This is a genomic window from Rhodoblastus acidophilus (assembly GCF_009720655.1).
GTDB lineage: Bacteria > Pseudomonadota > Alphaproteobacteria > Rhizobiales > Beijerinckiaceae > Rhodoblastus > Rhodoblastus acidophilus_A.
The window spans coordinates 113,262-225,055 of sequence record NZ_WNKS01000002.1 but is presented as its reverse complement, the minus strand read 5'-3'; the positions used below and the strand labels follow the sequence as shown (position 1 = coordinate 225,055).

At 64.5% G+C, this 111,794-nt stretch carries 109 protein-coding genes and 1 riboswitch (2 of these 110 cut by a window edge); of the genes, 52 read left to right on the top strand and 57 right to left on the bottom strand.

Features of this window, described 5'->3' with window-relative positions; genetic code table 11:
• A protein-coding gene (locus tag GJ654_RS03420; RefSeq protein ID WP_155444699.1) for a lipase family alpha/beta hydrolase crosses the window boundary here: on the top strand, window positions 1-504 show its 3' portion. Its footprint begins 576 nt before the window's first position; only the last 504 of its 1,080 coding nucleotides appear in the window; its start codon lies off the left edge, out of view; it ends in the stop codon at window positions 502-504.
• A gap of 2 nt (window positions 505-506) precedes the next feature.
• On the opposite strand, the gene GJ654_RS03415 is transcribed toward GJ654_RS03420, so the two are convergent.
• A complete protein-coding gene (locus tag GJ654_RS03415) occupies window positions 507-2,483 on the bottom strand; it encodes an SDR family oxidoreductase (protein WP_155444698.1) in 1,977 nt (658 codons plus the stop codon).
• Window positions 2,484-2,721: 238 nt separating this feature from the next.
• Between GJ654_RS03415 and GJ654_RS03410 the strand changes: the two genes are divergently transcribed.
• The 4 genes from GJ654_RS03410 (at window position 2,722) to GJ654_RS03395 (ending at window position 5,890) form a co-directional block, all read left to right on the top strand.
• On the top strand, window positions 2,722-3,147 hold the full coding sequence (locus GJ654_RS03410; RefSeq protein WP_155444697.1) for a phasin family protein: 426 nt from the start codon (window positions 2,722-2,724) through the stop codon (window positions 3,145-3,147).
• Window positions 3,148-3,215: 68 nt separating this feature from the next.
• Window positions 3,216-4,406: a patatin-like phospholipase family protein gene (locus GJ654_RS03405; protein ID WP_264586100.1), complete on the top strand. Its 1,191-nt coding sequence runs from the start codon at window positions 3,216-3,218 to the stop codon at window positions 4,404-4,406.
• 33 nt (window positions 4,407-4,439) lie between these two features.
• Window positions 4,440-5,105: a TetR/AcrR family transcriptional regulator gene (locus GJ654_RS03400; protein WP_155444696.1), complete on the top strand. Its 666-nt coding sequence runs from the start codon at window positions 4,440-4,442 to the stop codon at window positions 5,103-5,105.
• An 8-nt stretch (window positions 5,106-5,113) separates the two neighbouring features.
• On the top strand, window positions 5,114-5,890 hold the full coding sequence (locus tag GJ654_RS03395) for a hypothetical protein (protein ID WP_155444695.1): 777 nt from the start codon (window positions 5,114-5,116) through the stop codon (window positions 5,888-5,890).
• 225 nt (window positions 5,891-6,115) lie between these two features.
• Here GJ654_RS03395 and GJ654_RS03390 read toward each other — a convergent pair whose 3' ends face one another.
• Window positions 6,116-6,391, bottom strand: coding sequence for a hypothetical protein (locus GJ654_RS03390; protein WP_155444694.1), 276 nt, complete (start codon window positions 6,389-6,391; stop codon window positions 6,116-6,118).
• 282 nt (window positions 6,392-6,673) lie between these two features.
• Window positions 6,674-8,230: a wax ester/triacylglycerol synthase family O-acyltransferase gene (locus GJ654_RS03385; protein WP_155444693.1), complete on the bottom strand. Its 1,557-nt coding sequence runs from the start codon at window positions 8,228-8,230 to the stop codon at window positions 6,674-6,676.
• Window positions 8,231-8,333: 103 nt separating this feature from the next.
• Between GJ654_RS03385 and GJ654_RS03380 the strand changes: the two genes are divergently transcribed.
• Genes GJ654_RS03380 through GJ654_RS03370 form a run of 3 tightly spaced genes read left to right on the top strand, consistent with a single transcriptional unit; the run spans window position 8,334 to window position 11,991 of the window.
• Entirely contained in the window at window positions 8,334-9,044 is a 711-nt protein-coding gene (locus GJ654_RS03380; RefSeq protein ID WP_155444692.1) for an FFLEELY motif protein, read from the top strand.
• A gap of 11 nt (window positions 9,045-9,055) precedes the next feature.
• On the top strand, window positions 9,056-10,705 hold the full coding sequence (locus GJ654_RS03375) for a GMC family oxidoreductase (RefSeq protein ID WP_155444691.1): 1,650 nt from the start codon (window positions 9,056-9,058) through the stop codon (window positions 10,703-10,705).
• A 50-nt stretch (window positions 10,706-10,755) separates the two neighbouring features.
• Window positions 10,756-11,991, top strand: a complete 1,236-nt coding sequence (locus GJ654_RS03370) for an arsenic transporter (protein ID WP_155444690.1) — start codon at window positions 10,756-10,758, stop codon at window positions 11,989-11,991.
• Between the two features lie 40 nt (window positions 11,992-12,031).
• Here GJ654_RS03370 and GJ654_RS03365 read toward each other — a convergent pair whose 3' ends face one another.
• The gene (locus tag GJ654_RS03365) at window positions 12,032-13,708 is read right to left on the bottom strand and encodes a lysine--tRNA ligase (protein ID WP_155444689.1); all 1,677 of its coding nucleotides are present in this window, start codon (window positions 13,706-13,708) and stop codon (window positions 12,032-12,034) included.
• Window positions 13,709-13,859: 151 nt separating this feature from the next.
• On the opposite strand from GJ654_RS03365, the gene GJ654_RS03360 reads away from it, so the two are divergent.
• From GJ654_RS03360 to GJ654_RS03350, 3 genes are read left to right on the top strand one after another with little or no spacing between them, the layout of a single operon-like run.
• Window positions 13,860-14,180, top strand: a complete 321-nt coding sequence (locus GJ654_RS03360) for a DUF952 domain-containing protein (RefSeq protein WP_155444875.1) — start codon at window positions 13,860-13,862, stop codon at window positions 14,178-14,180.
• Window positions 14,177-15,250: a quinone-dependent dihydroorotate dehydrogenase gene (locus GJ654_RS03355; RefSeq protein ID WP_155444688.1), complete on the top strand. Its 1,074-nt coding sequence runs from the start codon at window positions 14,177-14,179 to the stop codon at window positions 15,248-15,250. Before GJ654_RS03360 ends, GJ654_RS03355 begins: the two co-directional genes overlap by 4 nt.
• Before the next feature lie 51 nt (window positions 15,251-15,301).
• Window positions 15,302-16,126 carry a hypothetical protein gene (locus GJ654_RS03350; protein WP_155444687.1) on the top strand — a complete coding sequence of 275 codons (825 nt, stop codon included), beginning with the start codon at window positions 15,302-15,304 and terminating at the stop codon, window positions 16,124-16,126.
• 80 nt (window positions 16,127-16,206) lie between these two features.
• Here the strand turns inward: GJ654_RS03350 and GJ654_RS03345 are convergent, their stop codons facing one another.
• Window positions 16,207-16,581 carry a cell division protein ZapA gene (locus GJ654_RS03345; RefSeq protein ID WP_155444686.1) on the bottom strand — a complete coding sequence of 125 codons (375 nt, stop codon included), beginning with the start codon at window positions 16,579-16,581 and terminating at the stop codon, window positions 16,207-16,209.
• Entirely contained in the window at window positions 16,581-16,949 is a 369-nt protein-coding gene (locus GJ654_RS20740; protein ID WP_196305425.1) for a DUF4164 family protein, read from the bottom strand. The genes GJ654_RS03345 and GJ654_RS20740 overlap by 1 nt, the downstream gene beginning before the upstream one ends.
• A gap of 450 nt (window positions 16,950-17,399) precedes the next feature.
• Between GJ654_RS20740 and gap the strand changes: the two genes are divergently transcribed.
• From gap to GJ654_RS03270, 14 genes are all read left to right on the top strand, one after another.
• A complete protein-coding gene (gene gap / locus GJ654_RS03335) occupies window positions 17,400-18,407 on the top strand; it encodes a type I glyceraldehyde-3-phosphate dehydrogenase (protein ID WP_155444684.1) in 1,008 nt (335 codons plus the stop codon).
• A gap of 7 nt (window positions 18,408-18,414) precedes the next feature.
• Window positions 18,415-18,714 carry a hypothetical protein gene (locus GJ654_RS03330; RefSeq protein ID WP_155444683.1) on the top strand — a complete coding sequence of 100 codons (300 nt, stop codon included), beginning with the start codon at window positions 18,415-18,417 and terminating at the stop codon, window positions 18,712-18,714.
• Window positions 18,715-18,766: 52 nt separating this feature from the next.
• Window positions 18,767-19,024, top strand: coding sequence for a ribonuclease (locus GJ654_RS03325; RefSeq protein WP_155444682.1), 258 nt, complete (start codon window positions 18,767-18,769; stop codon window positions 19,022-19,024).
• Window positions 19,025-20,218: a phosphoglycerate kinase gene (locus GJ654_RS03320; protein WP_155444681.1), complete on the top strand. Its 1,194-nt coding sequence runs from the start codon at window positions 19,025-19,027 to the stop codon at window positions 20,216-20,218. It abuts the gene before it with no gap.
• A 2-nt stretch (window positions 20,219-20,220) separates the two neighbouring features.
• Window positions 20,221-20,769, top strand: a complete 549-nt coding sequence (locus GJ654_RS03315; protein ID WP_155444680.1) for a hypothetical protein — start codon at window positions 20,221-20,223, stop codon at window positions 20,767-20,769.
• 26 nt (window positions 20,770-20,795) lie between these two features.
• Window positions 20,796-21,863, top strand: coding sequence for a class II fructose-bisphosphate aldolase (fba, locus tag GJ654_RS03310; protein ID WP_155444679.1), 1,068 nt, complete (start codon window positions 20,796-20,798; stop codon window positions 21,861-21,863).
• Window positions 21,864-22,096: 233 nt separating this feature from the next.
• Window positions 22,097-22,720: a thiamine phosphate synthase gene (locus GJ654_RS03305; protein ID WP_155444678.1), complete on the top strand. Its 624-nt coding sequence runs from the start codon at window positions 22,097-22,099 to the stop codon at window positions 22,718-22,720.
• The gene (locus tag GJ654_RS03300; protein WP_196305424.1) at window positions 22,717-23,607 is read left to right on the top strand and encodes a tetratricopeptide repeat protein; all 891 of its coding nucleotides are present in this window, start codon (window positions 22,717-22,719) and stop codon (window positions 23,605-23,607) included. Before GJ654_RS03305 ends, GJ654_RS03300 begins: the two co-directional genes overlap by 4 nt.
• A gap of 3 nt (window positions 23,608-23,610) precedes the next feature.
• Complete coding sequence (locus tag GJ654_RS03295) at window positions 23,611-24,234, top strand: class I SAM-dependent DNA methyltransferase (RefSeq protein WP_155444676.1); 624 nt, start codon at window positions 23,611-23,613, stop codon at window positions 24,232-24,234.
• Window positions 24,235-24,293: 59 nt separating this feature from the next.
• Window positions 24,294-25,085 (top strand): inositol monophosphatase family protein, encoded by a 792-nt coding sequence (locus GJ654_RS03290; protein WP_155444675.1) that lies wholly within the window; start codon window positions 24,294-24,296, stop codon window positions 25,083-25,085.
• 127 nt (window positions 25,086-25,212) lie between these two features.
• A complete protein-coding gene (locus GJ654_RS03285; RefSeq protein ID WP_155444874.1) occupies window positions 25,213-26,091 on the top strand; it encodes a flagellar motor protein MotA in 879 nt (292 codons plus the stop codon).
• Window positions 26,091-27,080: a peptidoglycan -binding protein gene (locus GJ654_RS03280; protein ID WP_155444674.1), complete on the top strand. Its 990-nt coding sequence runs from the start codon at window positions 26,091-26,093 to the stop codon at window positions 27,078-27,080. Before GJ654_RS03285 ends, GJ654_RS03280 begins: the two co-directional genes overlap by 1 nt.
• Complete coding sequence (locus GJ654_RS03275) at window positions 27,077-27,532, top strand: GNAT family N-acetyltransferase (protein ID WP_155444673.1); 456 nt, start codon at window positions 27,077-27,079, stop codon at window positions 27,530-27,532. The genes GJ654_RS03280 and GJ654_RS03275 overlap by 4 nt, the downstream gene beginning before the upstream one ends.
• Window positions 27,533-27,664: 132 nt before the next feature.
• Window positions 27,665-28,549, top strand: coding sequence for a hypothetical protein (locus tag GJ654_RS03270; protein WP_155444672.1), 885 nt, complete (start codon window positions 27,665-27,667; stop codon window positions 28,547-28,549).
• 69 nt (window positions 28,550-28,618) lie between these two features.
• On the opposite strand, the gene GJ654_RS03265 is transcribed toward GJ654_RS03270, so the two are convergent.
• Window positions 28,619-30,412, bottom strand: a complete 1,794-nt coding sequence (locus GJ654_RS03265) for an ABC transporter transmembrane domain-containing protein (protein ID WP_155444671.1) — start codon at window positions 30,410-30,412, stop codon at window positions 28,619-28,621.
• A gap of 199 nt (window positions 30,413-30,611) precedes the next feature.
• On the opposite strand from GJ654_RS03265, the gene rpmE reads away from it, so the two are divergent.
• A complete protein-coding gene (gene rpmE / locus GJ654_RS03260) occupies window positions 30,612-30,842 on the top strand; it encodes a 50S ribosomal protein L31 (protein WP_155444670.1) in 231 nt (76 codons plus the stop codon).
• 265 nt (window positions 30,843-31,107) lie between these two features.
• Here the strand turns inward: rpmE and GJ654_RS03255 are convergent, their stop codons facing one another.
• Window positions 31,108-31,620 carry a retropepsin-like aspartic protease family protein gene (locus GJ654_RS03255; protein WP_196305423.1) on the bottom strand — a complete coding sequence of 171 codons (513 nt, stop codon included), beginning with the start codon at window positions 31,618-31,620 and terminating at the stop codon, window positions 31,108-31,110.
• A 250-nt stretch (window positions 31,621-31,870) separates the two neighbouring features.
• Between GJ654_RS03255 and GJ654_RS03250 the strand changes: the two genes are divergently transcribed.
• The 3 genes from GJ654_RS03250 to GJ654_RS03240 are packed head-to-tail and all read left to right on the top strand — an operon-like array spanning window position 31,871 to window position 34,494.
• Window positions 31,871-32,422 (top strand): TadE/TadG family type IV pilus assembly protein, encoded by a 552-nt coding sequence (locus tag GJ654_RS03250; protein WP_155444668.1) that lies wholly within the window; start codon window positions 31,871-31,873, stop codon window positions 32,420-32,422.
• Window positions 32,422-32,952, top strand: coding sequence for a TadE/TadG family type IV pilus assembly protein (locus GJ654_RS03245; protein WP_155444667.1), 531 nt, complete (start codon window positions 32,422-32,424; stop codon window positions 32,950-32,952). Before GJ654_RS03250 ends, GJ654_RS03245 begins: the two co-directional genes overlap by 1 nt.
• A gap of 18 nt (window positions 32,953-32,970) precedes the next feature.
• On the top strand, window positions 32,971-34,494 hold the full coding sequence (locus tag GJ654_RS03240; protein WP_155444666.1) for a TadE/TadG family type IV pilus assembly protein: 1,524 nt from the start codon (window positions 32,971-32,973) through the stop codon (window positions 34,492-34,494).
• 128 nt (window positions 34,495-34,622) lie between these two features.
• Here GJ654_RS03240 and hrpB read toward each other — a convergent pair whose 3' ends face one another.
• Window positions 34,623-37,112 (bottom strand): ATP-dependent helicase HrpB, encoded by a 2,490-nt coding sequence (gene hrpB, locus GJ654_RS03235; RefSeq protein ID WP_155444665.1) that lies wholly within the window; start codon window positions 37,110-37,112, stop codon window positions 34,623-34,625.
• Window positions 37,113-37,241: 129 nt separating this feature from the next.
• Here hrpB and GJ654_RS03230 point away from each other — a divergent pair, with 129 nt between their 5' ends.
• Window positions 37,242-39,173: a potassium transporter Kup gene (locus GJ654_RS03230; protein WP_155444664.1), complete on the top strand. Its 1,932-nt coding sequence runs from the start codon at window positions 37,242-37,244 to the stop codon at window positions 39,171-39,173.
• A 259-nt stretch (window positions 39,174-39,432) separates the two neighbouring features.
• Here the strand turns inward: GJ654_RS03230 and GJ654_RS03225 are convergent, their stop codons facing one another.
• The 3 genes from GJ654_RS03225 to GJ654_RS03215 form a co-directional block, all read right to left on the bottom strand.
• Window positions 39,433-39,699, bottom strand: a complete 267-nt coding sequence (locus GJ654_RS03225; protein ID WP_155444663.1) for a DUF1150 family protein — start codon at window positions 39,697-39,699, stop codon at window positions 39,433-39,435.
• Between the two features lie 64 nt (window positions 39,700-39,763).
• A complete protein-coding gene (locus GJ654_RS03220) occupies window positions 39,764-40,183 on the bottom strand; it encodes an Hsp20 family protein (RefSeq protein WP_155444662.1) in 420 nt (139 codons plus the stop codon).
• 132 nt (window positions 40,184-40,315) lie between these two features.
• Window positions 40,316-41,311 (bottom strand): 2-hydroxyacid dehydrogenase, encoded by a 996-nt coding sequence (locus GJ654_RS03215; protein WP_155444661.1) that lies wholly within the window; start codon window positions 41,309-41,311, stop codon window positions 40,316-40,318.
• Window positions 41,312-41,452: 141 nt separating this feature from the next.
• Between GJ654_RS03215 and GJ654_RS03210 the strand changes: the two genes are divergently transcribed.
• Complete coding sequence (locus GJ654_RS03210) at window positions 41,453-42,001, top strand: SH3 domain-containing protein (RefSeq protein WP_246664570.1); 549 nt, start codon at window positions 41,453-41,455, stop codon at window positions 41,999-42,001.
• 44 nt (window positions 42,002-42,045) lie between these two features.
• Here GJ654_RS03210 and dnaQ read toward each other — a convergent pair whose 3' ends face one another.
• Genes dnaQ through def form a run of 5 tightly spaced genes read right to left on the bottom strand, consistent with a single transcriptional unit; the run spans window position 42,046 to window position 45,430 of the window.
• On the bottom strand, window positions 42,046-42,780 hold the full coding sequence (gene dnaQ / locus GJ654_RS03205; protein WP_155444660.1) for a DNA polymerase III subunit epsilon: 735 nt from the start codon (window positions 42,778-42,780) through the stop codon (window positions 42,046-42,048).
• A 57-nt stretch (window positions 42,781-42,837) separates the two neighbouring features.
• Window positions 42,838-43,200: an SPOR domain-containing protein gene (locus GJ654_RS03200; protein WP_155444659.1), complete on the bottom strand. Its 363-nt coding sequence runs from the start codon at window positions 43,198-43,200 to the stop codon at window positions 42,838-42,840.
• Complete coding sequence (truA, locus tag GJ654_RS03195; protein WP_155444658.1) at window positions 43,197-43,934, bottom strand: tRNA pseudouridine(38-40) synthase TruA; 738 nt, start codon at window positions 43,932-43,934, stop codon at window positions 43,197-43,199. The genes GJ654_RS03200 and truA overlap by 4 nt, the downstream gene beginning before the upstream one ends.
• Before the next feature lies 1 nt (window position 43,935).
• Window positions 43,936-44,871, bottom strand: a complete 936-nt coding sequence (gene fmt / locus GJ654_RS03190) for a methionyl-tRNA formyltransferase (RefSeq protein WP_155444657.1) — start codon at window positions 44,869-44,871, stop codon at window positions 43,936-43,938.
• A 7-nt stretch (window positions 44,872-44,878) separates the two neighbouring features.
• On the bottom strand, window positions 44,879-45,430 hold the full coding sequence (gene def, locus GJ654_RS03185; protein WP_155444656.1) for a peptide deformylase: 552 nt from the start codon (window positions 45,428-45,430) through the stop codon (window positions 44,879-44,881).
• Between the two features lie 117 nt (window positions 45,431-45,547).
• Here def and GJ654_RS03180 point away from each other — a divergent pair, with 117 nt between their 5' ends.
• The gene (locus tag GJ654_RS03180) at window positions 45,548-46,651 is read left to right on the top strand and encodes a DNA recombination protein RmuC (RefSeq protein ID WP_246664569.1); all 1,104 of its coding nucleotides are present in this window, start codon (window positions 45,548-45,550) and stop codon (window positions 46,649-46,651) included.
• Between the two features lie 2 nt (window positions 46,652-46,653).
• Here the strand turns inward: GJ654_RS03180 and GJ654_RS03175 are convergent, their stop codons facing one another.
• From GJ654_RS03175 to GJ654_RS03105, 15 genes are all read right to left on the bottom strand, one after another.
• Window positions 46,654-48,033, bottom strand: coding sequence for a UdgX family uracil-DNA binding protein (locus GJ654_RS03175; RefSeq protein ID WP_246664588.1), 1,380 nt, complete (start codon window positions 48,031-48,033; stop codon window positions 46,654-46,656).
• The gene (locus GJ654_RS03170) at window positions 48,030-49,265 is read right to left on the bottom strand and encodes a putative DNA modification/repair radical SAM protein (RefSeq protein ID WP_155444653.1); all 1,236 of its coding nucleotides are present in this window, start codon (window positions 49,263-49,265) and stop codon (window positions 48,030-48,032) included. The genes GJ654_RS03175 and GJ654_RS03170 overlap by 4 nt, the downstream gene beginning before the upstream one ends.
• A gap of 59 nt (window positions 49,266-49,324) precedes the next feature.
• Window positions 49,325-50,122 (bottom strand): rhodoquinone biosynthesis methyltransferase RquA, encoded by a 798-nt coding sequence (gene rquA, locus GJ654_RS03165; RefSeq protein WP_210350797.1) that lies wholly within the window; start codon window positions 50,120-50,122, stop codon window positions 49,325-49,327.
• Between the two features lie 129 nt (window positions 50,123-50,251).
• Window positions 50,252-51,274 carry a photosynthetic reaction center cytochrome PufC gene (gene pufC / locus GJ654_RS03160; protein ID WP_155444652.1) on the bottom strand — a complete coding sequence of 341 codons (1,023 nt, stop codon included), beginning with the start codon at window positions 51,272-51,274 and terminating at the stop codon, window positions 50,252-50,254.
• Window positions 51,271-52,257 (bottom strand): photosynthetic reaction center subunit M, encoded by a 987-nt coding sequence (gene pufM, locus GJ654_RS03155; protein ID WP_264586099.1) that lies wholly within the window; start codon window positions 52,255-52,257, stop codon window positions 51,271-51,273. The genes pufC and pufM overlap by 4 nt, the downstream gene beginning before the upstream one ends.
• Window positions 52,258-52,273: 16 nt before the next feature.
• Entirely contained in the window at window positions 52,274-53,098 is an 825-nt protein-coding gene (gene pufL / locus GJ654_RS03150) for a photosynthetic reaction center subunit L (RefSeq protein ID WP_155444651.1), read from the bottom strand.
• A gap of 94 nt (window positions 53,099-53,192) precedes the next feature.
• Window positions 53,193-53,369 carry a light-harvesting antenna LH1, alpha subunit gene (gene pufA, locus GJ654_RS03145; protein WP_155444650.1) on the bottom strand — a complete coding sequence of 59 codons (177 nt, stop codon included), beginning with the start codon at window positions 53,367-53,369 and terminating at the stop codon, window positions 53,193-53,195.
• Between the two features lie 15 nt (window positions 53,370-53,384).
• Complete coding sequence (pufB, locus tag GJ654_RS03140) at window positions 53,385-53,591, bottom strand: light-harvesting antenna LH1, beta subunit (RefSeq protein WP_155444649.1); 207 nt, start codon at window positions 53,589-53,591, stop codon at window positions 53,385-53,387.
• A 61-nt stretch (window positions 53,592-53,652) separates the two neighbouring features.
• Window positions 53,653-53,934 (bottom strand): hypothetical protein, encoded by a 282-nt coding sequence (locus GJ654_RS03135; RefSeq protein ID WP_155444648.1) that lies wholly within the window; start codon window positions 53,932-53,934, stop codon window positions 53,653-53,655.
• Between the two features lie 39 nt (window positions 53,935-53,973).
• Entirely contained in the window at window positions 53,974-55,416 is a 1,443-nt protein-coding gene (gene bchZ, locus GJ654_RS03130; protein WP_155444647.1) for a chlorophyllide a reductase subunit Z, read from the bottom strand.
• A complete protein-coding gene (gene bchY, locus GJ654_RS03125) occupies window positions 55,416-56,897 on the bottom strand; it encodes a chlorophyllide a reductase subunit Y (protein WP_210350796.1) in 1,482 nt (493 codons plus the stop codon). The genes bchZ and bchY overlap by 1 nt, the downstream gene beginning before the upstream one ends.
• Window positions 56,897-57,859, bottom strand: coding sequence for a chlorophyllide a reductase iron protein subunit X (locus GJ654_RS03120; protein WP_155444645.1), 963 nt, complete (start codon window positions 57,857-57,859; stop codon window positions 56,897-56,899). The genes bchY and GJ654_RS03120 overlap by 1 nt, the downstream gene beginning before the upstream one ends.
• Entirely contained in the window at window positions 57,856-58,788 is a 933-nt protein-coding gene (bchC, locus tag GJ654_RS03115) for a chlorophyll synthesis pathway protein BchC (protein WP_155444644.1), read from the bottom strand. Before bchC ends, GJ654_RS03120 begins: the two co-directional genes overlap by 4 nt.
• Before the next feature lie 79 nt (window positions 58,789-58,867).
• Window positions 58,868-60,007 carry a methyltransferase gene (locus GJ654_RS03110; RefSeq protein ID WP_155444643.1) on the bottom strand — a complete coding sequence of 380 codons (1,140 nt, stop codon included), beginning with the start codon at window positions 60,005-60,007 and terminating at the stop codon, window positions 58,868-58,870.
• Between the two features lie 3 nt (window positions 60,008-60,010).
• Window positions 60,011-60,877, bottom strand: coding sequence for a polyprenyl synthetase family protein (locus tag GJ654_RS03105; protein WP_210350795.1), 867 nt, complete (start codon window positions 60,875-60,877; stop codon window positions 60,011-60,013).
• Window positions 60,878-60,979: 102 nt separating this feature from the next.
• Here GJ654_RS03105 and crtD point away from each other — a divergent pair, with 102 nt between their 5' ends.
• The gene (crtD, locus tag GJ654_RS03100; RefSeq protein ID WP_155444642.1) at window positions 60,980-62,551 is read left to right on the top strand and encodes a 1-hydroxycarotenoid 3,4-desaturase CrtD; all 1,572 of its coding nucleotides are present in this window, start codon (window positions 60,980-60,982) and stop codon (window positions 62,549-62,551) included.
• Between the two features lie 23 nt (window positions 62,552-62,574).
• The gene (locus GJ654_RS03095) at window positions 62,575-63,408 is read left to right on the top strand and encodes a hypothetical protein (RefSeq protein WP_196305422.1); all 834 of its coding nucleotides are present in this window, start codon (window positions 62,575-62,577) and stop codon (window positions 63,406-63,408) included.
• 313 nt (window positions 63,409-63,721) lie between these two features.
• Here the strand turns inward: GJ654_RS03095 and GJ654_RS03090 are convergent, their stop codons facing one another.
• The 17 genes from GJ654_RS03090 to bchF form a co-directional block, all read right to left on the bottom strand.
• Window positions 63,722-64,036: a hypothetical protein gene (locus tag GJ654_RS03090; RefSeq protein WP_155444641.1), complete on the bottom strand. Its 315-nt coding sequence runs from the start codon at window positions 64,034-64,036 to the stop codon at window positions 63,722-63,724.
• On the bottom strand, window positions 64,036-65,082 hold the full coding sequence (locus GJ654_RS03085) for a phytoene/squalene synthase family protein (RefSeq protein WP_155444640.1): 1,047 nt from the start codon (window positions 65,080-65,082) through the stop codon (window positions 64,036-64,038). The genes GJ654_RS03090 and GJ654_RS03085 overlap by 1 nt, the downstream gene beginning before the upstream one ends.
• Window positions 65,063-66,568 carry a phytoene desaturase gene (locus tag GJ654_RS03080; RefSeq protein ID WP_155444639.1) on the bottom strand — a complete coding sequence of 502 codons (1,506 nt, stop codon included), beginning with the start codon at window positions 66,566-66,568 and terminating at the stop codon, window positions 65,063-65,065. The genes GJ654_RS03085 and GJ654_RS03080 overlap by 20 nt, the downstream gene beginning before the upstream one ends.
• 62 nt (window positions 66,569-66,630) lie before the next feature.
• Complete coding sequence (gene bchO, locus GJ654_RS03075; RefSeq protein ID WP_155444638.1) at window positions 66,631-67,536, bottom strand: alpha/beta fold hydrolase BchO; 906 nt, start codon at window positions 67,534-67,536, stop codon at window positions 66,631-66,633.
• Window positions 67,533-69,305, bottom strand: a complete 1,773-nt coding sequence (locus tag GJ654_RS03070; RefSeq protein ID WP_155444637.1) for a magnesium chelatase subunit D — start codon at window positions 69,303-69,305, stop codon at window positions 67,533-67,535. The genes bchO and GJ654_RS03070 overlap by 4 nt, the downstream gene beginning before the upstream one ends.
• Window positions 69,302-70,318, bottom strand: coding sequence for a magnesium chelatase ATPase subunit I (bchI, locus tag GJ654_RS03065; protein WP_155444636.1), 1,017 nt, complete (start codon window positions 70,316-70,318; stop codon window positions 69,302-69,304). The genes GJ654_RS03070 and bchI overlap by 4 nt, the downstream gene beginning before the upstream one ends.
• A 106-nt stretch (window positions 70,319-70,424) precedes the next feature.
• Complete coding sequence (gene puhE, locus GJ654_RS03060) at window positions 70,425-71,510, bottom strand: putative photosynthetic complex assembly protein PuhE (RefSeq protein ID WP_196305421.1); 1,086 nt, start codon at window positions 71,508-71,510, stop codon at window positions 70,425-70,427.
• A 98-nt stretch (window positions 71,511-71,608) separates the two neighbouring features.
• The gene (puhC, locus tag GJ654_RS03055) at window positions 71,609-72,091 is read right to left on the bottom strand and encodes a photosynthetic complex assembly protein PuhC (protein ID WP_196305420.1); all 483 of its coding nucleotides are present in this window, start codon (window positions 72,089-72,091) and stop codon (window positions 71,609-71,611) included.
• 16 nt (window positions 72,092-72,107) lie between these two features.
• The gene (puhB, locus tag GJ654_RS21400; RefSeq protein WP_155444634.1) at window positions 72,108-72,746 is read right to left on the bottom strand and encodes a photosynthetic complex putative assembly protein PuhB; all 639 of its coding nucleotides are present in this window, start codon (window positions 72,744-72,746) and stop codon (window positions 72,108-72,110) included.
• The gene (gene puhA, locus GJ654_RS03045; RefSeq protein ID WP_155444633.1) at window positions 72,743-73,510 is read right to left on the bottom strand and encodes a photosynthetic reaction center subunit H; all 768 of its coding nucleotides are present in this window, start codon (window positions 73,508-73,510) and stop codon (window positions 72,743-72,745) included. The genes puhB and puhA overlap by 4 nt, the downstream gene beginning before the upstream one ends.
• 15 nt (window positions 73,511-73,525) lie before the next feature.
• Complete coding sequence (locus GJ654_RS03040; protein ID WP_155444632.1) at window positions 73,526-74,935, bottom strand: MFS transporter; 1,410 nt, start codon at window positions 74,933-74,935, stop codon at window positions 73,526-73,528.
• Window positions 74,932-75,633: a magnesium protoporphyrin IX methyltransferase gene (gene bchM / locus GJ654_RS03035; RefSeq protein ID WP_155444631.1), complete on the bottom strand. Its 702-nt coding sequence runs from the start codon at window positions 75,631-75,633 to the stop codon at window positions 74,932-74,934. Before bchM ends, GJ654_RS03040 begins: the two co-directional genes overlap by 4 nt.
• Entirely contained in the window at window positions 75,633-76,514 is an 882-nt protein-coding gene (gene bchL / locus GJ654_RS03030) for a ferredoxin:protochlorophyllide reductase (ATP-dependent) iron-sulfur ATP-binding protein (protein WP_155444630.1), read from the bottom strand. The genes bchM and bchL overlap by 1 nt, the downstream gene beginning before the upstream one ends.
• Window positions 76,511-80,242 (bottom strand): magnesium chelatase subunit H, encoded by a 3,732-nt coding sequence (locus tag GJ654_RS03025; RefSeq protein ID WP_155444870.1) that lies wholly within the window; start codon window positions 80,240-80,242, stop codon window positions 76,511-76,513. Before GJ654_RS03025 ends, bchL begins: the two co-directional genes overlap by 4 nt.
• Complete coding sequence (gene bchB, locus GJ654_RS03020) at window positions 80,217-81,776, bottom strand: ferredoxin:protochlorophyllide reductase (ATP-dependent) subunit B (RefSeq protein ID WP_155444629.1); 1,560 nt, start codon at window positions 81,774-81,776, stop codon at window positions 80,217-80,219. Before bchB ends, GJ654_RS03025 begins: the two co-directional genes overlap by 26 nt.
• Before the next feature lie 2 nt (window positions 81,777-81,778).
• Complete coding sequence (locus GJ654_RS03015; RefSeq protein WP_155444628.1) at window positions 81,779-83,053, bottom strand: ferredoxin:protochlorophyllide reductase (ATP-dependent) subunit N; 1,275 nt, start codon at window positions 83,051-83,053, stop codon at window positions 81,779-81,781.
• The gene (bchF, locus tag GJ654_RS03010) at window positions 83,050-83,613 is read right to left on the bottom strand and encodes a 2-vinyl bacteriochlorophyllide hydratase (RefSeq protein ID WP_155444627.1); all 564 of its coding nucleotides are present in this window, start codon (window positions 83,611-83,613) and stop codon (window positions 83,050-83,052) included. Before bchF ends, GJ654_RS03015 begins: the two co-directional genes overlap by 4 nt.
• A 250-nt stretch (window positions 83,614-83,863) precedes the next feature.
• Here bchF and GJ654_RS03005 point away from each other — a divergent pair, with 250 nt between their 5' ends.
• The 8 genes from GJ654_RS03005 to GJ654_RS02970 all read left to right on the top strand — a co-directional run bounded on the left by GJ654_RS03005 (window position 83,864) and on the right by GJ654_RS02970 (window position 91,753).
• The gene (locus GJ654_RS03005) at window positions 83,864-84,682 is read left to right on the top strand and encodes a cobalamin B12-binding domain-containing protein (RefSeq protein WP_155444626.1); all 819 of its coding nucleotides are present in this window, start codon (window positions 83,864-83,866) and stop codon (window positions 84,680-84,682) included.
• Window positions 84,683-84,686: 4 nt separating this feature from the next.
• A complete protein-coding gene (gene ppsR, locus GJ654_RS03000; protein ID WP_264586098.1) occupies window positions 84,687-86,144 on the top strand; it encodes a transcriptional regulator PpsR in 1,458 nt (485 codons plus the stop codon).
• 252 nt (window positions 86,145-86,396) lie between these two features.
• Window positions 86,397-87,269, top strand: coding sequence for a chlorophyll synthase ChlG (gene chlG / locus GJ654_RS02995; RefSeq protein ID WP_155444624.1), 873 nt, complete (start codon window positions 86,397-86,399; stop codon window positions 87,267-87,269).
• 7 nt (window positions 87,270-87,276) lie between these two features.
• Window positions 87,277-88,629 carry a BCD family MFS transporter gene (locus GJ654_RS02990; RefSeq protein WP_155444623.1) on the top strand — a complete coding sequence of 451 codons (1,353 nt, stop codon included), beginning with the start codon at window positions 87,277-87,279 and terminating at the stop codon, window positions 88,627-88,629.
• Between the two features lie 25 nt (window positions 88,630-88,654).
• The gene (locus tag GJ654_RS02985) at window positions 88,655-89,821 is read left to right on the top strand and encodes a geranylgeranyl diphosphate reductase (protein ID WP_155444622.1); all 1,167 of its coding nucleotides are present in this window, start codon (window positions 88,655-88,657) and stop codon (window positions 89,819-89,821) included.
• A gap of 3 nt (window positions 89,822-89,824) precedes the next feature.
• Entirely contained in the window at window positions 89,825-90,328 is a 504-nt protein-coding gene (locus GJ654_RS02980; RefSeq protein ID WP_319802118.1) for a TspO/MBR family protein, read from the top strand.
• Window positions 90,329-90,631, top strand: coding sequence for a hypothetical protein (locus tag GJ654_RS02975; protein ID WP_155444621.1), 303 nt, complete (start codon window positions 90,329-90,331; stop codon window positions 90,629-90,631).
• 318 nt (window positions 90,632-90,949) lie between these two features.
• Complete coding sequence (locus tag GJ654_RS02970) at window positions 90,950-91,753, top strand: cobalamin B12-binding domain-containing protein (protein ID WP_196305419.1); 804 nt, start codon at window positions 90,950-90,952, stop codon at window positions 91,751-91,753.
• Window positions 91,754-91,970: 217 nt separating this feature from the next.
• Here the strand turns inward: GJ654_RS02970 and idi are convergent, their stop codons facing one another.
• From idi to GJ654_RS02950, 4 genes are all read right to left on the bottom strand, one after another.
• Window positions 91,971-92,510 (bottom strand): isopentenyl-diphosphate Delta-isomerase, encoded by a 540-nt coding sequence (gene idi, locus GJ654_RS02965; RefSeq protein WP_155444619.1) that lies wholly within the window; start codon window positions 92,508-92,510, stop codon window positions 91,971-91,973.
• 19 nt (window positions 92,511-92,529) lie between these two features.
• Window positions 92,530-93,156: a bacteriochlorophyll 4-vinyl reductase gene (bchJ, locus tag GJ654_RS02960; protein ID WP_155444618.1), complete on the bottom strand. Its 627-nt coding sequence runs from the start codon at window positions 93,154-93,156 to the stop codon at window positions 92,530-92,532.
• Between the two features lie 3 nt (window positions 93,157-93,159).
• The gene (gene bchE / locus GJ654_RS02955) at window positions 93,160-94,875 is read right to left on the bottom strand and encodes a magnesium-protoporphyrin IX monomethyl ester anaerobic oxidative cyclase (RefSeq protein WP_155444617.1); all 1,716 of its coding nucleotides are present in this window, start codon (window positions 94,873-94,875) and stop codon (window positions 93,160-93,162) included.
• A gap of 262 nt (window positions 94,876-95,137) precedes the next feature.
• The gene (locus GJ654_RS02950) at window positions 95,138-95,755 is read right to left on the bottom strand and encodes a thiamine phosphate synthase (protein ID WP_155444616.1); all 618 of its coding nucleotides are present in this window, start codon (window positions 95,753-95,755) and stop codon (window positions 95,138-95,140) included.
• A 31-nt stretch (window positions 95,756-95,786) separates the two neighbouring features.
• On the opposite strand from GJ654_RS02950, the gene thiM reads away from it, so the two are divergent.
• On the top strand, window positions 95,787-96,629 hold the full coding sequence (thiM, locus tag GJ654_RS02945; RefSeq protein WP_155444615.1) for a hydroxyethylthiazole kinase: 843 nt from the start codon (window positions 95,787-95,789) through the stop codon (window positions 96,627-96,629).
• Here the strand turns inward: thiM and GJ654_RS21655 are convergent.
• Entirely contained in the window at window positions 96,608-96,802 is a 195-nt protein-coding gene (locus tag GJ654_RS21655) for a helix-turn-helix domain-containing protein (RefSeq protein ID WP_425540371.1), read from the bottom strand. The genes thiM and GJ654_RS21655 overlap by 22 nt on opposite strands.
• 313 nt (window positions 96,803-97,115) lie before the next feature.
• Here GJ654_RS21655 and GJ654_RS02935 point away from each other — a divergent pair, with 313 nt between their 5' ends.
• The 3 genes from GJ654_RS02935 (at window position 97,116) to GJ654_RS02930 (ending at window position 99,255) form a co-directional block, all read left to right on the top strand.
• The gene (locus GJ654_RS02935) at window positions 97,116-98,237 is read left to right on the top strand and encodes a helix-turn-helix transcriptional regulator (protein WP_155444613.1); all 1,122 of its coding nucleotides are present in this window, start codon (window positions 97,116-97,118) and stop codon (window positions 98,235-98,237) included.
• A 133-nt stretch (window positions 98,238-98,370) separates the two neighbouring features.
• On the top strand, window positions 98,371-98,517 hold the full coding sequence (locus tag GJ654_RS20735) for a hypothetical protein (RefSeq protein WP_196305418.1): 147 nt from the start codon (window positions 98,371-98,373) through the stop codon (window positions 98,515-98,517).
• 120 nt (window positions 98,518-98,637) lie between these two features.
• Window positions 98,638-99,255 carry a biliverdin-producing heme oxygenase gene (locus GJ654_RS02930; protein ID WP_155444612.1) on the top strand — a complete coding sequence of 206 codons (618 nt, stop codon included), beginning with the start codon at window positions 98,638-98,640 and terminating at the stop codon, window positions 99,253-99,255.
• Between the two features lie 93 nt (window positions 99,256-99,348).
• Here the strand turns inward: GJ654_RS02930 and GJ654_RS02925 are convergent, their stop codons facing one another.
• Both GJ654_RS02925 and GJ654_RS02920 read right to left on the bottom strand, forming a co-directional pair.
• On the bottom strand, window positions 99,349-100,368 hold the full coding sequence (locus GJ654_RS02925) for an FAD-dependent oxidoreductase (protein ID WP_155444611.1): 1,020 nt from the start codon (window positions 100,366-100,368) through the stop codon (window positions 99,349-99,351).
• Between the two features lie 69 nt (window positions 100,369-100,437).
• A riboswitch (TPP riboswitch) is annotated at window positions 100,438-100,571 on the bottom strand.
• A 69-nt stretch (window positions 100,572-100,640) separates the two neighbouring features.
• Window positions 100,641-101,927, bottom strand: a complete 1,287-nt coding sequence (locus GJ654_RS02920; protein ID WP_196305417.1) for a cyclic nucleotide-binding domain-containing protein — start codon at window positions 101,925-101,927, stop codon at window positions 100,641-100,643.
• Window positions 101,928-102,150: 223 nt separating this feature from the next.
• Here GJ654_RS02920 and GJ654_RS02915 point away from each other — a divergent pair, with 223 nt between their 5' ends.
• The 4 genes from GJ654_RS02915 to GJ654_RS02900 all read left to right on the top strand — a co-directional run bounded on the left by GJ654_RS02915 (window position 102,151) and on the right by GJ654_RS02900 (window position 108,864).
• Entirely contained in the window at window positions 102,151-103,344 is a 1,194-nt protein-coding gene (locus tag GJ654_RS02915; RefSeq protein ID WP_246664566.1) for a multidrug effflux MFS transporter, read from the top strand.
• A 124-nt stretch (window positions 103,345-103,468) separates the two neighbouring features.
• Window positions 103,469-104,917 (top strand): tryptophanase, encoded by a 1,449-nt coding sequence (locus GJ654_RS02910; protein ID WP_155444609.1) that lies wholly within the window; start codon window positions 103,469-103,471, stop codon window positions 104,915-104,917.
• Window positions 104,918-104,984: 67 nt separating this feature from the next.
• Entirely contained in the window at window positions 104,985-106,133 is a 1,149-nt protein-coding gene (locus GJ654_RS02905; RefSeq protein ID WP_155444608.1) for a calcium:proton antiporter, read from the top strand.
• Window positions 106,134-106,425: 292 nt separating this feature from the next.
• Window positions 106,426-108,864, top strand: coding sequence for a tetratricopeptide repeat protein (locus GJ654_RS02900; RefSeq protein ID WP_155444607.1), 2,439 nt, complete (start codon window positions 106,426-106,428; stop codon window positions 108,862-108,864).
• Window positions 108,865-109,684: 820 nt separating this feature from the next.
• Here GJ654_RS02900 and GJ654_RS02895 read toward each other — a convergent pair.
• Entirely contained in the window at window positions 109,685-110,239 is a 555-nt protein-coding gene (locus tag GJ654_RS02895) for a GNAT family N-acetyltransferase (protein ID WP_155444606.1), read from the bottom strand.
• A gap of 174 nt (window positions 110,240-110,413) precedes the next feature.
• Here GJ654_RS02895 and GJ654_RS02890 point away from each other — a divergent pair, with 174 nt between their 5' ends.
• Together GJ654_RS02890 and GJ654_RS02885 are read left to right on the top strand one after the other, a co-directional pair.
• Window positions 110,414-111,682: an Hsp70 family protein gene (locus GJ654_RS02890; RefSeq protein ID WP_246664565.1), complete on the top strand. Its 1,269-nt coding sequence runs from the start codon at window positions 110,414-110,416 to the stop codon at window positions 111,680-111,682.
• Window positions 111,683-111,771: 89 nt separating this feature from the next.
• Window positions 111,772-111,794: the beginning of a Crp/Fnr family transcriptional regulator gene (locus GJ654_RS02885; protein ID WP_155444604.1), read on the top strand. The gene runs 679 nt beyond the window's last position; only the first 23 of its 702 coding nucleotides appear in the window; its start codon is at window positions 111,772-111,774; the stop codon falls past the right edge of the window.

The following is a 111,794-nucleotide window of genomic DNA, read 5'->3' as shown; positions in this document are numbered from 1 at the left end:
GGCGACGATGTCGTCGGCCTGGTCACGCTGGCCACGCCGCACCATGGCACGAGCTTCGCCAAATACGGTTACGGCCGCAGCGCCCGGCAGATGGAGCCGGATTCCCCCTGGCTGCAGGCGCTGAACGCCAAGGAGACGCCGGTTCCCGTCCACGCCTTCTGGGCGGGGCGCGACGAATTCGTGTCGCCGCCGGACGCCGCGCGCCTGCAGGGGGCGCCGGAGACCTGCGCGCCGCTCGCCGGCCACATGTCGGTGATCGCGCAGCCTGAGGTGCTCAAGAAGATTTTGGCCTTTTCCGAGCCGGCCGCCAAGGGCGTCCCCTCCGCCGCGTTGAACCCGCAGCCGGAGCCGCCTGCGCCGATCGTTGTCGTCGCGCCGGTCGAAGCGGCGCCGGCGGTCGCGGAAACGCCTGTCGTCGTGGTGGCGCCGCCCGCTGCGGCGGATCAGGTCACGGCCGAAGCCCCGCCTGCGCCTGCGCAAGAGCAACCTGTCGCGGGGGCCTGATTTTACAAATACAGCCCGCGCATGATCTGCGTGAACACGATCTGATCCGCGTTCGGCGCCTCCTGCTTGGCGCCGGTCGCGGCGGCGCTGTCGGGGAACATGCGAAAAGCCGTGTTCATCACGATCTGCGCCACGCGCGGGCTGAACGCGTGCACGATCTGGCCGAACACGCCGAGCGGCGTGGCGATGCGCGAGGGCCGCTTGACGATCGCCTCGACCACCAGATCCGCCGCCTCCTCGGGCGAAAGCGCCGGCGCGTGCTCATAAAATTTTGTCGGCGCGATCATGTCGGTGCGCACCAGCGGCATGTTGATCGTGGTGAAATTCACGCCCCGGTCGAGAAATTCGCTGGCCGCGCATCGCGAAAAGGCTTCGAGCGCCGCCTTGGAGGCGACATAGGCCGAAAAGCGCGGCGCATTGGTCAGCACGCCGATCGAAGAAATGTTGATCACATGGCCGCTGCGCCTCTGCGCCATGCCCGGCAGCAGGCCGAGGGTCAGGCGCAGCGCGCCGAAGTAATTGACCTGCATGGCCCGCTCGAAATCATGCAGCCGGTCGTAGGAATGTTCGATGCCCCGCCGCATTGAGCGGCCCGCATTGTTGACGAGAATCTCGACGCCGCCCTGCGCGTTGAGCGCGGCGACCAGGGTTTCGCATTGCGCGGGATCGGCGATATCAGCCGCGTGGGCTTCCAGCGTCAGGCCTCGCGCCTCCGCCTCCTTCAACGCGGCGTCGAGCTTGCCCTGGTCGCGTCCGACGATGAGCACGCGCGCCCCGGCGTCCGCGAGGCGCAGCGCGGTCGCCTTGCCAATGCCTGCTGAGCCGCCGGTCACCAAAATCGTCTTGCCGGCGACACGCCCGCGCAGCGAGCGGTCGATGAAAAGGTCGGGATCGAGATGGCGCTCCCAATAGTCCCAGAGGCGCCAGGCGTAATCCTCGATGGCCGGGACTTTGATTCCGGCGCTCGCGAGCAGCGGCCCGGCCTCGCGGCTGTCGAAGCGCGTGGGGTAGTTGAAGAAGGCGAGAATGCCTTCGGGCAGGCCCAAATCCTTCATCAGCGCCTTGCGGATGCGGCGCACCGGCGTCAGCGCCTTGAGGGCTTGAGTCAGCGGGCGCGGCAGCAGGCTGAACAGGGCGGTGTTCACCCGCATGGTGACGCGCGGCGCGTGCGCCGCCCCGGCGAACAGGGCGAAAATGTCGCCGACGCGGCGCGGGTCGGGATCGACGAGATGGAAGCAGCGGCCGTCGAGTCCGTCCTTGTGGGCGAGGAAGTCCAAAGCCGAAACGACGAAGTCGACGGGCACCAGATTGATGCGCCCGCCTTCGAGGCCGATCATCGGCGCCCAGGGCGGCAGCAGGCCGCGCAATTTCTGGATGAGCTTGAAGAAGTAGTAGGGGCCGTCGATCTTGTCCATTTCGCCGGTGCGGGAATCGCCGACGACGAGTCCCGGACGATAGATGCGGAAGGGAAGCTTCGCCTCCGTGCGCAAAACTTTTTCCGCGGCGTGCTTGCTGGCGAAATAGGGGTGGTCCAGATTTTCCGCTTCTTCAAACATGTCCTCGCGGAACACGCCCTCGTAAAGGCCGGCGGCGGCGATGGAGCTCATGTGATGGAAGCGCCGGGCGTCCAAGGCTTCCGCCAGCGCGAGGGCGTTGCGCGTGCCCTCGATGTTGACCTGCATTTCCTGGGCGGGGTCGGCGGCGAGGTCGTAGATGGCGCCGAGATGAAAGACGTGATCGACCTTGCCGCGCAGGGCTTCGATCGTCTTGGGATCGACGCCGCTCAGCGGCGCGGTGAGGTCGCCGGGCAGGGGACGCGCGCGTGCGGCGTCGACGCCCCAGAAATCGCTCAAAACTTTCAGACGCTCGGGCGAGGGGTTGCGCATCAGGAAATGGACTTCGGCGTCGGGCCGCGCCAACAATCTCTGGATCAGACGCTTGCCGATGAAGCCGCTGCCGCCGGTGATGACGTAGATCATGGCTCGGTCTCCAAATTTTTTGCAGCATAATGGTCTCGATTAGAATCCGCCGCCTATTCGAAAAAGCAAGACGCAAATAGCAAAGCTAAAAAAACCGACGGAACAAGCGAATAAACTGTGGTCTCGCGGATGTGACCGAATTCCCGGCGAAATCTAGGGCGAAGATTCTAGTTCGGACGGATAATTTATAAAAATGAAACCGGCAGGCTCGACCGCCGGCAATCCAAGGGAGAGGATCATGGTCAAGAAGCTTACGGAACTTGCGGAAGGCAAGGGCGACACCGAACTCTCGTCGCTGATCAAGAATTCCGCCAACCAGATTTGGCTCGCCGGCCTCGGCGCCTTCGCCAAGGCGCAGGAGGAGGGCACGAAGGTTTTCGAAGCCTTGGTCAAGGAAGGCGAGGCCGTTCAGGACCGGGCGAAGAAGACCGCCGACGACAAGATCGCCGAAGTCAGGAAACAGGCGACGGGATCGTGGGACAAGCTCGAACAGGTTTTCGAGGAGCGCGTCGCGCGCGCCCTGCATTCGCTGAACGTGCCGACCCGCAAGGACATCGAGCACCTCGGCCGCCGGGTGTCGGAACTCACCCACGAGGTCAAAACCCTTTCCGCCGAACTGGAACAGCGCAAGACGCCGGCCAAGGCGCCTGCGGCGGCGAAGTGAATGCGAGCTGACGGGCGCGTCGGTGCATGGCGCGCCCGCCGGGTTCTGCTGATGTGATGGAGGGCGCCGTGAACCGCGATCTCAAGGGCGTCGCTCTGGCCGGCGGCGGACCCATCGGCGGCATTTACGAAGTCGGCGCCCTGGCGGCGCTGGACGAGGCTCTCGTCGGTCTCGATCTGACGGGCTGCGACATCTTTGTCGGCGTCAGTTCGGGCGCGTTCGTCGCCGCCGGCCTCGCCAACGGGATCACGCCGCGCGACATGCACCGGAAATTCATCGAGAGCGAGGAGGCCGACGACCCCTTCGAGCCCGAAATCCTGCTGCAGCCCGCCTTCCAGGAGTTTGGGCGCCGTCTCGCCAGCCTGCCGGGGCTCCTGGCGCTGGCGATGCAGTCCTATCTGAATGGAGCGCCCCCGCACGGCTTCGCTGAGTCGCTGCAACAGCTGGGACGCGCGCTGCCGGCTGGCATGTTCGACAACGAGGCCGTGGGCGCCTATCTCGCCCGGCTGTTTTCGGCGCAGGGTCGGGTGAACGATTTTCGCCGGCTTCCAAACAAACTGTTCATTGTCGCCACCGATCTCGATTCCTGCTCGGCCACGCCGTTCGGCGCGCGCGGGCTGGACGACGTGCCGATCTCGCGCGCCGTCCAGGCCAGTTCCGCGCTGCCCGGCCTCTATCCGCCGGTGGAGATCAACGGCCGTCATTATGTCGATGGCGCCCTGATGAAAACCTTGCACGCCTCGGTGGCGCTGGCCGAAGGCGCGAAACTGCTCATTTGCGTCAATCCGCTCACGCCGATCGACGCCGACGCGGTCGCGCGCAAGACCCACCGCAGCCGCGTGTCGCTCGCGGCGCGCGGCCTCCCCTCCGTCATGTCGCAGACCTTTCGCGCGCTGATCCATTCGCGCATGCGGGTGGGGATGGAGCGCTATTCGAAAACCTATCCCGACGCCGACGTCATCCTGTTCGAGCCGGCGCGCGACGACGCGGAAATGTTCTTCACCAACGTGTTTTCCTATTCCAGCCGCCACCGGCTGGCCGAGCACGCCTATCAGAGGACGCGCGAGGAATTGCGCCGCCGCGCCGACGAACTCGATGTCGTGCTGGCGCGCCACGGCGTGTCGCTCGACCGCGCCTGTCTCGCCGACGAAAGCCGCACGCTGTCGCGGCGGCGCCGCGCGCCCCGCCGCGCCGGCCTGAAGCAGGCGGCGAGCCAGCTCGGCAACGCCCTTGATACGCTGGAGCGCGCATTGCGATGATTTGTTCGCCCGTTTCCGGGGAGGGGAGCAGGCATGGAGAGAAAACCGAAGAGGCGAACGCCCGAACGCATTCTCGATACGGCGCTGAAATTGTTCAACACCTATGGCGAGCCGGGCGTCACCACGACGGCCATCGCCGACGAGATGAACATCAGCCCGGGCAATCTCTATTATCACTATCGTTGCAAGGACAAGATCGTCGAAGCCCTGTTCGCCGCCTATCGCGCGGAGATCGAGCACACGCTGGCCGCGCCGGAGCAGAGGCCGGTGCACGCCGAGGACGCCTGGCTGTTCCTGCATCTCATCTTCGAGGCCATCCACAAATATCGCTTCATCTATCGCGACATCAACGAAATCACGTCGCGCTACCGGGTGCTGGGCGCGCAGTTCAAGCGCATTCTCGCGCACAAGCGGCGCACCGCCGCCGCGATCCTCACCGGTCTGGTGAAGGCCGGCGAACTCAGGGCTTCGCCGCAGGACGTCGAGGCGCTGGCCGTCAACATGACCGTGATCGCGACCTACTGGCTCTCCTACGAACTCGCGCGCAATCCGCACAACGACGAGGACGCGCAGGAGGAAAAGGAGGAAAGCCGGGCGCTGGCGCGCGGGGCTTTTCACGTGATTTCGCTGGCTGCGCCCTATCTGGCGCCGCGCGAGCGCGAACTGTTCGATGACTTGTCCAAACGCTATCTGAATTGAGGCCGCACATGCCGAAATCGAAATGGACCCGCTTTCCTCATGACAACGACGCCTATGTCTATGAAGGCGAGGCGTTGGAAAAGAACTGGTCGCGCCTGCATGGCGGCGACCGCGAGCCCTTTCCCGAGGGCGAGCGTGTGCAGGACGCCTGGCGCGCCTACCATCGCGGCGATTTCGAAACGGCGGCGCGCCAGGGCGAAGCGTTGGGGGCGCTGGGCGCCAATGTCGCCGCCAAGGCGATCAACATCTACGCCTCCTATCTGGTCGAGGACCGCGAGGAAAAGATCGCTCTTTTTCAGCGCGCCGCCGCGCTCGCGGAACGCCTGCAGCAGTCCGACAACGCCAACGCCTGGTATCTCCACGCGCAGGCGCTCGGCCGCTACAGCCAGTGCATTTCCGTGGCCAAGGCGTTGGCGCAAGGGTTGGGGGGCAAGATCAAGCACAGTCTTGAAACCGCGCTGCGTCTCGAAAAACGTCACGCCGACGCGCATATCGCGCTCGGCGCCTATCACGCCGAAGTGGTGGACAAGATCGGCGGCATGATCGCCAGCCTCACCTATGGCGCGAGCAAGGAGGCGGCGGTGAAACATTTCGAGGAGGCGCTGAAGCTCAATCCGACCTCGGCCATCGCCCGCATGGAATATGCGAATGCGCTCGCCATGCTGTTCGGCGCGTCGAAACTGAAACAGGCGACCGCGCTTTACGAAGACGCGGCGCGCTGCGTCCCTGCTGACGCCATGGAGCGGCTGGACGTCGAAGCCGCCAAGGCGGAAATCGCGGGATAGCGGCGTGGGCGATCGTCGCGGGGTCAATGCGGAGGATCCGCCGCCGCTTTGCCTATTGATTTTCGGCCGAAGCGAAATGCTCCATATCGCGCCGGCGGGGCCGGAATGGCGCTTTGTCTCCTGGAGCGCGCCGCGCGAAGACTGGGCGCACGCGGCTTATTTGTTCGCGGGGGGAGGGCGCTCAAACAGGCAGCATTAAATCGCTGATCCCGGGCTTGCCTGGGATCAGGCGGTCTTGGCCCGCCAGATCCAGCAAGTGCAGCTCGGATCGGTCACGCCTTCGACAAACGTGCAGCTCGAGGGGTCCCGATACAGCTTGCAGGCGCCGCAGGTCTTGCCATCTTGCGCCACCGTGCGGAACCTGACCGCGGCCTTGGACAGTTTGACATTCGCGTTGGCGTCGGTTGCGGCGAGCAATGGCGCCGAACCGGCGGCGACCCCGCCGACAAGCAGCATCCTGCGTGAAATCTGTGGACATCCGTCCGTTCGAAGTTTCGTCATGAAAAGCTCCAGGGTCCCAAGGCGTGGGAGTTAAGCTCATCTTATAAATGCGCTTGATGAATCGTAGATGAATGTGAAAGAGCATGTCGCAAAATCATGCAAATAAAATCCGCCTGACGAACATGACGGGAAAAATTGGAAATTTTTCCGCAAATTGACCGAAAATATCATTTCAAGTTCAGTGCAATACTTAGAAAAAATCTTGGGATCAAAAAGGTCGGCGGAAAGGTGCGGGGATCACCGCGTCAAGCGAACGCATCCAAGGCTGCATCGCCCATGCGGCTAAACCGCCTCGGGCGCCTTCGCCCGCGCGCGGCGCCTGGGTCTGGTTGGCGGCGGATCGACGGCTACCTCGTTCACGCGCAGCACAGCCGGCTTCTGCTTTCGCGTGTTTTGCTTTGGCTTGGGCGCGCGACGCGGCGGCGGCGCGTCCTCATGGCCGCAATGGAGCAGCGCGTGATAGAGCAATTGCTCGAACTCAGGCTGGAAATGCTCAATGATCTCGTCGGGATTGCAGACCAGCGCCGCATCGGTGATCAGGCCAAGCTGCACGCGATTGTTGAAGGACAGCAGCGACACGCCCATGCCGATCTCGCCGGATTGCGGCACCCAGAACATGATCTGGTCGATGGCGGCGCCGCCGAGATAGAGCGGGCGTTGCGGCCCCGGCACATTGGTCATCACCGCCGTGGCGCGGCTGAGCAGCAGGTCGAACAGCCGATCCTGCACCAATTTCGGGCCGTAGCCGAGCGCGGTGACCAGGCCGAGGGTCACCACCGGCTCATAGGAGCGCTTCAACGCCAGCATGCGCCGGCGCACCTCCTCGAGCCGCGCCAGCGGATTGGCCATGCCGACCGGCAATTCCACGGCGATGATCCCGAACTGGTTGCCGAGTGTTTTCGCGCGGCCGGGGGGGCGCAGGTCAATGGGGGCCAAGGCCCGCACCTCGACGCCTTCGGTGGGATCGCCCTTGGATTCCAGATAGGTTTTCAGCGCGCCGGCGAAGGAGGACAGCAACATGTCGTTGACCGTGCAGCCCAGCGCATGGCCGACCGCCTTCACCTCCGGCAGCGGGATCGGCGCGCTCCAGGCCACCATTTTTTCGCCGCACAGCTCGCCCTTGAGCCGGGTCGGCGAATCCATCGGCATCATCAACAGCCAGGCGAGTTCGGCGGCGACATTGGCGCCGTCGCGCAACAGCTTTCTCGTGTCGGAGGGGTTGCGGACCAGACCGAGGGCGGTGCGCGCGGCGTCCGTGGAAGCCTTTACGCCGCCCTCGACCTTTTCGATCAGCGGCGCCAGCACGTCCCAGGGCGGCCGAAACGGGTGCTCCGACTCCTCGCTCGCGTCCGCCCATTCGACCCCGTGCAGCGGGGCGTCGGGGTCTTCGTCCGCGAGGTCGAGCAGCACGCGCATCATTGCGGCGCCGTCGCCGATGGCGTGGTGGATGCGCAACACCAGCGCCACCCCCTCCTCGTAGCCCTCGACGATATGAATCTGCCAAAGCGGATGGCGGGGATCGAGCGGGCGCACGGCGAGTTCCGAGACAAATCGCTGCAATTCCGCCTTGCCGGCCTCGCCGGGCAGGCGCGCGCGGCGCAGATGCCGCTTGGCGTCGAACCGCGCGTCCTCGCGCCAATAGTATGTCCCGCCGTGTTCTTCGATCTTGCGGCGGAAGCGGTCATGGGCGAGCAGTCGCGCCTCCAGCGTGCGCTCGATGCGGTCGAGATCGACGGGCTCGCGCAGAACGATCACCCCGACGATGACCATGTGGTTGTTCGGCCTGTCCATTCGTAGCCAAGTGACATCCACCGGCGCCATGCGCGTGTGTCCAGACATGGCCCTCTCCTTTTTTTTCGATCTTATCCGTTTCTCGCCCGGCGAAAAGGGGCCGTTCCGCCTTTAGGCGTTGGCGCCTAGGCCGTCGTGTTAAAGTTCAAAAATGGAAAACGAAAACGACCCGAAAACCATCGCCGTCCAGCGCCTGGAGAGCCAGCTGGCGCGCGCCACCGAAGTGCGGACAGCCACGAGGCGGACCGAGTTCGCGCAGGAGGCCCGCATGCGGCTGCGCGAATGGCAGGCGACGCGGCTCGCGCGCACCCACGCCGACCTCCTCGCCCATCCGCAATATTCCGCCGCCGCGCGCTTCTTCCTCGCCGACCTCTATGGCCCGCAAGACCATAGCGTCGACGCGCAGACCGTCTGGCGCGTGCTGCCGCTGATGAAGAAGGGCCTGCCGGCCTCGGGGATAGAGACCGTCGCCGACGCCATTGAACTCGACGCGCTCTCGGAATCGCTCGACGCGGAGATGGCGGCGCTGCTGGACCCGGAGGGCGACGCGCGCGCCTATGGCGAGGCCTATCGTCGAACGGGCCGGCGCGACGACCGGGCGCGGCAGATCGAACTGATCCGCCATCTCGGCCACCGGCTGGAAGATCTGGTCAAGGCGCCGATGATCGGCTTCGCGCTCAAGGCCATGCGCAAGCCGGCCGAAATCGCCGGCTTTGGTCCGTTGCAGGCCTTTCTCGAACGCGGTTACGTCGCCTTCCGCCAGATGGGCGACGCCCGCGACTTCGTCGAGATCGTGGCGATTCGCGAGGAGGCGATCAGCGTCGCGCTGTTTTCCGGCGATGACAGTCCTCTCACAGGATGAAAGGACGGGACATGGACCGTTTCGACTATGTGATCGTGGGCGGCGGCTCCGGCGGCGCGGCATTGGCGGCGCGGCTGAGCGAAGACCCTGGCGTCACCGTCTGCCTGCTGGAGGCGGGCGGACGCGGCGATGGTTTTTTGGTCCGCACCCCGGCCGGCGCGGTCACCATGATCCCGGGCAGGCCGAAGATCAACAACTGGGCGCTTTGGACCGTTCCGCAACCTGGGCTGAACGGCCGTCGCGGATTCCAGCCGCGCGGAAAAGCGCTCGGCGGCTCCTCGGCGATCAACGCCATGCTCTATGTGCGGGGCAACCGCGCCGATTACGACCAATGGGCCGATCTCGGCTGCCCCGGCTGGTCCTGGGACGAGGTGCTGCCTTACTTCCGCAAGGCGGAGAACAACGAATGGGGCGCCGATGCCGCGCATGGCGGCGACGGTCCGCTGCATGTTTCTGATCAGCGCGCGCCGCGCCCGATCACCAAGGCTTTTGTCGAGGCCGCCAGCGCGCGGCAGCATCGGGTGCGCGAGGATTTTAATACGGGAGACACCGAAGGGGTGGGTCTCTATCAGGTGACCCAGTTCCACGAGACGCGCCGTCGCGGAGAGCGCTGTTCGTCCGCCGCCGCCTATCTGTTTCCCGTCATGGACCAGCGGCCGAATTTGACCGTGCTGACCAAGACGCAAGCGACCAAGATTTTGTTTGAGGGCAAGCGCGCTGTGGGCGTCGCCTGCCTGCATGGCCGGGTCGAAAGGGTTTTTTGCGCCGCGCGCGAAATCATTCTGAGCGCCGGCGCCTTCGGCACGCCGCAGCTGCTGCAATTGTCCGGCGTCGGGCGGCCCGAAGACATTTGTCCGCATGGCATTCCGCTTGTTCACGAGTCTCCGGGCGTGGGTCAAAACCTTCAGGACCATCTCGATTTTATTTTGGCTTGGAAGACTTCGGACAAAGACAATTTCGGCATCGGTTTTGGCGCGTTTATAAATCTCCTGCGCCAGATTCCCGCCTGGCGGCGCGATGGCGGCGGGCTGCTGGCCACGCCTTTCGCGGAGGGCGCTGGTTTTCTCAAGACGACGCCGGAGCTCGACCGGCCCGACGTGCAATTGCATTTTGTCATCGGCGTCGTCGACAATCACGCCCGGCGTCTGCATCCCGGCCACGGATTTTGCCTGCACGTCTGCGCGCTTCATCCTTTTTCGCGCGGGCGCGTGTTTTTGCGGAGCGCGGATCCCTTGGCGCCGCCGGCGATCGATCCGGCTTTCCTCTCCGACCGGCGCGATCTCGAAACCATGATCCGGGGGGCAAAACTTTCGCGCGACATCATGCTGACGCCGCCGATGCGCCGCTATTGCGAAAAGGAGCTTTTTGGCGTCCACGACGGCATGAGCGACGCCGAATGGGAGAGCCATATCCGCGCCCGCGCCGACACCATCTATCATCCCGTCGGAACCTGCCGGATGGGCTCGGACGCTCAAGCCGTGGTCGATCCGGAGTTGCGGGTGCGCGGGTTGGAGGGGCTGCGGGTGGTCGATGCGTCGATCATGCCTGCGCTGATCGGTGGCAACACCAATGCGCCGACCATCATGATCGCGGAAAAGGCGGCGGAGATGATCCGCGCCCGCCGCAACGCTGGCGGAACATCGGCCGGTGCTTCGCATTGACCGGCCAAGACGCGGGTTGATCGCCGCGCGCGAATCCGCGACTTGGGAACATGACCTGGCAAATTCTTGGCATCACCGGGCTCGCGACGGCGGGCGTCATCCTGCGGCCCTTTCAATGGCACGAGGCGATCTGGGCCGTCGCCGGCGCCGCGCTGCTGGTCCTTACCGGCCTTCTCCCCGTGGGCGCCGCCTGGACCGGCATTTCGCGCGGCGCCGACGTCTACCTGTTTCTGACCGGCATGATGCTGCTGTCGGAAGCCGCCCGCCGCGAAGGCCTTTTCGATTTCTTGGCGGCCGAGGCCGCCAAGCACGCCCGGGGTTCGGCCAAAAGACTCTTTCTGCTGGTCTATCTGGTCGGCGTGCTGGTCACGGTGTTCTTGTCGAATGACGCGACCGCCGTGGTGTTGACCCCCGCCGTATTCGCCGCGACCCAGGCCGCCAAGGTCGAAAAGCCGCTGCCTTACCTTTATCCGTGCGCCTTCGTCGCCAACGCCGCCAGCTTTGTTCTGCCGATCTCCAACCCGGCCAATCTCGTGGTCTATGGACGCGCCGGTCTACCGCCGCTGCTCGACTGGTTGCGGATTTTTGCGCTGCCGTCGCTGGCGGCCATTGTCGTCACCTATGTCGTCTTGCGGCTGATGCTGCGCCGAGAGCTGGCCGCGCCTATCGCCGAACCGCAAAAATTTCCGCATCTGACGGGCGGCGGCAAGGTGGCCGCCTTGGGACTCGCGGCGACGGCGCTGGTCCTGCTGTTCGCTTCGGCGCGCGGCCTCGATCTCGGCGCGCCGACGTTTTTTGCGGGCGTGGCGACGACGACCCTCATTCTGCTGGCGCGTCGATCAAATCCTTGGCCACTGTTGCGCGACATTCATTGGGGTGTGCTGCCGCTGGTGGCCGGGCTGTTCGTCTTCGTCGAGGCGCTCGACCGGGCTGGCGTGACCGCCCAACTCGCCGGTCTGTTGCGGCAGGCGCCTGCGGTTTGGGGCGCGGCGGCGAGCGGCGCGGCCGTCGCCTTTGGCTCCAACCTCGTCAACAACCTGCCGGCCGGACTGATCGCCGCCAGCGCCGTGCATCAGGCCGGGGTTGCGCCCGACGTGACCGCCGCGATCCTGATCGGCGTCGATCTCGGCCCCAATCTTTCAGTGACCGGCTCGCTCGCCACCATTTTGTGGCTGGCGGTTTTACGCCGCGAACAGCAGCGCATCCGCGACCGGGATTTTTTGCTTCTTGGGCTTGTGGCGATGCCGATGGCGCTGCTCGCGGCTCTGGCCGCGATGCTGGTGTGAAGTGGGAACGGGCGCGCCGCCGAGCGCGCTTGAAAGGCGATTACGCCTCGACCTTCAAAAACTTGCCCGCCAGCGCGTCCGCGATCAGGGCGCGGGTGTTGTCGAGGCCGTAGAGCGCGGCGAAGGAGCCGAAGCGCGGGCCGCGATCCTCGCCCAACAAAACCTGATAGAGCATGTTGAACCAGTCGTTCGACACGCCCGGACGCTCCGGCGTCGCGCCCTTTGCTGAAAGATTCTGGTAGCGCGGGATCGGGCGGGCGACGTCGTAGAGCAGGGTCTGGATGTCCTCGGCGCTGGCCTCGGCGGGCAGGGTCGCCAGAGCTTCCGACAGTTTTGTCAGCGCGTCGCGCTCCACCTCGTCGGCGGCGCGATACACCTTCTTCGGCTTCACGAAATCGCGGAAATACAGCACCGCATAGCGGATCAGCTGGTCGAGGCGCGGAAATTTTTCGGGGCTGGCGGCCGGCGCGTAGCGTCTCAAAAAGCCCCAGAGGACCGAGGGGTCTTCGCTGTTGGCGACGGCGGCGAGGTTGAGCAGCATGGCGAAGGAAATGGCCGTTCCCTTCTGCCCCTCCTCGTGCTGGATGAATTCCGGCGCCGGCGGCTTGCCGGAATGGATGTGCCAGACCGCATTGCCGAGCCGATTTTTGGCGTCCTGGCGCGGATAGGCGTCCAAAAACGCCAGATATTCGTCCACGGCGCGCGGGATCACGTCGAAATGCAGTTTTTTCGCCTCGCGCGGCTTCCAATACATGAAGAAGGCGAGGCTTTCCGGCGTGGCGTAGGTCAGCCATTGCTCGATGGTGATGCCGTTGCCCTTGGATTTCGAAATCTTCTGGCCGTTCTCGTCGAGGAACAGTTCGTAATTAAACCCTTCGGGCGGGGTGTGGCCCAGCGCCCGGGCGATGTTGCCCGAGAGCTTTACGGAGTCGATCAGGTCCTTGCCGGCCATTTCGTAATCGACGCCGAGCGCGCACCAGCGCATCGCCCAGTCGGGCTTCCATTGCAGCTTGCAATGGCCGCCGGTCACCTTGGTCATGAACCGCTCGCCCGTCTCCGGGTCGCGCCAGCCGATCATGCCGCCGGGAAGGTCGATTTCCTCCAGCGGCACCTGCATGACCACGCCGGTATGCGGGTGGATCGGCAGGAAGGGGCAATAGGTGGAGGCGCGTTCCTCGCGCAACGACGGGATCATCACCGCCTGGACCGTGTCGAACCGCGCCAGAATTTTCAGCAGCATCTCGTCGAACCGGCCGGACTGGTAATATTCGGTCGATGAGGCGAATTCGTAGTCAAAACCGAAATGGTCGAGGAACGCCCGCAGGCGCGCGTTGTTGTGCGCGCCAAAGCTCGGATATTCGCCGAACGGGTCGGGAACTTGGGTCAGCGGTTTTCCCAGATGGGCGGCAACCAAGTCCTTGTTGGGAATATTGTCCGGGACTTTTCGCAACCCGTCGAGATCGTCCGAAAACGCCAACAGACGCGTCTTGATCTCGCCGCCGGTCAGGGATTCGAAGGCGTGGCGGACCATGGTCGTGCGCGCGACCTCGCCGAATGTGCCGATATGCGGCAGTCCCGACGGGCCGTAGCCGGTTTCGAAAAGGACCTGTTTCTGACCGGTGCGCTCGACCCTGGCCACGAGTTTCTTCGCCTCCTCGAACGGCCAGGCGTTCGAGGTTTTGGCGAATTGGGCGAGTTCGGACGCAAGATCGGTCATTTTTTTCCGTGCGCAGGCTGGAGATGAAGGAATCTTATTAGAACGGCGGCGCGCCGGTGAAAACCCGCATCTTGCGGAGCGTCGCAAGATGGTCGAAAAAATGCCGTGATCGCAGCCATGGGAATGCAATTTGGCCCTTATCTATAAAATCATGCCCAAAAAAGACTGGGCCGCCGCGCGAGAACGCGGGGTTTACGAGGGGTCGTCCGTCGATCTCGCCGACGGGTTCATCCATTTCTCCACCGCCGGGCAGGTCGAGGAAACCGCATCAAAACATTTCGCCGGCCAGGACGATCTCGTGCTCATCGCCTTCGACGAGGCCGCGCTGGGCGAAAAGCTGCTGTTCGAGCCTTCGCGCGGGGGCGCGCTGTTCCCGCATTTTTACGCGCCGCTGCCGACCGCCTTGGCTTTGTCGGCGCATCCCTTGCCCTGGCGCGACGGCGCCCATGATTTTTCCGGACTTTTGGCATGACGGGTTTTTTCGATTCCTTCGCCCTGCCGTTCCTGCATGGCATGGACGCCGAGCGCGCGCACAATCTGACCATTCTCGCGCTCTGGGCGGCGCCGCTGCCGGCGGCGGAGGAGGACGATCCGATCCTGGCGCAGAACGTGTTTGGGCTCGATTTTCCCAATCCGGTCGGCATGGCGGCGGGCTTCGACAAGGAGGCCCGGGTTCCCGATGCATTGCTGAAGCTCGGCTTCGGCTTCACCGAGGTCGGCACGCTCACGCCGCGCCCGCAGCCCGGCAATGAAAAACCGCGCCTGTTCCGGCTGCATGAGGATCGCGGCGTCATCAACCGCTTCGGCTTCAACAATGGCGGCCACGAAAGGGCGCGCGAGCGGTTGTTGCGCCGGGCGGCCAATGGCGGCGTGGTTGGCGTGAACATCGGCGCCAACAAGGATTCCACCGATCGCACCGCCGATTATGTCGCCGGCATCAAAAATTTCGCCGATGTCGCCAGCTATTTCACCGTCAACATTTCCTCGCCCAACACGCCGGGCCTGCGCGACCTCCAGCAGGCCGGCGCGCTCGACGATCTTTTGGCGCGCGTCATTGCGGCGCGGGAACAGGCGGCGATGCAGCTGCCGCGCCGCCCGGTGCTGCTGAAAATCGCGCCGGATTTGGCGCTGGCCGATCTCGACGACGTCGTCCGCGTGGCGCGCGCGCGGGGCGTGGACGGCATGATCGTCTCCAACACCACGCTGGCGCGGCCCGAAATTTTGCGCGACCCCTTGCGCAGCGAATCCGGCGGCCTTTCCGGCGCGCCGCTGTTCGCGCTGTCGACCCGCATGCTCGCCCAGACATTTGTCCGCGTCGAGGGGCAGTTCCCGCTGATCGGCGTGGGCGGCGTGGATTCGCCGGAGGCCGCCTGGGCCAAGATCGAGGCCGGCGCGACGCTGGTGCAGCTTTACTCCTCGCTGGTCTACGAGGGGCTGGGGTTGGTCGGTCGGATCAAGACGGGGCTCGCCGAGCATTTGCGCGTGCGAAAACTTGAGTCCATCGGGCAGGCGGTGGGGACGGCGGTGAACGACTGGTTGTGAGGTTTCCGCGCCGCTCGCTTGCAGATTTTTAGTTCATTTCAGGAGGACCAAATGATTTTTCGCTGCATGTGCGCCGCCGTTGTGGCGGCGATTCTGGTCCCCGAGGCGTGGGCGCAGTCGCGTCCCGCGCTTTGCCTGCTGGAGGTGAAGGGCGTTCACTATATCGGCGGCGCCTGCAGCTTCACGCCGCTCGAAAAATCCGGGTCGTTCCGGATCGCCGACGCGCAAGGCCGTCTCATGGCGCAGGTCAATGTCGGCAAGACAGACGAGGGCAAGGCGTTTTGGACCGGACCTCAGGGCGGAAACGCGGCGGGTGTTGAACTGGGCGACGCCTTCCGCAGCGGCGCCTGCTGGACGGTGAGCGCCTCCGACCCGGACAGCAAGGATTCCGTGATTTGCGCGTGGGGGCCGGGTGAAAGGGTTTATGTCGGGCCCTCGCCGGCGGAACCCGATCCCAAGTCAACATTGTTTTATGGTTCGCGGGTCGGCATGTACGACGAGATCGCCTCGCGCGAGGGACTGGATACGTCTCATGCGGTGGTGAAAACCAAGTTCAGCCACACTGGCGCCGTGCAGTTCTGTCGCGAATATGCGCGCGACTATTCGCAAAAATGCATCGCCGAGCAAGGGAAAGAGCCGCACGGGGACACCATTACGGGCGATTGTCCGAACAAGACGTTTTCCGACCGGAACGGCGGGAAATACCTTTTCTTGGGCAAAACGAAGGCGGCCTCCGGCGACGTCACGGCGGACTATTCTATTCGCGATCTTGCCAGCGGCGAAATCCTCGATGGCTCCACGGCGTCGGGGTACGAACTCTTGCTCCGGTTTTACCAGGCGCTTTGCCCCGCTTCGGCGCCCAAGCCTGAGAAGTGACGCGCGAGCAGGCTGCGGCAAGCCGTGGGCCGCCCCCGTCCTTCGAGACGCGCCTTGCAGGCGCTCCTCAGGATGAGGGGCTACTTGTATGATTCCGATATTGTTTTTTCGGCCTGCTCAGTTTCGTTCAGCGTCTTGGTCGCTTCCAAAACCTTGGCCGTCGCCGTGTCCAGCGCCTTGGCTGTCCAGTCCGAAACTTCCTGCTGGCGCAGCCGCGCCTGTTCCAGTTCGGCTTGCGTTTCCGCCAGTTGCTTTTTCGCTGTGAAAAGTTCGTCGGAGAGGGTGAGCGCCGCCATCACCACGATGCGCTGATCGCCGATTTCGCCGAAGGCGCCGCGCAGGTCGGCGATCCGGGCCTCGAGAAGCCGCGCCAGTTCCTCGATATGCGCCTGCTCGCCCTCCTCGCAATTCATGCGATAGGTGCGTCCCGCTATGTCGACCACCGCCTGCGCCATCAGCCGTCTCCGGACGAGGCGGCGAGGATGGCGCGCACGGCGGCCCTGGCGCGCTCGACCCGCCGCGCCGCCTCGATCTGGTTGTCCTGCAAGGTCTCGATGCGGGTGTTGGCGGCGTCGAGGGCGCGCGCCAGCCGCGAGCGGTCCTCCTGCAAGGCGAAATATTCGGCTTCCTGGTCGGAAAGCTCGCCCCGGCGCTCCGCGTGACAGGCGATGGCGCGGTCGAGCGCCTCCAGCGCCGCTTCGAGCCGGCGCGCCGCCGCCGCGACCGCGTCTTCCGCCGAAAGGGCGGGAGCCGTCTGGCGCGACGCATCGCCGCAGGGGGAGGAGCGCGGACTGGGCGGATCGCTGGGCAATGGGGACAACATCAAGCTTTCGTCGCGAATCCCCGGAGAGGATGTCAAGACAATGTAGCAAAGTCGCGCGCCGCGCCAAAGGGGCGCGCTTGTCATCAGTCCGTCACCAAAAGGGGGCGAATCGGCGCCCTGTTTTTGTGCAGGGAGGAGCGACGGAACCAAACCGGCGCAAACCCGAGTCATTTCCTCCAAAAATGCCCTTGGGTCCGTTGACAGCGGGGGGCGACCTGCTATCAACCGGCTCGTACTTTCGTTTATGCCGATGATCCCGCAGCGAGCACAATCCGCCCCATTTGATGAAACCGGCGGCACGGCTGCGCCCTGGACCGATGCGCGACCTCGCATCCGGGCGCGCCAGCAGGTCAGAGGCCAACAAGAGATCGAAGCGCAGCCCAGGCTCGCGCTTCTAAGCGGGCCGCTCGAATGGCCCATCCCCAAGGGAAACGCAAGGAGCGAAGCGATATGACTGTCAAGGTTGCCATCAACGGGTTTGGACGCATCGGCCGCAACGTTCTCCGCGCCATTGTCGAATCCGGCCGCAAGGACATTCAGGTCGTCGCCCTCAACGATCTCGGCTCCGTCGAAACCAACGCCCATCTGATGCGCTACGACTCCGTCCACGGCCGCTTCCCCGGCGTGGTCAAGGTCGAGGGCGACTCGATCGACGTCGGAACCGGCCCGATCAAGGTTTTGGCGATGCGCAACCCGGCCGAACTGCCCTGGGGCGCGCATGACATCGACATCGTCATGGAATGCACCGGCATTTTCACCGCCCGCGACAAGGCGGCCATCCACCTTCAGGGCGGCGCCAAGCGCGTGCTGGTCTCCGCCCCCTCGGACGGCGCCGACCTCACCGTGGTCTATGGCGTCAACCACGACAAGCTGACCAAGGACCACATCGTCGTTTCCAACGCCTCCTGCACGACCAACTGTCTGTCGCCGGTGGCAAAAGCCCTCAATGACGCCATCGGCATCGATAAGGGCATCATGACGACGATCCACTCCTACACCGGCGACCAGCCGACGCTCGACACCTATCACAAGGACCTGTATCGCGGCCGCGCCGCCGCTTTGTCGATGATCCCGACCTCGACCGGCGCCGCCAAGGCGGTGGGTCTGGTGCTGCCCGAACTGAACGGCCGTCTCGACGGTTTTGCTCTGCGCGTGCCGACCCCCAACGTCTCGGTCGTGGACCTGAAGTTCATCGCCAAGCGCGCCACCACCAAGGACGAAGTCAACGCCGTGATCAAGGCGGCGGCCGACGGCCCGCTCAAGGGCATTCTCGGCTACACCAACGAGAAGAACGTTTCGTCCGACTTCAACCACGACCCCCATTCCTCGATCTTCCACATGGACCAGACCAAGGTGCTGGACGGAACCATGGTGTCGATCCTGTCCTGGTACGACAACGAATGGGGTTTCTCGAACCGCATGGCGGACACCGCCGTGGCGATGGCCAAGCTGATCTGAGTTTGAGTTGAGCGCGAAAATCCGCACACCCGGAGGAGACAAGGCGCAGCAACTTGCCAGCGCCTTGCTTCAGCGCGCGCCGAACCTTCGTTGTTCGGTGTGCGGGGGTGTGGATTTTGCCATGCTTGAAGACCCGGACGCCGGATTTCGGTCGCTTTTGGAGCGCAAGCGTGGAGCTTTCGGCTATCGTCTGGAGGCAACCACGCTGGTTTGCACTAATTGCGGCCATGTTATGCAATTTGCTGACGTCGTGTTTAAATTGGAATCCAAACCCGACGACTTCGGACCGCCGGTGACGAATGAATAATGTCATTCGTTTTCCCGGAGATTCCGATGGCGGGGGGCCGGAGGGTCCAAAGTTGGAACAACGAGTCGGCGCGCTGGAACAAAAACTCGACCGCATCGAAAACATCCTGGTTCGGCTGGAGCCCGATATTCGAGATTTCGCGCGCAACGGTGCCAAACAGGCGGACTTGCACAAAGTGCAACTCGAACTGTCGGAGATCAAAGGCAAGCTTTCATCCTATCCGACATGGTGGATGCTGCTTGTCGCCGTCATTGCGACTTGGGGCGCGGGCGCCGGGATCGTCTTTTCCCTCTTGAGCAAGGTTCATTAGATGTCCGCTTTCCGCACCCTCGATTCCGCCGATCTCAAGGGCAAGCGCGTGCTTGTCCGCGTCGACCTGAACCTGCCGATGGACGGCGGAAAAGTGACCGACGCCACCCGCATCGAGCGCATCCTGCCCACCCTCAACGAAATTTCCCAGAAGGGCGGCAAGGTCATCCTGCTCGCCCATTTCGGCCGCCCAAAGAACGGGCCGGATGAGGCCAATTCGCTGCGGCCCGTCGCGGCGGCGGTGGCTCAGCATCTGGGCAAGCCCGTCGCCTTCGCCACGGATTGCATCGGCCCGGTCGCGGCCGAGGCGGTCAACAAGCTGAAGGATGGCGAGTTCCTGCTGCTGGAAAACACCCGATTCCACAAGGGCGAGGAAAAGAACGATCCGTCCTTGATCGACGCCATGGCCGCGCTCGGCGACATCTATGTCAACGACGCCTTTTCCGCCGCGCATCGCGCCCATGCCTCGACCGAAGGTCTGGCGAAAAAGCTGCCGGCCTATGCGGGCCGCACCATGCAGGCGGAAGTCGAGGCGCTGTCCAAGGCGCTGGAAATCCCGGTCCGCCCTGTGGCGGCGGTGGTCGGCGGCGCCAAGGTTTCGACCAAGCTGGAGCTTTTGGGCAATCTCACCAAAAAAGTGGACTTTTTGATCATCGGCGGCGGCATGGCCAACACGTTTTTGGCCGCGCAGGGCAAGAAGGTGGGCAAGTCCTTGTGCGAGCACGATCTGCTCGACACCGCGCGCGAAATTCTGAAGACCGCGGCCGAAAACAAGTGCCGGATCGTGCTGCCGGTGGACGCTGTGGTGGCGCAGGAATTCAGGGCGCATGCGCCGTCTCACGTCGTCGGCGTCGATCACGTCGGCGACGCCGACATGATTCTCGACGCCGGGCCGAAATCGGTGGCGGAGGTCGAAAAGGTGCTGGGCGAGGCGAAAACCCTGGTGTGGAACGGGCCGTTCGGCGCCTTTGAGCTGGAGCCGTTCGACGCCGCCACGAATGCGGTGGCAAAGTTCGCCGCGCGCCTCACCGGCGAAGGCAAGCTGCTGACGGTCGCCGGCGGCGGCGACACGGTGGCGGCGCTCAACCATGCTGGCGTCGCCGACAAATTCACCTATGTCTCGACGGCCGGCGGCGCCTTCCTCGAATGGCTGGAAGGCAAGGTTCTGCCGGGCGTCGAAGCCATCCGGGCGTAAAAATGCTCGCGCCGCGCGTGACCCTTTCGGAACTCGGCGAGTTCATCGGGCTTTGTCTGGCGACCGCATCGCATGTGGTCGCCACGGCAGGGCAGAGCCGCCCTCCGATGCTGATCGAGCGCGAGGTGGGGTTTCTGTCCGGCGCCAAGATCAACACGCGCAGCATCACGGTTCGCGAGGCTCCCAATCCGGAGGCCGCGGCCAGCCAGAGCATGTTGATCGCGCAATCGGAATTTTCGAGGCGCCTGCCCAAGGCGCGCTGCCTCGCCGCCGTCCTGTTCGTCGCGCATCGCGATCGGGGAGCAGGCGCGTGGCGGCCGGCGATCCTCGTCAGGGCGGGCAGCGCGAAACTGGGAAAGGAATATCTGGCTGTCCTGAATTTCAGCCAGTCCTGTTCAGGACAGCTTGAAGGTTTTGAAGAACTGGCGCTCGACATCCCCAAGGAACTCGGGCGCGGTTTCGAAGCCGGCGAGCACGACGCCCTGATGACAAGCATACGAATAGGCAGAGACGGCGCGCCCGCAGAAATACGAGAGGCCGCCGCCTGGTAAACGAACATCCGTGAAGGAGGAAAATTATGGCCCGTATTACAATGCGCCAACTGCTCGACCATGCCGCCGAGCATGACTATGGCGTCCCCGCCTTCAACATCAACAATATGGAGCAGGCTCTGGCGATCATGGCCGCCGCGTCCGAACTCGACGCGCCCGTGATCATCCAGGCCTCGCGCGGCGCCCGTCAGTACGCCAATGACGTCATGCTCAAGCATATGATGGACGCCTGCTGCGAAATCTATCCGCAGATCCCGATCTGCGTGCATCAGGACCACGGCAACGGCCCGGCCACCTGTTTTACCGCCATGCAGGCGGGTTTCACGTCGGTGATGATGGACGGTTCGCTCAAGGAAGACGGCAAGACCCCGGCCGACTGGGACTATAACGTCAACATCACCAAATATGTGACCGACATGGCTCATCTCGGCGGCATTTCCGTCGAAGGCGAGTTCGGCGTGCTCGGCTCGCTGGAAACCGGCGAGGGCGAGAAGGAAGACGGCCACGGTTTTGAAGGAAAACTGTCGCACGACCAGTTGGTGACCAACCCGGACGAGGCCATCAAGTTCGTGAAGGCGACCGGCGTCGACGCGCTGGCGATCGCCATGGGCACCTCGCACGGGGCCTATAAATTCACCCGCAAGCCCGACGGCGCGATTTTGGCGATGCACGTCATCGAGGAAATCCATCAAAAGATGCCGGGCCTGCATATGGTCATGCACGGCTCGTCCTCGGTGCCGCAGGATTTGCAGGACATCATCAACAAGTTCGGCGGCAAGATGCCGCAGACCTGGGGCGTGCCGGTCGAGGAAATCCAGCGCGGCATCAAGCATGGCGTGCGAAAAATCAACATCGACACCGACAACCGCATGGCCATCACCGGCGCCATTCGAAAAGTGCTGACGGAAAACCCGGCCGAGTTCGACCCGCGCAAATATCTGAAGCCCGCGACCGATGCGATGCAGAAAATCTGCAAGCAGCGCATGCAGGAGTTCAACACGGCTGGCCAGGCGTCGAAGATCAAAAAAGTGTTCACGCTCGGCGAAATGGCCAAGCGCTACGCCTCCGGCGAACTCGCCCCCAAGGCGGCGTAAACTTAGCGTCAACCTTTGCGCATGGGGTCGCGGCTTGCCGCGGCCCCATTTTTGCCGTCAATTGCCGGTGTAAAGCCTCGCCGTGAGAACGGGCGCCGAACCATACTCTTCAAAACGGATACCGTCATTGCGAGCGCCGCGAAGCAATCCAGGCATCGCAAGCGACGTGTGATCGCAGGTTTTCTGGATTGCTTCGCGGCGCTCGCAATGACGGCATCGAAATTAGAGCCTCAATGACTGACTTCATCCGCCCGCGCCTTTATCTCATCACCCCGCTGCTCTCCTCGGCGGAGGATTTCGCGCCCAAGCTGGAAAAGGCCTTGGCCTCCGGCGATGTCGCATGCGTGCTGCTGCGCTTCGCCACGCCCGACGAGGGGGTGAGGAAAAAAATCGCCAAGGTTTTGGCGCCGATGATCCAGAAGGCGGAAGCCGCCGCGTTGGCGCTGGACGACGCGCAGCTTGTCGGCCGCGCCGGGCTGGACGGCGGCCATATCAATGGCGGCGGCGAAAATTTTGACGACGCGCTGGAGCGCCTCAAGCCGGACCGCATCGTCGGCGTCGGCGGACTGGACAGCCGCGACGCCGCCATGAGCGCCGGCGAGACCGACGTGGACTACCTGCTGTTCGGGGCTCTCGACGCGCAGGACAATGACGCCGCCGCCACGCTCGAATGGACCGTCTGGTGGGCGGAGGTTTTCAATGTGCCCTGCGTCGGCGTCGCTCATGCGCCGGAAGAGGTGGACGCCTTGGCGAAATCCGGCGCCGAATTCTTGGGGCTTGGCGAAAGCTTTTTGGATGCCCCGGAAAAGATCGCCGCCGCGCAAGCGCTGATCGACGCCATGGAGCCGACCGCGTGAGGTTGGCGACCGCCGCGCTCATTCTCGTTCTGACCGCCACGCCTGTGCGCGCGGAACCCGATCTGGCCTTCGGCGCCTACCAGCGCGGCTATTACCAGACCGCTTTCGCCGAGGCGATGAAGCGTCTCGAAAAAAATTCCCATGACGCCGCCGCCATGACCCTGGTCGCGGAACTCGAGGCGCAGGGGCTCGGCGTTCCTCAGAACATGTCGGAGGCGCTGCGCTGGTATCGGCTGGCGGCCGTCGAGGGCGACAAGAACGCGCAATTCGCGCTCGCGCTGTCAAAACTCGCCGGCAAGGGCGGCCCGCGCGATCTTGCGGGCGCCCGCGAGTTGCTGGAAAAGGCGGGGGCGCAGAACCACGCCGGCGCCTGGCTGCAACTCGGCATTCTGGCGCTCGAAGGCAATGGCGTCGCCGCCGATTTCGGCAAGGCCGCCGAAAATTTTCGCCGCGCGGCGGAGCTCGCCGACCCCGAAGCCGCCTATTCGCTGGGCCTGCTGTATCGCGAGGGCCGCGGCGTCGAAAAGGACCCGCAACAGACCGCCTATTGGCTCAAGCGAGCGGCGGAAGGCGGGTTTCTGGCGGCGCAGGTCGAATATGGCATCCTGCTGTTCAACGGCGACGGCGTCCCCGCCGACGAGCCGGGCGGGGCGAAATGGTTGATTCGCGCCGCCAACCGCGACAATCCCGTGGCGCAGAACCGCCTGGCGCGCATTCTGTTCGCCGGGCGCGGACTCAAGCAGGATCGGGTCGAGGCCGCCAAGTGGAATATTTTGGCCGCCTCCGCCGGGCTGCGCGACGCGCGGCTCGATGGCGAGTCCAACAAGCTGACGCCCGACGAGCGCAAAAAGGTCGAACAGGCGCTGAAGACCTATCTGGGAAAATAGCCCATGTCCGGCTCCAATGACCAAACCTTGCGCGCCTATGACGAGAACGTGCGCGCCTATGTCGAGGGGACGGCGCAGGCGGTGAGCGGCCCGCCGCAACAGTGGATGGACCGCGCGCTCGACGGGCTGTCGCCGGCGGCGCGGATCATCGAGCTCGGCAGCGCCTTCGGTCGCGACGCCGCCTATCTCGCGTCAAGACATTTTGCGGTCGAATGCACCGACGCCGCGCCGGGTTTTGTTGCGGAGCTTGTCGCCCGCGGGTTTCAGGCGAGGCGCTTCAATGTGTTGACCGACGCCTTCGACGGCGCCTATGACCTGATCCTCGCCAATGCCGTGCTGCTGCATTTCGATCGGGCGCAATTTGCGCGCGTGCTCGAAAAGGCCCGCGCGGCGCTGACGCCCGGCGGACGGCTGGCCTTCAGCCTGAAGAGCGGCGAGGGCGAGGGCTGGTCGAGCGCAAAACTCGGCGCGCCCCGCTATTTCTGCTACTGGCGCGCCGAACAGCTCGCGCCCTTGCTGCGCGAAGCCGGATTTGCCGATTGGTCGATCGTAGAGGCGCGGATGAACCGCGCCCATGCCGACTGGATCTACGTCGTCGCCACGGCGCCGCAGCCCCAATGTCCTTGACGCCGCCTCCCCCGCTTGGCACTTAACCCCCAACTTTCGTTCAATCCCCCGGACTCCCCATGATCAACTCCGCCCTGATGAATGTCATGACCGCCGCCGCCATCAAGGCCGGGCGCGGGTTGAAGCGCGATTTCGGCGAGGTCGAGAATTTGCAGGTCTCCGTGAAGGGGCCCGGCGATTTCGTCACGCTGGCCGACAAGAAGTCGGAAAAGACCCTTTTCGAAGAACTCTCCAAGGCGCGTCCGGGCTACGGCTTCGTGCTCGAGGAAGGCGGCGTGGTCGAAGGCTCCGACAAGAGCCACATCTGGCACATCGACCCGCTCGACGGCACCACCAATTTTTTGCACGGCCTGCCCATTTTCGCCATTTCCATCGGCCTGGAGCGCGAGGGGCAGATCGTCGCCGCGCTGGTCTATAATCCGGCGACCGACGACCTGTTCGTCGCGGAAAAGGGGGCGGGCGCCTATTACAACAACCGCCGCATCCGCGTCGCCGTGCGCCGCGACATGGCGGAGGGGCTGATCGCCACCGGCATCCCGCCGCTGGCCAACGCCAAGATCCATCCGAAATTCAAGGCGGAGCTGTCTTCGGTGATGACCCGCGCTGGCGGCGTGCGCCGCCTCGGCGCCGCGGCCATCGATCTCGCCTTCGTCGCCGCCGGCCGTTTCGACGGTTTCTGGGAGCGCGGACTGAAGAGCTGGGACATGGCGGCGGGCCTGCTGCTGATCCGCGAGGCCGGCGGCTATGTCTCCGACGCCGACGGCGGTCCGAACATGCTCACAACCGGAGGCGTTTGCGCCGGTAACGAATTTATCCATCGGCAATTGCTTGACCTGCTTAAGAAGGCGTAAAGCTGTCGGTTAGTCTGGCGCGGAATAAGCGGAGAAGATGCGTTTGGCGCCTTAACGTTTGAACTTGATCTCGAGCTGCGCGGTAGCCACCTTGGCTTGCGTGGAGACTTGAGTGGAGAGCGCGCTTATGCAGTCGAGCGACCCCTACCGCCTGTCAACGCCGACGATCTTTCTGGTCCGCATGGCGGTGTTCCTGATTCTCGTCGGCTTCGTCGGGCTGATCCTGCACAAGCAGGTCACCACCGCCTTCCTGGCCAATCCCGGCCTGAACGGGCTGATCCTCGGGCTGGAGCTGTTCGGAATCATGCTCGCGGTCACGCAGGTGGCGCGGCTCTATCGCGAGATCGCCTGGGTCAACGGCGATCCCGACCGCGAGCCCCGGCTGCTCGCCCCGATGGCGCGCATCTTTTCCGCGCGCGGCAATGCCCAGGTCACCCAGAGCCTGCTGCGTCATGTGCTCGATTCTCTCTCCACACGACTGGACGAGGCGCGCGAAACCTCGCGTTATCTTACGGGATTGATGGTGTTCCTTGGTCTGCTCGGCACGTTCTGGGGCCTGCTTGAGACGGTCGGCTCGATCGGGGGCGTGATCGCCTCGCTGCAGGGCGGCCAGGAGATGACCGCGCTGTTCAATGACCTCAAGGCCGGGCTGGCGCGGCCGCTGTCGGGCATGAGCCTCGCCTTCACCTCGTCCCTGTTCGGTCTCGCGGGATCGTTGGTGCTCGGCTTTCTCGATCTTCAGGCTGGGCAAGCCCAAAACCGTTTCTTCACCGAGCTTGAGGACCGGCTCTCCGCGGTGATGGAGAACGATACGCACGCGCCGGCCAGCGGCCACGGCCACGAGTCGATCCAGCATCTCGCCGCCGGCGTGCAGTCGATGGTGGCGCATATGCGTCAGGAGCAGCAACTGATCCGCGATTGGGTCGAGGCGCAGGCCGAGCGGCAGGAAATGCTTCAGGCGTCGCTGGATCAACTGTTCGCCAAGCGGGAGAGGGAGCTCCGCTGATGGCGCTGTCGCGTGCGCGTCGGCGTGAGCCGATGAACTATTGGCCGGGCTTCGTCGATGCGCTTTCGACCTTGCTGCTGGTCTTCACCTTCCTGCTCGCCGTCTTCGTCATGGCGCAATACTTCTTGTCCCGCGACGTCGGCGGCAAAAACAAGGCCCTGGCCAAGCTCAACCGCCAGATCGAGGAGCTGACCGACCTCCTCACCCTGGAAAAGGGCGACAAGGCCGTGGCGGCGAAGAAAATCGCCTCGCTCAACGCCACGCTCGAGGCGGTGCGCCGCGATCGCGACGCGCTGGCGGCGGCGGCCGCCGCCGGTCCCGCCCCGGACGCGCTCGACACGCAAAAGCAGCTTTCCGCCAAGGCGCAGGCGACCGTCGACCTGCTCAACCAGCAGATCGCCGCGCTGCGCAGCCAGCTCGCCGCCGTCCAGGAGGCGCTGTCGGCGACGGAGGCCAAGGACAAGGACAGTCAGGCCCGGATCGCCGATCTCGGCTCGCGGCTCAATGTCGCGCTCGCGCAAAAAGTGCAGGAGCTGAGCCAGTACCGTTCCGATTTCTTCGGCCGCCTGCGCGAGATTTTGGGGGATCGCGGCGACGTCAAGGTGGTCGGCGACCGTTTCTTGTTGCCTTCCGAAGTCCTGTTCGAAAAGGGCAAGGCCACGCTCTCGCCCGAGGGCAAGGCCGAGATCGACAAGATCGCCGTGGCGCTGGCCGAAGTCGAAAAGGAAATTCCTGCGGAAATCCCCTGGGTGCTCCGGGTCGACGGCCACACCGACAAGAGCCCGATCCGCAAGCTGGCGTATAAGAACAATTGGGAGCTGTCCTCGGCGCGCAGCATTGCGGTGGTGCAATATCTGATCGCCAAAGGTCTGTCGCCCAATCATCTGCTCGCCGGCGCCTTTGGCGACCAGCAGCCGATCGATCCCGGCGAAAGCGAGGACGCGCTGCGCAAAAATCGCCGCATCGAACTGAAAATCACGGAACGGTGAGGCTTCGTCCGTTTCGCAGCGACGACTGGGCGGAGGTTTTGGCGGTGTGGGTCGCGGCGTGGACTAAGGCGCGCTCCGACATTGATTTTTCCGCGCGGGCGAAATGGCTGGAGGATGTGTTCGCCCGGTCGGCGGACGAGGGGGCGCAGGTCGTCGTCGCCGAGGACGAGGGAATTGTCGGCTTTGTCCTGTTCGATCCTGTTCGAAGATGGCTGGAGCAGATCGCGGTCGCACCTCTTGCGCAGGGCAGGGGGGTGGCGCGCGCGCTGATGGCGCAGGTGAAGGCGGCTTGCCCTGAGGGGCTAGCGCTTGCCGTCAACGTAGATAATTTGCGCGCGCTCGCCTTCTACGCCAGCGAGGGTTTTGTTCGTGATGCCAACGGCGTTAATCCGCTGTCCGGCTTGCCTACCTGCGAACTTCGCTGGACGCCCGAAGGTGCGTCAACCCGGTAGCTATTCGCGCGTTATTGGTCGATGATGCGCGCGTCGCGTACGGGCTTCCAAAATGACCTCAGGCTGTGCGATAAAATTTGGGGTGGCCTCATGATTAGGGGATTGCACCTTAAATTTTTGGAGAGCGAGCCCATGCCCCCAGCCGATGCAGATTTCGGTTTCGTAATTGATTTCAAAAAGGGTTCTGGAAACCCTCGCCGGGTGTTTGACGCTGCTAGCGCGCTGATAGACGCGTTCGAGTCGTTCGACAAAGCGATCTCGGTCTCGGTTGATAGTAAAATCGAACCGTTGATGCTGCTTGAGGATGTTGAATCAGGCTCTTTGAAGGTTTGGTTAAAAAACATTTTATCGCGTGTTGATGATGCCGCTCTCAAAGATCTGGATTGGAAGAAGCAAGTTGGCCATTACCTTGTCAAAGCTAAATACTTAGCTCTTGAATATCTTGATGATGACAAAAGTGCTCGCCCAAGGCTTGAAGATCTGAAGTCGGCTATGTTGCGGATGGCAAAGGACACCGACATACAGCATCTTCCGACATATGCGCCAGTCCATGAAGGGCGCCTGCTTGCATCTCTAGACAAGATTCAGAAAGCGAAGTCTGAATTAGAATACGGCGATCGACTGTACATCGATTTAGATGACAAAGAATTCGAGGTGGACATAAACTCAACGTGGATCCCTTCTGATGCAGTTGCTGGCGTCGAGATGGATTCGGTGGAAAAGCATAATGACGTAGAAATGATTTTGAAAATAAGGAAGCCAGACTTAATCAAAGACACGATGTGGCAGTTTAGTTACGGAAGGAATAACATAAGTGCTGCAATCAAGGATGAGAGTTGGTTAATTGATTTCCATTCAAGAAAAATACCAATTTTCCCTGGGGATGCGTTGGAATGTATTGTACGAGTTACATCATTTTATAGCGAAGATGGAAAATTGACTGAGCAAAAAATGGAAGTAATAAAAGTTCTGAGCGTGATCCCAGGGCAGGGTCCGCAGGCGCAATTCGCATTTTAACGTGCTGCTTTGATACGTTGCAATACGAACACTAAGCATCCTGATGACAGCGCAATCCCAAGTCTAAGTCTAAGTTGCCGCCAGCGCCTCGATCCCTGCGTTGAACTGCAACCGCGCCAGCCGCGCGTAAAGGCCGTCGCGGGCGACGAGCTCGGCGTGGCGGCCCTGTTCCACGATCATTCCCCCATCCATCACCAGAATGCGGTCGGCGGCTAGCACGGTGGCGAGGCGGTGGGCGATGACCAGCGTGGTGCGGCCCTGCATCACGTGGTCGAGCGCCTCCTGCACCAAAACCTCGTTTTCCGCGTCGAGCGCGGAGGTCGCTTCGTCGAGCAGCAGGATCGGCGCGTCCTTCAGGATGGCGCGGGCGATGGCGAGGCGCTGGCGCTGGCCGCCCGATAGGGTGACGCCGCGCTCGCCCAATCGCGTCTCCAAGCCCTCGGGAAGCGCGCGCAAGAAATCCAGGGCCGCCGCCTGGTCCGCCGCCGCCTCGATCTCCTTGAGAGTCGCGCCGGGCGCGCCATAGGCGATGTTGTCGGCGGCGCTGGAGGCGAAGACCACGGCCTCCTGCGGGACCAGCGCCATGCGGCGGCGCCATTGCGCGGGGTCGGCCTCTCGCGCCGCCACTCCGTCGATGCGCACCGCGCCCGTGAGCGGATCGTAAAAGCGCATCAGCAGTTGGAAAATCGTGGACTTGCCGGCGCCGGAGGGACCGACAATGGCGACTTTTTCGCCCGGCGCGACGGTAAAGCTGAGGTCGTAAAAAACGGGACGGTCGGGACGGCCGGGATAGGCAAAACTGACGTTTTCGAACGCGATTTCGCCGCGCGGCGGCGTCGGCAGGGCGCGCGGATGCGCGGGCGCCGTCACCTGCGGCTGGGTCGCCAGAATTTCGGCGATGCGGCCGGCGGCGCCGGCGGCGGCGGAGATCTCGCTCCACACTTCCGACAATTGTCCGAGCGACGAGGCGCCGAACAGCGCGTAGAGCAGGAATTGCGACAATTGCCCCGCGCTCATGCGGCCGGACAGCACGTCATGGGCGCCGAGCCAGAGCACGCCGACGACGCTCGCGGTCGCCAAAAAAATGCCGAAGCCGGTGAGCAGGGCGCGGGCCTTGGTGGCGTCGCGGGCGGCGACATAGGCGCCCTCGGCGGCGGCGGCGAAGCGGCTTCGCGTCGCTGGTTCGGCGTTGAACGCCTGCATGATGCGGATGGCGCCGAGATTTTCGGTGGCGAGCGCATTGGCCTCGGCCAGCGTGTCCTGGGCGGCGCGCGAGCGGGCGCGCACTGCCCGGCCCGAGGCGAACAGGGGCAGGATCACGGCGGGAATGCCCGCCAGCACGAGCATGGACAGTTTTGGGCTGGTGTAGATCATCAGCCCCATGGCGCCGACCAGCATGACCGCGCTGCGCAAGGCGATGGAGGCGGTGGCGCCGAAGGTGGACTTGATCTGGGTGGTGTCGGCGGACAGCCGCGACGCCAGTTCGCCGGTTTGCGCCTTGTCGTAAAAGGCGGGGTCGAGCCGGGTGAGGTGGGCGAAAACGTCGGCGCGCAGGTCGGCGACGATGCGCTCGCCGAGCGTCATGACGAGGTAATAGCGGGTTGCCGAGGCGACCGCGAGCACCGAGATCACCGCGATCAGGGCGAGGAAATAGAAATTGATGGTCTCGGGGTGGTCGACGGCAAAACCCTTGTCGATCATGCCGCGCACCGCCAGCGGCGTCGCCAGGGTCGCGGCGGAGGCGACGACCAGCGCGGCCAGCGCCGCCATGGCCCGGCCCGAGCGCCGTCGCGCATAGGGCAGGACGGGGGCAAGATTTTTGAGGGAATCGCGCGGCGAGCTTTTGCGGGGTGCGTCGGTCATGAAAACCTATATAGGCGACGCCTCCATAAAAGACAGGCCCGAGGTTTTGGCGCGCGATCCGCGAAAAACCGCGCTTTGCGCTTGCTCCCGCTGCGGTTCTGTTATAGGAGACGCGCTCTCAATTCAGGGCGCGGCGACGCGCCGCGAAAAAAGTTCCAAGGCGGCGATCCGTCACGGGACGAAGCCGCAGGGTCTAGCCATGAAGTCCGACATCCATCCCGATTACCACACGATCAAGGTCGTCATGACCAATGGGACCGAATTCCTCACCCGTTCGACCTACGGCAAGGAAGGCGACACCCTCAACCTCGACATCGATCCGTCGACCCATCCGGCCTGGACCGGCGGCTCGCAGCAGCTGCTCGACCGCGGCGGCCGTCTGTCGCGCTTCAACTCGCGCTTCGGCGGCCTGTCCTTCGGCAAGAAGTAATTTTTCTTACTTCAAGAAACCGCACTCCATGAAGCCACGGCGACCAGCCGTGGCTTCTTTTTTTCACAATCACACGCAGCCCAATTCCCCGGGGCATGATACGATTTCCGAAGGATCAGTTCGGAAATCGTATTCCGCTCGCGCGGAAATCTGCCCTTCGCCCGAAGGATTTCCGCGCGATTTCGTTTTCGCGGATCGCGAAGCGATCTTGCGGAAACCGTATGACATCATTCCGCGGGGGCGGACGACGGCGATTTCGCTTCGCTCATTGTTTCATGACAAACTTTCCGTCGGCCACCTGGAATTTCGACAGCTTTCGAAGAAAACTCATGCCGAGCAGGCTGATGTTCGCCTTGCCGGGCTGGGCGACGAAGGCCTGGACATCATAGACGACGATGTCGCCGACGCGGATTTCGCGCAGGCGCACCGGCGCGTTCAGCGCCACGCCATTGGCGGTCTGGCTCTGCGCCGTGTAGGCGGAGGCGGGCGGATCGATGTTGAGCAGGCGCGCATCCTCGGCGGTGAGGAACACATGGCTCGCGCCGGTGTCGACCAGCGCGTCGATGCGGGCGCCGTTGATGTCCACCCGCGCGCGATATTGTGAGAGGGCGTCGGGCGACAGTTCGACCTGTCCCCAGCTTGAGCGCGTCTGCGGCGCGGGTTTTTGCACCTGGGGGGCAGGCGGGGCCGCGGCGGGCGCCGCCGCCTGGAAGAAGCGGGAAAACCAATGGTCCTGCAGGGCGCTGGCCGTCACCAGCGATACGACGGTCAAAACCATCGTTATTTTTAATACTTCGCCAAGCATTTCGTCTGTCCTGCGCGCGTTCATTTGAGGGGGATTATGCGGACGATAGGTCAAGCAGTGGTAAATGAATCAATTTTATCTATAATGTTGACCTTGCGTTCACATTAGAAGTCGAATTGCTGGATTGCGTCGAAACCCGTGCGATAATTACCTGGGCTTTAACATTTATTCTGCAAAACTCCTTCCATGCGCAAGCAGCGCGCACGACACCGACGAGAACGCAATGACTCCTAGGCCACGCGAATTCCTGCGTCTTGCAGGCGCCGCCCGACGCCTTCCGCTGGCGCGGGAGGGCTCGACAGCGGTCGAATTCGCCCTGATCGCCCTGCCGTTTATCGTACTCATCTTGGCGATCATCCAGGTCGGGATCGTGTTTCTGGCGCAGCACGAACTTGAAACCGCCGTCGAGAAGGCGTCGCGCGACTTGCTGACGGGACAGGCTCAAGCGGCAAGCCCGAACCAGGCCCAGTTCGTCAATTCGGTCTGCGCCAACCTGCCGGCCTTGTTCACCTGCTCCAGGATCATGGTCGACCTGCGGACCGCCACCGCCTTTTCCGCCGCGGACACGTCCGCGCCGACGCTGACCTACGATGCGAACGGCAATGTCAACAATGCCTGGCAGTTCAACCTGGGCGGCTCCGGCAGCATCATGGTTTTGCGGGTGATGTACCAGTTCCCCGTCCTGCCCGCCATGATGGGTTTCAATCTGGTCAATCTCTCCAACGGTTCCCGTCTGCTGATGGCGAGCGCGGTGTTCCAGACGGAGCCTTACTGATGCGGCTGCTCAAACGTTTCCGGCGCGAGGCCGCCGGTCTGGCCGCGGTCGAATTCGCCCTGGTGCTGCCGATCGCCGTCGCCATGCTGTTCGGCGAATTCGTGCTCGGCGAGGCGCTCAGCATCAGTCGCAAGGTGTCGATCGCGGCGCGCACCGTCGGCGATCTGGTGGCGCGCAACGGGTCGATTACGAGCGCGCAGCTGACGACGATCATGAACGCCTCCACGCAGATCGCCGCGCCCTACGGCAATTCCGGCATGACCGTGGTGGTGGCGGCGCTGGCCACCGACGGTTCCGGAAGGACGACCGTGACCTGGAACAAGGCGCTCAATACCACGGCGCTCACCAATGGAGCCGTGTTCACAACGCCTGCGGGCGTGGCGCAGCCCAATACATCGTTGATTTACACGATGGTGCGCTATTCCTACACGCCGCCCGTCGGTCAAAACATCTTTGGGACCATTCCGATTACCAACAGCTTCTACATGCAGCCGCGCTCATCGGCGGGCGTGACCTGTATCGGGTGCTGAACTGATCTGGGGAGAGCTATGAAACAAGACCTGATATCGAAACTCAAGGCGTTCGTCGCCGACCACAAGGGCAATGTCGCCATCATCTTCGCCTTCGCGGCCATTCCGATTTTCATCGGAATCGCCGCGACCGTCGATTATTCCCGCGCCGCCAAGGTGCGCGGCGAATTGGCCGCCATCGCCGACTCGGCCGTGCTGACCGGCACGACGCCGGCGATGTTGACCCAGTCCACGGCGACAGCCCGGACTGCGGTCCAAAATATGTTCGCGGCCCAGGCGCAAACCATCCGCGGCCAGACCTACGACGCGACGCAGTTGACCGTGAATGTCGCGGATGACCAGCAGCCGAACTACATCAAGCGCACGGTTCAGCTGAACTATAACGCTTCCGTTCCCAATGTGTTCGGCGCGCTGCTCTCGCGTTCGCAGACCAGTTTCCCGATCCAGTCGACCGCAGCCACCAGCAATGCGCCCAATATCGACTTCTACATGCTGGTCGACAATTCGCCGTCCATGGAGCTGCCCGCGACCACGCAGGGCGTGAGCGACATGATCACCAAGACTGGCTGCGCCTTCGCCTGCCACGAGAACGATGTCGCGGACTCCGAGAACACCGTGCATTATAAGGGCTGGGGCACGATCGACAGCTACACTTTCGCCAAGAACAGCGGCATCGCCCTGCGCATCGACAATGTGCGCGACGCCGTCAGCCAGGTGGCGACCACGGCGCAGAGCACCATGGCCTATAATGGCGCGACCTATCGCATGGCGGTTTACGGGTTCAACCACGATTTCGCGACAATCCAGAGCCTCCTCGCCACCAATTCCACCAATGTGTCCACCATCCAGGCCAGCGTGGCCACGCTCACGCCGCCGCTGATGGCGAAGAACAATTGTCTCGCGGATTATTCGGACGCCGCGCGGACGAAACCGCAAAACTATGTGTATCCGACCGCGACGGGCAAAACGACGGTGTCCTTGAACGGCGCCGCCGCGAACACCAGCGGCAATTGCTTCAAGAGCGGCAACGCCGGGATCAACTATTCCTTGTACAACAATGACGCCATGACCGATTTCAGCTATGCCATGGCCAGGGTCAATTCTGTGATCCCCACGCCCGGCAACGGCGGCGCCCAATCCGGCGACACGCCGCAGGGCGTGCTGATGATCGTGACGGACGGCGTCGTCGACGCCGCGGTCTATTCGTCGTCCGATTGCGGCGGCGGCAACACGGTTTCGATTTCCAACACATACGGATCGTTCAAGCGCTGCCACGCGCCGATCGATCCGTCCGTCTGCACCACGATCAAGAACAAGGGCGTCCGCATCGCCGTGCTCTACACCACCTATCAGCCGGTCGAGAGCGACTCATGGTATGTCGGCCACGTCAAGCCGTTCATCTCCCAGGTAGCGAGCAACCTGCAGTCTTGCGCCTCCTCGCCGTCCCTGTTCCATGAGGTGACGACCAATGGCGACATCAGGGCGGCGTTGGCGGATCTGTTTCAGAAGGCGGTCACCACGGCGCCGCGCCTGACCCACTGATACGGTTTCCGCAAGATCGCTTCGCGATCCGCGAAAACGAAATCGCGCGGAAATCCTCCAAGCGAAGGGCGGATTTCCGCGCGAGCGGAATACGATTTCCGAACTGATCGTTCGGAAATCGTATGAGCCTATGTCCCGCGCGGTTTCGCGCGGGTCGTGGGCGCGGCTGCGGCGGGATCGTCAGGCCAGAGGTGACGGGGGTAGCGCCCCTTCATCTCGGCCTTCACCGAAGCCCAGGAGCCGCGCCAGAAACCGGGGAGGTCGCGGGTGATCTGGATCGGCCGGTGCGCCGGCGACAGCAGGTGCAGGGTCAGCGGAATCTTTCCGCCCGCGATTTTCGGGTGCTCGGCGAGCCCGTAAAACTCTTGCACGCGCGCGGCGATCGCCGGCCCCTCGGCGCTGGAATAGTCGAGCGCGATGCATGAGCCGGCCGGGGTCTGAAAATGCGTGGGCGCCTCCGCGTCGAGCCGGCGCTGGAGGTCCCAGGGGATCAGGGCCGACAACGCGGCGTCGAGGTGTTCCGGGCCGATGTCGCCGAGCTTCGCGCAGCCTTCGATATAAGGCGCGAGCCAGTTTTCGGCTTGCGCCAGTCCCGCCGCGCTCAGGTCCGGCCAGGGATTTGCGGCTTCGGCGGCAAAGGCCTCGCGCAAGAATGCGACGCGCTCGCGCAATTGCGCTTGTCCCTTGCTCCAGTTCAGCCGGTCGACGCCGCGCTCGGCGGCGGCGCGGGCCAAAATCGCCGCCTCCTCGGGCGATCCTGCGAGCGGCAGTGTCTTTTCAGCCAGGGTCAGGGCGGCGTAACGCCGGATTTCGCGACGGCGGAGGGCCCCGCTGGCGGCGTCGAACCGGGTTTCCTCACGGATCTCGATGTGGGGGGAAAACAGGGTTTCGAATTCGGCCTCGTCGAGCGCGGCGGCGGCCAAAATGCGGCTGGCGCCGGCGCGCCCCGTCACCTCGGCCACCGCCAGATATTTCGCGCGAGCAATGGCCAGATGCGGCTCCAGGCTGGCGGCGCGGCCGTTGGCCATGAGGAAATCGCCGGTTTTTCCGCGCGCGCGGGCGACGCGGTCCGGGAAGGCCAGGGCGATGAGGGCGCCGGGCGAGAGGTCGCGCGGCTCCGGTTTCTCGCCGAGGGTTTTGGCGGCGTCGCGCAAGCTGTGTTTCCAGCCCTGGGCGAGGCGGCGGGCGTCCTTGGCGCGCTGCCCGGAATCGCGTGACCAGCGGTCGAGGCGTTCGAAAAGGTCGACGGCGTCGCCGCCCAGCCCGCGCTCGGTGAGCAAGACCGCGAGTTCGCAGGCTTGTTCGCCACATCCAAAAATTTGCGCCCGCAAAACCATGCGGGCGAGGCGCGGCGGCAGCGGCAGTTTCCGCATGGCCTTGCCGCGATCGGTGATCGCGCCGTTTTCCAGCGCGCCAAGGTCTTGGAGCAGCGCGCGGGCCTCGGCCGTGGCGGCGGCCGGCGGCGGATCGAGCCAGCGGAGTTCGTTGGGGTCGCGGGCGCCCCAGGCGGCGAGATCGAGCAGCAGGCCGGCGAGATCGGCCGCCAGAATTTCGGGCTGGGCATAGGCGGGCAGGGCGCCCGTCGCCGCCTCCTCCCAGAGCCGGTAGCAGACGCCGGGCTGGGTGCGGCCGGCGCGGCCGCGACGCTGGTCGGCGGCGGCGCGCGACGTCTTGATCGTCTCGAGCCGGACAAGGCCAAGATCGGGTTCAAAGCGCGGCGCGCGCGAAAAACCGCAATCGACCACCACGCGCACGCCGTCGATGGTGATCGAGGTTTCGGCGATGGAGGTCGCCAGCACCACTTTGCGCCGGCCGGTCGCGGCCGGACGAATCGCTCGGTCCTGCGCGGCGCGCTCCATGGCGCCGTAGAGCGGGCAGAGATCGATTTTTTCGTCGCGCAGCTTTTCTCTGAGCAGCGATTCGGTGCGGGCGATCTCGCCCTGGCCCGGCAGGAAGGCGAGGATCGAGCCCGGCTGTTCCGCCAGCGCCCGCGAAATGGCCCTTGCCGCCGCCTCTTCGATCCGCTCGCGCGGGTCGCGGCCGAGATAAACCGTTTCGACCGGGAAGGCGCGTCCTTGCGATTCGACCACGGGCGCGCCGTCGAGCAGCGCGGCGACGCGCGCGCCGTCGAGCGTCGCCGACATGACGAGCAGGCGCAGGTCGGGCCGCAGCGCCGCCTGGGCGTCGAGCGCCAGGGCGAGGCCGAGATCGGCGTCGAGCGAGCGCTCGTGGAATTCGTCGAACAGGACGGCGGCGACCCCCTCCAACGCGGGATCGTCGAGGATCATCCGGGCGAACACGCCCTCCGTCACCACTTCGATTCGCGTGCGCGGCCCGGCAAGCGTCTGCAGGCGCACGCGCAGGCCGACGGTTTCTCCGAGCTTTTCGCCAAGGGTGTCCGCCATGCGCTCGGCGGCGGCGCGGGCGGCGAGCCGGCGCGGCTCCAGGACGATGATCTTGCCGTCTTGCCGCCAGCGTTCTTGCATCAAAGCCAAGGGAACGCGCGTGGTCTTGCCCGCGCCGGGGGGCGCGACCAGCACGCATCCATTGTGCGCCGCGAGATTTTCGCGCAGGCGCGGCAGGGCTTCGTCGATGGGCAGAGGGGTCGGAGCGGCCATGGCCGCCTCTTGCCAGCAATTGGCGCCATTCTCAACCTTTCGGCGTATAACCTTGCTCTTCTCTCGCCTTGCGGAAAGGTTTATAGACCGCTTCGGTCGGCCAGTTTCAGGCCAAGCCAGGATGCGTTCATGTCGCAAGACGCCGTACAGCCTTCCGCTCCCGCTCCCCAACCCAACGCACCATCGTCCGCCTCTCCGGAACACCAGGAACACCAGGGGTTCTGGATGATGATGCTGGGGTCGATGGGCGTCGTCTATGGCGATATCGGCACCAGCCCGCTCTACGCGCTGAAAACCGCGCTGGCGCATATGAAGTCCGACGGCGTCGTCGAATCCGAAGTGATCGGCATCGTCTCGCTGCTGATCTGGGCCTTGTTCATCGTCGTCACCCTCAAATATGTGTCCTTCCTGATGCGGGCGGACAACAAGGGCGAAGGCGGCACCCTGTCGCTGATGGCGCTGGCGCGCAAATCGCTGGGGCGCGGTTCGAAAATCATTTTCCTGCTCGGCGTCACCGGCGCGGCCCTGTTCGCAGGCGATGCGGTGATTACGCCGGCGATTTCGGTGCTCTCGGCGGTGGAAGGTCTGAAGACCGCGTCGCCGGCGTTCGATCCCTTCGTCCTGCCCATTGCGGTGGTGATCCTGGTGGGGCTGTTCGTCGTGCAGAGCAGCGGAACGGCGCGGGTCGCGTCGTTCTTCGGGCCGATCATGGTGGTGTTTTTCGGCCTGCTCGCCTTCTTGGGCCTTTCGCACATCTCCGACGCCCCGCGCATCCTCAACGCCTTCGACCCGCGCTATGGCCTGAGCTTTTTGTTTGGCCACGGCGCGACCGGTTTTGTCACGCTCGGTCTTGTGTTTCTCGCCGTGACCGGCGCGGAAGCCCTTTATGGCGACATGGGCCATTTCGGCCGCAAGCCGATCCAGGTCGCCTGGCTGTGCTTCGTGCTGCCGTCGCTGATTTGCAATTATCTGGGTCAGGGCGCGCTGGTGCTGAAGGACCCGGAGGCGGTGAAAGATCCGTTCTACCTGATGGCGCCGGAATGGGCGCTGATTCCCTTTGTGGTGCTCGCCACCAGCGCGACCATCATCGCCTCGCAGGCGGTGATCACCGGCGCGTTTTCCCTGGCGCGGCAGGCGATCCAGCTCGGGCTGCTGCCGCGCCTGGAGATTCAGCACACCTCCGCCAGCACCGAGGGGCAAATCTATGTCCCGCGCGTCAACAAGACGCTGCTGATCGGCGTGCTGCTGCTGGTGTTCCTGTTCCGCTCATCGGACAATCTCGCCAACGCCTATGGCATAGCCGTGACCGGAACCATGGTGGTGGACACCTGCCTGGCCTTCTTCGTGGTGTGGAAGATGTGGCGCTGGCCGCTGTGGCTGACCATTCCGGTGATCGGCTTCTTCCTCACGGTCGACATGTCCTTCCTGATCGCCAATCTGATCAAACTGCTGGAAGGCGCCTGGGTGCCGCTGACCATGGGCGCGTTCGCGATGGTGATCATGTGGACCTGGGTGCGCGGCACCGACCTGCTGCACAAGAAGACCCAGCGCGATTCCATCCCGACGACCGACCTGATCCGCATGCTGGAGAAATCCAAGCCGCATCGTGTCTCGGGCACGGCGGTGTTTCTCACCGGCGATCCCAATGTCGCGCCCTCGGCGCTGATGCACAACCTCAAGCACAACAAGGTCGTGCACGAGCGCGTGGTGATCATGAACATCGTCACCGAGTCCATCCCGCGCGTCGCCGAGGCCAACCGGTTCGAGATCGAAAAACTGTCGGAAGATTTCTTGCGCGTCACCCTGCATTTCGGCTTCATGGAGAGCCCGCGCGTGCCAGCCGCCATGGCCCTGATGCGCAAGGCCGGCTACAAGTTCGACATCATGACGACGTCGTTCTTCCTGGGGAAACGCACGCTCAAGACGTCGCCGGCGTCGGGCATGCCTCAGTGGCAGGACAAGCTTTTTGTCACCCTGTCGAAGCAATCGGCCAATGCGACCGACTTTTTCTCAATCCCCAGCGATCGCGTGGTGGAGTTGGGCGCGCAGGTCACGATTTGAGCAAGAGGGTTCGGGTGCTTTCAGAAACCTTTCAACCCCAGGACCGTCATGCCCGGCCTGGTGCCGGGCATCCACGTCGGGCCGCGAGAGATCGTTCTCGACATCTCGCGTTGCGGCGCCGCGTGGATGGCCGGGACGACGCCCGGCCATGACGACATGAGGTTGGGTGACTCATCGGAAACGCGCGTCGCTGTGGAGCCAGCGGTTTTCCCGGACAGCTGCGCCACAAGCCGGGGCGAGGGAGCCGGTCGGGGTTGTCTCAGTGCACGCTGACGGTCGCCAGCTTGTTTTCCCAGGCGTTGGCCAGCGCCGCGTCGCGGCTGTCGGCGAGCAGGATCGGCGCGCCGCTCGCGCCGAGTACGGCGTAGAGCTGTTGGCCCGGCTTCAACCCGCGTATTTCCGGGAACAGGATTTGCGCTTCCTCAGACTTGATCGGGCGGACATAGGCGATGGCGCCTTCGCCCAGATGAGCCAGCTGGTCCGCGGTCAGTCCTTCGGGCCCGTGTTCGACTTGACGTATGGTCATGATCTTCACCCTTTCAGCGCTCTCGGGGAGACGCGCCCGTTTGGCGGACTGAAGTTCAGCTCCGCTATGTGATCTCAATTGTCTTAATGATTCGCTCCGGTTCGGGGCGAACCAGATCGACGGACAAAAGACCGTCGGCGAGGTCGGCGCCCAGCACCTGCATGCCCTCGGCCAGCAAAAAACTGCGCTGGAACTGCCGCGCGGCGATGCCGCGATGCAGGAACTGCCGCTCCCGGTCGTCCTGCTGGCGGCCCCTGATCACCAATTGTCCCTCTTCCAGCGTGATGGACAATTGATCCCGGCTGAAGCCGGCGACGGCGAGCGTGATGCGCAGCCGGTCGGGCCCTGAGGCGTCGCTTTGGATGCGCTCGATGTTGTAGGGCGGATAGCCATCGGACGCCGATCGAGTCACGCGCTCCAGAGCCTTCTCGATTTCATCGAAGCCCAGCAGGAATGGCGAGTTCATCAAGGTCGGACGCGACATTGCGAAGCCCTTTCAGGCGCCTCGTGGACGTTGAGGGCCCGAAGCGCCCCCCGGCTTTCGCCGCACCCCGGATATGGTTCTCGTCCGCAAAGTTTCAAGGCCCCGGCGCAGCTTGCGTCAGGGCCTTTCCGGTCAGAGCATGGAGGGCAGAACGCGGTCCGGCGGACGGTGGCCGTCCGCGAAAGTCTTGATGTTGATGATGACCTTCTCGCCCATGTCGATGCGGCCCTCGATGGTGCAGGAGCCCATGTGCGGCAGCAGGGTCACCTTGCCCTCCTTGGCCAGCTTCAGCAGTTTCGGCGAGACGGCGGGCTCGTGGGAGAACACGTCCAGGCCCGCGCCCGCCAGTTCTCCGGCTTCGAGCATGCGCACCAGCGCATTCTCGTCGATGACGTCGCCGCGCGAGGTGTTGACGATCACGGCGTTGGGCCGCAGATGCTTCAGGCGGCGCGGCGACAGCAGATGATAGGTCGCCGGCGTGTGCGGGCAATTGACCGAGACGATGTCGACCCGCGACAGCATCATGTCGAGCGAATCGTAATAGGTCGCGCCCAGCTCCTGCTCGATGGCCTCGGCGACGCGGCGACGGTTGTGATAGGCGACGGACAGGCCGAACGCCTTGGCGCGGCGGGCGAGCGCCTGGCCGATGCGGCCCATGCCGATAATGCCGAGCCTCTTGCCGGTCAGGCGGTGGCCGAGCATCCAGGTCGGCGACCAGCCGGCCCAATGGCCGCCGGACAGCGACACGGCGCCTTCGACGAGACGGCGCGACACCGCGATGATCAGGCCCATGGCCATGTCGGCGGTGTCTTCGGTCAGCACGCCGGGCGTGTTGGTGACGGTGATGCCGCGACGAAGCGCGGAGGTCACGTCGACATGGTCGACGCCATTGCCGAAATTGGCGATCAGCTTGAGATTGTCGCCGGCCTTGGCGATCAGATGCGCGTCGATTCGATCGGTGATGGTGGGCACCAGCACGTCGGCGATCGCCATGGCTTCGGTGAGCTCGGCCGGGGTCATGGGGCGGTCGGTCTCGTTGAAACGCGCGTCAAAAAGTTCGCGCATCCGATCTTCCACCGCGCCAGGCAATTTGCGGGTCACGATGACGAGCGGTTTCTTGTTGCCCATGGTCTTCCCCTGCCGGCCGCCTGCTCCGCGAGCTTGACTAAACCGATCCTTAACGCTGGTGGAGCGACAACAGTTTGATACGCATCAATCCCAGCGCCCCTGTCCTTGCTTCCTAGCAGATGCCTTGGCAAAGGCAAGGCAATGGGGCCGCCGCCTAAAGTCGAGAGCCAGACCGTCATGCCGCCCCGGATCACCGCAATCGCCCTCGTCGCCCTGGTTCTCGGCGGCCCGGCCCAGGCGCAGCAGGCCAAGGGTTCGGTCACCGGCCTGCCGCTGCCGCGCTATGTCAGCCTCAAGTCTAGCGCGGTCAACCTGCGCGAAGGCCCGTCCAAGGACCACGCGACAAAATGGATTTATCAGCGGGCGGGCCTGCCGGTGGAGATCATCGCCGAATTTGCGACATGGCGCCGCATCCGCGATTCCGAGGGGTCGGATGGCTGGGTGCTGCACTCGCTGCTGTCGGGCAAGCGCACGGCCCTGGTGCAGCCGTGGAAGAAGGACGCGCCGCCGCTGCCGCTGCGGGCGAAACCGGACAAGGAGGCCGCGATCACGGCGAAACTCTCGCCCGGCGTCGTCGCCAATGTGAAGAAATGCGACGAAGGCTGGTGCCGGGTGCTCGGACCGGGGTTCGACGGCTATATTCAGCAGAACGATTTGTGGGGCGTGTATCCGGGAGAGAAAGTGGAGTAGGGCGCCCGCGGCCGGTATTCGTTTGAAACAGAGGGATGAACCCCTCATCCGGCCCCTTCGGGGCCACCTTCTCCCGCAAGGGGAGAAGGGAGCGCCTCCGCATGTTTCGCCCAAAAACCTTCTTTCCAGGCCTTTTCGAAATAGGCCTGGTGGCGCTCGAGATCGGCTTCCGTGACCAGCCGGATTTCCTCCTTGCGCACCGAGGTCGGCGCGGCGCGCGCCGCCCGTCGCCGCACGGCGCTGACCACTTGCAGGCTGAGCGAGCTTTGCTTGCCGCCCTTCAGCTCGACATAAAGCTCGGCCAAAATCTCCGAGTCGATCAGCGCGCCGTGCTTGGTGCGGCGACTGAGGTCGATCCCGTAGCGTTTGCACAAAGCGTCGAGCGACGCGGCGGCGCCGGGATGGCGGCTGCGGGCGATCGCCAGCGTGTCGACCATGCGCGCGGGATTGAGCGGCGGTTTTCCGAGGCGCTTCAACTCGGCGTTGAGGAAGCGGAAGTCGAATTCGGCGTTGTGGGCGACCAGCGGCGCGTCGCCGATGAAGGCGAGGAACTCATCGACCACTTCGGCGAATTTGGGCTTGTCCGCGATGAATGCGTTGGTGATGCCGTGCACGTCGATGGCGCCGGCGGGGATTTCACGCTCGGGATTGATGTAGACGTGGAACTGGCGCTCAGTGAGCTTGAAATCGTCCAGTTCGACGGCGGCGATTTCGATGACGCGGTCGCCGGTTTCCGGGTTCAAACCCGTGGTTTCCGTGTCGAAGACGATTTCCCGCATGCCCGAATCTCCCGCTGGCGGCGTGCAGGATGCGCAAGCCGCGCGCGAGGATCAACCCTATTCGCCGCCCTCTTCCGCCTGTTTGAGATAGGCGTCGGGCGCGCAGGGTTTGACGCGATCCAGCGCTCTTTCGGCGGCGGCGCGGTTCGGGAACGGCCCCGTCAACGTGACGACCAAGCCCGGGCGGAAGCCGCGCATTTTCGAGGAATATTCCGTTCCGACGCTGGCGTCGCAGCGACTCGCCCGGCGCCGCAGCGCGTCGGCGGCGAGCGGTCCATCCGTTTCGGCGTTGAACGAGCCGAGCACGACCCACCAATAGAGCGGGCCGCCCAAGGCCGCCGGAGCCGCAGCCATGAAAAGAACGAACATGATGAAGGCGCGCATGCCGGCCAGCAGATCAGAGCTGAGCCCGAGCGTCAATAATCCACGCCGATGAGATAAAGCCCCGCCGCCGGCGCCACTTGCCCGCAACGCGCGCGATCACAGCTTTTCAGCGCGTTCTGGAGGTCGCGGGCGCTCCATTTGCCGGAGCCGACATGCTCCAGCGAGCCGACCATGGAGCGCACCTGTCGATGCAGGAAGGCGCGGGCCGAGGCGTAGACGTGGATTTCGTCGCCCACGCGCGACACGTGCAGTTTGTCCAGCGTGCGCACCGGGTTTTCCGCCTGGCATTCGGCGTCGCGAAAGGTGGAGAAATCGTGCTGGCCGACCAAAACCTGCGCGGCGTGGTGCATGGCGTCGGCGTCGAGCTTGCGCTTGACCAGCCAGGCCCGGCCGAAATCGTAGGTGAGCGGCGCGCGGCGGTTGACGATGCGGTAGAGGTAATGCCGCTTGGTCGCAGAAAAGCGCGCGTCAAAATCGTTCGAAACCTGTTCGGCGAGCAGGATGGCGACTCTTTCCGGCCGCATCTGCGCGTTGAGCGCCTCGCGCAGCTTGTCGCCGCGCCAATCCTTGACCAGATCGACATGGCCGACTTGGGCGCTGGCGTGGACGCCGGCGTCGGTGCGGCCGGCACCGCGCAGGCCGCTGGGGCCGGGATCGATCTTTTTCAGGCCGGTTTCGATGACTTCCTGCACTGACAGGCCATTGGTTTGCCGCTGCCAGCCCACGTAATCGGTCCCGTCATATTCGATTGTGAGCTTGTAGCGCGGCATGTCAGGCGAGGAATTTTCGCGCGCCCGGCGCGAGTTTTGCGCCCCGCGCAAATTCCTCGCCGCTGACCACGCCGCGACCGGCGCGCTGGACCTCGACCAGTTTGAGCGCGCCCGACCCACAGGCCACGGTGGGCGCGGCATCCAAGATTTCGCCCGGCGCGCCCGACCCTTTTGTCAGCGTGGTCCTCAAGATTTTGACGCGTTCCAGACCCTTGCCGAAATCGGCCTCGAAATAGGCGCCGGGGAAAGGGGAAAGGCCCCGAACAAGGTTGTGAAGCTCGGCGGCTGGCGGGGTAAAATCGACCCGCGCCTCCGCCTTGTCGATCTTTTTGGCGTAAAGCACGCCTTCCTCCGCCTGGGGCGTGAAGGTCAGCGTTCCCGCTTCAAGCGACGCCAGCGCTCGGCCGATCAGCTCGCCCGCGAGGGCTGAAAGCTGGTCATGGGCTTCGCCAGCGGTCATGTTTTCGGTGATCGCCAGTTTTGCCGTCATGCCGATGGGGCCGGTATCCAAACCTTCTTCCATCTGCATGACCTCGACGCCGGTTTCGGAATCGCCCGCCATGATCGCGCGCTGGATCGGCGCGGCGCCGCGCCAGCGCGGCAGCAGGGACGCGTGCAGATTGAGGCAGCCTTGTTTTGGGGCCTCCAGCACGGATTTGGGCAGGATGAGCCCATAGGCCACCACCACCGCGACATCGGCGTTGAGGGCGCGGAAGGCCTCCACCGTTTCGGGCTCGCGGAAATTTTTTGGCGTGCGGACTTCGATGCCGAGTTTTTCGGCCGCCGCATGGACAGGGGAGGGAGTCAGCTCCAGCCCGCGCCGTCCCGCGGGCTTTGGCGCGCGGGTGTAAACGGCGGCGATCTCATGGCCCCGCGAAAAAATCTCCGTCAGCGGCGCCAGAGAAAACTCCGGCGTGCCCATGAATACAACACGCATCTGCGCGTTAAACCTTTTCGCGGATTTCCGGGCCGCGCGGCGCGAGCGGCTCGGCGAGCCGGGCGGCTTTCGCGAATTTCTTCTCGGCGCGGTCGCGCTTGAGCCGCGACAGGTGGTCGATGAACAGCTTGCCGTCGAGATGGTCCATCTCGTGTTGCAGGCAGGTGGCGAGCAGGCCGGTCGCTTCGATTTCCTGGCGCTCGTTGTTGCGGTCGAGGTAGCGCACCTTTACGCGCGCCGGGCGCTGCACGTCCTCGTAATATTCGGGGAGCGACAGGCAGCCTTCCTCGTAGGTGGAAAGCTCGTCGGATTTTTCGATGATTTCGGGATCGGCGACGAACAGCGGCGTCGGCAACTCGCCCTTCTTGGCGAGGTCGATCACCAGCACGCGCTTGGGCACGCCGATCTGGATGGCGGCGAGGCCGATGCCGGGCGCCGCATACATGGTGTCCAGCATGTCGTCCATCAGCGCGCGCACCTCGTCGTCGACGACGCCGACGTTTTCGCTGGTCGCGCGCAGGCGGGGGTCGGGCAGACAGAGAATGGGACGGAGCGCCATGTTCAACCTTTCGAGCTTGCTTCTCAGATAAGAGAGGCCGGGCAAGCCGTCAAATGCGTTTACATGCGTTGGCTTTTGTGTTCTTATTTTGTTCGGTGTTTTGTTGCGATGACGTCGATGGGCGATGCGCCTCTGTTCATGATCATGTCCACTCCGGTCACGCCCGTGGAGCTGGCGGCGGCCGGCGGGGTGTTGCTGGTGCTGTTCGTTTTGGCGCTGATCGCGCGCGGCGGGCGGCGCGACCTCGACGCGCAGATGGACGCTTTGGCCCATTCCCACGCGGAAATGGCCGGGCGCATGCAGACGCTGGCGGAAATTCTGGGCGGCCGGCAGATGGATTTCGCTCGCGTGGTCAGCGAAAAGCTCGATCGCTCCGCCCACCGCGTCAACGAAAGGCTGGAGGTTTCGGCGCGGGCCACCTTGGGCAATTTGAGCGCGCTCAACGAGCGTCTTGCGGTGATCGATGCGGCGCAGGCGCGCATGAGCCATCTCACCGAGGAAATCGCCGGGTTTCGCGATGTGCTCGCCAACAAGCAGTTGCGCGGCGCCTTTGGACAGGGGCGGATGGAGTCGATCATCCGCGACGCGCTGCCGCCGAACGCCTATGCGTTTCAATATACGCTCTCGACCGGCGTGCGGCCCGATTGCGCCCTGAAACTGCCGGGCGACGATAAAATTTTGGCGGTGGACGCCAAATTCCCGCTGGAGGCGTTCAACGCGCTGAAGGAGGCGCGCGACCCGCCGAGCCGGAGAATCGCGCAGGCGCGGGCGCGCGGCGACATGTTGAAGCACATCAAAGACATTTCGGATCGCTACCTGCTGCCCGGCGAGACCCAGGACGTGGCGCTGCTGTTCGTGCCCTCGGAAAGCCTGTTCGCCGAATTGCACGAGCATTTCGACGATGTGATCCAGCGGGCGCATCGGGCGCGGGTGCTGATTGTGTCGCCCTCGCTGCTGCTGATGGCGGTGCAGGTGCTGCAATCGCTGGTGCGCGACGCGCTGGTGCGCGACCAGGCTCATGTGATCCAGGCGGAGACCCGGCGTCTGGTCGAGGATGTTTTGCGGCTGCGGGCGCGGGTGGAAAAACTCGACGGCCATTTTCGTCAGGCGCAGGAGGATGTTTCGGCTATCCTCACCTCGACGGAAAAAATCGCGCGCGGCGGCGAGAGGATCGACCGTATGGAGTTTTCGCGCGGCGGCGGGTTGGAGGCCGCGCAGTAGTTTTACGCCTGCGCCATAGCGTGCGCCTGCGCGAGATCGCTCAGGAAGGCGCGCCAGGCCAGACGTTTTTCCTGCTCGTCCTGGAGGCGCAGCAGATAGGCGGGGTGGGTGGTCGTCAGCAGGCGGCGGTCTTCCGCCAGGTCGAACATCTTGCCTCGGCTTTCGCGCACGGCAAGAATTTGGCCGGTCAGGCCGCGCAGGGCCGTGGCGCCCATGGCGACGATCACCTTTGGGCGCACGATTTCAATTTCACGATGCAGCCAAGAGGAACAGGCGTCGATTTCGCCGGCGCCGGGCTTGGCGTGGATGCGGCGCTTGCCTTTGAGCGTGAACTTGAAATGCTTGACCGCATTGGTGACGTAGATCTTCTCACGGTCGCAGCCGGTGCGGCGCAGGGCTTCGTCGAAAATCTTGCCGGCCGGGCCGATCAGCGGGGAGCCGGCCAAATCTTCGTGGTCGCCGGGTTGCTCCGCCACGATCATAAGTTGGGCGTTGAGCGGCCCGGCGCCGCAAACAACCTGCGTCGCCTCGCGGTGCAATGGGCATTTTTCGCAGCACGCGAGTTGCGCGCGCAAGTCGGCGAGGTCGGTTGCGGCGGCTTCGGTTTGCGGCGCGGACGCGCGCGAAAAACGCGGCGCGGTCGGCGGCGCCGCGATCATCGCCTCGGCTCGGTTTTGGGCGGCGCGGGCGAGGGTTGGGATGACCCGCGCTTCCGGCAGATTGCGCCAGAATTTTTTCGGCAGGTGGGATTGCATCGCGGCAAGATTGAGCCGCGCCGGGTTGAAGATCGCCGCATAATAGGTGCGCCAGTCCTCGTCGCGGGCGTCTTCCGCTGGGACGTCGCGGCGCGAACCGCCCGGCGCGAAACGCACCTCGCCGTCATAGTGCGCCGAAAGATCGGGCGTGACGATCGACCAGCGCATGTTGGCGAAGCGGTGTGCGAAAAAATCCGCGTTGGCGCGCAAGGTGAAATGACTGGGCTCGTACCATGCGATGAAGCGCTCGCCCTCGGCATCGCGGATCTCGCGAAAGCGCACCAGCGCGCGCATCTTGTGACTGTCGCGCCGCACCTCGCCTTCCAGTTTTCGCAATGCGCAGAGATCGGGGTCGGCGGGATTGCCGAGCCAGCCTTTTGCACGCGCCGCGCGCCACAGCGCGCGATAGACCAGCGAAAAGCGATTTTCCGCGCGATGCAGGAGGGCGGCGGCAAACAATTTTTCGCCCCGCCATTTTGCGCGCGGCGCCCGCGTGGCGGCGGCGAACAGATCGGCGGACTCGCCGCCGCTCCAAGACACATGTTCCGGCGCAATCCCTTCGGCGAGCAGGGCGGCGGCGTGTTCGAAAAAGGCCTCGGGGTCGTCGGGGCGCTCCAGCGCGATCATGCGCACGGGAACAGGTCCAGTTGGCGCGGCGCCGGCCGCAGTTTTTGCTTCAGCCGCTCGGAGTCGAGCGTGGCGCCCGGCGACCAGTCGGGCGCGGTGATGAAGGGCAAGATTCTTCGAAGACTGCTGGCGAGGCGCGAGACGTCGTCGAGGCGCAGGGCGCCATGGCGGCGCGCCGCGATCACGCGATCGGCGACTCGCACGCCGAGGCCGGGCACGCGCAAAAGCATTTCGCGCGGGGCGCGATTGATGTCGACCGGGAACAGCGCGCGGTTCTTCAAGGCCCAACTTGTTTTCGGATCGAGATCGAGGTCGAGCATGCCGCCGTCTGTCGCCTGCGCCAGTTCCTCGACGTCAAACCCGTAATTTCGCAGGAGCCAGTCGGCTTGATAGAGCCGGTGCTCGCGTTGAAGCGGCGGGGCGCGCAGGGGCAGGGCGGCGGAGGCGTCCGGGATCGGGGAAAAAGCGGAATAGTAGACCCGGCGCAGGCTATAGCCGCCGTACAACGCGGCGCTGGTCCGCAGGATCGCGGTATCGTCGGCGGAATCGGCGCCGACGATCATCTGCGTGGACTGGCCGGTGGCGAAGCGTTTTTTTCGCGCTGACTTGTCCTGCGCATGACCGTCGATCTCGCCGCGAATGGTCGCCATGCTTCGGCGGATGGTGGACATGCGCTTTTCCGGCGCCAGTGTCTTGAGGCTCGCCTCCTGGGGGAGCTCGATGTTGACCGAGAGGCGGTCGGCCAGTTCGCCCGCCCGCGAGATCAGCGCCGGGTCCGCGTCGGCGATGGTCTTGAGATGGATATAGCCGTGAAACGCGTGTTCCTCGCGCAGCAGGCGCGCGGTTTCGATCAATTGCTCCATCGTGGCGTCGGGTGAGCGAATGATCCCCGACGACAGGAACAGGCCCTCGATGTAATTGCGCCGATAGAAATCCACGGTGAGTTGCGCGGCCTCGGCGGGTGTGAACCGGGTGCGCGGAACATTTGAGGAGACCCGGTTCACGCAGAACGCGCAATCGTACATGCAATAATTGGTCAGCAGGATTTTCAGCAGAGAGACGCAGCGGCCGTCGGGCGTGAAGGAATGGCAAATGCCGGCGCCGGTAACCGAGCCGACCCCCTTGCCCGTTCGAAGAGAATCGCGCTTTTGGCCGCCGCTGGAGGCGCAGGATGCGTCATATTTGGCGGCGTCGGCGAGAATGGCGAGCTTTTGACTGAAATGGAGAGGCATGGCGACATGTTCGCCAAACGTTCTCGTTGTGTCAAGCGGAGCAACGCTGCTTCGGGGGGCTACTGCCTTTCAAAACTGACGAGCTGGTAGAGACCGCCGAAAAAGGTGCGCCGCTCGAAATTGGCGATTTTCGCGCCGGCCGGCATGAACTCGCGGAGGTCATGCATCCACACCTCCAGGGCGAAGGGCTCGAGAACGGAGAGGATGGGCGCGAACAGGTAGCGCATCGGGTTCCAGCGCGCGGGACGGGCGTATTCGACGATGACGACGCGGCCGCCGGGGCGCACCACGCGCAGCGTCTCGGCCAGCGTGCGACGCCGCCACTCCTCCGGCATTTCGTGGAGGAGAAAGAACAGGACGGCGCGGTCGAAGCGCGCGTCGGAAAAATTCAGCGCGGCCGAATCCATCGTCGCAAGGCGCACCGGCGCATCCGCTGACAGCTTCTGTTTCAGGTTTTCGAGCTGGATCGGCAGGACGTCGATCACATCGACCTCACCCTGGCCCGCGGCGGCGCGCTCGGCGAGCGCGGGCGTGAAATCGCCATAGGCGCTCGCGACTTGCAGCGTGGAGCCGGGCAGGGTTGGGCCGAGCTTGTCGAGGGCGGCGTCGCGCAGTTGGTGATAATTGCCCCAGAGAATGGCGTCGATCAGCCATTGCCGCTCGAAGAACCAGACGGCCTTCGGGTGAACATAGGCCCACCAGTAATGCTTGGTCAGATAGGCGGGAATGCGGCCAGCCGCCTCGGATACGCCTGTTGGCGAAGTCGCGGGGGCTTGGGCGGGAGCTGCGGCGGGACGGTCATTGCGGAGAGCGGCAGCAGGCTCGATCTCGGTCGAACCATTTCCGTTTAAGAGCACTTGGACATCCTCGGCGCGCTTGTGATCAAGATGAGACAATTCCAAAACGGAGGCGTCCCCCGAGCGCCCTGCGGCATGCCATATAAAATGAGCGCGGCGGTTTGTGCAACCGCCGCGCCTTGATTTCGCTTACTTGGCGGCGACGCCGCCGAGCTCCGTCCAGTCCTTCGCCAGCTGGGCGCCAAGCAACGGCTTGGGCGCGCCCTGGTGACAGGTCATGCAGTAGAGCTTCGGTCCATCGCCCGTCGGTCCCAGGCGTTCCTTGGGCCATTCGGCTTGCAAGGGCGCCATGAAGTTCGCGTTCAGGTCCCTGACCAGGTTGATGCCCTGCCACGCGTTGACGCGCAGCGGGTTGCCTTCCGACCAGCTATAGAACGCACGCGAGCTGTGGCAGTAGGTGCAGTTGACGCCGAGCCCGTAGGAGATCGCCATCATCAACGAGTAGGACTTCTCGGTCGTCTGGATCGAGGGGCCGGGGCCTTCCACCAGAGCTTTCGTCTGCTGGAAGCGGACCGGATCCTTGCCGTCGAGAATGCCACTGAACGGCACCGTCTGCATGGCGGTGTAACCATTCGCCGCGGCGGCGGGATGACCCATGCCACGGTTGTTGGTGGCGGCGCCCTTGGTCATCGGAGCTTCGTTGAACCAGACGCCGTTAGGCACCGGCTGACCACGGTGACAAGTGTAGCAGGTCACGCCCGTCTGCAGGACGTGAGGCTGCCAATCCTTGTTGATGTGCCGGGTCATCTTGATCATCGTCCGGGCGACTCTCTTTTGATAGGGAGTGTCGTCCGCGAGATTGTCGGGGTTGTGGCAGGTGTTGCAGCCGTTCTCGCCACCCACCCAGGCCGCGAAGCCGAGCATGACGCGATCGAGTTGCGCGGCGCTGAGGTCCGTCAGAACTTGGACGTTCTTGTAAACCTCGGTCGCCTTCTTGCCGCCGGCTTCCGCCGGATCGATGGCGTCCGGCAGGGCGTTGGCCGCCTTGCGAAGGGCGTCCGTCTTGACAGTCGACATTTCACCCACGGACAGGCCACGGAAGCCGGTCTGAACGGTATGGACCCTGTGAAGATTCCATCCCGGAGTGAAGATCAGCGCTGTGCCGATCAGCGCGGTGGCGACGCCACCGAGGAGCAGAGCAGTGGTTTTCATTGCGGGACTCCCGTCGCTGCCGGATCAACTGTCGCGGGGAAGACATGCGGGTACGAGGGGGCGATGTTGTGCTGCACAGCCCAGAGGTACCAGTTGTCGACCACCGTGCCGGAGAGCAGGATGCCGATGCCGCCTGTCAGCGGGCAGAGAACCGCGCACCACCAGCCCCAGCGATGGATGGATTCCATGGAGGCGTTGTAGCCCATGGTCCAGCGCCAGAACAAAGCCGCGCGTTCAGCCGCGGTGCCGCGATAGACGATCTGCTCCACCTCACGCTCGCCGCCGTACCGCCCGACCGACAGGATCGTCGCGCCGTGCATGGCGAACAGCAGAGCCGCGCCGTACAGGAACGCAATCGAGAGCATGTGGAAGGGGTTGTAGTACAGGTTGCCGTAGCGCAGGGAGAAGGCTGCCGTCCAGTCCAGGTGCGGGAAGATGCCGAACGGCACGCCCTCGCTGAACCGACCCAGCATCAGGGGCTGGAAGAAGCCCATGCACAGGAACAGCCAGATCGCCGACAGGAACGCCCAGGCCATGTGCGTGCTCAAGCCCAGTTGAACCGCGCGGCGATAGACGCGCGCCGTCCAGAGCAGCATGGACATGGTCAGGAAGAAGCCCGCCATCAGCCACCAGCCGCCTTCCGCCAGCGGCGGGAAGGCCTTGATGCCGTGTTTGGGGAGCGGCGGTTCAAGCGCCAGCCAGGGAAGCTGCCGCATGAACTCGATCGGGCTCCAATGCACGGAAGCGAGCATGTTGAGACCGATGATTTCGATCGCGATGAAACCGCAGAGCACCGACGCGATGCCGAGGCCACCGAGATAGATCGGACCGATCTGGGCGTTGCCGATAAAGCCAGCCCAATAGGACAGGATCGGCTTGCCAAAGCGCTCGCGCGCCAGGTTTGCATCGCCCACGCCCTCGCCCGTTTCGGGCGATTTGGGCTGGACTTGCACTTGAGTGAAGACGTTCTCGTAAAAAGCCACGTGCGCCTCCTAGACGTTAGCGCCAAATCGGCAGGTTGAGCCACCAATTCCACCATTCCGGCCAGCCCTTGGTCCAGAACGGGCCGCTGATCAGGATGCACATGGCGCTCCAGAAAGCGGCGGAGACGGCCAGGAACATGCCGAGGCGGTGGATGCCGAGCGTGCCGATGGAATAGCCGACGACGTCGCGGAAGAACCAGTCTTCGTACTCGGTCTGACGCACTTTCACTCCGCGACGCGGATTGGCGGCCGACACGATCACGGCGCCATGCATCGCGAGAGCAAGGCAGTTCGTGAAGAAGAAGGTGATCGCCAGCATATGCGCCGGGTTATAATGGAAGTGCAGGTACTGATAGCCCGTGTTGGACACCCAATCGAGGTGACTGAGAATGCCATACGGGAATCCGTAACCCCAAGCGCCCATCAGCACCGGGCGGAACACGACCAGGACCGTATAAGCGAAGATCGCGAAGCCGAAGGCGATCGGAACGTGATAGCCGATGCCGAGCTTGCGACAGATTTCCACCTCGCGGAGAGCCCAGGAGCCAAAGGCGCCGAGCGCGCAGACGGTGACGATCTGCCAGATTCCGCCTTGTTTCAGAGGCGCGAGTCCCAGGCCGTATTTCAGGTCTGGAGGCGCAATGTTGATTTGGAAAAGGTTCCAGACGTGATCCATCGCCGTCCCGTAGGCGATCATGGAAACACCCAGGACGGTGAAGATCAGCGTGGTGACGCCAAAGAACCCGACGTAGAAGGGTCCGACCCAAAAGTCGAACAGGTCTCCGCCTAGGAGCGTGCCGCCCCGCACGCGGTATTTTTTTTCAAAGTTGAGCATCGCCATGGCCGGCGCTCCCCAAACGACGTGAAGGTTTCAGAGTGCGGACGGACGCTTATGCGCCCGTCCGCGCCGCGGGCGATTCCCGCTGATCGAATGCTCAGCCGAGCGAGACGGAGGTCTCGATCGCCGCGCGCACAGCCGGCTTGCCTTCGAGCCAGTTGAAGCGATCGGTGCTGAGGCAGATGAAGTGAATGATCAGACCGAGCACGAACAGGAAGGCGGAGAGCGCGACCAGGGTGCGGCGGGGATCGAAGAGCAGCCAAAGTTTGTACATGTTGAGCTTCTCCTCTTAGCCGATCATCGAAACAGCGGCGGTGACGCTGTCGAGCAGCGCCCAGCCCTTGGGACCGGGAATCCACGGACGCCACGCCCAGGCGAGAACGTGCGCGAGAACCGCAATCACCATAAAAGCCGTGAAGCTGGAGACGAACAAGGCGTGGAATTCCTTGGCCTCCGCATCCGACACTCCGGACAGGGATGATCTGTCTTCGGCCATTTTTGACCTCCTTACAGGTTACCGCGTACGCCTTACGCGGCCCAAAATTCGTCGAGACTCTTCAGAGCCTCGACTGGCGTTCCTGACGGTTGTCCCGTCTGGATGACCGCAACATCGTCTTCGCCATATGGGCGTACGACGTCGCTATTGACGCTTGAGAACGCGCTTCGGCGAGCCAGGAACGGCTCCTCGGCGCTGCGCAATTCTTGTCCGTGAAAAGCCAGGTGAAGAACGCCTTCAATCCGCCAGCGGTCACCAGCACGGCGAGCAGGAATCCGCCAAACAGACGCCAGGCGAGATCGTACTCATTTCTTGTAGTGACCGTGTTGACCGCCACTTTCATGGATCGTCTCCAACTGGTGCGAACCTACGCCTTACGGCGTCAGTTCGCGAGTTCCTTCGCGCGCTCGAGGCGCGACAAATTGACCTGCGTTTCCCCGGCGCGCCGGGCTTCCCGTTCCGCCGCGTCGCGAAGGCGCTTCGCGGCGGAAATGCGCGCCACCAGCGGCGCGGATTCGACAAGTTCGTCGAGGCGGGCTTTGGCCTCGGCGCTCCATTCGAGTTCGCGATGCAGGCGGGACGGCGTCGCATCGACGCGATCCATGTCGCTCGCGAGCGGCAAGATGTGGAACAATGCGTCGAACAGCGCATTGCAGACTTCCTGCACGAGATAGGTGGCGCCGGAATAGCCCATGAAGGGCGTGCCGGTGTGCCGTCGAATGACGGTTCCGGGGAACGACGCCGGGATGTATGCGGCGCGCGAACCCGCGTCGGCGAGATACATGCGCTCGTTGTAGCTGCCGAACACGACGAGCGGCGGCCGCGCTTTCAGCGAGTCGCGCAGCGCGGCGTTGTCGGTCTTTTCGCCGGGCTTGCGCGCCACCGCGAACGAGCAGGGCAGGCCGAGTTCGTCGCCGAGGAATTTCCTCACGCCGCGCGCGTAAGTCTCGCTCGCCGCGATGCCGAACGACGCCGTGGCGAAGAAGTCCTGCGTCACCGAGCGCCACAGATCCCAGATCGGCTTGATCGTCGTATGGCGCTCGCGCTCGATGAAGGGCTCGGGATCGAGACCCGTCAACTCGCCAAGCGCGCGCAAAAATTTGGTCGTCGCGTGCATGCCGATGGGGGCTTGCAAATACGGCTTTTCCAGCGCTTCGCACAGAGCGCGGCCAAACTCGCGGTACATGCAGACGTTGACGTCGGCCTGGGCGAGTTTGGGAATGTCGTTGAGATGCGTCCCGAGCGGGAAGACCAGGTTGATCTCGGCGCCGACGCCCTCGACCAGCCGGATGATTTCGGCAAGATCGGACGGCATGTTGAAGACGCCGTAGCTCGGGCCGATGATGTTGATCCTGGGCTTGACGCCTTCGGATTTGGCCTTGGCTTTGGCGGCTTTCGCCTTCTTGGCGCCGTACTCGTTCCACAGCCACAGCAGCGCGCGATTGGCGCACTGCCATTGGTCCTCGTCGATCGTGCGCGGCAGGAAGCGTTGCAGGCCCGAGCCTTCGGGCGTGACGCCGCCGCCGATCATCTCGGCGATGGAGCCGGTGACGACGACGCTCGGCTGTTTGGGATCAAGCGTTTTATGCGCGCGAGACATCGCCGCTTCAGTGCCGTGCTGGCCGAGTTCGGCTTCACCGAGGCCGGTGACGACGATGGGCAGCTCTTCCGGCGGCAGCGCGTCGGTGTAATGCAGCACCGAGGTGATCGGCAGGTTCTGGCAGCCGACCGGGCCGTCGATGACGACCTGCAAACCTTTCACCGCCGTGAAGACGTAGACGGCGCCCCAGTAGCCGCCGGCGCGGTCGTGGTCGATAACGAACATCAGCCGACCTCCCGCTTGGTGGTGGGCCAGATGCCGCCGGTCGCGCCTTCGCCGACGCCGGAGAAGAAGTCCTTCATCTCGGTGAAGCGGGCGCGATTGCCGATGGCGGCGTTGAGGGTGGCGGCGACCGAACCCGCACCGGCCGCGCCCATCAGCGGACGGGCCGAAATCAGGTTGGTGAAGTAGAGGCCCGGGATCGAGCGGCTCTTCGCGGCCTGCACGACCGGCGTCGTGCCGATGGCGAGGTCGGGCTGATATTCGTCCATGGCGGCGATGTCGTCTTCCATGGTGGCGCGAAAGCGGACTTCGACGCCCTTGGATTCAAGCCATTCGCGGTCGCGTTCCGACCAGGGCGTGCGCGCCGTGGCGGTGCCGACATAGCGCAGGTCCGCGCCGCTTTCGACCAGCAGGCGCGCGGCGATCAGTTCGGAGCCTTCATAGCCCGACAGCGTGATGCGGCCCTTGATCGGGGCTCCGTCCAGCGCCGCGCGAATGGCGGGAAGCATGGCGGCCTTGGCGGCGTCGAGTTTGTCGGCGGAGACGTTGCAGACCTTGGCGACCTCGTCGAGCCAGTCGGCGGTTCCGTCGACGCCGACCGGCGCCGAGCCGATCACCGGGCGGCCCGCGTTCTGGAACTCGCGAATCGAGGCGGCATAGTGCGGATGGATGGCGGCGACGGCGGCGCAGTCCAGCGCGCCATAGAGTTCGCGCCATTCACGGGTGGGGACGACCGGACCGACGGCGAGGCCGAGCGGTTTCAGCATGCCGCCGATCTGGATGGGGTCGACCGGGAACATTTCGCCGAGCAGCGTGATGGTCGGCTCCTGCGCGCGCGGGCTGCGCGGCGCCTGCACCGGACCCTGTTCGGCCTCCTGGCGGGCGTAGGCGAGCATGGCGCCGGCGAGCACGTCCTTGGCTTCCGCATGCGTGGGCACGCCGAAGCCCGGCACGTCAATGCCGATGATGCGCACGCCGTTGATCTCGCGCGGCAGCAGCCGCAGCGGGACGCCCGACGCGGTGGGAACGCAAAGGTTGATGACGACGACCGCGTCGACCTTTTCCGGATCCGCCAGATTATGGACGGATTCGCGAATGTCCTCGAACAGCTTTCCTGTGACCAGGGTTTCCGAATCGAACGGCACGTAGCCGACCGAGCGGCGCGCGCCATAGAAATGCGAAATGAAGGTCAGGCCATAGACGCAGCAGGCGGAGCCCGACAGCACGGTGGCGGTGCGGCGCATGCGCAGACCGACGCGCAGCGAACCGAACGCTGGGCACATGCTCTGCGGCTGGTCGTGCGGACCGGCGGGATAGTCCTTGGCGTAGCGCGCGAGTGTCTCGCCGGCCCCGGTTTTCCGCGCGGCTTCCAGCATGACTTCGCGACCGGCGTGGCAGCCCAGTCCGTCCACGCCGACAGCGCCGGCGGCGCGGGGCGCGTCGTTCGCAGTTGGTGTGTTGGGGGTGTCGAGCGTCATAGCCATTACTCGTCGTACACGACTTCAAGCGACGGCTTGGCGACGCGGGCCGTACCAAACAAATCTTCGGCCGTGGCGGGCTCGAGGACGTAATCGCGGCCGACCGCGTCGCTCGAGAACAGCGACAGCAACTCGTCCTGGTTCAGGGGTTTCGGGCGGTTCGGGATCGAATCCGCGACCGCCGACGCCAGAGTCTCGAACAGCGGTCCCCAGCGACCGTCGGGCTTGCCGATGATCTGGTAGGCCGCGCTCTTGCGGCGGATGTCTTCGTCGGCCGGAATTTCAGCGAGGATCGGGATGCCCGCGGCTTTCGCAAACGCCTGCGCCTCGCCGGTGCCGTCGTCCTTGTTGATGACCAGGCCGCCGACGCCGACATTGCCGCCCAATTTGCGGAAATATTCCACCGCCGAGCAGACGTTGTTGACGACATAAAGGGACTGAAGGTCGTTGGAGCCGACCAGAATCACCTTCTGGCACATGTCGCGGGCGATCGGCAGACCGAAGCCGCCGCAGACCACGTCGCCGAGGAAGTCGAGCAGGACGTAGTCGAAACCCCAGTCGTGGAAGCCCAGTTTTTCCAGGGTCTCAAAACCGTGGATGATGCCGCGTCCACCGCAGCCGCGACCCACTTCCGGGCCGCCGAGCTCCATGGCGTAGACGCCGTCGCGCTTGAAGCAGATGTCGCCGATTTCGACGGTTTCGCCGGCCGCCTTCTTGCGCGACGCCGTCTCGATGATGGTCGGGCAGGCCTTGCCGCCGAACAGCAGCGAGGTGGTGTCGCTCTTGGGATCGCAGCCGATCAGCAGGACTTTCTTGCCCAGCTGCGCCATCATGTAGGAAAGGTTGGCGAGCGTGAAGCTCTTGCCGATGCCGCCCTTGCCGTAGATCGCAATGATCTGCGTGGCCTTCTTGCCAGGGGTGAGCACGGTCTCTCCGTTCATTTCGGCCTCGCTCAGGAAACTGATCATAACGCGCTCCAGTCGAGGACCATTTTGACGCAAGCCGGATCTTCGAAGGCGACGGGATAGGCCTTGGCGGCCTCGCGCGCGTCGCGCTTGTGGGTGATGAGACCGTCGAGCGACAGCGTGCCGCTTTCAACCAGAGCGATGGTGGCGCCGAGATCGCCCGGCGCCCATTGCGCGGAGATGCGGAATTCGGCTTCCCGCATGAAAGCCGGGGGGAAGGCGAAGGCCACAGTGTCGTAGAAGCCGGCCAGAGTGACGCGACCGCGCGGCGCGAGCCGCTGAATCAGCGTATCCAAAACCTTGGTGTCGCCGCTGACATCGACGATGTGCTTGTAGTCGCGGCGGGCGTCGGCGTCGGGGGCGAGAACCGTATAACCCTGGGCGCCGGTGGCGCGGATAGGGTTGGTTTCCCACACGGTCGGCTTGACGCCGCGCGACACCATGATGCGGGCGATCAGGCGGCCGAGCGCGCCGTGACCGACGACCAGCGCCTCGCCGGAGGCGTCGGCGACATTCACCGCGTGCAGCGCGGTTGCGGCGAGCGCGAGCAGCACGCCGCGCTCGCCAAGCGCCGGATCGACCTTTGCCGCGCGGGCGCCGGGAACGACGAGTTTCGAGGCCGTGCCGCCATGGACGGCGCTCACCTTGCCGAAGCAATGCGCGCCGGGAACGAAAACGCTGGCGCCGACCGCGAGACCGGACTCAGGACCGGCCTCGATGACGCGGCCAATGGATTCGTAGCCGGGAACAAGCGGATAGCCCATGCCGGGAAAGGTCGGCATGCGGCCCGTGTACAAAAGCTTTTCCGTTCCGGCGCTGACGCCGGACCAAAGGGTCTCCACGACCACGTCGGCCGGGCCAGGCTCGTCGAGGACGAGCGACGCCAATGACAGGCGCCTTGGCTCTTCCATGACAACGGCGACGGATTCCATGTGCCGGAGACCCTTTGTTTTCAGACTTGAACGTAACGACCGTCAGCTTAGTCCGACAGTCTGATCCGTCAAGTAAAATTTACACGCGCTGGGCGACAAGAATGCTGGCGAGCATCGGACGACGGGACTCCAGCGGGCGGATGTCGGCGAAGCCGGCGGCCGTCAGCAAATCGGTGAGCTCCTTGACGGAACGCCCGCGTCCCCGGCCCATGGCCAGCAGGTAGAAGTTGAAATAGGCGTCGGCGACGCGGTCGGCGCCGCGTCCGCCAGCCATCGGTTCGGCGATCAGCAGGGTGGCGCCGGGCTCCGTCGCCGCATGGATGCGGGCGAGCAGGGCGCGGACCTGGTCGTCGTCGTGATCGTGCAGAATGCGGATCAGCGACACCACCGAGGAGCCCTGGGGCAACGGATCGGTGAAGAAATCGCCGTCGAGCACCTTGACCCGCGACGACATGCCGCGCGTCTGCAAGGCGACGCGCGCCCGCGCCGCGACCGGCGGCAGGTCCATCATCGTGACTTCGATTTGCGGAGCGAATTCGCCCAGCGCGGCCGCGAACACGCCTTCGCCGCCGCCGAGGTCGAGCCAGCTGCGCGGGGTCGAGGGCTGGAAGGCGTCGAGAATGTCCTCGGAGATCAGCGTCTGCGACTGCGACATCAGTTCGCTGTAGCGGGCGTAGGCTTCCGGCTGCGCGGTCTCGCCGGATTTGGCGTAGGGCCAGAAGCCCGACAATTCGGTTTGCGCCTTGCCTTTCAGCAAGTCCACGGGATCAGTGAGGTCCTTGTAGAGCAGGGCGTGGTGTTCGACGAAGCCGGCGATGGAGGGATTGGCGAGCATGGCCGCGCCGAGTTCGCCGAGCGTGTAGCGCCCGCCCTCAAGCTCGTCTGTGAGATTGAGGCTGGTCGTCGCGCGCAGCAGGCGCTGCGTGGCGTCGACCGACAGGCCGAGGTCTTCCGCCAGGGCGGCCGTCGTGCGCGGGCCGCCGGACAGTTTGGTGAACAGGTCGAGGCGAACGCTGGCGAGCAGAATCTGCGAATAGACAAAGCCCGAGCAGAGATCGAACAGGGCGTTGGACTGCCGCTCCGCCAGCAGACGGGTCAGCGGGAAGCTGGCGGCCCATTTCTGAAATGACGGATTTGAAATCAGCAGATTGCGGCCCTGCCGCAGGATTTCCCCGACGGACACGGGTCCGACGGGGGCAGGTAGATTGGTTCCGGACATTTTTTAAGCCGCGTATTGCTCGAGTTGGGAAGGAAACAGCTGCCGGGTCTGCGCGCGGATGATGACGCGCAGCTGTTCGGCGCCGGGGCAGTCAGGGATGGAGGCGGCGGCGGCGTCGGCAAGGTCGGTCAGGCGCTGCTTGGCGCCGCCGATGCCGAGTTGCGCGGCGGCGTTGGGGCGGGCGCGACGCTCGTCCTGGTGCGCGGGCTTGCCGAGCTCTTCGGCGTCGCACAGCAGGTCGCGCAGATCGTCGGCCACCTGATAGGCTTCGCCGATATAGTCGCCCAGAGCGCGCCAGGCCTCGGGGTCCTGGCCCGCGGCGGCGGCGCCGGCCAGCGTGGCGCCGGCGAACAGGGCGCCGGTCTTGGCGCGCTGGTAATCGACCAGCGAAATCGTCTCTTCCGATTCCCACGCCTGTCCGGCAATGATGCCGCCGGGCGCGCCGACCGATTGCGAGACGATGTTGATCATCCGCACGAGTTGCTGCGGATCGGCGCAGAAGGCGCGGGCGATGGTCTCGTAGGCGAGGACGATCAGCGCGTCGCCGGTGAGCACGGCCAGCGGCTCGCCATATTCGACGTGCACGGTGGGCTTGCCGCGGCGAATCGGGGCGTCGTCGAAAGTGGGGAGGTCGTCATGGACCAGCGAGGCGCAATGCATCAGCTCGATGGCGGCGGCGGCCGCGTCGGTGTGCTTCGGATTGGGGTCGCCGCAGGCCATGGCCACGGCGAGCACGATCTGCGGGCGGATGCGGTGGCCGCCGGGAAACACGGAATGACGCAGCGCTGAGGCGAGCTTCGGCGGGCATTTCGGACCCGAGGCCGCGTTCAGGGCCGCCTCCAGAGCCATTTCGACGCGCTCCATATGCATACCCGCCTCCGTGACCTTTTCAATAGACACCCAAAGTGTAATCGAATATTGACAGCTTTTAGCATCGCGTCAATCCTTTTCGCGCTCAGCTCCGGGAGGATCATGGCTTCTAGGCCGAGAGTGGTGGTCGTCGGCGCGGGCGTCGGCGGTCTTGTCGCGGCGATGGTCCTTTCCGCGCGCGGGTTCGAAACGCTCGTTGTCGAAGCGGGCGACGCGCCGGGTGGAAAGCTGCGCGCTATGGAAGTTGCCGGCCAGAGCATCGACGTCGGCCCCACCGTCTTCACCTTGCGCGATGTTTTCGACGGCCTTTTCGAGGAATGCGGCGGCGCGCTCGACGATCATCTCACCCTGATCCGGGCTGAGCGTCTGGCGCGGCATTTCTGGACGGACGGGTCGCAACTCGACCTGTATCCCGATGTCGAGGCCAATGCCGCGGCCATAGAAAATTTCGCCGGGGCGCGGGAGGCCGAGGGATACAGGGTATTTGCCGCACGCGCCGCGCGCATCCGCAACACGCTGGACGCCACTTTCATGCGCGCGTCGCGGCCGAGTCTCTGGGCGCTGAACCGGCGCATCGGCTTGCGGCGCTGGCGCGACATCCTGGCGATTTCGCCCTACAAAACTCTTTGGGGCGCGCTCGGGTCGCATTTCCGCGACCCCAGGTTGCGACAATTGTTCGCACGCTACTCGACCTATTGCGGCTCCTCGCCCTTCCTGGCGCCGGCGACGCTGATGCTGGTGTCGGATGTCGAGCGCCAGGGCGTGTGGTTCGTCGAAGGCGGCATGATCCGGCTCGCGCAGGCGCTGGCCGGATTCGCCGAATCGCTCGGCGCGCGCTTTCGCTATGGCGCGCGCGTCGAGCGAATCCTCGTCGAGAATCGTCGCGCGACGGGCCTCGTCACCAGCGAGGGGGAGCGCTTCGACGCCGACGCCATTGTCTTCAACGGCGATGTCTCGGCCCTGCCCTTGCTGGGGCCGGAGGCCGCCCGCGCGGCCAATCCGGCCCCTGAGCGCTGGCGTTCGCTTTCAGCCGTGACTTTTGCCGGCGTTGGCGCCATTGATGCTTCGCTCATTCATCATAACGTCTTCTTCGGCGATGATTACGCCGGAGAGTTCGACGCAATATTCAAACGCGGGCGGACGCCGGCGCGGCCCACCGTCTATGTGTGCGCCAGCGATCGCCACAGCGGCGAGGTCGGCGGGAGCGAGCGTTTGTTCTGCCTGGTGAACGCGCCGCCCGAGGGGCGCCGTTCGCTGGGCGCTGGGGAGATCGAAGAATGCGAAAAAGCGGCGATGGACATCATGCGGGCGTGCGGGGCGAGACTCGCCTGGACGGAGCGCGTGGTGACGAGTCCGGCGGCGTTCGCGACGCGGTTTCCGGCGACGGGGGGCTCGCTCTACGGACTGGCGACGCACGGCTGGAGGGCCTCGTTCCTGAGGCCGTCGGCGCGCTCGCGTCTGCCGGGCCTCTATCTGGCGGGGGGCGGGATTCATCCGGGACCGGGCGTGCCGATGGCGGCGCTGTCGGGACGCCAGGCGGCGCTGGCGCTGATCTCGGATCTGGCGCCGAAGGGCGTGGCGGCGATGGACCCGGCTTCGACGCGCCGGTCGCGCCCGGCGGCTACGTCTGGTGGTACGTCGACGCCTTTAGCGACGACGGAAAACAGGGACTGACCATCATCGCCTTCGTCGGCAGCGTGTTCTCGCCCTATTACGCCTGGGACGGTCGACGCGCGCCGGAGGAACATTGCGCCATCAATGTCGCCCTCTACGGCTCTCCCGCGCGCTGGGCGATGACGGAACGCGGCGCCGGCGCCCTGGCGCGCAGCGAAAATTCCTTCGCCGTGGGGCCGAGCGCGCTGCACTGGGACGGAAACGGCCTCGACATCGACATCAACGAGGTCTGCGCGCCCTGGCCGCGGCGGCTGGTCGGCCATGTGCGGCTCGACGTCGAAACCATCAACACCCGCGCCTTCGAACTGGAATCCGTCGGGCGTCATTTCTGGCGGCCGATCGCGCCGCTGGCGCGGGTCAGCGTCACCATGTCGCAGCCCGAGGTCAAATGGCGGGGCCACGCCTATTTCGACACCAATCGCGGCGCCGAACCGCTCGAGACCGGTTTCAAGGATTGGCACTGGTCGCGCGCGCGGCTGCACGACCGGGCGCGGGTGTTTTATGACGCGGAAAAGCGTCGCGGCGGCCACACCGCGCTCAGCCTGGAGTTCGATTCCAAGGGCGGATTGTTCGAACGGCCGGCGCCGGATTTCGTCAGCCTGCCGCAATCGGCGTGGCGTTTGCCGCGCGTGACCCGCAGCGCCAAATCGGCGCGGCTGATCGCCACGCTCGAGGACGCGCCGTTTTATTCAAGGTCGCAGATCGCCCATGAAATCGACGGCGAGGAGGCGGTCTCCGTGCATGAGAGCCTCGATCTCGATCGCTTCGCCAAGCCGGTGGTCAAGGCGATGCTGCCGTTCCGCATGCCGCGCGCGAAGGGGCCCGCGGTGAAGAATGGAGTGGTGGGGAAAAAGTAGCTGGCCGCGCCATGCGCGTGCTCGCGGGAGAAGCGAGCACGCGCATGTCGTCATTGCGAGCGCAGCGAAGCAATCCAGGAATCGCAGGGCGACGGATGCGGCGCGTTGGCGTTCAAGCGCGATCATTCAACGGGTTGATGGGCCTGGATTGCTGCGCTTCGCTCGCAATGAAGGCGCGGAGAGTCGTGGCTGACGACTGAAGCCGCTGCTTTTAGAGCATTTTCAAGCGAAGTGGATGCCGGTTCGCGTGAAGAAAATGCGGCAAAACGAGAATCTAGAGCTTTTGCATGTTTCCGTGAAACGTGGAAAAGCTCTAGTCCTGGGTCGGCGCCGCGGCCTTGGCGGCTTCGGGCGCTTGCGCGCCGGACGCCAGCCGCGCCTCGCGTTCCGCGAGTTCGGCGAAGCGCCGGTCAAGCTCCTCGCGCTGGTCCTTGATTTCGGCGCGCAGCTCGGAAATGGACTTGGCGTCATCCGCCTCGCGCGCGGCCAGCTCGGCTTCCGCCTGCGCTTCGCGCGCCTTGTCCTCGCGGATGATGCGCTTGATGCTGACGAGCTGCCAGATCAGGAAACCCATGAACAGCCCGAACGGGAACAGCATTTCGAGCATGGCGATCATGTTGCCGGACATCAGCGCACCATTGGTTCTGCGCGGTCCATGCGCTCCAGCCGCTCGAACATTTCGAGCACCTTGATCGCGCGGGACCGTAGGTTTACGGGGGCGAAATCGGGCGCGGGCTCGCGCTCGACCGCTTCGACCAGAAAAGCGGTTTCGGGCAGCGGCGGCGCCTCGATCGCGGGCTGCGGCGCGATGGCGCGCGCGCTGGCCTCGGCCAGCAGGGCAAGCTTGCGGCGGTGGCCGACATAGGCGCGCGAGGTCACGGAATCATGGCCGCGCCGCTCAACCTCGCGACCGATCTCGCAATAGATCAGCGCCGCCGACAGGATGGCGGGACGGCAGGCCAGCGGCAGCCGCGCCACGCCCTCGCGCGAGCGTTCGTACAGCGCGTCAGCTTCGGACAGCAGCCGGGCCACCACGCGTTTCAGCGCGTCGGACGGCTCAGGCTTCGCCAAAAAGGCTTCCGGGTCGATGCCGGATTCCGTGAGCCAGTCGAGCGGCAGGTAGAGCCGCCCGGCGCGCGCGTCCTCGCCGACGTCGCGGGCGATGTTGGTGAGCTGCATGGCGACGCCGAGATCGCAGGCCCGCGCCAGCGCCGCGGGGTCGCGCACGCGCATCAAGAGGGTCATCATCACGCCGACGGTCGAGGCGACGCGGGCGGAATAGGCGCGCAGCTCCGAAAAGGTCGCGGGCATGCGGCCTTCGCTGTCCCAGGCGAAACCGTCGATCAGCGCGAACGGGACTTCGGGCGGGATGTAATAGTCGCGCACCACATCGGAAAAGGCGCGGTCGGCCGGATGATTCTCCGGATTCCCTTCATAAATGCGGGTGAGCCGTTCGCGCAGCCGCTCCACCGCCGCCTTCTTGGCCTCGACCTCGTCGACCGCGTCGTCGGCGAGCCGGCAGAAGGCGTAGAGCCCGAACGCGGGGCGGCGCACCGCCTCCGGCAGCAGCCAGGAGGCGGAGTAGAAACTCTTGGAGCCGCCGCGAATCGCTTCGCGATTGATGGCGTGGTCGGCCTCGCTCGCCAGCGGCCGGTCAGAGGAACGCGGAAGCATCGGGCGCCACCTTGTCGAGAACGCGGGCCGACGACAGCACGCCCGGGAGGCCGGCGCCCGGATGGACGCCCGCGCCGACCAGGAACAGGTTGGCGATGTCCTCGCTCATGTTGTGCGGACGGAAGGCGGCGCTTTGCGTCAGGATCGGTTCGAGGCCAAAGCCCTCGCCGTGGATGGCGTTGAGCCGGTCGCGGAAATCGAGCGGGGTCGTCACCCGCGACGCGACGATGTGCTTGCTGAGATTGGGGAGAATGTTCTCCTCCAGCCAGCTCTCGATGCGCTTGCGGTAGCCCTCGGCTTCGAGCGTCCATTCCTGGCCGCCCTGGAGATTGGGCACCGGCGACAGCACGTAGAACGTGTCGCAGCCTTTCGGCGCCACGGAAGGATCGGTGGCGGTGGGGCGATGCAGGTAGAGGCTGAAATCCTCGGCGAGGACTTTCCTGCGGAAAATGTCGGCGAGCAGGCTCTTGTAGCGCGGCCCCATCAGGATGGTGTGATGGCCGATGTCGTCGTAGCGGCGGTTGGTGCCAAAATACCAGACGAACAGGCCCATCGAATATTTCTGGCGCTGCAGCCTGGCGTCGGTCCAGGTTTTCCGATGGTGCGGCGGGATCAGGGTGCGATAGGTGTAGGCGGAATCGGCGTTGGAGACGACGATGTCGGCGCGCAGCCGCTCGCCGGTGACCAGCTCAACGCCAACGGCGCGGCCGCTCTCGACGACGATGCGCTTGACGTCGGCGCCGTAGCGGATTTCGCCGCCCTGGCCTTCGATCAACTTCGCCAGGCCGCGCGCCAGGGCGCCGGTGCCGCCGATGGCGGAATGCACGCCGAAGCTTTTCTCGAGGAAGGCGATCAGGCAATAGATTGACGAGACCCGGAAGGGGTCGCCGCCGATCAGCAGCGGATGGTAACTGAAGATGTTGCGCAACCGCTCGTTGCGGAAGAATTGCGACACCAGCCCATAGACGCTGCGATAGCCCTGCAGACGCAGGAGATCCGGCGCGATGCGCACCATGTCCAGGATCGAATTGAAGGGCTCGTCGCCGAGCTTTTCGAAGCCGATGCGATAGATCTGTTCGCTCATCGCCATGAAGGCGTCGAAATTCTTGCCTTCGCCGGGCGAAAACCGCTCGACCTCTTCGCGCATCGCCGCGCGGTCGCCTTGATAGGTGAAAACCTGGCCGTCGCTGAAGCGGATCTTGTAGTACGGCTTCATTTCGCGCAATTGGACGTCATCCGACATCTTCTTGCCGCACAGGGCCCATAATTCCTCGAACAGGAAGGGCGCGGTGACGATGGTCGGGCCGGCGTCGAAGGTGAAACCGTCGATCTTGTGCTGGTAGGCGCGGCCGCCGGGCGCGTCGAGGCGCTCCAGCACCTTGACCGCGTAGCCGCGGGCGCCGAGACGGATCGCGGCGGCCAGACCGCCAAAACCGGAGCCGATCACAAGCGCGACGGGTTTGCGCTGACTCGAGACGCTGGTCATGTTTTCATTCCTGAACCGTCAACATAAGCTGACACTAGCTGCGACATTTCACGAGAACAAGGCTAATTGTGGCCTTGTTCCGCGCGGGTTTCAGACACGAGGCTCCAGGCGTCGAGGATCGCCGCGCACACGCCTTGCGGGTCTTCCTCGTGGACGATGTGGCCGCCCTGGAAGTGCACGATTTTCGGATTGGGCAGCAGCCGGACGACCCTGTTTGCCTGTCTGGGACGAATGTACCCGTCCTTGTCCCCGATGATCAGCAGCGTCGGCGTCATGATACGCCTGATGTCGTCGGGAACGCGCGTCAGATCCCAGTTCGACACCATCTGGATCGCGGCGGAGCAATGCGCGGGCGAGGTGAACAGGCGCGTGTAGAGATCGAGGCCGTGTTCGTCGATTTTAGACCCCATGTCCCGGATCAGCGTGGCGATCTGGGCGCGGTTGGCGGTCCAGGCGAACAGCCGCCCCGCCAGCGGGTTCATGTGAACAATGCGCGCCAGCATCGGAAAAATATGGCCGGCGACGCCCTCGAACGGGAAGAAGGCGCCGTTGATGCAGACGAACAGCGTGGGCGCCAGGCGCCGCTCCGCGATCAGCCGCGCCAAAATCACCGCGCCCGCGGAATGGCCGATCACCAGTTGCGGCTGACAGTCGAGCTTTGCCAGAAGGGATTCGAGCGCCTGGGCCTGCCCCTTGAGGGTCATGTCCAGCTTGCCGTCGGGACGGGTGAAGGCGTGGCCCGGCAGGTCGGGCGCGACGATGTGAAAATTTCGGGCGAGCAGCGGCCCGATGTGGCGCCAGGAATGGTTCGCCCCGGCGGCGCCGTGGACGAGCAGCGCGGTCGGCGCGGCTCCGGCTTCCGGGCCATATTCCTGGACATGCCAGCGATAGCCGCCGGCGCGAATGAAGCGACTCGACTCGCGCAGCGGCCAATCCGCTCCGTCGATGTCGAAGTCGAGCGGGTTCATTGTGGCAGCGCTCCGCGGACGACGGCGTTGATCACCGCCGCGTCGGCGCGCGGCAGTTTGACGTAGCGGCCTTGCATGGCGCCCGCCAGCACGCGCACCGGCGCGTCCGGGCCGGAGCCGCCGCCTTGCGTGGTGTCGATGGCGAGCACGGAGAATTGCGCGGCGGCGATGCGCTTGGCGGCGTCGAGCGCGTCCTCCATGGCGCGCGGGCGCCCCGATCCGCCGTCGCGGCAAATGTTGGCGCGGCCGTCGGTCATCAGCACGATCAGCGGGGTCTGGCCTTTGCGCCGCGCCTGGTCGGCGACCGCCGCCGCGACATCGAGACCGGCCGCGACGGGGGTGCCGCCGCCGCCGGGAAGCCCGGTCAGCGCGCGCTTCGCCCGCGCCGTAGAGCGGGTCGGCGGCAGCACGATCTCTCCGGCTCGGCCGCGAAAGGCGACCAGGGCGATATTGTCGCGGCGGGCGTAGCAATCGGCGAGCAGCATTTCGATGGCGCCCTTGACCTCGGCGAGACGGGTCATAGCCAGAGAACCTGACGCGTCCACGACAAAGATCGTGGTCGCGCCTTTCTTCTGGCGGTGGCGGCGAATGCGAAAATCTTCGGGTTTGACGATGACCCGGCGCGAATCCATTTCTTCCGGCTTCAGCCGCAGTTTGCGCCAGGGCGCGGCGGCGCGCAGGGTGGCGACCAGCGCCAGGCGGCCTTTCGACAGCGAGCCGGGACGGGCGTCGAGCGGGCGGCCGCGTTGCAGCGAATAGATTTCCTCGCCCGATTTGCCGTCCTTGGCGCTGGAGCGACGGTTGCGCGGCGCGCCCGCCGCCAGCGCGGCCAGCAGGCCCGGGGGCAGGGCGGCGCGCACGGCTTCAAGAATCTGCTCTTCGAGCTCGCGCGGCGTGTTGTCCTCGCCCTTTTGCTCCGGCGGTTCGTCGGGCGGCGTCTCCTCCGGCGGGGGCGGCGGCGGTTCGTCCGAGTCCTGCTCCTCCGGGGGCGCGGGCATTCTTGTCGCGCGCGGGCCAAGCACCAGAGTGGCCGCGAGTTCGATGTCGTCGCGCTCGACCTTGGTCTCGCCGCGCAAAGCCGTGAAGGCGCGGGCGGCGCGCAGGGCGAACAGGACCGCGCGAGGCGAATCCACGCCGAATTGCGCGGCGGTGGCGACGAGAATTTCGATCACCTGGTCGTCGGTTTCGACGCTCGGCAGCAGTTTGCGCGCGGCTTCAAAATCTTCGGGGGTCAGGGCCGGCGGCTCGATGTCGCGCCAGCCGATATGTTCGAGATCGATCCAAAACCCCAGGCGCTCCGCCAGCGCGGCGGGGGTGGCCTCGTCGTCCTGGCCTTCGTCGAGCGCGATAATGCCGACATGGGCCGGCAGGATCGCCGACAGGCCGTCGCGTTGCAGCGCGACCTCGCCCATGTCGAGCGCCTGCGAAAGACGGGCGGCGACGCCGGCTGAAATGCGCTCGGCCATCACGATGGCCAGCACGCCGCCATGGGAGGCGGCGAGCACGCCGGTCTCGGCGATGGGCTTTCCCGCGCGCAGCGTCGCGGCGACGTCGAGCCCGCCAATGAGGCGGTCGTCGGCGATGTCGGCGGGGGCGCGCGACAGGCGCATCGGCGCCAGCGCCCCGGCGACGCGGGTCATCAGTTCGTCGCGCGCGGGACCGGCGCCGGCGCGCACCAGCAGGCCGGAGCCCAGCGGATCCACGGCGAAGACGGCGGCGGCGAGGCTCGCGCGCCGCCAGGGCGTCGAAACCGCGTCCGACACGCTCATTTTGCGAACACTTCCTGGATCGCGCGTTCGACGCGCGTCGCCGAGCCGGAATCGTCGAGCGGATTGCGGCGCAAGCGGTGGCTCAGCACCATCGGCGCGACGCGCTTCAGTTCGGCATCGCCGACCTTCGGAACGTCCTCCAGCGCGGCATAGGCGCGCGCGGCGCGAATGAGGGTCAATTCGCCGCGCAGACCGTCGGAGCCGAGCGCGACGCACAGCCGCGCCGCGCGTTCGAGCACCGCATCCCCGGTCTCGACCGTGGTGACCCGCTCGCGGGCGTGGACGATCTTGGTGCGCAGCTTCTTCTCGGCGTTGGCCCAGTGCTTGTGGAACGCCTCGGGGTCGCGGTCATAGGCGTCGCGGCGGCGGATGACCTCCATGCGGGTCGGAATGTCCTGCGGCGTGCGCACTTCCAGCGCCAGACCGAAGCGGTCGAGCATTTGCGGGCGCAACTCGCCTTCTTCCGGGTTGCCGGAGCCGATCAGCACGAAGCGCGCGGGATGGCTGAGGCTGAGGCCCTCGCGCTCCACCAGATTCAGGCCGGAGGCGGCGACGTCGAGCAGAAGGTCGACGAGATGGTCTTCCAGAAGGTTGACTTCGTCGATGTAGAGGAAGCCGCGATTGGCGCGGGCGAGCAGGCCGGGTTCAAAATGTTTTTCGCCGGCGGCCAGGGCGCGCTCCAGGTTGAGCGCGCCGACGACGCGGTCCTCGGTCGCGCCGAGCGGCAGATCGACCACGGGCGCGCTGCGCATCTCCGTCTTGGTCTTGCCGCTGCCGTTGCAGGCGCCGCAGAGCTTGGCCTGTTTGTCCGGCGCGCAATTGTAGGGGCAGCCGGAGACGACCTTGATTTTCGGCAGCAGCGCCGCCAGCGCGCGCACGGCCGTGGATTTGCCGGTGCCGCGGTCGCCGAAGGCGAGGACGCCGCCAACGGACGGGTCGGTCGCTGCGATCATGAAAGCGAGCCGCATATCGTCCTGACCGACGATCGCGGAGAAGGGGAAAGGATTGACCATGTTTTGCAGTGCCCTGTTCGGGGAGCTATATGTCACTCCAGAGTGACGCTTGGCAATTGATTTCCATCAAGACAAGTTGACACATCCGGGGCTTTTGCCGGCGACATTACGCCGCGCAGTTCTCGATCGCCGCCAGCAGGCGGTCGCGATCCAGATGGCGTCCGACCGCGATGATGCGCGGCTCCTGCGGGCGGCGCGGCGTGAACGGAGTCATGCGCGCGCGGCTGCCGCTGATCTCGAAGGCGATCCAGTGCGCGCGCGTGCGCATTGCGCCCTTGACCTCCTCGACCTCGCCGAAGGCGCCAGCGGCGACCAGCTCCAGCACCTGCGCGACATGGCGCGCGTCGCAGATGTTGGGCAGGCGCGCGGTCCAGCTCTCCTCGCGCTCGGCGAAATTTTCGAGCGCGACCAGCTCGCCCTCGATCAGGCCGGAAAAATCCTCGCGGCGCGAAATCGGACCCCACAGGGCGTTGGCGTTGAGGGGGGCGACCAGGAACCAGTGCTCGGCGACGGCGAGCGCCATCAGCGTGCCCAGCATGGTGTAGCCGGTCGCCTCGAACGGGGTCGTGGCGTCATTGGCCGCCCAAATCAGCCAGACCGTGATGACCGTCGAAATCGTCACCGAGAACGGGAAGAACATGTTCATCGGGCGGCGCGTCATGTAGCTGGCGAGATAGCGCAGATGATCGGGAATCATCTCCTCGCCGAGATTGGGCACGCCGAAGAACACGTTCAGCTTGGCGCTGGTGTGCATCCACCACAGCGTCGCGTAGGTCCAAAAGCCGAGCTGGTTGGGCTGGTTGTGGGTGAGGGCGAGCAGGATGACGGCGCCGATCAGCGCGAACAGCTCGTGGTAGAGGCCGGTGCGCGCGCCCGCGATGAACCGGGCGAGGCCGCGCAGTTCGGGCGGGCAGGGGTCGCGTTGCGGGCCGGTGATATAGCCCATGTAGAAACTCATGATCTGCCAGCCCCAGCAGATCAGGCCGTAGGAAAACGCGCCATAGGCGGAGCCGACGCTGAGGTGGTCGGATGTGGCGACGAGGCCCCACAGGGCGGCGGCGACGAGAAGCGTCGCTGCGCCCATCGTGTAGGGAAACGTCTTCGCCGGCAGGCTGTCGAGATAGAAAATGATGCCTGTGGAGCCCCACCATAGCGCGAGCGTCGCGAGAATCGGCAGACCGAAATCGTGCAAGTTCGCCGCTCCTTACAAGGCTGGCTCGAGGCGAAGTGTTTTCGGCGCATGCCCGTTGGGCCGCGCCGCGTGAAGGGGGCTGCTGGAGGTTGACCGACTCAAGGCGCCGTCGCCTTCTTCGCAGGGAAAATTCCGGCGAAAAACTCGGCCTGGTTCGGGCCGAAGGCGTCGAGATCGATGCGCCGCCCGGTGGTTTCGTCGGTCAGGGACATGGTCCCGTTCGACCAGCGGGTGAGATTGAACGGGGTTTCCGCGCCCAGGCCGCTGCGGTTGCGGGCGCGGGCGAACCCTCTCATCATGCTGCGCACAAAACCGTTGGCGCCGGGCGCGATCTTCACCAGCACCGCGCCGTCCGACGCATTGGTGATGACGATGCCGCCGTCGTCCTGGTCGACGAAGTGGAGAAGCATGGTCTGCAACGGCTGCGCCGCGGGCATGTGGACAGTGCCGACATCCGAGGTGCGCGCGTAATAGGTCGCGGAAAGGGCGAAGGCGATCAACGCCCCCGCCGCTATCAGAACGCCGCGTGGAATGTTCTGGTCGTGATGACCGCCCTTTTTGACCTGCGCGGTCTCACCCATCGTTGTCCTCCCTGCTTCAGGCTGTCGCCGGAAGCTCCGGTCCGGCGAGGTCGGCCTGCGCCGCTTCGCCTTCCGATTGCGCTTGTTCTTGCACGAACGCTTGCAACGCTGTTCCAAGCGTTTCGGCGACTTCGCGCGCCTGCGGCACGCTCCGCAAAGTCGGTTCGGGATCGACGAACCGCCAGGGGCGCGCGCTCGGCCAAAGCGCAATATAGGACACATGCTGTCCCGGGGCCAGAGTGATCGTGACGTCGCCGGTGTCGTCGCCGAAGGCGCGAACATTGGCCGCCGTGATCTGGGAGAACGGAAGATTGATGAAGATTTGCAAGGCGATGCCGCTCTTGATGACAAGGCGGCGCTCGGTGATCACATAAAGCGTGGTGCGCGCCGCGAGCCATGCGAGCAGGCCGAGGATCGCGAGAGCCGCCGCGCCGAGGCCCAGCGTGCCCAAGGCGGCCGCCACGGCCGCGTAGGTCCCCTCGCCCAGCGCGGAGAACGTCGTCCACGCCGTGGCGAGCGCGAACCAGATGACCACCCAGTCCGCGCGATAGGCCCGTCGCCAGAGACTTTTGGTCTCTGGACGACCAAACCAGAGAACCCGCTCCCCAGGCGGAATGTCCGAGGGGAGCAGCTTCTCGAGGTTGACTAGTTTCACAGGAAGGGCTCCGCCCGATCCGGAGTGGCGTAGAGCGTGCCGGCGCCGAAGTAGGCGGCGATCTTTTCTTCTTCCTGCATGGTGACGGAGTCCGAAGTCCTGGTCTTCGGCACGCCGGCGAATTGCGACGAGGTCAGCGCGTTGATCTTGACGATCTTCTTGCCGCGGTAGACATCGACGAAGCACACCGGCGCGAGGATCACGCCGCCGGCGTCAAGCGCCAGTTCAAAATAACGCACCTGGCTCTCACCGCGGTCGACCCACAGGTCCTTGACCGTGCCGGCCGACTTGCCGTCGGCGCCGATGACCTTGAAGCCGACCGGGCTCTTCTGCTGCGCCGGAACGGCGAAGTGGGTGGCGACGCGCAGCGGCGCGACGAGATTCTGGCCTTCAAGGGTCTTGGCGGTGACGTCCGGACGGACGTTCCACGAGCCCGGGCCGACGCCGGCCGCCAGCGGGTTGCCGTTCGGCTCGATCGGGGCGCCGGGGAAGGTGTCGAACTGCGTGCCGTTCACCGGACGGTCGTCGCCCTTGCAGGTCGGGGCCTGGACGTTGGAGCCATCGGGCATGCGGAAGGTCTTGGCTTCCGGAATGTAGAGGAAACCGCGATCCTTCATCTTGCCGGTGGCGTCGTTCACCAGCGGATAGCCTTCGCGGCGGTCTTCCTGGCGAAGATACCAGACCAGACAAGCGAAGAATAACCAGAACGCCCATATTGCGAATTGCGCCACATCGAGATGGCCTATTGAGCTCGCGTGAACCATGGCATGCCTCCGGGGTTAAAAGCCTAGTGATGGGGACCCGCCCAGGCAAGTCTCCTGGACAGGTTGGGTGTTTCTGCGCGACAGCGGCCCGACCGCAACGATCGAAGCGAGCAGCAGAAGGATTTCGATCCCGTAGACCGCAACATAACCGGTTACGGGATCGGTGAGGGCCTCGCCGAGCGCGCCGCTCACCGCGAGCGCGCCCACCGTGTCATTGATCAAACCGCTGGCGGCGATGGCGAGACCCGCCGCCGTCGCCTGCGCGGCGCCCCAGGCGCCGAGCGCGAGCCCGCGCGCTTCCGGCTTGGAGAAGGCCATGCTGGCCGTGAGGCCGCCATGGGCGAACAGGCCGCCGCCGAAGCCGATCAGCCCGACGCCCATGCCAAACACGGCGCCCGATTCCATCGGGGCGGCGACCATCACGAAGGTGAAGGCGATGACGCCGATCAGAGCGCCAAGCCCCGCGACCCGGTGCGGATCGGCGCCGCGGTTCAGGCGCCGCGCCGCCACGACCAGGCCAAGCCCGCTGCCGAACGCCAGCATGGCGGTGAGGGCGGTGGTGGCGCTGACCGGAAGGTGAAGGATCTTGCCGCCATAGGGCTCGAGCAGAATGTCCTGCATCGAGAAGCCGGCGGTGCCGAGCGCGATGGCGACCAGACGGCGGCGCGCGCGCGCCTCGTTGGCGAACAGCCGCCAAGCCTTTAGAAAACCGACGCGCTCCGAAACCGTCGCGGTGCTGTAGCGCGGCTCCTGCTTCCACAGGGCGATGACATTGAGAACCAGCGTCAGCAGGGCGGCGCTCTGGATCACCTGAATCAGCCGGATCTGGCTGAAGTGGCGCAGGGCGAGGCCGAAGACGAAGGCGCTGACCACCATGCCCACCAGCATCGCGGCGCACAGCAGCGCGACGACTTTTGGACGCGCGCGCTCCGGCGCGAGATCGGTGGCGAGGGCGAGGCCGATGGTTTGGACTGTGTGCAGGCCGGCGCCGACCAGCAGGAAGGCGAGCGCCGCCGCCGCTTGCCCGACCCACATCGGCATGGTGGTGTCGCCCGACAGCAGCACCAGCGCGAAGGGCATGATGGCGAAGCCGCCGAACTGGGCGAGCGTGCCGAACCAGATGAAGGGCGCGCGGCGCCAGCCCAGAACAGAGGTGTAGCGGTCGGACCGGAAGCCGATCACCGTGCGCAGCGGCGCCGAGAGCAGCGGCAGGGCGAGCATCAGCGCCACGATCCAGGAGGGCACGCCGAGTTCGACGATCATCACGCGGTTGAGCGTGCCGATCATCAACACCGCAGCCATGCCGACGGTGACCTGGAACAGCGAAAGCCGCAGCAGACGTCCCATCGGCAACTCGGCCGTCCCCGCATCCGCGAAGGGCAGGCGGCGAAGCGTGTGGATGAGGACGGCGCTGAACTCGCTCATGCGGGACGGGCCTCCAAAGCTTCGGAAATGTAGAAACCGCGCGAGACGCGATAGGAACGGGTCAGGCGCCAGTTTTGCAAACCGGGCCGCTGCTGCATTTCGCGCTCAAGCGCGGCCTGCGAGATCGGCGCGATCGCGGGCGAACGGTCGCCGCGCGGGAAAAATTTGCCGACCGCGTGCATGATGGTTAGCGGAATGGTGCGCGGCGCGATGGTGAAGATCATTGCCTGCGAGGTGCGGGCGGCCAGAGTCTCTAGCGCCTTGGCGATGTCGGCGCCTTCGTAGTGGATCAGGCTGTCCATCGCCACGACATAGTCAAAAGCGCCGAGTTCGGGCGAAAGATAGTCGCCGACGCGCCAGTCGATGTGCTCGGCGAAAGGTTCGCTCGCCGAACGCTCCTTGGCCAGATTGACCAGGGTGGGGGAGATGTCGATGGCGACCACATCGGCGCCGCGCCGGGCCGCCTCGACGGCGAGCGCGCCCGAGCCGCAGCCGGCGTCGAGAATGCGCATGCCCTTCGGGTCCGCCGGCAGCCAGGACAGCAGGTTGGCGCGCATGTCTTCGCGCCCGGCGCGCACGGTGGCGCGAACCGAGCCGACGGGTTCGTCGGAGGTCAGACGGCGCCACGCTTCGACCGCTGTGCGGTCGAAGTAGGTGCGCAACTCCTCGCGCTTGGTGTCGTAGCTCACTTCGGCCATCAATCGAAACCCAGGAATTCGAAGAGTTCGCGGTCCTTCATCGGCGTGGCTTCAATCGGCTCCACGCCCTGCCAGAGCTTTTCGGCAAGGTCCATATATTCCTGGCGCACCTGAAGGACTTCGGGAGTCTCTTCCATCTCGAACAGGGTGCATTTCTTCAGGCGGCTGCGCCGGACGGCGTCGACGTCGCGGATATGCGCCACGCGCTTCAGGCCGGTGCGCGCGCAAAAACCGTCGATCTGGTCGGTGTTGGCGCTGCGGTTGGCGATCACGCCGCCGAGGCGGACATCGTAGTTCTTGGCCTTGGCGTTGATCGCGGTGGCGATGCGGTTGGCGGCGAAGATCGAGTCGAAATCGTTGGCGGTGACGATCAGCGCGCGGTCGGCGTGCTGGAGCGGCGAGGCGAAGCCGCCGCAGACGACGTCGCCGAGCACGTCGAACACCACGACATCGGTGTCGTCGAGCAGGCGATGCTCCTTCAGCAGTTTCACCGTCTGGCCGACGACGAAACCGCCGCAGCCGGTGCCGGCCGGCGGGCCGCCCGCCTCGACGCACATCACGCCGTTATAGCCTTCCATCATATAGTCTTCGACGCGCAGCTCCTCGATGTGGAAGCGCACGGATTCCAGCGCGTCGATCACGGTCGGGGCGAGGCACTTGGTCAGCGTGAATGTCGAATCGTGCTTGGGATCGCAGCCGATCTGCAGCACGCGCTTTCCAAGCTTGGAAAAGGCGACCGACAGGTTCGACGACGTCGTGCTCTTTCCGATGCCGCCCTTGCCGTAGATGGCAAACACTTTTGCCGTGTCGATCCTGATCTCCGGGTCGAGTTCAACCTGCACGGATCCTGGGGGCTGGGCATTCCGGATCACGGTGTTCATGCAACCTCCGCAACAACGCCTTCGAGGCGATCTTCCAACTCGTCACCGGCGTTCTGCAATGCCGCGAGCATCTCTGGGTCGGGCTTCCAGTAACCACGTTCATGCGCTTCGAGCAACCGGGTGGCGATCTTCGCCGTTGCCGCAGGGTTGAGCGCAGCCAAGCGGTCGCGCATCTCCTTGTCGGTGACATAGGTCTGCGTCAGGCGCTGGTAGACCCAGGGCTCGACCTGGCCGGTGGTGGCGGACCAGCCCATCGTGTTGGTGACATGGGTCTCGATCTGGCGGACGCCCTCAAAACCGTGCTTGAGCAGGCCCTCGTACCATTTCGGATTGAGCATGCGGGTGCGGGTTTCGAGAGCCACTTGCTCGTTGAGCGTGCGCACCACGCCCTCGCCCTTGGTCTGGTCGCCGATATAGACCGGCGCGGTCTCGCCCTTGGCCCGCTTCACCGCGCGGCTGACGCCGCCCAGCGTGTCGAAATAATTGTCGACCGTGGTGACGCCGAGTTCGACCGAATCGAGGTTTTGGTAAGCGAGATCGACGCTCTGCAACACGCTCTTGAGCAGTTCCGGCTTTTGCGCCGGCGTGCCCGAGCGGCCATACGCAAAACCCTTGCGGCGCGTGTAGGTCTCGGCGAGTTCGTCCTCGTTTTCCCAGTTGCCGCTCTCGACGAGGTTGTTGACGTTCGAGCCATACGCGCCGTCGGCGTTGCCGAATACGCGCAGGGACGCCTCTTCGATGTCGACATTGTGCGCGGCCATGAAGTCCAGCGCGTGTTTTCTGACGAAATTGCGCTCGACCGGCTCGTCGGCGCTGGCCGCGAGGAAGCAGGCTTCGGCGAGCATCTTGATCTGTAGCGGCAAAAGGTCGCGGAAGATGCCGGAGAGCGAAATCACCACATCGACGCGCGGACGGCCGAGTTCTTCCAGCGGGATCAGCGTGGCGCCGGCGAGGCGGCCATACGAATCGAAGCGCGGGGCGGCGCCCATTAGGGCCAGGGCTTGCGCGATCGGCGCGCCCTCGGTCTTGAGGTTGTCCGTGCCCCACAGCACCAGGGCGATGGTTTCGGGGAACGGGTTGCCGTCGAGCAGGTAGCGGTCGAGCAGGCGCTGCGCCTGTTTCGCGCCGTCTTGAATCGCATAGGCGCTCGGGATGCGGAAGGGATCGAAACCGTGCAGGTTGCGGCCCGTCGGCAGGATTTCCGGCATGCGCAGCAGGTCGCCGCCCGGCGCGGGACGCACGAACTTGCCGTCGAGCGCGCGGAGGATGCCGGCGATCTCGTAATCCTGCGCCAGGTAATCGGCGGAGGGTTTCAGGATGCGCAGCGCTTCGCGGGTCGCCTCGTCGCGGGTGATGGAATCGACCGGCTTGCCTTCGACCAGCGCCGCCACATCCTCGCGCTTCAACTGCACGCCCTGGGTGGCGTCGGCCATGGAGGTGAGCATGTCCACGCGTTCTTCCGCCGACATCGGCGAGCCCACGATATGGAGGCCATGCGGGATCAGCGTGTATTCGAGTTCGAGCACGGAATCGCCGAGCGCGAGAATTGTGGCTTCGGAGTCCTCCGCCGTCCAAAGCGGTTCGGCCTTGGCGAGATCGAGTTCGCTGGCCTGCGCCTGGATGATTTCGGCGAGTTCCTTGCGCTCCTGGTCGGCGTCGGGGCCGCAGGCGCGATAGCGGTCCAGAGTCGCCCTGAGGTCGAGCAGGCCGCGATAGAGCCCGGCGTTGGCGACCGGGGGCGTCAGGTAGCTGATCAGCGTCGCATAGGCGCGGCGCTTGGCGATCGCGCCTTCGGACGGGTTGTTCGAGGCGTAGAGATAGAAATTGGGGAGGTCGCCGATCAGGCGGTCCGGCCAGCACGCGCCGGACATGCCGGTCTGCTTGCCGGGCATGAATTCCAGCGCGCCATGGGTGCCGAAATGCAGGACCGCGTCGGCGCCGAAATCTTCCTTCATCCAGCGGCAGAAGGCGGAGAAGGCGTGAGTCGGCGAGAACCCGTGCTCGAACAGCAGGCGCATCGGGTCGCCTTCATAGCCCATCGAGGGCTGGATGCCGACGAACACATTGCCGAAGCGTTCGCCGAGCACGTGGAGCGTCGCGCCATCGGTGTTCTGGCGGCCGGGCGCCGGGCCCCACTGCGCCTCGATCTGCTTGAGCCAGCGTTCGCGGCGGACGTGGTCGTCCACCGGGATGCGGGCGTGGACATTGGCGACCGCGCCGTAATTGGCGGAATTGCCCTTGATGATGGACTCGCGCAGCGCATCGACCGTCGCCGGCGGCGTCACCGCATAGCCGGCCTCCTTCATCGCCAACATCACGCGATGCAGCGACTCGAACACGGAGAGATAGGCGGCCGTGCCGGTGTTGCCGGCGTTCGGCGGGAAGTTGAAGATGACGATGGCGATTTTGCGTTGCGCGCGCTCGGAGCGGCGCAGCACGGCGAGCCTTTCGATGCGGGCCGCCAGCGCATGGGCGCGCTCGGGGCAGACGTGCATGTCGCGCAGGCTTTCCGTTTCCGGGAAGCAGCAGCCGTCCTCGCAGCCGCCGCAGATCGCGCCGCCGCGCGCGCGGCCGCCGAACACCGCCGGGCCGGTGGAGCCGTCGAGTTCGGGGATCGCCACCATGATGGTCGATTCCACCGGCAGCAGGCCGCGATCCGATTCCTTCCACTGCTCCAGCGTCTGGAATTCGACGGGATGCGCCGCGATATAGGGCGCGTCGAGTCGGACAAGAATTTCTTCCGCCGCCTTGGCGTCATTATAGGCGGGGCCGCCGACAAGACTAAAACCCATCAGCGAGGCCATGGCGTCGATGGTCGAGCGGCCATCCTTCATGAAGAATTTTTCGATGGCCGGGCGGGCGTCGAGGCCGGCGGCGAAGGCCGGGATGACGCGCAGACCGCGTTCTTCCAGAGCCTTGATCATGCCGTCGTAATGGCCAGTGTTTCCCGCCAGAACGTAGGAGCGCATGATCAGCAGGCCGACCGTGGCCTTGGCGTCTTTCTTGGCGGGCAGTTTGTCCACGGATTCGGCGACGCGGCCGGGGATGTCGGGGTGATAGACGCCGTTTTCCGGATATTCCTTCGGCGGCGCCACCTTGATGTGGCCGCGCAGCTGCTTTCTCGGGCCGTCCGCATAGCGGTCGACCAGCGCGCGCACCAGGTTTTCCATGTTCTCTTCGGAGCCGGCGAGCCAGTATTGAAGAGTCAGGAAATAGACGCGGACGTCCTGGGCGGTGCCGGGAATGAAGCGCAGCAGTTTTGGAATCCGGCGCAGCATCGACATCTGGCTGGCGCCAGCGGATTCGCTGGGGGTCTTGTTGCCGCGCAGCTTCTTCAGCAGCGCCATCAGCCCGCTGGCCGGCGCGCTCATGTCGAATTTGCCCATCTTGGTGAGTTTTGTGACCTCACCCGCCGACATGGCGCAGACCATGGCGTCGCAATGGTCGCGGCGCTCCATCAGGGCCGGCAGCAGCGGCTTAAAATGCTCTTCCAGGAACAGCATGATGCTGACGACAATGTCGGCTTCGGCGATGTCGTCGAGGCAGGCTTGCAGTTTTTCCGGGTCGGAGCTGAACTCGGACGCCGCGTGAACCGTGAGCTGCAGGCCGGGGATCTCTTTCGCCAAGGCGACGCGCGCGCGGTCCGTCGCGCTGGCGACATGCGAATCCATCGTGACGATGACGAATTTCACGGAAGCTTCCTCAGCGGCCGTAATGGGCTTTTGCATCATACAAAGTTCCCACACTAATGGTCGTAAGACCACGCTCACGCGCGTACTTTTCGGTGTTTCCGCGGGCCTTGCCGCGAACGAAGAACGGAATCTTCTTCAGTTCCTTGGTCGCCTCGTCCGTCCATTGCGGCTCGACGGGCGAGGACGCGGCGGCGGCCGTGGGGGCCGCAGCGACAGGTTGTTCCGCCGCCGTCGGGATCGGGGCGGGCGCCGGGGCGCTGGAGACGCCGAGATGCGACGCGTGCTCGTGGAACTCGGAATCCTCGCGGAACATGCCGAGCAGATGTTCTTCAAGGCCCATCATCAGCGGATGGACCCAGGAATCGAAAATGACGTTCGCGCCCTCGAAACCCATTTGCGGGGCGTAGCGCGCCGGGAAATCCTGGACGTGCGTCGGGGCCGAAATCACCGCGCAGGGCAGGCGCAGCCGCTTCGAAATGTGGCGCTCCATCTGCGTGCCGAGCACCAGTTCCGGATGCGCGTCGGCGATGGCCTTTTCGACGTCGAGATAGTCGTCGGTGATCAGCGCCTCGATGTTGTGCAGCTTTGCGCGCTCGCGCACCTCGCGGGCGAATTCACGCGAATAGGTGCCCAGGCCGACGACGTCAAAACCGATTTCCTCGCGGGCGATTCTTTCCGCCGCGAGCACGTGCGTGCCGTCGCCGAAGATGAAGACGCGCTTGCCCGTCAGATAGGTCGAGTCGACGGAACGCGACCACCACGGAAGATTGGAGGTCGGCAGTTCTGCGGTTTCGGGCAGATTGGCGATTTTTCGCACCTCGGCGATGAAGTCGCGGGTGGCGCCGATGCCGATCGGCACGGTTTTCGTATAGGGCTGGCCGTGCGCCTTCTCCAGATATTGCGCGGCCGGCAGCGCAACTTCCGGATAAAGCACCACGTTGAAGTCCGCGTCGCCGAGGCGCGTCAGATCGTCGGGCGTCGCCCCCATCGGCGCGGTGACATTGACGTCCACGCCGAGCGCGTTGAGCAGTTTTGTAATTTCGATGATGTCATCGCGGTGACGGAAGCCGAGCGCCGTCGGGCCGAGCAGGTTGGCCAGCGGGCGCGCGCGCGCCGGACGCTCGCGGCGTTCGCCGGCGAGGCCGCGCGCGAGGCGATAGAGCGTTTCCGCCGCGCCCCAATTCTCCTTGCGCGAATAGGCGGAGAGTTCGAGCGGAATGACGGGGCAGGGCAGACCAAGCGTTTTGGCAAGGCCGCCGGGATCGTCCTGGATCAGTTCGGCGGTGCAGGAGGCGCCGACGATGATCGCACGGGGATGGTGGCGCTCATAGGCGGCGCGCGCGGCGTCCTTGAACACTTCAGCCGTATCCGTGCCGAGGTCGCGGGCCTGGAACGTCGTATAGGTGACCGGCGGGCGCTCGGCGCGGCGCTCGATCATCGTGAACAGCAGGTCGGCATAAGTATCCCCCTGCGGCGCATGCAGGACGAAATGCAGACCCTTCATGCCGGTCGCCACGCGCATGGCGCCAATGTGGGGCGGACCCTCGTAGGTCCAGAGCGTCAGTTGCATGACTAGACCTCCAGACGCGACCGCCGCGCCAGCGGCCGGGTGAAGAGTTCGGCGAGGTCGCCAGCTTGATCATAGCCCTGAATGGGGGTGAACAGCAATTCGATGGCCCATTTGGTGGTGAGGCCCTCGGCCTCCAGAGGATTGGCGAGACCCAGGCCGCAGACGGTGATGTCGGGACGAGCGGCGCGGCAGCGATCAAGCTGCGCATCGACGTCCGAGCCTTCGTTCAGACGGACCTCCGGCGGCAGCAGCGCCAGTTCTTCCGCCATCAGCGAACGATGCAGGTAAGGCGTTGAAACATCAATCGGTTTCATGCCCACTTCGCGCGCCAGAAACCGCGCCAGCGGGATCTCGAGCTGCGAGTCCGGGAAGAAGAAAATCGTCTTGCCCGAGAGCTTTTCGCGTTGCCGCGCCAGCGTCATTTGCGCGCGGGCGAGACCGGGCGCGATGGCCGCCTCGAAGTTTTCGGAGGGGACATTAAAGGTGTCCGCTGCGGCCTTTAGCCACAGGGTCGTGCCTTCGGCGCCGAGCGGATAGGCCGCGGCGATCCGCCGCGCGCCGCGCGCCTCCAAGGCGCGCGTCGTCTCGGCGAGGAAGGGCTGCGCCAGGATGAAGCGGGTGTTCGGCCCGACGGCGGGCATGGAATCGGCGCGGCGCGCCGGCAGGAAGCGGGCGTCAATGCCCATTTCCTTGAACAGGACCGCGAACTGGTCCTCGACAACGTCCGCGAGCGCGCCGACCACCATCAGCGACGGCGCTGCGGTTGCCGGCTCGGCCGGAAGGCCGGGGACGAGCGCGGCCAGACAGGCGTCCTCGCCCTCGGTAAAAGTCTTCTCGATGCCGCTGCCGGAATAGCTGATGACGCGGGCGTTCGGCGCGTGCTTGGCGTTGAGGCGCTGCGCGGCGCGGACGAGGTCGATCTTGATGACCTCGGAGGGGCAGGAGCCCACCAGAAACAGCAGCTTGATGTCCGGGCGGCGCTCCAGCAGCCGGCCGACGACGCTGTCGAGCTCGTCATGGACGTCGGCGAGGCCGGCGAGGTCGCGCTGGTCGAGAATCGCCGTGGCGAAGCGCGGCTCGGCGAAAATCATCACGCCGGCGGCGGACTGGATCAGATGCGCGCAGGTGCGCGAGCCCACGACGAGGAAGAAGGCGTCCTGGATCTTGCGGTGCAGCCAGACAATGCCGGTGAGGCCGCAGAACACCGAACGCTGGCCGCGTTCGTGGTGGACGGTCGGGCCGTCGGCGGGCGTGCGAATCGAAACACTCTCGTTCATGGCGCGGCTTCCGCGGCGGCTTGGGGAGCGGCCTCGGCGGCGGCCTGCGGGGACGCGGCCTGAGCGGCGGCCCGGTCGTCGGCCTGCTGCTGGAGGCGCGCGGCGCGCAGCTTCAAGAGGAACTGCCCGGCGTTGATCACATAGGTGGCGTAGGCCGCGAGCGCGATCATCATCTGCCCGCGCGTGTCGGTAAATCCGGTCAGCAGGGCGACGATATAGGCGGTGTGCAGCGCGATCACGGCGAAGCTGAACACGTCCTCCCAGAAGAAAGGCTCGGCGAACAGATAGACGCCGAACACCACCTTCTCCCAGATCGCGCCGGTGATCATGATGGTGTAAAGGACGAGAGTCTTCACGACGATCGACGCCGTCGCAATCTCCTGTCCGTGGCCGGTCATGAGATAACGGATGACGAGCGCGAGCGAGACGAGGAAGACGAGGAACTGAAGCGGAGCGAGGATTCCCTGCACCAGGGTCCAGACAGTGGCGTCGCGACGCGCACGTTGCTCGGGACTATAGAGCGCTTTCGACGTCGCGCTGGTCGTCCGTTGACCGATCATATTGTTTTCCCTGGGCCGACAGGCGTTTAGGCCGCCATGGCCGGAGCCATGGCTGGTGAGGCGATCCTAGGGCGGGGGGGCAAAAAATGTCAAGATAAATTGACGTAAAGCAAAAAATACATTTAAGTATGGAGAGGGCGCGCGGGGGTCGCGGGCCTGGGGTGGCGAGGACCTGCGCTCGCCACGACGGACGGCGCTGTGGCGGTCTCGGAATTTGTGGGGCGGCATGTACCAGCCGGGCGCGTTCCCTGTGAGAATCGCCAGCGACCTCTCCGGCGCGGGAGCGTCCACGCTGCGGCGCGGCGCGCGCGCCAAGGTCGGCAATGGCGTGATCTGCGCCGAGGCGCGGCCGGCGCGCGGCCATCGCGCCCCGCCGTCCTGCGACGAATTGACCGCCCTGGCGAAACTGCTGGTGACCGGACGCGACGATGCGTTTCGCGCGGAGATTTATGGACGGCTCACCGCGGGCGCGCCGCTTTCCGTCATGATGGACATTCTCGCGCCGGTGGCGCGCGAAATCGGCTGTTTCTGGGACAGGGACGAGAGCGATCTCATCGACGTGCAGCGCGCGACCGGCGTGCTCAAGCGGCTGATCGGCGAAATCGCCCTGCGCGTCACCGCCCAGACGCTGGCGAAACCTCCTTCCATTCTCTTGCAGGTCGCCCCTGGAGAGCGGCATACGCTCGGCGTCCAGATGGCCGAATCCGTCTTTTGCGCAATGGGTTGGCGGGTGGCCAGGGGCGAGGCGCGGGGCTTCCGCGCCGACCTCGGGCGCGAATGGCGCGATTTTCTCGGTTTTTCCTTGAGTTGCGACCGCCACGTCGACGCCTTGGCCCAGGCGGTCGCCGAAGCGCGCGCGGCCTCGCGCAACCCAAAGCTGCTTGTCGTCGTCGGAGGTCCCGTTTTCTGCCGGAAGCCCGACCTCGCCAGACAAATTGGCGCCGATTTCTGTGTGTGCGCGTCCGAGATGCCTGTGCAACCCCAAGATGCATTGTTAAATGGACCACCTCGTCATACCTTTTTCACACGCGCGGCTGAGCTCGGCTTCGGTCAGCCGGAACAGGAATGAAACCGTGAGCGACCGCTCGTCGGCTTTCCCTCCCAAGGGACGATTCTCAGACGCGAGGCAGCATCTTGGCGGCGTGGACGCGGTCACGGCGGGCGCCCTGATTGCGGCCTCCGCCGATGTGTCCATCGTCATGGACAAGGATGGCGCGGTTCTCGACATCGCCTTCGCCGAGCCCGGACTCGCCAAGGAGGTTGGCGGCGCCTGGGTGGGACGGCGCTGGATCGATCTGGTCACCAGCGAAACCCGCCCCAAGATCGACGACCTCTTGAGCGAGGCCAATCCAAGCCAGCCCACGCGCTGGCGTCAGGTCAATCATCCCTCCGCGCTTGGCGGCGCCGACGTGCCCGTGCGCTATTGCGCGATCCGCGTCGAAACCGAGCAGCGCGTGGTGGCGGTGGGCCGCGACATGCGCGCGCTGGCGGCGCTGCAACAGCGCCTCGCCGACGCCCAGCAGGACATGGAGCGCGAATATGCGCGCATCCGCGACGCCGAAAAGCGTTACCGCCTGCTGTTCCAGCTCTCCGCCGAGCCCGTCGCCATCATCGACGCCAACACCCAGCGCATCGTCGAGGTCAATCCGGCGGCGGCCACGCTGTTTGGCGTCGATCCCCGGCGCATCCCCGGTTCGCCCTTCGTCGACCTTTTCGACGCGCGCAGCAAGCAGGCCATCCAGTCGTTTGTCGCCGCCGCGCGGCTGGCGCCGCGCGTCGACAATGTCATGGTCGAGACCGCGCAGCAGAACGTGCGCGTGCTGATCTCGGGCTCGCTGTTCCGGCAGGACAGCGCCGCGCATCTGCTGGTGCTGTTCTCGCGAGTCGAAGGCGCCGGCGGCGCGCGCAGCGAGCAGGAGACCAACCTGCTGCAGATGGTCGTCGCCATGCCCGAGGCTTTCGTCGTGGTGAGCGGCGACTTGCGCGTCGTCAGCGCCAACGCCGCTTTCCTCGACCTCGCCCAGGTCGGCGTGGAGGCGCAGGCCAGGGGCGAAAAGATCGAGCGCTGGCTCGGCCGGCCCTCCATCGATGTCGGCATCCTCTTCGCCAATCTGCGCGCCCATGGCGCGGTGCGACATTTTTCCACAATCATGCGCGGCGAACTCGGTTCGACCGAGGATGTCGAGGTCGCCGGCGTGCTGCTTCCCGGCGCCGGCGAGCCGAGCTATGGCCTCACGGTGCGGGCGGTGGGCTGGCGTCCCGGCAGCGAGCGGCTGGGCGGGCGCGAATTGCCGCGCACGGTCGAGCATTTCATCGATCTCGTCGGCCGCGTTCCCCTGAAGAACCTGGTGCGCGAGACCACGGACCTCATTGAAAGGCTGTGCATCGAGGCGGCGCTGGAGCTGACCAACGACAATCGCGCCGCCGCTGCCGAAATGCTCGGCTTGAGCCGCCAGGGTTTTTACGCCAAACTGCGCCGCTATGGCCTTGGCGATCTCGGCGACGACGACCATTCCGACGACGAGGCGTGACCTGGAAATGGGGGGCTGGATCGCATTGCGCTCTCAGTCCCGCTCCTTCGCCAAGGACCAAGGCGATGCGTTCCGGTTCCCTCGTAGTGGTGCGCGCGGGGCAGGCAGCGGGTCGGGGACAGGAACGAATTGCGCGTCCAGTCTTCGCCCCCAAGCGGCGCCTTTTTCGCGCGCAATTCGATCCGGTCCCCAAAGCGCGGAAAGCGTAAATGTTGCTTGACACTTTTGAGTGTCAAGTCTAGCGTTTTTTCCATGTCAAAGCCTCAATTGCCAGAACCCTCAGCCGTCCTGGAACTGCTGAAACCCGTCACCTGGTTCGCCCCGATGTGGGCCTATATGTGCGGCGTCGTGTCGTCCGGCGTGCCGATCCGCTGGGGCGCGGCCATGCTCGGCGCCGTGCTCGCGGGGCCGCTGGTCTGCGCCACCAGCCAGGCCGTCAACGACTGGTACGACCGTCACGTCGACGCCATCAACGAGCCGAACCGTCCCATTCCTTCCGGTCGCATTCCCGGCGAATGGGGCTTTTATATCGGTGTCATCTGGTCGGTGCTGTCGCTGATCGTCGCCACCGCGCTCGGCACCTCGGTGCTTCTGGCCGCGATCTTCGGCCTCGCTTTGGCTTGGGCCTATAGCGCGCCGCCGTGGCGGCTGAAGCTTAACGGCTGGTACGGCAATGCGGCCGTGGCGATCTGCTACGAGGGCGTTCCGTGGTTCACCGGCGCCGCCGCCATGGCCGGCGCCTTCCCGAGCAATTCCATCATTCTGTTCGCGCTGCTCTACAGCTTCGGCGCCCACGGCATCATGACCTTGAACGATTTCAAGGCCATCGAGGGCGACAAGGTGATGGGCGTGCGCTCGCTGCCGGTCCAGCTCGGGGTGGAAAAGGCCGTGCGGCTCGCCTGTGTGGTCATGGCTGCGCCGCAGCTCGTCGCCATCTATCTGCTCTGGCATTGGGGTCATCCGTTCTACGCCTTCCTCATTGTCGGCCTGTTCATCGGCCAGCTCGTGCTGATGGCGCGGCTGCTCAAGGACCCGCGCGGCCAGGCGGCTTATTACAACGCCACGGGAACCACCCTCTACGTGCTGGGCATGCTGGTCAGCGCCTTCGCGCTGCGCGCCGGATGAGGTCTCAATGAGCGCCACGGTCATATCGCTGCATCCTCCGCACCTGACCTGGGCGGGGATCCTGAGGCTGGGCCTCGTCCAGACCTCGCTCGGCGCGATCGTGGTGCTGATGACCGCGGCGATCAACCGCGTCATGGTGGTCGAGCTGGCGCTGCCGGCGGTGATCCCCGGCCTGCTCGTCGCCCTCTTTCATGGCGTGCAGGTGATGCGCCCCGCCTGGGGCCACAAGTCCGACGTCGCGGGACGGCGCACGCCTTGGATCGTCGGCGGCATGGCGGCGCTTGCGATCGGCGGCGTGCTCGCCGCCTCGGGCGCGGCGCTGGCGGGAACCGACCGGACCCAGGGGCTCGCCGTCGCGGCGCTCGGCTTCCTGCTGGTCGGCTGCGGCGCCGGCGCGGCCGGCACCAATGTGCTGGCGACGCTCGCCGCGCGCGTCGCGCCGCAACGGCGCGCCGCCGCCGCCACCCTCGTCTGGGTGATGATGATCGTCGGTTTTGCGGTCACGGCGCCGCTCGCCGGCCATTTCCTCGATCCCTATTCGGGCGCGCGGCTGATCGCCGTGACCTCCGTCGTCTGCGTCAGCGCTTTCGTCATCGCCAGTCTCGCCGTGTTGGGCGTCGAGGCCAATTCCGTGGCGAAGCCCGCGCATGAGCGCCGCTCCGCCTCGTTCCGCGACGCTTTTCGCGAAGTCTGGTCCGAGCCGGCGGCGCGCCGCTTCACCGTCTTCATCTTCGTCTCCATGCTCGCCTATAGCGCGCAGGAGCTCTTGGTCGAGCCGTTCGCCGGCCTCGCCTTCAACATGCCTCCGGGCGTGACGACGAAACTCGCGGGCCTCCAGCATGGCGGCGTGCTGCTCGGCATGATCGTGGTCGCCATCGGCGCGTCGGCGATCGGCGGGCCGCGCCTCGGCAACCTGAAACTCTGGATCGTCGGCGGCTGCCTTTTCGCGGCGGTCTCGCTGGTGGCGGTGGCGCTCACGGGGCTGCTGCACTCGGATCCCACGCCGCTGCGCGTGGCGATCTTCGCGCTGGGCGTCGGCGATGGCATTTACGCGGCCTCGGCGATCGGGGCGATGATGGGACTCGCCAGCCGGGGCGCGGAATCGCGCGAGGGCGTGCGCATGGGGCTTTGGGGCGCGGCGCAAGCCTTGGCCCTGGGCGCCGGCGGTTTGATCGGCGCCGCCCTGGTGGACATCTCCCGCTGGGCGCTGGGCTCGGCGCTGATGGCCTATGGCGCGGTGTTCGTCTTCGAGGCCGTCGCCTTTGTCGCCGCCGCGCTGCTGGCGACCCGCATCGAGCGGGAGGCCACACAACCTCTCGCGCAAACCGTGGAATTCGGAAGCGCGCCCACAGGCGCTTAGGACAGTTCAAAACAAGGAGAGACCCATGTCAGCTCAGGATCGCTACGACGTCGTCGTAGTCGGGGGCGGACCGGCTGGCGCGACGGCTGCGCAGGATCTGGCCAAGGCCGGTCGCAAAGTTGCGCTGCTCGACAAGGCCGGACGTATCAAGCCGTGCGGCGGCGCCATTCCGCCCCGCGCCATTCGCGACTTCGACATTCCCCAGCACCTGCTGAAATGCCGGGTCAACATGGCGACCATGATTTCGCCCACCAACAAGCGCGTCGACATGCCCATCGACGGCGGCTATGTCGGCATGGTCGACCGGCTCGAATTCGACGAATTCCTGCGCGTGCGCGCGGCTGAATCCGGCGCCACCCGCGTGACCGGAACTTTTTCGCGGATCACCCGCGAGAACGGCGACACGCTCGTGCATTATTGCCCGAAGGATTCGGTCGCCGAGGAAACCCTGCGCACCAAATTGGTGATCGGCGCCGACGGCGCCCTGAGCAAGGTCGGCCGCCAGGAGATTCCCGGCGCTGAAAAAGTGCCGATGGTGTTCGCCTATCACGAGATCGTCGAGACGCCCGCCGAAAATCAGAACCGTTGCGAAATCTACTATCGCGGCACGCTGTCGCCCGATTTCTACGCCTGGGTGTTCCCGCACGGCCCGACCATGAGCGTCGGCGTCGGCTCCGCGCACAAGGGCTTTTCGCTGCGCGGCGCGGTCGCCGACCTGCGCGCGGAAACGGATCTGGGACCGCTGAAAACCATTCGCGGCGAAGGCGCCCCCATTCCGCTCAAGCCTCTGAAGCGTTGGGATAATGGCCGCGACGTGGTGCTGGCTGGCGACGCCGCCGGCACGGTCGCGCCCGCGTCCGGCGAGGGCATCTATTACGCCCTGCTCGGCGGCCGTCTCGCGGCCGAGGCCTGCGAAGAGGTTTTGAAGACCGGCGACGTCAAGGCCCTTGGGCTGGCGCGCAAGCGCTTCATGAAGGACCACGGCCGCGTGTTCTGGGTGCTCGGCCTGCTGCAGCGCTTCTTCTATTCCAGCGATCGCGCCCGCGAGAGTTTCGTCAAAATCTGCCTCGACCCCGACGTGCAGCGGCTGACTTGGGAATCCTACATGAACAAGGAATATCCCAAGCGGAACTTTGTCGCCCAGATGCGCATTTTCTTCAAGGACGTGGCGCATCTGCTGAGACTCGCCTGACCCATGATGCAAACCTTTTGGGCTCATCTGACAGAAATCGCGGTGGCTGCGGCCGCCGTGCTTTTCGTCGCGGTGATCGGCGGCCTCACGACCAACACCGGGCCCTGGTACAAGAACCTGCGATTCCCGGCGGCCAAGCCGCCGGACTGGGCGTTCGGGCCGGGCTGGGCCTTGATCTTCGCCCTGATCGCGACGGCGGGCGTGATCGCCTGGAATGACGCGCCCGACGCCGCGACCCGCTCCGCGCTTCTGGCCCTGTTTGCGATCAACGCCGTGTTCAATCTGGCGTGGAGCCCGCTCTATTTCACCTTGCGGCGGCCCGACTGGGCGCTCATCGAACTCGTTCCGTTCTGGCTTTCGGTGCTGGCGCTGATTCTGTTCTGCTCTGGCTTTTCGCCGCGCGCCGCCTGGCTGCTGAGCCCCTATCTCGCCTGGGTGAGTTTTGCCGGATGGCTGAACTGGCGGGTCGTGCGCCTGAATGCGCCTTTTGGTCGCAGGGTGGCCTGAATGACGACCGCCTGGTTCGACCCGCGCTATATCGATCTCGCGCTCGTATTGATCGTTGTCGAAGGCGTCGCGCTGCTGGTTTATCGCGCCAAGACAGGAAAAGGACCGGCGCCGCGCGGACTTATCGCAAATTTTGCCGCCGGCGCCTGTCTGTTGCTTGTCGCCCGCGCGTTGCTCACCGGCGCGGGCGGTCTCGCCACGCTCGCGGCGCTGACCGGGGCGCTTGTCGCGCATGTCGTTGATCTTGCACTGCGTTGGGAGAGCGGATCGCGCGCTGCGGGGGGCGATCGACCCAAGGGGTGAGGCGGAATGTCGCACTTTCGACCGGCCGATCAAACAAGCGTGACCGTCCGTGAGGCCTCCGTACGAAGCGCAATGTTCTAAATCAAAGACTTGACCAAAAGCAGGTGTTACCTGTGCGCCTGACAATTCGTCCTGTGGGCATTGACGCTTGTCATTTGGGCTTTACTCGCGTGAGGTTTTTGGGCTTTATAGCCCCGCTAGCCCTCATCGACTGGCTCTACGGACTTGCCCATCGGTGCTGTTAACCGGGAGGGGTTAATGGGTTTTGCAGGATTTGCCTTGAACGCTCGCGATCATCATCACGCGGGCATTGTGCAAATGAGTGATGCAAGCAAGATAGCGGTGGTTAAGCCGCAACTGGTTGAGTCTCAAAGCGCTCGTCTGGAAAAGGTCGTCAACGAACACCTCGGCCCGAAACTCGCGAGCCTTCATCAGAAATGGCTGGTTCCGGCGTTCCCCTTCGAGGCGGACGCCGAGATCATCAATGAATTCGCGCGCCTTGTGGTGCAGCCGGACGGAACGGCCGCCGAGCAATTCTTCCTTCGCAAGCGCGACGAAGGCATGAGCATGGCGGCTCTGTTCGAGACGCTGCTCACGCCTGCGGCGCGACGCCTTGGAGACTGCTGGTACGAGGACGAGTGTGATTTCGTCGACGTCACCCTGGGCGTCATGCGGTTGCGCGCTCTGCTCGAAACCTGCGTGCGGGTTTCCGGCGCTCCGGCGGCCCCCGGCCGCAACGCGCTGCTGATCTCCGCGCCTAAGGAGCGGCATTTCTTCGGTCTCGAAGTGGTTTCGGCCTTCCTGGCGTCTTCGGGTTGGGACACCACCCTTTCGCTCGGCCAATCCGCCGCCGCCTACGCCCGGATCGCGGAATCCCAATGGTTCTCGGTGCTTGGCGTCACCGTGGCCGACGAGGCGCATCTCGACGGCGCCGCGCGCGCCATCGAGGCGGTGCGGCGGCGCTCCGCCAACCCGTCGATTTCCGTGATCGTCGGCGGCTGGGCCCTGCGCGGCCGTCCCGATCTCGCCGCGCGCATCGGCGGCGACGCCATGGCTGAGGACGGACCCGGCGCGCTGCTGCTCGCCAACCGCTTCTTCTTCGATCAGGCGGCCGCCGCCTGATCACGGAATGTGTTCACGTGCTTTTGCGCGCGTCTCGGTTGAGGCGCGCGTTTTTTTTCGGGAGCGGGCGGCAGAGCATTTTCGAGCGAAGTGGATGCCGGTTCGCGTGAAGAAAATGCGCGAAAACAAAAAGCGCATTTTCGAGCGAAGTGGATGCCCGTTCGCGTGACGACAACGTTTCAAAGCAAAATGCTGGAGGCCGTTCGGGGAACGGGCTCTAGTCCGAGGCGGCGCCGAGAAAAATCGCGTCCGCGTGTTCCTCCAGATAATGTCGGAACCAGTAGGTGTAGGCCTGGGGATTGCGGGCGACGTCCTCGATCAACCGCTCGCGCGAAAACCAGCCGCAGTCCATGACCTCGTCCGGGTTGGGACGCGGCTCGCCGTCGAATTGGCCGTGGAACATGTGCACGACCTCGTCCTCGACGAGGCCCGCGCCGACATCCGCCCGGTAATGGGTGATGCACAGGAAATTCAGCCGGCAATCGACGCCAAGCTCCTCCCTGAGCCGCCGCGCCGCGGCTTCCGCCACCTCTTCGCCGACGCGCGGATGGGTGCAGCAGGTGTTGGTCCACAGGCCGCCGGAGTGGTATTTCCTCAAGGCGCGGCGTTGCAGCAGCATTTCCCCGCGCGCGTTGGTGACGCAAACGGAAATCGCCCGATGCCTCAGGCCGAGCCGGTGTGCTTCAATCTTGCCGAGCGTCCCGACCGCGCGGTCCTCGGCGTCGACGAGGATCACGGTTTCGCGGTCGTCGTTCATCTCTGGTCCCAGGTTGCCTTTACGGGCTAGACGATTTCTTGTCCCAAATCAATTGAAAGTGACAGCTATTGTCACCCTGCGCGCAGCAGCTGGTTTCGCGCGCCTGCGTGGCGGGCGAGACCAGGGCGCGAAACAGGGTTTCGAACACCGCCGCGTGCCAGACGCAGGCGGGCGCTTCGGCGTGAAGGCCCTCACAGAGCGGATTGTTGCGGATGACCGCCTCGACGCCCGAGCCGACCGTATAGGAAAAACCGTCGGCGCCGCCAAAGGTCCAGGCGTTGGCGGAGATCGCGCGCATCAGGACGGACGCGGCGAGCCGCGCCGGCAGCAGTTTGAGCACAACCTGCGCGGGACGCGGGATGCGGACGGCCAAGAGATATTCGGCGGTGAGGCGCCCGGCGAGCGCGAGCGCCGCTTCGGCGCGTGGCGCGGGCAACACGTCGCGAAGGCCGACATGCAGGCGGGCGGCTTCGCTTGCCGGAATCATGGAAGAGGGGGGGGAGTCGATCCAGGCGCTGCGGTCCGCTTGCGCGAACAGGCGCTCCATCGCCTCGGTTTCGCCGAGCGTTTTGAGCGCGGCGACCAGTTGAATAACGGCGTTCGGGCCGATGTGGCCCGAACGCTCAATTTCGTTTGGATGCGGCATCAATCAGACGCGCATGCCGATGCGCGCGTCCTTGCCAGACTTGGCCGCTTCCTCGGCGCGGCGGGCCAGCGTGGCCTCGTCGATGCCTTCGGAGTCCTCGTCCGACAGTTGCTGATCGCCGCCGCCGCAGGCCTTGATGTCCAGAGCCGGGGCCGCAACCGCCGCCTTTTCAACATGCTTGCGCGAGTTCTCGGCGGCCGCCTTCCAGTCGCCGGTGGTGGCGGCGTCCATCTTGCGCGACTCGTCGAAGTGGAAGTCCACGGTCTTTTTCGACTGCGGACCCCAATAGCCGACCTTGCCGAGGTCGTAGAACTTGCGTTGGAAGCCGGCCTTCAGGAAGGCCTTGAGGCAGCCGAGCAGATAGCGCCGGCGCATGCCCGACCCCGACCACGGGTAGGAGAACAACGCTTTCTTGGCATAGAAGCGACGGTAGTTGTTCATCACGTGGTCGAGCAGCTCGCCACGCTCCAAGGCCAAGGGCTTCATGATCGGCGTGACGAAATTGTACTTCTCGAAGTCGAACACCTCGACCTTGTCCTGCAACTCCTGGAAGAGCGGCGTGAACGGCCAGGGGGTGTACATCGACCAGTTGGCAAGATCGGGCTTCCAATCCTGCGTCATCTTGTAGGTCTCTTCGAGCGTCTCGGCGGTCTCGTTCTCGAGGCCGACGATGAACTGCGCTTCGACGACCATGCCGTTCTTGCGCAGCAGCTCGATGGCGCGCTTGTTGTCGTTGACCTTGGTTTCCTTGTTGAACAGGTCAAGCTTCAACTGGGCGGCGGCTTCGGTGCCGAGCGAGACGTGGAGCAGGCCGGCCTTGCGATAGAGCGGCAGCAACTCTTCGTCGCGGAGAATGTCGGTGACGCGGGTATTGATGCCCCACTGGACCTTGTCCGGCAGGCCGCGCGCGATCAGCTCCTCGCAGAACTGAATGAATTTCTTGCGATTTATGGTCGGCTCTTCGTCAGCGAGGATGAAGAAGCGGACGTCGTGCTTCTCGTAGAGGCGCTGGATTTCGTCCGCCACCTTCTTCGGGTCGCGAACGCGGTAGTCGCGCCAGAACTTCCACTGCGAGCAGAACGAGCAGGTGAAGGGACAGCCGCGCGCCATGTTGGGGATGGCGACTCGGCAGTTCAGCGGGATGTACTGGTACTTGTTCCAGTCCAGGATATCCCAGTCGGGATCGATCCCGTCGAGATCCTTGACGGTCGGCGCCGCTTCGGTGGCGACGATCTGCGACGCACCGTCGGCGGCCTTGTCGATATAGGCGATGCCCTTGACCGACTTGCGGGTCTCGTTCCAGTCGCCGGCTCCGAAGGCGCGCAGCACCTCGACGAGGATCTCTTCGCCTTCGCCGCGCACGACCGCGTCGACCCAGGGCGCTTCCGCAAGCACCTGCTTGAACATGAAGGTCGCGTGGACGCCGCCGAGCAGCGTCAGGGCGTCGGGGCAAACTTCCTTGGCGATCTTGAGGCTGTTTTCGGCCTTGTAGATCGAGGGCGTGATCGAGGTGCAGCCGATGACGTCAGGCTTCGCCTCGCGGATGCCACGCGCGAGAGTCTCGTCGTCGATGTCGTCGGTCTGCGCATCGATGAACACGCACTCGTGTCCGGCGTTGCGGACGGCGCCGGCGAGATAGGCGGCCCAGGCGGGCGGCCACGTGCCGGCGATTTCGGCGCCGCCGGAATGATAATTGGGGTGGATCAGCAGGAGGCGCATGGGACACCCCATCTTGAGTTGTACGGGATTGTTGACACTGGGATTGTAAAGCTCAATTTACATTTGTCAATCGAGGCATAGTGTTTACGACGGTCTCGATTGTCAAAACGTCAATCCGAGGCGGAGCGCGCGCTGCGGAGGTTTTGCCGGCCTTTGGACTGCGCACGACATCTCGTCGCTGATCGGCCGGGAAAATCCCGGGAGCGTGACTCCGCTTCCGCTGCTGCATTACCTCGGGAAGCCTGCGCAGGCAAGAGCGAAGTCAGGCCGACGCCTTCACGAAGGCGCGCGTCGCCGCGATCCAGTTTTTGGCGCGACGTTCCGGGTCGGGCGCGGCGGCGACGTCGCTGATGACCGCGAGGCTGTCGGCTCCTGCGGCGAACACCGTCCCTGCGTCTTCAAGACGCAGGCCGCCGATGGCGATCAGGGGCCGCTCGCCGAGGCGGTTTTTCCATTCGCGCAGGTTTTGGAGGCCTTGCGGCGCGCGTTCGAATTTCTTCGACGCCGTGGCGAAGATGGGTTGCAGGGCGATACAATCGGCGTCGAGCGCGAGGGCGGTCTCCAGCTCCTCCTCGGTTTCGGTGGAGAGGCCCAGGGTCAGGCCGGCGGCGCGGATCGCCTTGATGTCGGCCGATTGCAAATCCTCCTGGCCCAGGTGGATGTGCGCGCAGCCCAGGTCCCTGGCGAGGCGCCAATGGTCGTTGACCACCAGTTGCGCGCCATGGGCGTCGCACAGGTTTTTTGCGCGCAAAATTTCGGCGCGCAGCGCGGGCTCCGGCATTTCCTTGATGCGCAATTGCACCAGTTTCACGCCCCAGGCGAGGGCGCGTTCGATGGCCGCGGCGCTGTCCAGAATCAGGTAGAAGGGGTCGATCTGCATGGCTGAGGCCTATCGAATTTGGGACCGTTTTATGAGCACATCTTGCGCATTGACCGACGCCGCCTGTCGTCTGCTCGACGACCTGCGACAAAAGCGCCCGCTGGTGCAGAATGTCACCAATTACGTCGCGATGGACCTGTCCGCCAATGCGCTGCTGGCGATCGGCGCCTCGCCGGCCATGGTCCATGCGCCGGAGGAGGCGGGCGAATTCGCCGCGCTCTCCGATGCCGTGGTCATTAATATCGGCACGCTTTCGAAAACGTTTGTGGCGGGCATGATGGAGGCCGCGAGGGTTGCGGGCGCCAGTTCGAAACCTTGGGTGCTTGATCCCGTGGGGGCGGGCGCGACAAAATATCGCAATGAGACGATCGCCGAACTGCTCGCTTTGAAACCGACGGTCATTCGCGGCAATGCGTCCGAAATCATCGCGGTCGCGCGCGTCGCCGGGTTTTTTCACGAGGCGGCGGCGGGCAAGGGGGTCGACAGTCTGCATGGGACCGAGGCGGCGCTGGAGCCGGCTTTGGCTCTGGCGCGGGGCTTGGGCTGCGTGGTGGCCGCGACCGGCGCCGTCGATCTGGTCACCGATGGCGCGCGCGTCGCCCGCATCGCCAATGGCGCGCCGATCATGGCGCAGGTGACCGCGAGCGGCTGCGCCCTGTCGGGGATTTTGGGGGCTTTTGTCGCGCTCACGCCGGATTTTTTTGCCGCGACGGTCGCGGCGCTTGGGATTTATGGCGTCGCCGGCGAAATCGCGGCGGCGGGCTGCGCGGGGCCGGGAAGTTTCAGAGTCGCGCTGCTCGACCAATTGGCCGGCGTCGGCGGCGAGGCGCTGCGGGCGCGGCTCAAGCTGTCTCAGTCGGCCGTGGAGATATGAGCGATGCGCGGCGCGTCGGCGGCATCGAGAAAGAACGAGGGCGGCACGTTCAGTTCGTCGGAAAGTTGCTGAAGCAGTTGGGCGCCGATCCCACCCGACCCGCTTTCGAAAGCCTCTATTCGGCCGGGGCTCACGCCCAGAGCCTCGGCGAGATTGTCTCGGCTTTTCCCCATCAACATGCGGAGCATGCGGATCCGGCGGCCAACCTCTTCGTTCATGTGTTCACCGCGTTTTTCAGAATCGACATTTGAAACGCCGCCTCCAACGCTCGAAGTCGCTCGCCACGCCCGCCCGCGCCATTTGACGCCAATAAGCGTTGATTTTGCCCAGAGTCTCGTCGCCCCGCATCCCCCATTTGGGGACTGCGGGCGCGCGGGTTCTCGCCTCGAACCCAGCGGTCCCGCAAGCTTGAGCCTTCCAAAGTATGCGTTGCGTCAGTTCGGCTAAACTTGGCGTAATGCCCGGAAATTGCAGAGGGGGCGCGGGTTGAACGAGCGATTTGTGACGGCGGTCGAGGCCATCTACAACGCCGCGCCCAATCCCGCCTCCTGGCCTGAGGCGCTGCAGGCGATGGCGGATTGTTTCAACGATGTCGGCGCCGTCTTGCTGTGGCATCGCGACGACGGCAGTTTCGGCGTGATCGCTTCTCCCGGACTGGCCGAAGCGCAAAAAGATTATGCGGAAAACGGCTGGTCGTTGCGGGACACCCGCAGCATTCGCGCGATAGAGCAATCGTACTGGGTGCGGACCGACGTGGTCTGCGACCGCGACGTCATCTCCGAACAGGAAATGAACAAGGATCCTTTTTATCGCGACTTCCTGGCCCGCTACGGACTGAAATGGTGCGCCGCCGTCGGCGTTTCACCCGACCCGCAAGTGGCGGCGGCGGTCAGCATTCAGAGGGTGAGCGGGAAGCCGGCGTATAGCGACGCGGAGATCGAAATGCTCGGCAAGCTCGGCCGCCATGTCGAAAGCGCGCTGCGCCTGAGCCTGCGTCTGCTTGACGCCGAACTGGTCAAGGACAGTCTTGGCGAGGCGTTCAACCGGGTCAATATCGGCATATTCGTGCTGGACTCGCTCAGCCGCGTCATCTTCTCCAATCTCGCCGGACGGGATTTGTCCGACGCGGGCCTGTCCGTCGTCGACGCGCGGCTGCAGGCGCCCTCGGGCGCGGAACAGAAGGCGCTTCAGGCCGCCATCGCCGCCACATTGCGCACGGCCGCGCCGGACCTCGCGGCGCCGCCCAAGCCGATCCTGATCCAACGGGAAAACAGCCGCACCCTGGTCGTCTATGTCATGCCCGTGTCGAACGCGCCCGACCCCCGCCAGGCTTTTCTGACCCATGCGCGCGCCATCGTCCTGGCGATCGATCCGGACGCCGACGCGCCCGCCGATCCCGCCGTCGTTCGCGATCTCCTGGGATTGACGCTCGGCGAGGCCCGTATCGCCGCCCTCGTCGGCCATGGAATGGCGCCGAAGGACGCCGCCGGACGGTTGGGCGTCACGGAGGAAACCGCGCGCACCGTGCTCAAGCGCGTGTTCGCCAAGGTCGGGGTGTCAAGGCAAAGCGAATTGTCGACGCTGCTGTCGAAGCTGGTGCTCAGATAACCGCGATCGCTCCGCAAGCGCGCCTGCGCGCCGATTGTTGAACAGCAGGCCGTCGCGGCGTAGTCTGCTCCCAGCGGTGATGAGGCCGAGCGATCTCATCATGGCTCCATCTGATCGCCTGAGGGACCTGGCTATGCAAAAAGGACAATCGCCGGGGCGCGGCATGGACTGGCGACGGCCGCATCATTCGCCGCTGTTCTGGATCGGGGCCGCGCTGTTTCTCGCCGCCATGGCGATTTACCTGTGGTCGCAAGACCTGTCGACGCTCCCACAAGTTTGACGCGGGACGGCGCCGCGCGCGAGACGCCTTCGGGCGAAGGGAATGTCTGGGGATGACAAAAATGGGCTGTGGTTTTTCCGGCGGGCGCCCGGCGGACCTCATTTGGGATAGGCGATGACCATGCGGCCGCAATCCGAAACAAGCCGCGCCGCGCGCCTCGACGGCCGGGGCCGGCTGCGCGAGGCGACCCGGGCGGCGCACGAACGCCTGCACGGCCAGAGACTTCTGGCGCCGCTGGGGGACGGGTCCATCGGTTTGCCCGCCTATCGCGCGCTGCTGGGGCGCCTTTACGGGTTTCACGCGCCGCTGGAGGGGCTTGTGGCGGCGAGCCCCTGGGCCGACCGCTCGGATGCGGCCTTGCTGGCGCCGCGCGCGCCGCGCTTACGTAAAGACTTGATCGAACTCGGCGCCGAGGCTGCTGATCTGGAGCGCCTGCCCATGGTTGCGGCGTCCGATCTGCCCGATTTGGGGGATTACGGCCGTTTTGTCGGCTGTCTCTATGTGCGCGCGGGCTCGACGCTCGGCGCGCGCCTGCTGTCCAAGGCGCTCGATCCGCTGTTGGGAGCTGGCAATTCTTTGGGACGCGGGTTTTTGGCCGGCGGCGACGGGGCCGACCTGCAATGGCGCGCGTGCTGCGCCGCCATCGACGGCGCGACGGCGGCGGGGGATTGGGACGCCATGCTCTCCGGCGCCGATGAGACATTTTCGGCGCTGGAGGCTTGGTTGGACGCGGCCTGAGGTTCTCAGCGCCGCTGAAAGCGCCGTGGGCCGCCCTCGCCCTTCGAGACGCCTGCTGCGCAGGCTCCTCAGGGTGAGGGCTCCTTTTACCCTCTACACCGCCTCGGCGAGGCCGAGGCGCGAGAGTTCGTCGCGCATCAGGTCTTGCGAGACCGCGCCGCCGAAGACGAAGTCCGCCGTTTGCCGCGCTAGCGACGGCGCCAGCAAAAATCCGTGACGGAACAGGCCGTTGATGAAAATGGTGCGGCCCTCGACGATGATGCGCGGCAAATTGTCGTGGAAGGCGGGGCGCAGGTCCGAGCCCATTTCCGAAATTTCCGCCTCCGCCAGCGCCGGGTGGATGGCGTGGGCGGCGTTGACCAGATCGACAATCGAGCGCGCGGTGACGCGGCGGCGCTCCTCGTTCTCGATCTGGGTGGCGCCGATCATGAAATTGGCGTCGGGACGCGGCACGACATAGACGGGGTGGCGAGGGTGCAGCAGGCGGATCGGGCGCGACAGCGCGATGTCGCGCGTGTTCAAAACCATCATCTCGCCTTTGACGCCGCGTAGCCCCTTGAGCCGGTCGCGCGCCGCAAAACCGCGGCAGTCCACGGTCCAGTCGGCTTCGCCCTCGACGTCCCCGGCGTCCATGCCGAAGCGGAAGCGGGCGTTGGACATGGCGGTCAGCCGCCGCGCGATCGTGTCGAGCGCGACGCGCGGATCGAGATGGGCTTCCTTCGGGAAGAACAGCGCGCGGGAAAAACGGCCGGCGAGGTCGGGTTCGAGTTCGGCGAGGCGGTTGCCGCCGATTTCCTCGAACTCGGCGGTGCGGCGGGCGAACTGGCGCAAATCCGCCTGATCGCGCGGCGTCGCCACCACCAGGGAGCCGCGCGTTTCAGCGACCGGGACGGTGCGGGTCCAGTAGACCAGCGCCTCCATGCCGAGGCGGGCGACCAGCGGTTCCGCCGAGTCCAGCTCGCACCAGGGCGCGACCATGCCGCCCGCGTACCAGGAGCAACCGCGACCCGGCGCCTCCTCGCGCTCGACGATCTCGACCTCCGCGCCGCGCCGCGCGAATTCATAGGCCGCCGTCAAGCCGGCGACGCCGGCTCCAATAATTCTGATGCGCATCCGCGCCTCCTCCACATGTGGGTCAGGGCGACGGGCGGATTTGGTTCGCGCGCGAAAAAAGGGAAAAGGACTCCCGGCGAACGCCATCCCTCCGCCGGCATGATCCGGATCAGGTTTTGGGGATCGCCGCGCCGCGCGAAAATTGTTGTTTTTCCGCGCCAGCGGCCTCTCAGCTTTTTGGCAAAGCTCTCCCTGGCCAAGCACATGGTTTCCCGGTCAGGGCGCGCCGTCAAGGGTCGGAGTCAAAACTGCGACGAAGCGCCGCGAAAAAATCAGCAGCAGGGCGCGTCCTTGCGGCACGCCGCGCAATGCGAGGATTCGATCACGGGAATGCGGGCGCCGCCCGAGGGGCTTTTGCGCGCGACCTCGCAGCCGGGATCGCCATCGAAGAAATCGCGGATCTGGCCGCGACCCAGCGTCTTGGCCTGGTGAAGCGCGATATCGGCGAAGCAGACGATTTTTTCGATGTGGTCGTCGGCGGTGGGAAAGATCGTGGCCGAGCCGATCGCCGCGATCACCGAGGCTTCCGCGCGCCGCGAGTCGTTTTCGAGCATGGCCGCCAGCTTTTCGGCGAGCCGCATCGCATCGCCCCGGTCGGCCTTCGGCGCGGCGATCGCAAAAATGTCGCCGCCGTAATGGACCATGAACTTGCCATCGCGATCAGCCTCGCGGGCGATCGTGTCGCCCACGGCGACCAGCAGGCCGCGATCGGCTTCGCTGGACGCGCGCCCCTGTCCGACATCGATCAGCAGCAGCGAAATCGGCGCGCCGGCGCTTTCCGCCTTGCGCCAGGAGCGCACCAGGCCATCATCGAATTTCCGCCGCCGGCCCATGGAGGCGAAGCGGGTGAGAATCGGCCGGCGGTCGTGCGGCGCGTCGCCCGCCACGCCGTCGACGAAGCGCGCGAGGCGGTCGATATCCTGGATGGTGACGCGGTCGTTGACGATCCGCACCCCCTGGTCGGCGAGGTGGACCAGCGAGCGCGAAAAACTTTCGAGCTTGGCGCCGACGAAGCGGGCGATCAGCGTCTTGCTGAAGGGAAGGGAAAAATTTTGGGGTTGGCCCGTCAGTTCCGCCTGCTGGAGCAGGAAACCGGCGATCCGCTGCGGCACCGAGCGGGTCTTGAGCTGCTCGACCTGTTCGACGAGCCCCTTGTTGGCGGCGGCGGACAGGGAAAGCAGGGTGAAGGCCAGTTCCGGGCGGCGCAGGATGGCGTTTCGCAAGGTTTGCGCGTCGAGCCGCGCGACCCGCGCCGAGGAGACGGCTTCGGCGATCACGTGATGGCGACCGTCCGCGAACATCGACGGTTCGAAATAGATTTGGCATGCGGTGAGGACGCCGATGACCTCATGGTCATGGCTCGCCGTCTCGCGGCACAGCTTTAGGCATCCCGACAGCACGACGAACAGCCCGTCCGCCGCTTCACCCTGCCAGAACACCATTTCTCCGCGCCGGTACTCGCGGACCGAGCCCGAGGCCGCCAGCAGGCTGCACAGGTCTGGCCCCAGAAGCTGGAACAGGGGAGAGCGCAATGCGGCGCTCAGCTCTCGCGACTCCATGGTCAAAAGCCTTCCGCCAGGACATAATGAACGTATATTACCACGCTTTAGACGAAACACAGTTTGACTATGGTCAAATAATGGCGTTCTCAAGACCTTGGGGCAGGCTGCGCGGATCATCCGGTCGCTGCTCCGCAGCGGACGGGAACGCATTGCCCCAACGGCGGAGCCCCGTCCGGAGGCCTTCTGGGCGCAATGCGATCCAGTCCTCCGGGAGGAATCCTTGTCGTCCGAACGAAACAGCCCTGGCGTGCTCGCGATCCTCAGCGCCCTCATGGGCTTCGCCTCGATTTCCACCGATCTCTATCTTCCGGCGCTGCCCGCCATGGCGGAGGCGCTGCGCGCGGGGTCCGGGGAGATGGAATGGACGATTTCCGGCTTTTTGGTCGGCTTCAGCCTCGGCCAGCTCGTCTGGGGGCCGGTCGGCGACCGATATGGCCGGCGCGGTCCGGTCGCCGTGGGGCTCGTGATCTTCGCGCTCGGCTCGGGCGGCTGCGCTTTGGCGTCCAGCGCCGGGCAGATTGTTTTTTGGCGGGTGGTGCAGGCTGTGGGGGCCTGCGCCGCCGTCGTCCTGTCGCGCGCCATGGTCCGCGACCTCTATCAGGGCGAGAAATCGGCGCAGATGATGTCGACGCTGATGACGGTGATGGCCGTGGCGCCGCTGGTCGGGCCGCTCGCGGGCGCGCAGATTTTGGCTTTCGCCTCGTGGCGCGCCATTTTTTGGGTGCTCGTCGCCGTCGCCGTTTTCACGCTCGCGGCGCTGACTGTCTTGCCCGAAACGTTTCCATTGGAGCGGCGCAGCAAAGAGTCTTTGGGCGCGGCGTTCAGGGGCTATGGCCAGCTCGTGCGCGACAGGCGCATCCTTGGCTTCGCCGCGACCATCTCGTGTTTCTATGTTGGCGTGTTCGCCTATCTCGCCGGCGCGCCCTTCGCCTACATTACGTACTACGGCGTTCCGCCCGGCTGGTTCGGCTTGTTGTTCGGCGCGGCGATCCTCGCCATCATGGCCGCCAACATGCTCAACGTCCGGCTCGCGCCCGTTTACGGCAGCGCGCGGCTGCTGCGGGTCGGGGGGCTTTTTGCGGGCGGCGCCGGGCTTGCCCTGGCGTTTGCCGGGTTGACGGGGGCCGGGGGGCTCGTGGGGTTGGTCGCGCCGCTGCTGGTTTTCAACGGCGCCAGCGGGCTGATCGTCGCCAATGCGCTCGCCGGGGCGCTTTCCCTGCGTCCCGAGCGCGCCGGGGCGGTGTCGGCGCTGGTCGGGGCGCTGCATTATGGCGCGGGCATTTTGGGCTCCGGGGTGGTCGGCGTGCTCGCCAACGGAACGCCGGGGCCCATGAGTGTGATGGTCGCGGCGGCGGGCGTGGGGACCGCGCTTTGCGCCTGGACTTTGGTTCCGGCGCATCCTGCTAAGGAATAAGAGCAAAATGTCTCTTGTTGAGGCGCATTGCTGAAAAAAATGACTTGGGACAATGGGGCGGATGATCGTGCTTGGTAAGGATCATGCCGCACTTCGTGTCCAATAAAAGCTGACAGGAACGTCCATGGCTCACATCAAATTCTACTCCGGCGAGGAAGTCCCGCTGGAGATGCACAAGGTTCGCATCGTCCAGAAGCTGAGCCTGCCGCACATCGAGCGCCGCCTGGAGGCTCTGAACGAAGCCGGCAACAACACGTTCCTGCTGAAGAATACCGACATCTATCTCGACATGCTGACCGATTCCGGCGTCAACGCCATGAGCGACAAGCAGCTCGCGGCGATGATGGAATCCGACGACAGCTATGCGGGCTCGTCGACCTTCACCAAGCTGGAAAACAAGATCCGCGACATTTTCGGCACGGACTATTTCTTGCCCGTGCACCAGGGTCGCGCGGCGGAAAACGTTCTGGCGAAAGTGTTCGTGCGGCCGGGGCAGGTCGTGCCGATGAATTATCATTTCACCACCACCAAGGCGCATATCTGCGTCAACGGCGGCTCGGTGGACGAAATCATCATCGATGAGGGCCTGGAGGTCACCAGCTCCAATCCGTTCAAGGGCAATATGGACATCGCCAAGCTCGAGGCGATCATTCAAAAACGCGGCGCCGAAAACATCGCCTTCGTCCGAGTCGAGACCGGAACAAACCTGATCGGCGGGCAGCCGCATTCGCTGGAAAACCTGCGGCAGGTCAGCAATGTCTGCAACAAATACGGCGTGCTGCTGGTGCTCGACGCCAGTCTGCTGGCGGACAACCTCTATTTCATCAAGACGCGCGAAGACGCCTGCAAACAGATGAGCGTGCGGGAAATCACCCGCGCCATCGCCGATCTCTGCGACATCATCTATTTCTCGGCGCGCAAACTCGGGTGCGCGCGCGGCGGCGGCATTTGCACGCGCAGCCGCGATCTGTTCATGAAGATGCGCGAACTCGTCACGTTGTACGAAGGTTTTCTCACCTACGGCGGCATGTCCGTGCGCGAAATCGAGGCGATCACGGTCGGCCTTGAGGAAACCATGGACGACGACATGATTTCCCAGGGGCCGCAGTTCATCGCCTATATGGTGAACGAACTGGACCGCAAGGGCGTGCCGGTGATCACGCCTCCGGGGGGGCTGGGCGTGCATCTCGACGCCAAGCGTTTTATTCCGCATGTGCCGCAGACCGAATATTCGGCGGGCGCGCTGGCCTCCGCTTTGTTCCTGGTCAGCGGCGTGCGCGGCATGGAGCGCGGCTCGGTGTCTGAGCAGCGCGACGATGACGGCAACGAGGTTTATTCCAACATGGAATTGCTGCGGCTCGCCGTTCCGCGCCGCGTCTTCACCATGTCGCAGCTGAAATACGCCATTGACCGCATCGTCTGGCTGTATGAAAACCGCGCGCTGATCGGCGGGTTGAAGTTCGTCGAGGAGCCCAAAATGCTGCGGTTCTTCTTCGGCAAGCTCGCGCCGACCAGCGACTGGCAGCACAAGCTGGTGGCGAAGTTCCGGTCGGATTTGGGCGACAGCCTGTAAGGTTTTGGGAGGCCGCCGCGCGCGCGGCGGCCTTTCGTTGCTGACGTAAAATTTCGGGAATGAGAGAATGAGCTTTGGCGAACGGGTGGGCCGCGCCTTGGCCCCTCGCAAGGATGTGCTGGCGACCCTCAGGCGCGAAAGTTTCTTGTTGGTCCCGGTGGCGACTTGCGCCGCTTTCCTGAGTTTTGGTCCCTTCCTGCTCGCGGATTTGCACCATCCGCTGAAGCTTGGCCTCGTCTTCCTGTGGCTGTTTGGCGTGATCCTGGCGTCGTCGCTTGGCGTGGTGCGCCATGCCGAGCATCTTGCCCTGCTTCTGGGAGAGCCTTACGGCACGCTGATCCTGACCTTGGCGGTCACCGCCATCGAGGTGATGAGCATCTCCGCCATCATGCTGCACGGGGACAACAATCCGACGCTGGTGCGCGACACCCTGGTCGCGGTGATCATGATCATCCTCAACGGGATGGTTGGGTTGTCGCTGCTGCTGGGCGCGCTCAGGCACCGCGAGCAGCACTATAATCTTCAGGGGGCGAACGCCTATCTCGGCGTGATCATTCCCCTGGCGGTGATGACGCTGGTCATGCCCAACTATACCACGACGACGGTGGGCCCAACCCTTTCGACCGCACAGGAGCGCTTCCTGGCGCTGATGGCCGTGGCGCTCTACGTTGCCTTCCTCATGGTGCAGACCGGCCGGCACCGCGGCTATTTCACTGGCCCTGGCCAGATTGAACACCATGGCGAGGGCGAGCCGGCGGGGAACCGCTCCATCGCCTTCCACGCGGCCATGCTCGCCGCCTTCATGCTTCCCGTCGTGTATCTTGCCGAAAAACTCGCCCATCCCGTCGATTACCTGATCGAGACCCTGGGCGCGCCCGCCGCGCTGGGCGGCGTCACGATCGCGATCCTGGTGGCGACGCCGGAGGCGATTGGCGCCACAAAGGCGGCGGTCCGCAACCAGATGCAACGCTCCATCAATATTTTTCTCGGGTCCGTGCTGTCGACGATCGGACTCACCGTTCCCGCCATGCTGGTCGTGAGCGCCTGGACCGGCCACAACATCGTGCTGGGCGTCGAGCACTCCGATTTCGTCCTGCTGTTGCTGACGCTGGGGGTGAGCGTCGTCACCTTCGCCAGCGGGCACACGAATATTTTGCAGGGGATGGTGCACCTGCTGCTGTTCATGGCGTTTGCGCTGCTTATTTTTCAGGGGTGAGGGGGATTGGGGAGGGGGCTGCTCGTTTGTCTGACAGTAGGCCAAGGTTGCTTCATGAACGCGATCTGGTTCGAGGACACGCTACGATAATGGCGAGGTTATTCGAAGGCGACGCGCTCGACTCGCCTGACGACCGTCTCTTACTGAGCTCAGGCGGGCATCAGCGCGGTCTTGACGGAAACAATGGGTGATCGCTGCTTGATCTCGGAGCAGCAAGAAGCATTTTTTGTACCCGGGTCTTGCCCAATAATGATATGGAGCCAACGATTTCTGGCTCAGAGGATTTTTCGCAATGGATAAGACCGCCTTTGAAGCCGAACCGGACGTGATCCGTGTAAGGATTGCTGTTAGCGACAGGTCTGACCACGGACAGATAACCGTAGTGACGTTCGAGACTTCTCCTACCACTCAATTTCAGTTCTCGACCGCTGCGGACGCTACTCACAGGTATTTAATCGACGATTGCGCGAAGGAGGCAATAAACGCGGTCAAAGCTGCCAACACGGTCCGTGCAGACGATTGGTTTGAGAATCTTGTTGCGGACATATGCGTCAGGCTGGAGGCACGTGGGCTCGGAGTCGACAGGCTTCCAGCTGCTGACGTTGAGCTTAAGTTCGAAATCGACTTGCGCAGCGGCGTTCTGGTCGGCCGTTCGCAAGCGCTGCACCCCTTCGCGAAAGCAGACGATGCGATCACTAGAGGCGTCAGAGAAGCCATCTCAAAAGCTTTCGATCCTGCCGTCGAAACGTTACTCAAGGCTTTAAAAGTACAAATCTCTGCCGGGGAGCATGCTGAGGCGGCACGCTTAATCACCGAAAACGAGAACGCCCACTTGGCGATCTTGTCTCGGCACAATGGCCTTTTGGATACGATTTGCCAAATAGATCGATCCAAACTGACGCAGGAACTGCGAATTGCACTACAGCGCGTGCTGATTACCTTTGCGGGGAATCAGTCAAGAGAGGAGCTTGTCGGCGACGACGCCGAAGACCTCTTGCGCGAAGATATCGGGCTGGATCACGAGGCTCGCATTTATCTGCAAACATTTATCGGCGTTGCCGCGATAAGGCGTGGCCGCGACGAATATGCAATTTCGACATGGCGTGGCTTGTTGCGCACTCCCGGTCAAATCACTGCGCGTCAACGGGGATGGATTTGGCGCAACCTGAGTATGGCGCTGGGCAACGATGAGCCTGAGGCAATCCGAGCGGCTGAAAATGCCATCGACGCCTTTCTTGAAGCTGGGGACAAGCGGGAAGCGGCGAAAAGCATTAACCAGCTCTCGGTTCTTCTAGAGAAGACAGAACCGAAAAATGCTCTTCAACAATATGACCGGATGCTCACCGTTATTTCGCGTAACGGTGTAATGGATGATGAGATTTGCGCAAATATATTTCACGCGAAAGCGCTTAAACAGCTTGATTCTGGTGACCCGGGTGAGGCGTTGCAGTCTGCCAAAGCGGCAATCAAAGTTCGCGAAGGATTGATTGGCGTTGAAGAAGCTCTTCTGTCATCGATGCATCTTGCGGCTATATGCGCATTGAACGTCGGGCTCGAACACGAGCACCTACAAATTGACGCTGCAATTAAGCAATTGGAAAGCCAATTAAAATCCGGTCATTTTAAAATTGCCCGAAGAGTTCAGTCTTTGCTCGTCTGCTATAAAGAGGATGAGGCGCGCGAACTATTGCGCGAGGTCGAAGGCAAAAGTGATGAGCTTTTTGCTGGAGTTTCTATTGCTGCCGCGATAAAAAATCCTAATCTCACTCCAATCCAACGTATAGGCAAACTCGAGGCCACGTTGAGGGAGCTTGAACAACGCAAAGTGCATGAGGATACCAAGTATCCTGCTAGATTAGCTATCGCACAAATATTGCGCGACGAAGGAGAGTGGCTACGAGCTGCGAAGTGGTACTACAAAATTCTAGAATGCAGTCATATGAATATATTAGTCAAGCAACTATTAATAGATACATTATGGCAAGCAAAGGAATGGGGTTCGGCTGCGACCTTCATCAAGCAGGAGTTGGATGCTGTTGGAGATAGGCCAGGCTTGCTATACGCGTATGGAATATCCCTTTACGAGGATGGAAGGTATAGCGATGCCGTGAAAGCATTGCACGACGCACTTCGCTTGGCAGACAGAAATGAAACGCTTCAAGAAAAAATCAGAGCCCTTCGCGATCAGGCATTGGATCGCGGCGGAACAATTATGCCAAGAACAACTCCGATTTCGCCCGACGCACCGGTGACGTTGGATTACATCGGTGGAGTGCTGTCTGCTTTCCGCGACTTTATCTCCGGCAGCGAAAGGATGGGTTTTTGGCATAAGTCCGACAAAGCAAAAGATTACGAGTGGATTTCATCACCGGAGCGACATGGCCAAAAACTTTTGCGTGCGTTCGCGAAAGGTCACTTTCTGGACCGAGTCGACGAGTTCGAAGAACTTTGGACCGGTGCCGGACGCTTGGACGTGCTTTTAAAGTTTGCTGGGGGGCTCTCGATCATTATTGAACTGAAAATGTGCGGGTTTAGATATTCGAGTAATTATGCTGCGAGCGGCGAGACGCAAATTCGACATTACATGCGCAGCCGAAATGTGCACGTCGGATTCCTGATAGTTTTTGATGCACGGCTCCAGCAGAATGGCGAGAAGTTGTTAGTGGGTGCGACGAATAGCCAAGATACGATCGATGAAATTCTAATCGACGTACGACCCCGGGTTACGTGATACAGCGTGCGACGGCGCAAACACGCAATAATGTCAAGCTCCATCGGCAGGTTAAGGGCCGTTGTTACATCGCGAGAAGATATCAACACATTGGTGCTGCACTGGTCCTTGCCCGAGCATCGCTTGCATGGTAACTCCCCGCCAATTCAGAGGAAGTCGCCTCGTTGCGTTGGTTTTGTTTTGGCTCTGCCTTTTTGCTCGCGACAGCGCGTTTTTCGAAATATTCTATTTCTGGTTGAAATTGAGCCGCGCAAAACCGCTCAAGACTGACGAATTTGTGCAAAAAACATGCGATTTTTGACGAAAAACACGCGATTTTCGCGTCTGCACCTTGCAGGTTGTGCGGCGGCGCTGGAAGGTGAACGGTGTTCGACGCGTTCCTGTTGGGTGCGTAGGCTGCGGAAAATCGCTTTATAACAGAGGGTTGTGGTGAAACGCGCTTTCGCCTCCCCGTTTCACGTGAAACAAAACATGAACATTATTCCGACATATTGATGGTTTTGGCGGATTTTGCCGTTTTCACTTTTTGGAAAAACTGCGTCTTGCAGCTCTTTGGCGCTGGCCAAGCGGAGGCGTGGATTGCTTCGCTCCGCTCGCAATGACGGCATCCAGACCCGTCGGGCGATGCTTCGGGCGCAGGGCGACGCCGCGAAAGAATGGAATCTCGCGCTCTGCAAGACCCCCTCATCCGGCGCTGACGCGTCCCCTTCTCCCGCAAGGGGAGAAGGACGGCTCCGGGATAACGCCAAAGTCCCCCTCACCCCCGCCCTCTCCCCGCTTGCGGGGCGAGGGAGCAGTAGCGTGGAGTTGCTGGGGCGTCTTACTCCGCTGGCGTCTTCGAAAATTCTTTTTGCATCACTGCTAGGTCGATGCCGTCGACGAGCGCCGTGCTCAGGCCGTCGTCGAAGGGGAAGGGGAGGCGTTCGCCGGTCAGCGCGTAGCCGCAGCGCTCATAATAGGCGATCAGTTCGGTGCGCAGGCCGATCACCGTCATGGTCATGCGCGTCACGCCCCACAGGCGCCGGGCCGTCGCTTCCGCCTGCTCCATGAACCAGCGCCCTAAGCCGCGTCCCTGCAAGCCGGGGCGCACGACGAACATGCCGAGATAGCCGAGGTTTTCCCCGGCCTTTTGCAACTGCACCGAGCCGATCAGGGTTTTGTCGTCGAAGCAGAGCAGAAAAATTGTGTCCGGCTCCGCCATGAGTTTCGAAAGCCCGGGTTCGTCGATGCGGCGGCCTTCCAAAAGATGCGCTTCGGTCGTCCAGCCATTCGCGCTGCCGCCGCGATAGGCCGAGTTGATCAGGGCGGTGACGGCGGGGACGTCGGCGGCCTGCGCGGGACGCAGGATCAGGTCGTCAAGGGAATGCGGAACCATCGGCGCTTCTCGCAATGTACAAGGCAAGCGCACGTATTTACGCGCGCGAAAAAAAGTCGCCAAATGTTTTTCGTCGGCGAAAAAGAGAGTTTTGCTTGCCCCGCGCGGGCGACCCCTGTATCTGCGCGGTCCCTTGCCGTCGTTGGGCGGCGCCCCACCCGAGGATTTTTGCTCTTGAAAAACCCGACCGCCATCGGCGTCGATTTCGGGACGACCAACAGCGTCGTCGCCCTCGCGGACGCCTCCGGCGATGTCTTGGTGCGGCGCTTTGACACGCCCAACGGGTCCGTGGACGCCTATCGCTCCGCGCTGCTGTTTTTTCGCGAGGGGCGGCCGCCGCGCGCGCAGGTCACGCATGTGTCCGGGCCGGCGGCGCTCGACCGGGCGCTGGACGTGCATGGCGAACACCGGTTTTTGCAGTCGCTGAAAACCTATGTGTCCAGCCCGGTGTTTTCGGACACGCGGCTGTTTGGAAAAAAGTTTTTGATCGAGGATTTGATCGGCGTTTTTCTCGCCGACATTCTGCCGGCTGAGTTGCGCGGCCTGCCCATCGTCTCCGGGCGGCCCGTGGTGTTCGCGGGCGAGCGGCCGGACGAGGCGCTGGCGCTGGAGCGGCTGAGCGCCGCTTATCGCAATGCCGGCGTGGAAAAGGTGGATTTCGCCTATGAGCCGTTTGGCGCCGCCTATACCTATGGGCGCACGCTGACCCGGCCTGAAACCGTGCTGGTCGCCGACTTCGGCGGCGGCACCAGCGATTTTTCGGTGATGCGCTTCGATCCCGGCGGCGGGACGCTGAAGGCGGACGCGCTGTCCCACGCGGGTGTGGGCATCGCCGGCGACACCTTCGACTTCCGCCTGATCGACAATCTGGTGTCGCCGCGACTCGGGCGGAATTCGGCCTATCGCTCGTTCCAAAAGCGCCTGCCGATGCCGGCGCGCTATTACGCCGCCTTCGCCCAATGGCACAAATTGTCGCTGCTCAAGAGCGCCGACACGATGGCGGAGTTGCGCCGACTCGCCAAGGACGCGGAAAACCCGGAGGAGATCGAGAGCCTGATCGAGATCATCGACCACGATCTCGGCTACGAGCTTTATCTCGCGGTGAGCCGGTTGAAGGCGGAGCTTTCGGCCCGTGAGGCCGCGCCGTTCCGGTTCTCCGCCGCCGGGCTTGAGATCGACGAGGTCGTCGCGCGGCAAAGTTTTGAGGACTGGATCGCGGAGGACGTGGCGAGCCTGGAGGCGACCATCGATCTGGCGCTTCAACGCGCGGGCGCCGGGGCCGATGACATCGACGCCGTGTTCATGACCGGCGGCACGTCCTATGTGCCCGCCGTGCGTCAATTGTTCGCAGGGCGTTTCGGCGCGCAAAAACTTCGGTTCGGCGACGCTTTTTCCTCGGTGGCAGCGGGACTTGCGCTGGTTGCCGCGGATCGGGTGCGTTGAAAGTCGCAATCGACGGGCAAGCTGTTCTGTGACAGAGACTTGGGTGCAGCCAGGGACTCTGCGTCCCTCGGATTGCGCCGGACAAGACAATGACAGCCGATCACGACACTTT

Excerpts from the sequence above, each read along its gene's own strand:
- GJ654_RS03415 (WP_155444698.1), bottom strand. The coding sequence starts at position 2,483 with ATGATCTACGTCATCACCGGCGGCAGCGGCTTCATCGGCAAGCGTCTG.
- bchZ (WP_155444647.1), bottom strand. The coding sequence starts at position 55,416 with ATGTTCGTTATCGACCACGACCGCGCCGGCGGCTACTGGGGCGCCGTC.
- GJ654_RS03285 (WP_155444874.1), top strand. The coding sequence starts at position 25,213 with ATGCAGTCGAGCGACCCCTACCGCCTGTCAACGCCGACGATCTTTCTG.
- bchM (WP_155444631.1), bottom strand. The coding sequence starts at position 75,633 with ATGGCCGAAGTGAGCTACGACACCAAGCGCGAGGAGTTGCGCACCTAC.
- crtD (WP_155444642.1), top strand. The coding sequence starts at position 60,980 with ATGGCTTCTAGGCCGAGAGTGGTGGTCGTCGGCGCGGGCGTCGGCGGT.
- GJ654_RS03025 (WP_155444870.1), bottom strand. The coding sequence starts at position 80,242 with ATGCAAAAGCCCATTACGGCCGCTGAGGAAGCTTCCGTGAAATTCGTC.
- bchF (WP_155444627.1), bottom strand. The coding sequence starts at position 83,613 with ATGATCGGTCAACGGACGACCAGCGCGACGTCGAAAGCGCTCTATAGT.
- GJ654_RS02910 (WP_155444609.1), top strand. The coding sequence starts at position 103,469 with ATGGCTCACATCAAATTCTACTCCGGCGAGGAAGTCCCGCTGGAGATG.
- puhA (WP_155444633.1), bottom strand. The coding sequence starts at position 73,510 with ATGGTTCACGCGAGCTCAATAGGCCATCTCGATGTGGCGCAATTCGCA.
- GJ654_RS03040 (WP_155444632.1), bottom strand. The coding sequence starts at position 74,935 with ATGAGCGAGTTCAGCGCCGTCCTCATCCACACGCTTCGCCGCCTGCCC.
- GJ654_RS03290 (WP_155444675.1), top strand. The coding sequence starts at position 24,294 with ATGATCAACTCCGCCCTGATGAATGTCATGACCGCCGCCGCCATCAAG.
- GJ654_RS02905 (WP_155444608.1), top strand. The coding sequence starts at position 104,985 with ATGAGCTTTGGCGAACGGGTGGGCCGCGCCTTGGCCCCTCGCAAGGAT.
- GJ654_RS02930 (WP_155444612.1), top strand. The coding sequence starts at position 98,638 with ATGCGGCCGCAATCCGAAACAAGCCGCGCCGCGCGCCTCGACGGCCGG.
- GJ654_RS02925 (WP_155444611.1), bottom strand. The coding sequence starts at position 100,368 with ATGCGCATCAGAATTATTGGAGCCGGCGTCGCCGGCTTGACGGCGGCC.
- GJ654_RS03365 (WP_155444689.1), bottom strand. The coding sequence starts at position 13,708 with ATGACCGATCTTGCGTCCGAACTCGCCCAATTCGCCAAAACCTCGAAC.
- GJ654_RS03090 (WP_155444641.1), bottom strand. The coding sequence starts at position 64,036 with ATGTCCGGCAACATGATCGCCATGCTCGAAATGCTGTTCCCGTTCGGG.
- GJ654_RS03170 (WP_155444653.1), bottom strand. The coding sequence starts at position 49,265 with ATGCCTCTCCATTTCAGTCAAAAGCTCGCCATTCTCGCCGACGCCGCC.
- bchI (WP_155444636.1), bottom strand. The coding sequence starts at position 70,318 with ATGGTCAATCCTTTCCCCTTCTCCGCGATCGTCGGTCAGGACGATATG.
- GJ654_RS02970 (WP_196305419.1), top strand. The coding sequence starts at position 90,950 with ATGAGTGATGCAAGCAAGATAGCGGTGGTTAAGCCGCAACTGGTTGAG.
- GJ654_RS03175 (WP_246664588.1), bottom strand. The coding sequence starts at position 48,033 with ATGATCGCGCTGGAGCGCCCCGACGACCCCGAGGCCTTTTTCGAACAC.
- GJ654_RS03225 (WP_155444663.1), bottom strand. The coding sequence starts at position 39,699 with ATGACCATACGTCAAGTCGAACACGGGCCCGAAGGACTGACCGCGGAC.
- GJ654_RS03135 (WP_155444648.1), bottom strand. The coding sequence starts at position 53,934 with ATGAAAGTGGCGGTCAACACGGTCACTACAAGAAATGAGTACGATCTC.
- GJ654_RS03385 (WP_155444693.1), bottom strand. The coding sequence starts at position 8,230 with ATGTCTGGACACACGCGCATGGCGCCGGTGGATGTCACTTGGCTACGA.
- GJ654_RS02985 (WP_155444622.1), top strand. The coding sequence starts at position 88,655 with ATGTCAGCTCAGGATCGCTACGACGTCGTCGTAGTCGGGGGCGGACCG.
- GJ654_RS03210 (WP_246664570.1), top strand. The coding sequence starts at position 41,453 with ATGGGGCCGCCGCCTAAAGTCGAGAGCCAGACCGTCATGCCGCCCCGG.
- GJ654_RS03270 (WP_155444672.1), top strand. The coding sequence starts at position 27,665 with ATGCCCCCAGCCGATGCAGATTTCGGTTTCGTAATTGATTTCAAAAAG.
- GJ654_RS03250 (WP_155444668.1), top strand. The coding sequence starts at position 31,871 with ATGACTCCTAGGCCACGCGAATTCCTGCGTCTTGCAGGCGCCGCCCGA.
- GJ654_RS03375 (WP_155444691.1), top strand. The coding sequence starts at position 9,056 with ATGGACCGTTTCGACTATGTGATCGTGGGCGGCGGCTCCGGCGGCGCG.
- GJ654_RS03085 (WP_155444640.1), bottom strand. The coding sequence starts at position 65,082 with ATGCTTCCGCGTTCCTCTGACCGGCCGCTGGCGAGCGAGGCCGACCAC.
- pufC (WP_155444652.1), bottom strand. The coding sequence starts at position 51,274 with ATGAAAACCACTGCTCTGCTCCTCGGTGGCGTCGCCACCGCGCTGATC.
- bchO (WP_155444638.1), bottom strand. The coding sequence starts at position 67,536 with ATGAACCCGCTCGACTTCGACATCGACGGAGCGGATTGGCCGCTGCGC.
- GJ654_RS03355 (WP_155444688.1), top strand. The coding sequence starts at position 14,177 with ATGACGGGTTTTTTCGATTCCTTCGCCCTGCCGTTCCTGCATGGCATG.
- thiM (WP_155444615.1), top strand. The coding sequence starts at position 95,787 with ATGAGCACATCTTGCGCATTGACCGACGCCGCCTGTCGTCTGCTCGAC.
- dnaQ (WP_155444660.1), bottom strand. The coding sequence starts at position 42,780 with ATGCGGGAAATCGTCTTCGACACGGAAACCACGGGTTTGAACCCGGAA.
- bchY (WP_210350796.1), bottom strand. The coding sequence starts at position 56,897 with ATGGCTATGACGCTCGACACCCCCAACACACCAACTGCGAACGACGCG.
- bchJ (WP_155444618.1), bottom strand. The coding sequence starts at position 93,156 with ATGCCGCATCCAAACGAAATTGAGCGTTCGGGCCACATCGGCCCGAAC.
- GJ654_RS03410 (WP_155444697.1), top strand. The coding sequence starts at position 2,722 with ATGGTCAAGAAGCTTACGGAACTTGCGGAAGGCAAGGGCGACACCGAA.
- GJ654_RS03265 (WP_155444671.1), bottom strand. The coding sequence starts at position 30,412 with ATGACCGACGCACCCCGCAAAAGCTCGCCGCGCGATTCCCTCAAAAAT.
- GJ654_RS03070 (WP_155444637.1), bottom strand. The coding sequence starts at position 69,305 with ATGAGCGTGTCGGACGCGGTTTCGACGCCCTGGCGGCGCGCGAGCCTC.
- GJ654_RS02990 (WP_155444623.1), top strand. The coding sequence starts at position 87,277 with ATGAGCGCCACGGTCATATCGCTGCATCCTCCGCACCTGACCTGGGCG.
- GJ654_RS21655 (WP_425540371.1), bottom strand. The coding sequence starts at position 96,802 with ATGGGGAAAAGCCGAGACAATCTCGCCGAGGCTCTGGGCGTGAGCCCC.
- GJ654_RS03280 (WP_155444674.1), top strand. The coding sequence starts at position 26,091 with ATGGCGCTGTCGCGTGCGCGTCGGCGTGAGCCGATGAACTATTGGCCG.
- GJ654_RS02950 (WP_155444616.1), bottom strand. The coding sequence starts at position 95,755 with ATGCAGATCGACCCCTTCTACCTGATTCTGGACAGCGCCGCGGCCATC.
- pufA (WP_155444650.1), bottom strand. The coding sequence starts at position 53,369 with ATGTACAAACTTTGGCTGCTCTTCGATCCCCGCCGCACCCTGGTCGCG.
- GJ654_RS03245 (WP_155444667.1), top strand. The coding sequence starts at position 32,422 with ATGCGGCTGCTCAAACGTTTCCGGCGCGAGGCCGCCGGTCTGGCCGCG.
- pufL (WP_155444651.1), bottom strand. The coding sequence starts at position 53,098 with ATGGCGATGCTCAACTTTGAAAAAAAATACCGCGTGCGGGGCGGCACG.
- GJ654_RS03110 (WP_155444643.1), bottom strand. The coding sequence starts at position 60,007 with ATGTCCGGAACCAATCTACCTGCCCCCGTCGGACCCGTGTCCGTCGGG.
- GJ654_RS03380 (WP_155444692.1), top strand. The coding sequence starts at position 8,334 with ATGGAAAACGAAAACGACCCGAAAACCATCGCCGTCCAGCGCCTGGAG.
- GJ654_RS20740 (WP_196305425.1), bottom strand. The coding sequence starts at position 16,949 with ATGTTGTCCCCATTGCCCAGCGATCCGCCCAGTCCGCGCTCCTCCCCC.
- rpmE (WP_155444670.1), top strand. The coding sequence starts at position 30,612 with ATGAAGTCCGACATCCATCCCGATTACCACACGATCAAGGTCGTCATG.
- bchE (WP_155444617.1), bottom strand. The coding sequence starts at position 94,875 with ATGCGCCTCCTGCTGATCCACCCCAATTATCATTCCGGCGGCGCCGAA.
- GJ654_RS02980 (WP_319802118.1), top strand. The coding sequence starts at position 89,825 with ATGATGCAAACCTTTTGGGCTCATCTGACAGAAATCGCGGTGGCTGCG.
- GJ654_RS03105 (WP_210350795.1), bottom strand. The coding sequence starts at position 60,877 with ATGCATATGGAGCGCGTCGAAATGGCTCTGGAGGCGGCCCTGAACGCG.
- pufB (WP_155444649.1), bottom strand. The coding sequence starts at position 53,591 with ATGGCCGAAGACAGATCATCCCTGTCCGGAGTGTCGGATGCGGAGGCC.
- GJ654_RS03080 (WP_155444639.1), bottom strand. The coding sequence starts at position 66,568 with ATGACCAGCGTCTCGAGTCAGCGCAAACCCGTCGCGCTTGTGATCGGC.
- chlG (WP_155444624.1), top strand. The coding sequence starts at position 86,397 with ATGTCAAAGCCTCAATTGCCAGAACCCTCAGCCGTCCTGGAACTGCTG.
- GJ654_RS03320 (WP_155444681.1), top strand. The coding sequence starts at position 19,025 with ATGTCCGCTTTCCGCACCCTCGATTCCGCCGATCTCAAGGGCAAGCGC.
- GJ654_RS03180 (WP_246664569.1), top strand. The coding sequence starts at position 45,548 with ATGGGCGATGCGCCTCTGTTCATGATCATGTCCACTCCGGTCACGCCC.
- fmt (WP_155444657.1), bottom strand. The coding sequence starts at position 44,871 with ATGCGTGTTGTATTCATGGGCACGCCGGAGTTTTCTCTGGCGCCGCTG.
- gap (WP_155444684.1), top strand. The coding sequence starts at position 17,400 with ATGACTGTCAAGGTTGCCATCAACGGGTTTGGACGCATCGGCCGCAAC.
- GJ654_RS03400 (WP_155444696.1), top strand. The coding sequence starts at position 4,440 with ATGGAGAGAAAACCGAAGAGGCGAACGCCCGAACGCATTCTCGATACG.
- GJ654_RS03350 (WP_155444687.1), top strand. The coding sequence starts at position 15,302 with ATGATTTTTCGCTGCATGTGCGCCGCCGTTGTGGCGGCGATTCTGGTC.
- fba (WP_155444679.1), top strand. The coding sequence starts at position 20,796 with ATGGCCCGTATTACAATGCGCCAACTGCTCGACCATGCCGCCGAGCAT.
- GJ654_RS03390 (WP_155444694.1), bottom strand. The coding sequence starts at position 6,391 with ATGACGAAACTTCGAACGGACGGATGTCCACAGATTTCACGCAGGATG.
- GJ654_RS03395 (WP_155444695.1), top strand. The coding sequence starts at position 5,114 with ATGCCGAAATCGAAATGGACCCGCTTTCCTCATGACAACGACGCCTAT.
- GJ654_RS03240 (WP_155444666.1), top strand. The coding sequence starts at position 32,971 with ATGAAACAAGACCTGATATCGAAACTCAAGGCGTTCGTCGCCGACCAC.
- GJ654_RS03370 (WP_155444690.1), top strand. The coding sequence starts at position 10,756 with ATGACCTGGCAAATTCTTGGCATCACCGGGCTCGCGACGGCGGGCGTC.
- bchL (WP_155444630.1), bottom strand. The coding sequence starts at position 76,514 with ATGAACACCGTGATCCGGAATGCCCAGCCCCCAGGATCCGTGCAGGTT.
- GJ654_RS03015 (WP_155444628.1), bottom strand. The coding sequence starts at position 83,053 with ATGAACGAGAGTGTTTCGATTCGCACGCCCGCCGACGGCCCGACCGTC.
- GJ654_RS03215 (WP_155444661.1), bottom strand. The coding sequence starts at position 41,311 with ATGGGCAACAAGAAACCGCTCGTCATCGTGACCCGCAAATTGCCTGGC.
- GJ654_RS03220 (WP_155444662.1), bottom strand. The coding sequence starts at position 40,183 with ATGTCGCGTCCGACCTTGATGAACTCGCCATTCCTGCTGGGCTTCGAT.
- GJ654_RS03345 (WP_155444686.1), bottom strand. The coding sequence starts at position 16,581 with ATGGCGCAGGCGGTGGTCGACATAGCGGGACGCACCTATCGCATGAAT.
- GJ654_RS02900 (WP_155444607.1), top strand. The coding sequence starts at position 106,426 with ATGGATAAGACCGCCTTTGAAGCCGAACCGGACGTGATCCGTGTAAGG.
- GJ654_RS03360 (WP_155444875.1), top strand. The coding sequence starts at position 13,860 with ATGCCCAAAAAAGACTGGGCCGCCGCGCGAGAACGCGGGGTTTACGAG.
- truA (WP_155444658.1), bottom strand. The coding sequence starts at position 43,934 with ATGCCGCGCTACAAGCTCACAATCGAATATGACGGGACCGATTACGTG.
- GJ654_RS03120 (WP_155444645.1), bottom strand. The coding sequence starts at position 57,859 with ATGATCAGTTTCCTGAGCGAGGCCGAAATGAACGGAGAGACCGTGCTC.
- bchC (WP_155444644.1), bottom strand. The coding sequence starts at position 58,788 with ATGGAATCCGTCGCCGTTGTCATGGAAGAGCCAAGGCGCCTGTCATTG.
- GJ654_RS02920 (WP_196305417.1), bottom strand. The coding sequence starts at position 101,927 with ATGGAGTCGCGAGAGCTGAGCGCCGCATTGCGCTCTCCCCTGTTCCAG.
- def (WP_155444656.1), bottom strand. The coding sequence starts at position 45,430 with ATGGCGCTCCGTCCCATTCTCTGTCTGCCCGACCCCCGCCTGCGCGCG.
- idi (WP_155444619.1), bottom strand. The coding sequence starts at position 92,510 with ATGAACGACGACCGCGAAACCGTGATCCTCGTCGACGCCGAGGACCGC.
- GJ654_RS03305 (WP_155444678.1), top strand. The coding sequence starts at position 22,097 with ATGACTGACTTCATCCGCCCGCGCCTTTATCTCATCACCCCGCTGCTC.
- GJ654_RS20735 (WP_196305418.1), top strand. The coding sequence starts at position 98,371 with ATGCAAAAAGGACAATCGCCGGGGCGCGGCATGGACTGGCGACGGCCG.
- bchB (WP_155444629.1), bottom strand. The coding sequence starts at position 81,776 with ATGCAACTGACGCTCTGGACCTACGAGGGTCCGCCCCACATTGGCGCC.
- GJ654_RS02895 (WP_155444606.1), bottom strand. The coding sequence starts at position 110,239 with ATGGTTCCGCATTCCCTTGACGACCTGATCCTGCGTCCCGCGCAGGCC.
- GJ654_RS03230 (WP_155444664.1), top strand. The coding sequence starts at position 37,242 with ATGTCGCAAGACGCCGTACAGCCTTCCGCTCCCGCTCCCCAACCCAAC.
- GJ654_RS03295 (WP_155444676.1), top strand. The coding sequence starts at position 23,611 with ATGTCCGGCTCCAATGACCAAACCTTGCGCGCCTATGACGAGAACGTG.
- GJ654_RS03255 (WP_196305423.1), bottom strand. The coding sequence starts at position 31,620 with ATGGTTTTGACCGTCGTATCGCTGGTGACGGCCAGCGCCCTGCAGGAC.
- puhC (WP_196305420.1), bottom strand. The coding sequence starts at position 72,091 with ATGGGTGAGACCGCGCAGGTCAAAAAGGGCGGTCATCACGACCAGAAC.
- hrpB (WP_155444665.1), bottom strand. The coding sequence starts at position 37,112 with ATGGCCGCTCCGACCCCTCTGCCCATCGACGAAGCCCTGCCGCGCCTG.
- GJ654_RS03315 (WP_155444680.1), top strand. The coding sequence starts at position 20,221 with ATGCTCGCGCCGCGCGTGACCCTTTCGGAACTCGGCGAGTTCATCGGG.
- GJ654_RS02975 (WP_155444621.1), top strand. The coding sequence starts at position 90,329 with ATGACGACCGCCTGGTTCGACCCGCGCTATATCGATCTCGCGCTCGTA.